The 115,343-nt window shown below is 30.7% G+C and carries 87 protein-coding genes and 4 pseudogenes (2 of these 91 running past the window's edge); 45 read left to right on the top strand and 46 right to left on the bottom strand.

Translation table 4 applies throughout. The features are described from left to right. The 3 genes in view from nadE to GOQ20_RS02595 are tightly spaced (at most 28 nt apart) and all read left to right on the top strand, a layout consistent with a single transcriptional unit that may run on beyond the window. A protein-coding gene (gene nadE / locus GOQ20_RS02605; protein ID WP_167845283.1) for an NAD(+) synthase crosses the window boundary here: on the top strand, positions 1 to 599 show its 3' portion. The gene continues 196 nt to the left of window position 1, outside the view; 599 of the gene's 795 nt are visible here — the last part of the coding sequence; its start codon lies beyond the left edge, outside the window; the stop codon is at positions 597 to 599. A gap of 28 nt (positions 600 to 627) precedes the next feature. Next, positions 628 to 1,374 (top strand): YebC/PmpR family DNA-binding transcriptional regulator, encoded by a 747-nt coding sequence (locus tag GOQ20_RS02600; RefSeq protein WP_167845282.1) that lies wholly within the window; start codon positions 628 to 630, stop codon positions 1,372 to 1,374. 9 nt (positions 1,375 to 1,383) lie between these two features. Beyond that, positions 1,384 to 2,400, top strand: a complete 1,017-nt coding sequence (locus GOQ20_RS02595; RefSeq protein WP_167845281.1) for a ZIP family metal transporter — start codon at positions 1,384 to 1,386, stop codon at positions 2,398 to 2,400. A gap of 165 nt (positions 2,401 to 2,565) precedes the next feature. Here the strand turns inward: GOQ20_RS02595 and GOQ20_RS02590 are convergent, their stop codons facing one another. Beyond that, positions 2,566 to 2,862, bottom strand: coding sequence for a hypothetical protein (locus GOQ20_RS02590; protein ID WP_167844891.1), 297 nt, complete (start codon positions 2,860 to 2,862; stop codon positions 2,566 to 2,568). 48 nt (positions 2,863 to 2,910) lie between these two features. Here GOQ20_RS02590 and GOQ20_RS02585 point away from each other — a divergent pair, with 48 nt between their 5' ends. The 4 genes from GOQ20_RS02585 (at position 2,911) to GOQ20_RS02570 (ending at position 13,455) form a co-directional block, all read left to right on the top strand. Continuing rightward, a complete protein-coding gene (locus GOQ20_RS02585) occupies positions 2,911 to 4,221 on the top strand; it encodes an aldehyde dehydrogenase family protein (RefSeq protein ID WP_167845280.1) in 1,311 nt (436 codons plus the stop codon). An 11-nt stretch (positions 4,222 to 4,232) separates the two neighbouring features. After that, the gene (locus tag GOQ20_RS02580) at positions 4,233 to 5,309 is read left to right on the top strand and encodes a DUF3784 domain-containing protein (RefSeq protein WP_167845279.1); all 1,077 of its coding nucleotides are present in this window, start codon (positions 4,233 to 4,235) and stop codon (positions 5,307 to 5,309) included. A gap of 54 nt (positions 5,310 to 5,363) precedes the next feature. Beyond that, complete coding sequence (locus tag GOQ20_RS02575) at positions 5,364 to 6,017, top strand: LemA family protein (RefSeq protein WP_167845278.1); 654 nt, start codon at positions 5,364 to 5,366, stop codon at positions 6,015 to 6,017. Positions 6,018 to 6,096: 79 nt separating this feature from the next. Then, positions 6,097 to 13,455 carry an MGA_1079 family surface serine endopeptidase gene (locus tag GOQ20_RS02570; protein ID WP_167845277.1) on the top strand — a complete coding sequence of 2,453 codons (7,359 nt, stop codon included), beginning with the start codon at positions 6,097 to 6,099 and terminating at the stop codon, positions 13,453 to 13,455. Positions 13,456 to 13,502: 47 nt separating this feature from the next. On the opposite strand, the gene GOQ20_RS02565 is transcribed toward GOQ20_RS02570, so the two are convergent. Continuing rightward, positions 13,503 to 15,038: an MATE family efflux transporter gene (locus tag GOQ20_RS02565; protein ID WP_167845276.1), complete on the bottom strand. Its 1,536-nt coding sequence runs from the start codon at positions 15,036 to 15,038 to the stop codon at positions 13,503 to 13,505. Positions 15,039 to 16,065: 1,027 nt separating this feature from the next. Here GOQ20_RS02565 and GOQ20_RS02560 point away from each other — a divergent pair. From GOQ20_RS02560 to GOQ20_RS02550, 3 genes are read left to right on the top strand one after another with little or no spacing between them, the layout of a single operon-like run. Continuing rightward, entirely contained in the window at positions 16,066 to 16,902 is an 837-nt protein-coding gene (locus GOQ20_RS02560) for a GNAT family N-acetyltransferase (RefSeq protein ID WP_167845275.1), read from the top strand. Between the two features lie 2 nt (positions 16,903 to 16,904). Next, the gene (locus GOQ20_RS02555) at positions 16,905 to 17,435 is read left to right on the top strand and encodes a hypothetical protein (protein WP_167845274.1); all 531 of its coding nucleotides are present in this window, start codon (positions 16,905 to 16,907) and stop codon (positions 17,433 to 17,435) included. After that, positions 17,435 to 17,929, top strand: a complete 495-nt coding sequence (locus GOQ20_RS02550) for a redoxin domain-containing protein (protein ID WP_167845273.1) — start codon at positions 17,435 to 17,437, stop codon at positions 17,927 to 17,929. The genes GOQ20_RS02555 and GOQ20_RS02550 overlap by 1 nt, the downstream gene beginning before the upstream one ends. A gap of 160 nt (positions 17,930 to 18,089) precedes the next feature. Here the strand turns inward: GOQ20_RS02550 and gap are convergent, their stop codons facing one another. From gap to dnaE, 10 genes are all read right to left on the bottom strand, one after another. Continuing rightward, entirely contained in the window at positions 18,090 to 19,094 is a 1,005-nt protein-coding gene (gene gap, locus GOQ20_RS02545; RefSeq protein ID WP_129620559.1) for a type I glyceraldehyde-3-phosphate dehydrogenase, read from the bottom strand. Positions 19,095 to 19,240: 146 nt separating this feature from the next. Further along, the gene (gene fmt / locus GOQ20_RS02540) at positions 19,241 to 20,074 is read right to left on the bottom strand and encodes a methionyl-tRNA formyltransferase (protein WP_167845272.1); all 834 of its coding nucleotides are present in this window, start codon (positions 20,072 to 20,074) and stop codon (positions 19,241 to 19,243) included. Beyond that, positions 20,074 to 21,012 (bottom strand): hypothetical protein, encoded by a 939-nt coding sequence (locus GOQ20_RS02535; protein ID WP_167845271.1) that lies wholly within the window; start codon positions 21,010 to 21,012, stop codon positions 20,074 to 20,076. Before GOQ20_RS02535 ends, fmt begins: the two co-directional genes overlap by 1 nt. A gap of 31 nt (positions 21,013 to 21,043) precedes the next feature. Continuing rightward, positions 21,044 to 21,478 (bottom strand): hypothetical protein, encoded by a 435-nt coding sequence (locus GOQ20_RS02530; RefSeq protein ID WP_167845270.1) that lies wholly within the window; start codon positions 21,476 to 21,478, stop codon positions 21,044 to 21,046. 7 nt (positions 21,479 to 21,485) lie between these two features. Next, positions 21,486 to 23,174 carry an IS1634 family transposase gene (locus GOQ20_RS02525; RefSeq protein WP_167845269.1) on the bottom strand — a complete coding sequence of 563 codons (1,689 nt, stop codon included), beginning with the start codon at positions 23,172 to 23,174 and terminating at the stop codon, positions 21,486 to 21,488. Between the two features lie 31 nt (positions 23,175 to 23,205). Continuing rightward, complete coding sequence (locus tag GOQ20_RS02520; RefSeq protein WP_167845268.1) at positions 23,206 to 23,646, bottom strand: hypothetical protein; 441 nt, start codon at positions 23,644 to 23,646, stop codon at positions 23,206 to 23,208. A 31-nt stretch (positions 23,647 to 23,677) separates the two neighbouring features. Beyond that, a complete protein-coding gene (locus tag GOQ20_RS02515; RefSeq protein ID WP_167845267.1) occupies positions 23,678 to 24,718 on the bottom strand; it encodes a hypothetical protein in 1,041 nt (346 codons plus the stop codon). 37 nt (positions 24,719 to 24,755) lie between these two features. Next, positions 24,756 to 25,337, bottom strand: coding sequence for a dephospho-CoA kinase (locus GOQ20_RS02510; protein WP_167845266.1), 582 nt, complete (start codon positions 25,335 to 25,337; stop codon positions 24,756 to 24,758). After that, positions 25,313 to 26,209 (bottom strand): 5'-3' exonuclease, encoded by an 897-nt coding sequence (locus GOQ20_RS02505; protein ID WP_167845265.1) that lies wholly within the window; start codon positions 26,207 to 26,209, stop codon positions 25,313 to 25,315. Before GOQ20_RS02505 ends, GOQ20_RS02510 begins: the two co-directional genes overlap by 25 nt. Continuing rightward, the gene (gene dnaE / locus GOQ20_RS02500) at positions 26,199 to 29,138 is read right to left on the bottom strand and encodes a DNA polymerase III subunit alpha (protein ID WP_167845264.1); all 2,940 of its coding nucleotides are present in this window, start codon (positions 29,136 to 29,138) and stop codon (positions 26,199 to 26,201) included. Before dnaE ends, GOQ20_RS02505 begins: the two co-directional genes overlap by 11 nt. 350 nt (positions 29,139 to 29,488) lie before the next feature. Here dnaE and GOQ20_RS02495 point away from each other — a divergent pair, with 350 nt between their 5' ends. The 5 genes from GOQ20_RS02495 (at position 29,489) to GOQ20_RS02480 (ending at position 33,297) form a co-directional block, all read left to right on the top strand. After that, complete coding sequence (locus tag GOQ20_RS02495) at positions 29,489 to 30,136, top strand: hypothetical protein (protein ID WP_167845263.1); 648 nt, start codon at positions 29,489 to 29,491, stop codon at positions 30,134 to 30,136. Then, positions 30,136 to 30,963 (top strand): MAGa7180 family putative nuclease, encoded by an 828-nt coding sequence (locus GOQ20_RS02490; RefSeq protein WP_167845262.1) that lies wholly within the window; start codon positions 30,136 to 30,138, stop codon positions 30,961 to 30,963. The genes GOQ20_RS02495 and GOQ20_RS02490 overlap by 1 nt, the downstream gene beginning before the upstream one ends. Before the next feature lie 217 nt (positions 30,964 to 31,180). Continuing rightward, positions 31,181 to 31,285 carry a DNA adenine methylase gene (locus GOQ20_RS04850; protein ID WP_233091206.1) on the top strand — a complete coding sequence of 35 codons (105 nt, stop codon included), beginning with the start codon at positions 31,181 to 31,183 and terminating at the stop codon, positions 31,283 to 31,285. A 128-nt stretch (positions 31,286 to 31,413) separates the two neighbouring features. Next, positions 31,414 to 31,770, top strand: coding sequence for a DNA adenine methylase (locus GOQ20_RS04680; RefSeq protein ID WP_233091205.1), 357 nt, complete (start codon positions 31,414 to 31,416; stop codon positions 31,768 to 31,770). A 258-nt stretch (positions 31,771 to 32,028) separates the two neighbouring features. After that, complete coding sequence (locus GOQ20_RS02480) at positions 32,029 to 33,297, top strand: NYN domain-containing protein (RefSeq protein ID WP_167845261.1); 1,269 nt, start codon at positions 32,029 to 32,031, stop codon at positions 33,295 to 33,297. Positions 33,298 to 33,388: 91 nt separating this feature from the next. On the opposite strand, the gene glyA is transcribed toward GOQ20_RS02480, so the two are convergent. The 5 genes from glyA to GOQ20_RS02455 are packed head-to-tail and all read right to left on the bottom strand — an operon-like array spanning position 33,389 to position 39,646. Then, positions 33,389 to 34,657 carry a serine hydroxymethyltransferase gene (glyA, locus tag GOQ20_RS02475; protein WP_167845260.1) on the bottom strand — a complete coding sequence of 423 codons (1,269 nt, stop codon included), beginning with the start codon at positions 34,655 to 34,657 and terminating at the stop codon, positions 33,389 to 33,391. A gap of 8 nt (positions 34,658 to 34,665) precedes the next feature. Beyond that, on the bottom strand, positions 34,666 to 36,819 hold the full coding sequence (locus tag GOQ20_RS02470; RefSeq protein ID WP_167845259.1) for a phenylalanine--tRNA ligase subunit beta: 2,154 nt from the start codon (positions 36,817 to 36,819) through the stop codon (positions 34,666 to 34,668). Beyond that, complete coding sequence (locus tag GOQ20_RS02465; RefSeq protein ID WP_167845258.1) at positions 36,819 to 37,487, bottom strand: uracil-DNA glycosylase; 669 nt, start codon at positions 37,485 to 37,487, stop codon at positions 36,819 to 36,821. The genes GOQ20_RS02470 and GOQ20_RS02465 overlap by 1 nt, the downstream gene beginning before the upstream one ends. Beyond that, positions 37,477 to 38,430 (bottom strand): phenylalanine--tRNA ligase subunit alpha, encoded by a 954-nt coding sequence (gene pheS, locus GOQ20_RS02460; protein WP_167845257.1) that lies wholly within the window; start codon positions 38,428 to 38,430, stop codon positions 37,477 to 37,479. The genes GOQ20_RS02465 and pheS overlap by 11 nt, the downstream gene beginning before the upstream one ends. A 10-nt stretch (positions 38,431 to 38,440) precedes the next feature. Then, complete coding sequence (locus tag GOQ20_RS02455; protein ID WP_167845256.1) at positions 38,441 to 39,646, bottom strand: replication-associated recombination protein A; 1,206 nt, start codon at positions 39,644 to 39,646, stop codon at positions 38,441 to 38,443. Positions 39,647 to 39,795: 149 nt separating this feature from the next. Here GOQ20_RS02455 and GOQ20_RS02450 point away from each other — a divergent pair. Next, positions 39,796 to 40,501, top strand: a pseudogene (locus GOQ20_RS02450) (IS1634-like element ISMsy1 family transposase); the annotation flags it as partial. A 130-nt stretch (positions 40,502 to 40,631) separates the two neighbouring features. Here GOQ20_RS02450 and lpdA read toward each other — a convergent pair. From lpdA to GOQ20_RS02420, 6 genes and pseudogenes are all read right to left on the bottom strand, one after another. After that, a complete protein-coding gene (lpdA, locus tag GOQ20_RS02445) occupies positions 40,632 to 42,809 on the bottom strand; it encodes a dihydrolipoyl dehydrogenase (RefSeq protein ID WP_167845255.1) in 2,178 nt (725 codons plus the stop codon). Positions 42,810 to 42,812: 3 nt separating this feature from the next. After that, positions 42,813 to 43,724 carry a 2-oxo acid dehydrogenase subunit E2 gene (locus GOQ20_RS02440; protein ID WP_167845254.1) on the bottom strand — a complete coding sequence of 304 codons (912 nt, stop codon included), beginning with the start codon at positions 43,722 to 43,724 and terminating at the stop codon, positions 42,813 to 42,815. Between the two features lie 11 nt (positions 43,725 to 43,735). Next, the gene (locus GOQ20_RS02435; protein ID WP_167845253.1) at positions 43,736 to 44,737 is read right to left on the bottom strand and encodes an alpha-ketoacid dehydrogenase subunit beta; all 1,002 of its coding nucleotides are present in this window, start codon (positions 44,735 to 44,737) and stop codon (positions 43,736 to 43,738) included. Positions 44,738 to 44,749: 12 nt separating this feature from the next. Next, positions 44,750 to 45,895, bottom strand: a pseudogene (gene pdhA, locus GOQ20_RS02430) (pyruvate dehydrogenase (acetyl-transferring) E1 component subunit alpha). Between the two features lie 183 nt (positions 45,896 to 46,078). Then, a complete protein-coding gene (gene uvrC / locus GOQ20_RS02425) occupies positions 46,079 to 47,818 on the bottom strand; it encodes an excinuclease ABC subunit UvrC (protein WP_167845252.1) in 1,740 nt (579 codons plus the stop codon). Between the two features lie 87 nt (positions 47,819 to 47,905). Further along, a complete protein-coding gene (locus tag GOQ20_RS02420; protein WP_167845251.1) occupies positions 47,906 to 48,973 on the bottom strand; it encodes an NAD(P)-dependent alcohol dehydrogenase in 1,068 nt (355 codons plus the stop codon). 490 nt (positions 48,974 to 49,463) lie between these two features. Here GOQ20_RS02420 and GOQ20_RS02415 point away from each other — a divergent pair, with 490 nt between their 5' ends. The 14 genes and pseudogenes from GOQ20_RS02415 to GOQ20_RS02345 all read left to right on the top strand — a co-directional run bounded on the left by GOQ20_RS02415 (position 49,464) and on the right by GOQ20_RS02345 (position 63,457). Further along, positions 49,464 to 49,778: a YdcP family protein gene (locus tag GOQ20_RS02415; RefSeq protein WP_000420682.1), complete on the top strand. Its 315-nt coding sequence runs from the start codon at positions 49,464 to 49,466 to the stop codon at positions 49,776 to 49,778. 15 nt (positions 49,779 to 49,793) lie between these two features. Next, entirely contained in the window at positions 49,794 to 50,180 is a 387-nt protein-coding gene (locus tag GOQ20_RS02410; protein ID WP_000985015.1) for a YdcP family protein, read from the top strand. Positions 50,181 to 50,208: 28 nt separating this feature from the next. Continuing rightward, positions 50,209 to 50,481, top strand: coding sequence for a hypothetical protein (locus GOQ20_RS04920; protein WP_443093818.1), 273 nt, complete (start codon positions 50,209 to 50,211; stop codon positions 50,479 to 50,481). Positions 50,482 to 50,753: 272 nt separating this feature from the next. Then, a complete protein-coding gene (locus GOQ20_RS04915) occupies positions 50,754 to 51,617 on the top strand; it encodes an FtsK/SpoIIIE domain-containing protein (protein ID WP_443093817.1) in 864 nt (287 codons plus the stop codon). A gap of 122 nt (positions 51,618 to 51,739) precedes the next feature. Then, on the top strand, positions 51,740 to 52,978 hold the full coding sequence (gene mobT, locus GOQ20_RS02395) for a MobT family relaxase (protein ID WP_443093816.1): 1,239 nt from the start codon (positions 51,740 to 51,742) through the stop codon (positions 52,976 to 52,978). 42 nt (positions 52,979 to 53,020) lie between these two features. Beyond that, entirely contained in the window at positions 53,021 to 53,242 is a 222-nt protein-coding gene (locus GOQ20_RS02390; RefSeq protein WP_001009056.1) for a hypothetical protein, read from the top strand. A 116-nt stretch (positions 53,243 to 53,358) separates the two neighbouring features. Next, on the top strand, positions 53,359 to 53,856 hold the full coding sequence (locus GOQ20_RS02385; protein WP_000342539.1) for an antirestriction protein ArdA: 498 nt from the start codon (positions 53,359 to 53,361) through the stop codon (positions 53,854 to 53,856). A gap of 88 nt (positions 53,857 to 53,944) precedes the next feature. Continuing rightward, a complete protein-coding gene (locus tag GOQ20_RS02380) occupies positions 53,945 to 54,337 on the top strand; it encodes a conjugal transfer protein (RefSeq protein ID WP_000723888.1) in 393 nt (130 codons plus the stop codon). Continuing rightward, positions 54,321 to 58,961, top strand: coding sequence for a CD3337/EF1877 family mobilome membrane protein (locus GOQ20_RS04910; protein ID WP_443093815.1), 4,641 nt, complete (start codon positions 54,321 to 54,323; stop codon positions 58,959 to 58,961). Before GOQ20_RS02380 ends, GOQ20_RS04910 begins: the two co-directional genes overlap by 17 nt. Further along, positions 58,943 to 59,959 (top strand): bifunctional lytic transglycosylase/C40 family peptidase, encoded by a 1,017-nt coding sequence (locus tag GOQ20_RS02365; RefSeq protein ID WP_004026779.1) that lies wholly within the window; start codon positions 58,943 to 58,945, stop codon positions 59,957 to 59,959. The genes GOQ20_RS04910 and GOQ20_RS02365 overlap by 19 nt, the downstream gene beginning before the upstream one ends. After that, complete coding sequence (locus tag GOQ20_RS02360) at positions 59,959 to 60,876, top strand: conjugal transfer protein (protein ID WP_000975335.1); 918 nt, start codon at positions 59,959 to 59,961, stop codon at positions 60,874 to 60,876. The genes GOQ20_RS02365 and GOQ20_RS02360 overlap by 1 nt, the downstream gene beginning before the upstream one ends. A gap of 273 nt (positions 60,877 to 61,149) precedes the next feature. Beyond that, positions 61,150 to 61,221: pseudogene (locus GOQ20_RS04905) on the top strand (hypothetical protein); the annotation flags it as partial. 30 nt (positions 61,222 to 61,251) lie between these two features. Then, entirely contained in the window at positions 61,252 to 63,171 is a 1,920-nt protein-coding gene (tet(M), locus tag GOQ20_RS02350; protein WP_167845601.1) for a tetracycline resistance ribosomal protection protein Tet(M), read from the top strand. Between the two features lie 118 nt (positions 63,172 to 63,289). Then, complete coding sequence (locus GOQ20_RS02345; protein ID WP_000336323.1) at positions 63,290 to 63,457, top strand: cysteine-rich KTR domain-containing protein; 168 nt, start codon at positions 63,290 to 63,292, stop codon at positions 63,455 to 63,457. A gap of 59 nt (positions 63,458 to 63,516) precedes the next feature. Here the strand turns inward: GOQ20_RS02345 and GOQ20_RS02340 are convergent, their stop codons facing one another. After that, complete coding sequence (locus GOQ20_RS02340) at positions 63,517 to 63,870, bottom strand: helix-turn-helix transcriptional regulator (protein WP_001227347.1); 354 nt, start codon at positions 63,868 to 63,870, stop codon at positions 63,517 to 63,519. Positions 63,871 to 64,373: 503 nt separating this feature from the next. Here GOQ20_RS02340 and GOQ20_RS02335 point away from each other — a divergent pair. The 4 genes from GOQ20_RS02335 (at position 64,374) to GOQ20_RS02320 (ending at position 66,986) form a co-directional block, all read left to right on the top strand. Next, positions 64,374 to 64,835, top strand: coding sequence for a sigma-70 family RNA polymerase sigma factor (locus GOQ20_RS02335; protein WP_167845250.1), 462 nt, complete (start codon positions 64,374 to 64,376; stop codon positions 64,833 to 64,835). Continuing rightward, on the top strand, positions 64,793 to 65,023 hold the full coding sequence (locus GOQ20_RS02330) for a helix-turn-helix domain-containing protein (protein WP_000857133.1): 231 nt from the start codon (positions 64,793 to 64,795) through the stop codon (positions 65,021 to 65,023). The genes GOQ20_RS02335 and GOQ20_RS02330 overlap by 43 nt, the downstream gene beginning before the upstream one ends. A gap of 379 nt (positions 65,024 to 65,402) precedes the next feature. Continuing rightward, entirely contained in the window at positions 65,403 to 65,687 is a 285-nt protein-coding gene (locus GOQ20_RS02325) for an excisionase (protein WP_443093814.1), read from the top strand. Positions 65,688 to 65,768: 81 nt separating this feature from the next. Then, positions 65,769 to 66,986 carry a tyrosine-type recombinase/integrase gene (locus tag GOQ20_RS02320; protein ID WP_167845249.1) on the top strand — a complete coding sequence of 406 codons (1,218 nt, stop codon included), beginning with the start codon at positions 65,769 to 65,771 and terminating at the stop codon, positions 66,984 to 66,986. 256 nt (positions 66,987 to 67,242) lie between these two features. Here GOQ20_RS02320 and GOQ20_RS04615 read toward each other — a convergent pair whose 3' ends face one another. The 12 genes and pseudogenes from GOQ20_RS04615 to GOQ20_RS02265 form a co-directional block, all read right to left on the bottom strand. Then, positions 67,243 to 67,905, bottom strand: a complete 663-nt coding sequence (locus GOQ20_RS04615) for an ATP-binding protein (protein WP_198911690.1) — start codon at positions 67,903 to 67,905, stop codon at positions 67,243 to 67,245. Between the two features lie 5 nt (positions 67,906 to 67,910). Beyond that, positions 67,911 to 68,444 (bottom strand): annotated as a pseudogene (locus GOQ20_RS04670) (ATP-binding protein). A 250-nt stretch (positions 68,445 to 68,694) separates the two neighbouring features. Beyond that, entirely contained in the window at positions 68,695 to 71,067 is a 2,373-nt protein-coding gene (locus GOQ20_RS02310; RefSeq protein ID WP_167845248.1) for an MIP family Ig-specific serine endopeptidase, read from the bottom strand. Positions 71,068 to 71,074: 7 nt separating this feature from the next. Continuing rightward, entirely contained in the window at positions 71,075 to 73,372 is a 2,298-nt protein-coding gene (gene mip / locus GOQ20_RS02305) for an Ig-specific serine endopeptidase MIP (RefSeq protein WP_167845247.1), read from the bottom strand. A gap of 3 nt (positions 73,373 to 73,375) precedes the next feature. Then, positions 73,376 to 74,743: an MSC_0618 family F1-like ATPase beta subunit gene (locus tag GOQ20_RS02300; protein WP_167845246.1), complete on the bottom strand. Its 1,368-nt coding sequence runs from the start codon at positions 74,741 to 74,743 to the stop codon at positions 73,376 to 73,378. Then, positions 74,743 to 76,272: an MSC_0619 family F1-like ATPase alpha subunit gene (locus tag GOQ20_RS02295; protein ID WP_167845245.1), complete on the bottom strand. Its 1,530-nt coding sequence runs from the start codon at positions 76,270 to 76,272 to the stop codon at positions 74,743 to 74,745. The genes GOQ20_RS02300 and GOQ20_RS02295 overlap by 1 nt, the downstream gene beginning before the upstream one ends. After that, a complete protein-coding gene (locus tag GOQ20_RS02290) occupies positions 76,272 to 78,479 on the bottom strand; it encodes an MSC_0620 family F1-like ATPase-associated subunit (RefSeq protein ID WP_167845244.1) in 2,208 nt (735 codons plus the stop codon). Before GOQ20_RS02290 ends, GOQ20_RS02295 begins: the two co-directional genes overlap by 1 nt. Then, the gene (locus tag GOQ20_RS02285) at positions 78,479 to 78,952 is read right to left on the bottom strand and encodes an MSC_0621 family F1-like ATPase epsilon subunit (RefSeq protein ID WP_167845243.1); all 474 of its coding nucleotides are present in this window, start codon (positions 78,950 to 78,952) and stop codon (positions 78,479 to 78,481) included. The genes GOQ20_RS02290 and GOQ20_RS02285 overlap by 1 nt, the downstream gene beginning before the upstream one ends. After that, on the bottom strand, positions 78,945 to 79,811 hold the full coding sequence (locus GOQ20_RS02280) for an MSC_0622 family F1-like ATPase gamma subunit (protein ID WP_167845242.1): 867 nt from the start codon (positions 79,809 to 79,811) through the stop codon (positions 78,945 to 78,947). The genes GOQ20_RS02285 and GOQ20_RS02280 overlap by 8 nt, the downstream gene beginning before the upstream one ends. Before the next feature lie 28 nt (positions 79,812 to 79,839). Continuing rightward, positions 79,840 to 80,361, bottom strand: coding sequence for an MSC_0623 family F1-like ATPase-associated protein (locus GOQ20_RS02275; protein ID WP_167845241.1), 522 nt, complete (start codon positions 80,359 to 80,361; stop codon positions 79,840 to 79,842). An 11-nt stretch (positions 80,362 to 80,372) separates the two neighbouring features. Continuing rightward, complete coding sequence (locus tag GOQ20_RS02270; RefSeq protein ID WP_167845240.1) at positions 80,373 to 81,854, bottom strand: MSC_0624 family F1-like ATPase-associated membrane protein; 1,482 nt, start codon at positions 81,852 to 81,854, stop codon at positions 80,373 to 80,375. Then, a complete protein-coding gene (locus GOQ20_RS02265) occupies positions 81,847 to 84,960 on the bottom strand; it encodes a putative immunoglobulin-blocking virulence protein (protein WP_167845239.1) in 3,114 nt (1,037 codons plus the stop codon). Before GOQ20_RS02265 ends, GOQ20_RS02270 begins: the two co-directional genes overlap by 8 nt. A 442-nt stretch (positions 84,961 to 85,402) precedes the next feature. Between GOQ20_RS02265 and GOQ20_RS02260 the strand changes: the two genes are divergently transcribed. The 4 genes from GOQ20_RS02260 to GOQ20_RS02245 all read left to right on the top strand — a co-directional run bounded on the left by GOQ20_RS02260 (position 85,403) and on the right by GOQ20_RS02245 (position 90,846). Further along, entirely contained in the window at positions 85,403 to 86,005 is a 603-nt protein-coding gene (locus tag GOQ20_RS02260; RefSeq protein ID WP_167845238.1) for an FMN-dependent NADH-azoreductase, read from the top strand. A 3-nt stretch (positions 86,006 to 86,008) separates the two neighbouring features. Further along, positions 86,009 to 87,067: an LLM class flavin-dependent oxidoreductase gene (locus GOQ20_RS02255; RefSeq protein WP_167845237.1), complete on the top strand. Its 1,059-nt coding sequence runs from the start codon at positions 86,009 to 86,011 to the stop codon at positions 87,065 to 87,067. A gap of 390 nt (positions 87,068 to 87,457) precedes the next feature. Beyond that, a complete protein-coding gene (locus tag GOQ20_RS02250; protein WP_167845236.1) occupies positions 87,458 to 89,020 on the top strand; it encodes a type I restriction-modification system subunit M in 1,563 nt (520 codons plus the stop codon). Next, positions 89,020 to 90,846, top strand: a complete 1,827-nt coding sequence (locus GOQ20_RS02245) for a restriction endonuclease subunit S (RefSeq protein ID WP_167845235.1) — start codon at positions 89,020 to 89,022, stop codon at positions 90,844 to 90,846. The genes GOQ20_RS02250 and GOQ20_RS02245 overlap by 1 nt, the downstream gene beginning before the upstream one ends. Before the next feature lie 197 nt (positions 90,847 to 91,043). Here GOQ20_RS02245 and fba read toward each other — a convergent pair whose 3' ends face one another. From fba to argS, 3 genes are all read right to left on the bottom strand, one after another. Beyond that, the gene (gene fba / locus GOQ20_RS02240; protein WP_167845234.1) at positions 91,044 to 91,910 is read right to left on the bottom strand and encodes a class II fructose-1,6-bisphosphate aldolase; all 867 of its coding nucleotides are present in this window, start codon (positions 91,908 to 91,910) and stop codon (positions 91,044 to 91,046) included. Between the two features lie 36 nt (positions 91,911 to 91,946). Beyond that, positions 91,947 to 92,198, bottom strand: a complete 252-nt coding sequence (gene rpoE, locus GOQ20_RS02235; protein WP_129620518.1) for a DNA-directed RNA polymerase subunit delta — start codon at positions 92,196 to 92,198, stop codon at positions 91,947 to 91,949. A gap of 68 nt (positions 92,199 to 92,266) precedes the next feature. Continuing rightward, entirely contained in the window at positions 92,267 to 93,925 is a 1,659-nt protein-coding gene (gene argS / locus GOQ20_RS02230; protein WP_167845233.1) for an arginine--tRNA ligase, read from the bottom strand. A gap of 141 nt (positions 93,926 to 94,066) precedes the next feature. On the opposite strand from argS, the gene GOQ20_RS02225 reads away from it, so the two are divergent. From GOQ20_RS02225 to nusG, 6 genes are read left to right on the top strand one after another with little or no spacing between them, the layout of a single operon-like run. Further along, on the top strand, positions 94,067 to 95,284 hold the full coding sequence (locus GOQ20_RS02225; protein ID WP_167845232.1) for a class I tRNA ligase family protein: 1,218 nt from the start codon (positions 94,067 to 94,069) through the stop codon (positions 95,282 to 95,284). A 36-nt stretch (positions 95,285 to 95,320) separates the two neighbouring features. Beyond that, on the top strand, positions 95,321 to 96,025 hold the full coding sequence (gene rlmB, locus GOQ20_RS02220; protein WP_167845231.1) for a 23S rRNA (guanosine(2251)-2'-O)-methyltransferase RlmB: 705 nt from the start codon (positions 95,321 to 95,323) through the stop codon (positions 96,023 to 96,025). After that, positions 96,015 to 96,608, top strand: a complete 594-nt coding sequence (locus GOQ20_RS02215; RefSeq protein WP_167845230.1) for a hypothetical protein — start codon at positions 96,015 to 96,017, stop codon at positions 96,606 to 96,608. Before rlmB ends, GOQ20_RS02215 begins: the two co-directional genes overlap by 11 nt. 53 nt (positions 96,609 to 96,661) lie before the next feature. Further along, the gene (gene rpmG / locus GOQ20_RS02210; RefSeq protein WP_167845229.1) at positions 96,662 to 96,814 is read left to right on the top strand and encodes a 50S ribosomal protein L33; all 153 of its coding nucleotides are present in this window, start codon (positions 96,662 to 96,664) and stop codon (positions 96,812 to 96,814) included. Next, on the top strand, positions 96,814 to 97,035 hold the full coding sequence (gene secE / locus GOQ20_RS02205) for a preprotein translocase subunit SecE (protein ID WP_129620512.1): 222 nt from the start codon (positions 96,814 to 96,816) through the stop codon (positions 97,033 to 97,035). The genes rpmG and secE overlap by 1 nt, the downstream gene beginning before the upstream one ends. Before the next feature lie 13 nt (positions 97,036 to 97,048). After that, positions 97,049 to 97,648: a transcription termination/antitermination protein NusG gene (gene nusG / locus GOQ20_RS02200; RefSeq protein WP_129620511.1), complete on the top strand. Its 600-nt coding sequence runs from the start codon at positions 97,049 to 97,051 to the stop codon at positions 97,646 to 97,648. Positions 97,649 to 97,766: 118 nt separating this feature from the next. Here the strand turns inward: nusG and GOQ20_RS02195 are convergent, their stop codons facing one another. Genes GOQ20_RS02195 through GOQ20_RS02165 form a run of 7 tightly spaced genes read right to left on the bottom strand, consistent with a single transcriptional unit; the run spans position 97,767 to position 112,930 of the window. Continuing rightward, complete coding sequence (locus GOQ20_RS02195) at positions 97,767 to 99,320, bottom strand: hypothetical protein (protein WP_167845228.1); 1,554 nt, start codon at positions 99,318 to 99,320, stop codon at positions 97,767 to 97,769. 1 nt (position 99,321) lies between these two features. Next, entirely contained in the window at positions 99,322 to 100,683 is a 1,362-nt protein-coding gene (locus GOQ20_RS02190) for an ABC transporter ATP-binding protein (protein WP_167845227.1), read from the bottom strand. Next, the gene (locus GOQ20_RS02185) at positions 100,658 to 101,965 is read right to left on the bottom strand and encodes an ABC transporter ATP-binding protein (protein WP_167845226.1); all 1,308 of its coding nucleotides are present in this window, start codon (positions 101,963 to 101,965) and stop codon (positions 100,658 to 100,660) included. Before GOQ20_RS02185 ends, GOQ20_RS02190 begins: the two co-directional genes overlap by 26 nt. A gap of 10 nt (positions 101,966 to 101,975) precedes the next feature. After that, positions 101,976 to 103,037 (bottom strand): ABC transporter permease, encoded by a 1,062-nt coding sequence (locus GOQ20_RS02180; RefSeq protein WP_167845225.1) that lies wholly within the window; start codon positions 103,035 to 103,037, stop codon positions 101,976 to 101,978. After that, positions 103,037 to 104,092, bottom strand: coding sequence for an ABC transporter permease (locus GOQ20_RS02175; RefSeq protein WP_167845224.1), 1,056 nt, complete (start codon positions 104,090 to 104,092; stop codon positions 103,037 to 103,039). Before GOQ20_RS02175 ends, GOQ20_RS02180 begins: the two co-directional genes overlap by 1 nt. Positions 104,093 to 104,095: 3 nt before the next feature. Next, positions 104,096 to 107,206 carry an ABC transporter substrate-binding protein gene (locus GOQ20_RS02170; RefSeq protein ID WP_167845223.1) on the bottom strand — a complete coding sequence of 1,037 codons (3,111 nt, stop codon included), beginning with the start codon at positions 107,204 to 107,206 and terminating at the stop codon, positions 104,096 to 104,098. 9 nt (positions 107,207 to 107,215) lie between these two features. After that, complete coding sequence (locus GOQ20_RS02165; protein ID WP_167845222.1) at positions 107,216 to 112,930, bottom strand: PDxFFG protein; 5,715 nt, start codon at positions 112,928 to 112,930, stop codon at positions 107,216 to 107,218. Positions 112,931 to 113,104: 174 nt separating this feature from the next. Between GOQ20_RS02165 and GOQ20_RS02160 the strand changes: the two genes are divergently transcribed. Further along, positions 113,105 to 115,343, top strand: the 5' portion of a protein-coding gene (locus tag GOQ20_RS02160; RefSeq protein ID WP_167845221.1) for a hypothetical protein. 77 nt of this gene lie beyond the right edge of the window; only the first 2,239 of its 2,316 coding nucleotides appear in the window; its start codon is at positions 113,105 to 113,107; its stop codon lies off the right edge, out of view.

Raw genomic sequence — 115,343 nt, 5'->3', positions numbered from 1 at the left:
ACACAACTGGTGTTGTAATGCCTATTATCGAGATGACCAAAAGCGATTTAGAGCACATTAACGATTTAGAGACAGCTTTTAATGCTTCTTTTGAAAAAGTTAATTTAACTGATACTTTTGAATCTCTTAAGGGGGCAATTAGCAATCTTGATAATAAATTAGCCATTGCTAATATTAAACCAAGACTTAGAATGACTACTCTTTATGCTATTGCACAACAAAAAAATGCCCTTGTTTTAGGGACTGATAATGAAGATGAAACCTTTATTGGTTACTTTACTAAATTTGGAGATGGAGGTGCTGATTTACTTCCGATTTCAAGATTAACAAAAGGGGAAGTTAAATTTATTGCTTCACTTTTAGGAGTTCCAAGTTCAATTGTAAATAAAAAACCTTCAGCCGGTTTATGAGAAGGTCAAACCGATGAAGATGAATTAGGTTTTACTTATCAAGATCTTGATTTTTACTTAAATCACCTTGATGATTTAAGTGCAATTGACAAAAACCTTTCAAAGCAAACAATTACAAAAATACAAAATGCACACATTAAATCACAACACAAACGTGATCCAATTTACAAACCAAGAAAAGTGAAATAAAATAATAACAAAATAAGGAGAAATAATTATGGCAGGACACTCACACGCAGCCAATATCGCACACCGTAAAGGGGCTCAAGATGCAGCAAGGGGAAAAATTTTCCAAAAGCTTTCAAAAGAAATTTTCGTAGCAGCTAAACTTGGACCTGATCCTGAAATGAACCCAGCTTTAAAATTGGCTATTTCAAAAGCTAAATCAAAAAACATGCCTAAAGATAACATTGAAAGAGCTATTGCTAAAGCAAAAGGAGATAAAGGAGATGCTTATTTAGAAACTGTATTTAACGCAACTGTTTCTGGTGGAGCCACTTTTATCGTAGTTACTCTTAGTGATAACTTAAACAGAGTTAAAGCGAACATTCAAGCTCTTTTTAACAAACAAAATGCTACTTTAGGTAAAACAGGACAAATTCCTTTTGCATTTGATAAAAAAGGAATTATTGAAATTGATAAAAATATTGTTGATGAAGATGGAATTATGCTTATTGCACTTGAAAATGGTGCTGATAACATCGAAACAACTGATAATTCATACGTAATTACTTGTTTACCAGAGAATTTTTCAGAGCTTAAAAATGCTATTGAATCTAACTTTGACATCGAAAACTTCATTCAATGTGAAGTAACATATATTCCAAATATGTATGTGGATTATGACGCTGAAAAAGAAGCTAAATTATTAGAATTTGTTAAGAAAATTGAAGATGATGAAGATGTGCAAAACGTATACCACAACATCAACATTCAATTTGCTAGTGAAGAATCAGAAGAATAGGAAAGTTTAATGACTTTTTTAAAAGACTTTTATGAATTTTTACTAGATAGCAATTTAAACGAGGCTGGAGCAAAGGTTTTAATTGTCTTTATTGTTTTATTAATTCTCCTTTGCATCCCAGTGTTTATCACACTTATTTTTTCACATCAAAAAAATAAAATCACAGGAAAAAGCAAAATGTATTTATATGCTTTTTCATCTGGATTTTTCTTAGTAATGGCACTTTTTGGATTCATGCGTGAATCGCTTGAAGTATCAACTACTTATGGAGCCACTTGACTTGCCACCAAAAACTTAAATGATATTAAATCATATCAATACTTACTGAATTTTGGAGTAGTTTTTGGAGGGTTTATCGTTGGTCTTTTATTTGCTTTTACTGTCAAAAATGTAATTGCTTATAAAATCAACAAAAAGTTGCTTGCAAACTCAAAAATGAAAGCTTTTGTGCATGATCATTCACATGATGAACACCATTCTCATGATCACCCAGAGTTTCTTTTTAATGATAGTGACCAAATTGATATTGTTGATAAAGTAAGTGCTAAATTAAAAATTGTTGCTCTAATTTTACTTTTAACTCATAGAATTCCAGAAGGTATTTTACTTGGATATAACCTTTCGCTTTTAATTGAGGGTAAAAATACTAGTTTAACTTTAACTTACTTTTTATCATTAATTTTCCACTTAATTCCAGAAGAGATTGTCTTTTACTACCGCCTTAGAGAATCAGGGTATTCAACTTGAAAATCACTTCTATTATCATTTTTAGGATTATCTTTATTTTTACCATTTATGATGCTTGGTATTTTCATAGGTGGATATTTAAACCACGCTTGATACTTAAAGGCAATGTTCCTTTCAGCAATTGCCGGTGTGTTTGTTTTTACATCAATTGTTGAATTTGTGCCTGAATTTTATCACAACAAAATTGACAAAAAAAGTTTATCAAGATCGGTTTTACTTGTATTTTTAGGAATAATCACTTCTGCATTAATTTTAATTTTCCATGTCCATGGGCAATAAAGTACAACTGCGGTTGTATTTTTTTATTTGCCTGACCATTATAGAGCTGCTCCTAAATGGCTCAGAAAATTTCTGCAACTAGGTTAACAATTCACCTTCTATATAGAGAATTTAATATATTGATTATTAATTAATAGATAATACTTTAAAGTTGTTATTCTTTATTTATTCACCTACTCTTATTGCGACATCCAAGGCGACATTTGAGGCGACATCCAAGGCGACATCCAAGGCGACATCCAAGGCGACATCCAAGGCGACATCCAAGGCGACATTTGAGGCGACATTTGAGGCGACATTTGAGGCGACATTTGAGGCGACATTTGAGGCGACATTTGAGGCGACATTTGAGGCGACATCCAAGGCGACATTTGAGGCGACATCCAAGGCGACATTTGAGGCGACATTTGAGGCGACATCCAAGGCGACATTTGAGGCGACATTTGAGAAAGATTTTAGCATGTCTTAGAACCTTAAAACGAATTTCGCATTATTATATATAATTAATTTATGAATAAAAACATTTCCTTAAATTATCAAATTCGTATCAATTTACTTAAAAAGCTTAAAGAAGCTATTTTTGCTAACCAAAATGAAATTTTGCAAGCTTTAAAAGAAGATATGAATAAAAGTCATTATGAATCAACCTTAACTGAAATTATTCCTACTATCACTGAAATTAACTTCTTTTTATCTCAAAAACAAAGCAGAATTAAGTTTAAAAAAATAGGTGGAATTTTCTCTAAATATGGATATATCTACAATCCAAAAGGAAATGTTTTAATTATGAATTCTTGAAATTATCCATTTCAACTTTTATTTATTCCTCTTATTGGTTCAATTATTGCAGGGAATTACAATACTTTAAAATTCCACCCTTATTTAAATAAATTAAATAAGGTAATGGAGAAGATTATTTTACAAATAGACTCAGAAAATAGATATATAAAAATTGATAAGTTTTTAACAATCGAACAAACTCTTCAAGAGTTTACTTTTGATTTTGTCTTTTTCACTGGCAGCTATACAACTTCACAAATTATCCTAAAAAACATTGATATAAATAAAACTGACTACTGCTTTGAACTTGGTGGTAAATCTCCATTTATTGTTACTAAAGATGCTAATATTAAAAAAGCGGCCAAAATGTTTATTTATGCAAAGATGATGAATTTTGGACAAACCTGTGTAGCACCTGATTATATTTTTATTGATAAAGCTATTTCAAACCTGTTTATGCAAAAGCTAGATAAATTACTCCAAAAAATACTTGAAAAAGATCCAAAACTAAATGAGCTTGTTAACTTAATTCCACTTAATAAGGCAGGACTTTTAGAGCACTCCTTAGGTGCTACAAAACTTAATGATAAAAAAGTTATGCCTAAGTTTTTTAAAGAAAATAATTTAGATTCAGTAGCTTACAAGGAAGAAATTTTTGCTCCAGTTGCTCCAATTTTTGAATATGAACATATCAGTGAATTTGAGCAAGTTTACAAGCTAAATCCCAATCCGCTTAGCATGTATATTTTTAGTAATAGCAAAAAAGATCAAAACTTCTTCACTTCATTTATAGCTGGAAATTATATGATCAACAACACAATGGGAATTCTAGAAGATAATAAATTATCATTTGGTGGAATTAAACAAAGTGGAAAAGGAAGGTATCGTGGATTTGCTTCCCTAGAATTATTTAGCCATAAAAGTTCATATACTCAAATAAGGTTTGATTTACTTTTTAAATTAAAAAATTTACCTTATACAGCTAAAAAAGAAAAAATTCTAAATTTATATTTAAAAATGCTTAAGTTTTTTAAATTTTAAAAGGAGGAAAAATGCATCAAAATGATTTAACTTATGATCAATTTGTTATAAGGACAAAGAACGTATTAAAAGATGATTTGCTCACTTTTATCACTAGAAATAAGGCAAATAAAGAACAAAGAAGCTTGTATAATAAAGCGCTTATGCAATTTATCTTATATATTTTATTTTTTGTAATTGTTACTGGATTTTTAATTGTCTTTTTTTGATCTTCATTTACTAATACAGATTTATTTATTATTACGAGAGTTCTAATCGTTATAGGAATTGTAATGAACCTTCTAATGCTATATCATCAAATAAAAAGGTATTTAAAAGCTAGGACTAAGTACATAAAATTTATCATTGATAATTCAACTCCAGAGAATTTATACAATAAACTTTTTGAATTTTTAGTTCCAAATTTAAAGTTACTTGCTAAAAATGAAAAAGCAGATCAGTTATATCAAAATAACGAAGAAGATCCGAATAACAAAGAACTCAGAAGAAGAATTAACTTTTACAAATCTGAAAATTTTAACAAGTATTATTTAGCACAAAATGAAGCTAAAATGGCTTTAGAAATTAATGGATATCCTGTTTATATTTGACACAATACTTGGGTTAAACATGATTCACATAACAAAACTAAAGATACTATAGAAGGTGCTCATTTAGAAATTATTACTAAGCAAAATCATAAGTTTCTTGATGAAAAATTCTACATTGAATTTTTTAGCAAAAAGCTTTTTGCTCATAAAAATAAGCTTGAATTACAAGATCTTTCGCTTAATAAACTTTTTAGCATTTATAGTAACGATAAAGAAAAAGCTTCATCATTATTTGATGATAAAGCTATTGAAGCAATTATTTTCTTAATTAAAAATGGAGTGTTTCACACTTTTAAAAACCCATTTGCTATCTTTGAAAATCATCAAAGATTCGCAATTAATTTTGAAATGAAAATTCCTTACTTTGGCGCCATTAGACCTACTTGATCTTTAAAAAATGAGAAGCTTTTAGAAATATCAATTAAGTCAATGTTGTACAACTGCTACAGCATTTATTCGCTAATTTCAATAATGAATAAAACAAACTATTTTAGGTAAAACCAAAATATAAAAAGTATAATATATGTTATATATGGCAAAGGAGTATTTATAATGGCAAATTTATTCGATCAAAGAAATCCAGAACCTCAAGAAACAGAATTTAACCCAGCTGCTGATAATAGAGCAAAAGGCCCAAAATATGGTACAGCAGTAAAAGTTATTTGATATTTATCATTTTTACTTATTTTCCCCCTTATTTTTCACCTTGTAAAAAGAAACAGCTTCTTTAAAATGCAAAATGCAATTAACGAAGCCTCTTCAGGAATTGATGTGCAACTTGCAAAAAGAGCTGATACATTAACAAAACTTGTTGACCAAGTAAGAAGCTACAAAGTGCACGAAGCTTCAGTTTTTGAAGATGTTGCTAAATACCGTAATTTAGTTAATGCAGGTAATGGTGTAGCACATGCTGAAGAAATCCAAAAAATGAATGATTCTATTTTTGGGCGTTTAATGGCTGTTTATGAAAACTACCCAGAACTTAAAGCTGATAAGTTATACAAAGAATTAATGGATCAAACAACATACATTGAAAGAGAACTTGCTGCTGCTAGAAGACTTTACAACGGAAAAGTTAACAACTTCAACACAGAAATCTTTATGATTCCTTCTTCTATTGTTGCTTCAACAATGGGACTTGTAACAGCTCCTTTATATAGAGCAAGCTCAAAACAAAGAGAAGATGTTTCAATGGCAAATCTTTAAAAATTAATAATATGGTTTAAATTAAGTCGTGTTTTTTACTAAATTATCAATTAATTATTAATATTTAATGAAGGTAACGATGAACAAAAATAAAAAGATTTTAATTGTATCTGCAGCAACTGGAGCTGCTGGTGTAATTGGATTAACAACTGGTTTATTTTTTGGTCTTCGAAAAAAACAAGCTCCTGAAAATAAATCAGAAAATAATCCATTTGAAAATTTAAGCATTTCTTTTGATTACCCTAATAAAGAAAATACTTTAACAAGCCAAGCACTTGTAGAAAAAGTAATGGCAACAATTTCTAATAACACCCTTGGAGCTAAATTAGCTTATTTAGGAATTAGTGATATTGCCGATGACTTTATCACTCTTAGCTACCAAGTTGCAATTGGCAAGGAAATTTCTAAGAAGCTCACTGCTGAAATTAATGGATTTTTAAACCCAAATTATGTAGAGAACTTGCGCTTAAAAATTGCAAATGCTACTGTTAATTTTGATTACATCAACAAAGAAACTACTGAACTAGATCAAGCTAGCACTAGCGCAATTGTGTATCAAACAAATGAACCTCAATTAGTTGTTAAAGATATCGCAATTCAAAACAAAGATTTTCAAAACAACACTTTAATCATCACTTATTCACTCACTGTAAATGACCCCGGATTTGCAAATGAGTTATTAGTTGAAAATAAAATAGCTACAATTAGTGGTTTTGATAGTGCTAACTTTGTATCTGATCAAGATAAAGAAAATGAAAAAAGTCGCTTAAATAATTTAGTTGTAAATGCAAGCATTATTAATAGCAAAATAATACCAAGTCAAATTGACATAGATAATTATCAAAATTATCTAACTCTTAATTTAAATGATTCTAGCGCAATGATTCAAGTTCAAAACATTTTAGGATACGATAATTATTTAGGCTTAATTAAGCTTGAATATATTTTAGTTTCTACAGATCCTAAATATAGTGATATTCATTCAGAAATTAAAACAATAATAGTTGGAAATAATGAAAATCACTTTAAAACTGAACAAGAAAGAATAAATGAGCTTATTATTAATTTAACAAGGAATGTTTCTTTAATTAAAACTAAAGAAAGTGTTAATAAAAACCAAACTAAAGCTAGCAGTATTGCCTTAAATGATTTAATTATTAATGAGTCATTTTTACAAAATCAACTTGCTGTGATTTGAAATTTAAAAATAATTAAAGCAAATGATGAAAACGGAACACTTGAATTAAGTTACAAAATCAAATCGACTCAAAATAACTTAGATACTATTACAAATAAAAACTTAGAAGTTATTTCTGAAAATTCAAACACACTTACTTTAAGCAACTTTTTAACCAATGAAAAAGAAGCTTTAAATAATGAATTTCATGTCGCCATTTCTGCTTCAAGTACCTTACTTGCTAATAAGGCAAGTTTGGTAAATGATGTTAATAATTTAACTTGATCAATTACAAGTGCAAGCAATAATTGAAGCATTATCCCTGAAAGTAAAAATATTGTAAATAAAGATGATGTTAATGGACATTTAACCCTATCTTACAGTGTTAAAAACAATTTAACTAATCAAAATATTGTTAATTTAACTTACGTAATTGAAGGTTTTTTAACTGAGCAAGAAAGATTGAATAATCTCTTAAATTCACTTTCAAACGATCAACTTTTAAATATAAAAAACTCTTCACTTAATAAACTTCCCTCTGAAATTACAAATAGTGATTTCGAGCCAATTAACTCAAGCTCGCTTAAATATAATGTTAAAGTTGAAAACATTGAACAAATTGATGATAATAACGGATTAGTCGCAGTTAAAGTTTATCTTTATTCAACTGAAGCTAATTTAACACAAATTCATTCATCAAACTTTAAAATCATTCAGTTTAATAATTTAAGCTCAATTGAAGTAAGAGAAACTCAAAGACTTGAAGCAATTAAAAATAAACTTGTTTTAGATTATGCAAATAAAGGAAATATTATTCCAATTTCACAAAACATAAACCCTAATAAAATTTCATTCAAAACAAGTGATAATTTAAATCTACTAGATCTAAAAGTTCAAGTTATTCCTAATAGCATCCATATTTATGACTTTAATGATGTGCTAGGAAAAATTAAAGTTTCTTACATCTTAAAATCACTAAATTACAATAACATTTCAATTAGAATTAATGAAAGTATTTCTGATAGCTTATTTAACACAATTAGTGGCTTTAAAACTGAATTACAAAGAATTAATCAGATTAATAATTTAGGTTTTTTATACACAGATTCAAGTAATATTTTACCTTCAGAAGCTAATTTAACGTTAGTTTCGCTTAATCAAGATTTCGGAGTAAAGTTAGCTGGTGTTCAAGCAACTAATATTGATGATCAAAACGGAATTTTAAGTTTTAAATATAAGCTTAGATCATCAAAATATCCAGACATTGTTGAGCAAAACTTTAGAAATGCTTCTTTAAGTTTCCAAACATTATCACAAAGAAAAGAAATTGAAAAAGCTCGGTTAAATTCTTTAATTGCCAATTTAAATGTAGCTAAAACATTTGTTGTTCAAAATCAAAACAAATCAAAAGAAAACACTAAAGCTTCAATGATTATTAAAGAAGATCTTTTAGGACATATTGATGCAAATGAATTTGCAAATATAAAAATTTTAAGAGCCCAAAATGCAAATGATGAAAACGGAACTGTTGAAATTGTTTATCAATTAGTTTCAACTAAAGATAACCTCACTGATGTAGAAAGTAATTCAAATACGTTTGTTTTATCAGGTTTTTTAGTTAATACCGAAAGCGATAATAAAGAAGAAAAAGCAAGGATTGACAGTCTTGATTTAACAATTGATTATCAAAACAAAGATACTGTTTTTGCTTCTGAAAGTGAGCAAAATAACTATTTTATAGTATCAAATAACTCTCAAGTAGCTTTAATTAATGTAAATGTAATTCAGGTTAATGATGTACTTGGATGAGCTAAAATTCATTACAACCTTAGATCAACTAAAGCTTCATTTACAAATAGCAACATTGTAAGTGATACTAAAGAATTCATAATTTACAATTTTAAAAACGGATTAACTCCTGATGAAATTAAAATGAGTGATAAAAATGAGGTAAATGCTCTAAATCCAACTTATGAATATTCAAATAAAGCAAACATAAGTGCTGATAGCGCAATTGCAAGTCAAATTCATTTTGCTCCTTTACCTAATAATTCAGTAATTACAGATTTAAAAATTACATCTTTTGATAATATCGAAAGAAGCATTCACTTTGAATACAGAGTCGCAAAACACAGTTATAAAAGTCAGTTAGTTGCTTCAGAGCTTAAAAGAGGAATTATCACCGGATTTGCTCCTAAAGAATTAACAAGCGAGCAAGAAGCAATTAAAAATCAGTTAGATACTTCTTTTGTGCCAAATTTTAAAGCTGATTTAGCAAATAATCCAAATATTAGAGTATATGCAATGAGTCTAAATAAAGAAAATGCTAAATACTATTTAGATTTAAATGCACCTAATGGAATTACTTTAGAAGTCAAAGACGTTTTAGTTGATAAAGATAATCTTAACCAAGCTAAAGTTACAATGAGAGTGGCTAAAGGAAATATAAGTTTTGATTACCAAAGAGTGTTTATTTCTAAAAATGATATTAAGTCAGTGGTAAATAAAATTAATTACTCAAATTTAGATCAACTTTTTGATATTAATTATTCACTTTTAAAAAGCTTGCCTAACGCTAAAATGCTAGAAAATGAAAAAATTAGAAATTTAATTTTTGCCCCTAAATTAGATAAAATTAGTGGATTTTTTGATTATGAATTAGACCTAAATTCCCTTACTAATGAAATTACACAAGTTAATAAATCAGTTCCAATAAACCAAAATGATGTTAGAGCAATTCAAGAAATGCCTACATATGTAATTAAGCTTAAAGCTAATGTGAAAATTAAATTTAATAACCAAGAAATTAAGGTTTTAAAAAATCTTTCACCAACAAAACAAAGCAACCAAAGAGATTGGCAAAACAAAGAAAACATTAGCACTTACTTTGGAAAAGCAGCTTACAACATAACTTACAAACCATCTGCTTATTACCAAAATCAACCTATTTTTAATGATCCTTCTTCAAGTAGGTTACTAGATTATTTCAAAGCTCAAGCTGAGGATATTGCAAGTAATAATTCTGAATACCAAGGAATTGATTTTGATAAAATTCAGGCAAATGATCCTAAAAAACACAAGTTATTTAAAGAGATAATTCTTCGCAATTTTGATTTTAATTTTGATGGATGAACTTTTGAAGGGTTTTATGACTTAGTTCCTGAAAAAGATGGTAATAAATTTTACATCTTTACAGATATTAATGATCCTTTAAAAGGAACAACTTCACTTAGATTTATTTTAAAACTAAAAAAAGATAATCAAGAAATTATGTTCCCGTTCCACTGAGATTCAAATCAAATTCCAACTAGTGCAAACGAGCTTCTTTTATATAACATTATTGAAAATAATAGAATTAGTGAGCTATTTAAACTCACAGAAGTTAAATCAGAAAAAACTCATTCTGATTATCTTGCTTCAGAAGCTTGAAATATCTTTGAATCAGTTTATACACTACCAAGTTTTGGTGAATTTGCAATTCACCTAGTTCCTGAAAATGAAAGAGATAGTAAAACTAGAGAATATGATAACTTGCTTGGTAAAAGTTACTTACAATTTGGACTATACAAAAACGGAGTGTTCCAAAAATGTCATAAAACAGTAGTTTATACTCTTGAAGGTTCAAGATTATTAAATAGAGATGATTTTAATCCAACGCACAAAGAATGATTTGATCAAAGCGACTTTTTAGGTCAAGATTATGAAACTCCTTCTAGTGAGATAATAAGTAAAATCAACCAAATTAATAGCACGGATTTTGAATACAACCTAACTAGAGATAGCAAAAGGTTAATTGATCCAAAGTTAATTACTGATCAAAAAGCATTTGATAAGCTTAATTATCTACTTAAATTTAAATCTCCAAGTTCAATTAACAACGTAGATCCAAACAATATAATCGTGCATCCTTCAATTTCAAATCCAAATGATAACGAAACTAGCGTAGATATTGAAACTGATCTTAAAAATGATTACTTTATTTATTATTTTGATGTACAAAGCAATTATTCAGCTAGTGAAAAAGGAACTTTAAGCTTTAAATTAGGATTTATTAATAAAGCAAATCCAAAAATTAGATACGCTACTCCTAATCGAATTTACTTAAAAAATCTTGTCAATGATTATGCTCTTTATGTTTACAGAGAAGCAATTATCAATACCATAACCTTCGATAATTTAAGCATTAACGAAACATTAAAAAGCAACCTGATAAGAGATGAATTTATTAATAAAGTTAAAAATAGCTCGCTTGATCAAAACTTTGTAAGTGTGCAAAATTTAAGCTACAATTCTAAAAATCTTGTCGAAATTTTTGGTAATACTGGAAGCTTTAAATTTGTTAATCCAATTAAAGTAAACTCACTTCCTAATTCAGTACTTGTGCAACTTGCTTACTCTCCGAGTTCATTTACAAATAAAAATGACACAATTAAAACTGATGCTTGATTTGAAATAAGCAATTTTAGAGATGCTACAAATACAAATTCTAACCCAAATTATGCAGAGATTTTAAACCAAATAAGTGCACAATACGGAATGAAAAAGGTATTTTTAACCAATAATAAAACCTTGCGGAGAAGAAGAATTGAACTTAATTATAAAGATGTATTTTTTAACTTAGATAAACAAAATAATATCGTTACTTGAACTTTTAAAAAGCAATATTATCAAAAGCTTTTAGAAAGACAAAACCAAGAAAAAGCTAAAATTAACTTCCATTTTAATACAAACATCGCTTATTTAGATAGTAATGCATTTAGCAGGGTATTTAAAAATGATAAAGGAATTAATGTTTCTTTAGATTGAAACGAGCTTAAAAGCAAAAAAATTACCCAAATAAATGGAACAACTGAAACAGTTAATAACAAAGTAATTAATTACAAATTAACCTTTAATTTAACTGATGAAGGAATCGACTTTAGGTACGAAATTATAGGCAATAATGACTACAAAATAGTCGGAAATAATGTTTTAGAAACCTTGCAAGCTAACTCAAATGCTCCTTTTGATAATTCTAAAGCAGTTTACTTTAATTTATCTTACGGAGCTACAGTTACAATTGATTATTTAAATAATATTAACCAAGAAGTTTTTAAAGAAGATAAAACCAATTGATTTGATTATAAAAATATGAGCTTCACTAACGAAAATGTGCCTTTAATTATTTACAATAAAGATTACAACAAAGGTGCAATGTTTGAGTATGATCCAAACCAAAATTTACCTTACAAATTCCACGAAGGGTATAAATTAGATATTGAATATATGCACTATCACTATGAAGATTCTAGAGTTAAAGATCTTTATAATCGAGCTTCCTTAATTTATTTAACAGGTGCTCAAGGAACTGGACTTTTTGTAGGTAAAGCTAACTCAGATACCAGTGATGGTAAAATGTTTGCAATCACCAATAACCACGTTATTAATAACGATTCAACTGTGCAAGATCCTACACAAAATACTCGAATACCTCAAGTTGATCTAGGAATTGCAACTAACAAATATAAAAATAGCGTTGATAATGGATATGATCCAAAAGATCAACTTTATTCAGTGCCTGTCAAAATATTCCCATTTTGAACAGGTAGAAATCAAATTAGTGAAGATAAAAGCGATAACAATAAATACGTGGATATTACTTTCTATTTAGTGGACATAAATCAAATTATTGATAAGCTAATTGAAAAAGGCCGCTTCCAAACTGCGCTTTGATATAAGAAATTGCTTAGCTTACCAAATTTAAATTTCAATAATTACAACAAAGATAATCTTTGATATTCATCTCAAAAAATCAAAGAAATGTCTAATTGAGAAACTTATCCAGAATATTACACAGGAAGATTATTTGCAGGTTATCCAGATAAAAAATTAAGTGGTTATATTGTTAATCGAAACACAATTCATGATAACCGTGAAATTTTCGGATTAAAAAATGATCGAACCAAAAACTTTACCCCTGTTTTTGTTCGTGGTGGTCAAAGCGGAACCGGAGTTATTGATGGAAATGGAACATACATTTCAACAATTAACTCAGCTGTTGGTTGATTCTCACTAACTTCTTGATTTGGATATTCAAGCATTTATAGCAATGGTAAAACTCAAGAATTTAATTACTTTGGAATTCCAAATCCAAATCAAGATATTCTATCAATTCCAAATATTAATTCAGCTGCTTCAAACGTAATGAAACTTAATGCTTGAGATCCTTCAATTGGCATTCCTTTCTGAATAGTTAATCCAAAAGAATTTAACAAAAAATAAATAAAAATTACTGTCAATATTTGACGGTAATTTTTATTTATAAATTCTTATTTTTTCTCTTTTTTTCTCTTAAAAAAGCTTATAGTGTGTTTTTCATGAGTTAAGTTTTTTGCTCACTCAATTTTGTAATATACAGTCTCGAAAACAGCTAATTTCACAAGGTCTGATAAGAAGAAAACTAAGTAAAAGTAAACCACATTAAGTTCTCATTTTCCAGGTCCTTTTCCGACAATAACAAATGCTAAAAGACCTAGTCAAACAAGTTGTAAAAAACTTGTAATAAATTCAACAAATGATAAAAGGTTATTTCTTCCTCCAGCTGAAATTAATCTTCCACTTGTGACAAATCAAGCTCAAATTGGACTAAATGAAAGCATGATTATAAGTGTTCCTATTAAATAATTATTATAAGCAACTTTAACTTCGTTAATAATAGCTTCACTAGCACCTGGATGGGATAATTTTCAGTTGTCAATTGCTGATTTATTAAAAATGCTTACATAAGGTAAAACAAATAAAAAGGCACCAAAAAATAGAGCTAAACCAAATTGTAAAACAAAATGAAACCCTTTTAAATGGTTACCATTATCGATAGCAACATCAAATTCACTACGTCCTAAATGGTACCCTACATATTTTGCAACATTAGCACTAAATGAACTGAAACTTGCTGTGAATACACCAGTGAAAGTTGCTGTAATTGCAAGAACAGAAACATTCATTATATCTTGAATATTTGATGTATCTGCATTATTGTAAAATGCTTGTCTAACTGTGTTAAATGCCACTGCGCTTGATGAGAGTAAGATTGATGGAAAACGCTTCATAAATTGCATAAAAATAACTGATGAGACATGAAACAATTGTCAAGGAAATACATTCAATTCTCTACGGTTAAATCATAAATAAAGGAAGTTTCCAATTACCGCCGATACTCTTGCAATAACACTAGCTAAAGCAGCTCCTACAACACCCATATTTAATCCATACATAAAGATAGAATTAAAAACAATATTTGTAAGTAATGTTGTTATAGTAGAATATAGTGATTGTTTACCAAGTCCAATCTCACGTAACAAGTTACCAGAGGTGAATGTTCAAGCAAGAAGAATTCAAGCAATAGTAATGTATTTAAGATAATCTTTTGCAAGCCTTACATTTTCTTCATAGCTTTTTGCAGATAGTGGATTTTTCTTACCAGCAACTAATTCAATCATCTGTGTTGGTGCTGCAAATGCAAAGATAACAAACACTGCAACAACAATTATGCTAAGTATGATTCTTAACCTAATTACTTGCCTTGCTTTTTCAATTTCATTAGCCCCCAAATATTGACCTATAAGCGCTGAACCTATGAAACCAATTCCGGTGTAGATAGCCAAAATGATCGAGGTATAAAAGTTTCCATAACTAAGAGCTTGTGCACCACCATTAACGGTAAGAACCATAAAGTTATCTACGAAGTTATTTAATGAAAAACATAACCCTGATAAAACGACTGGCATTGCAAATTTAAAATATTGTCATCACTTCGTTTTTGAATCAGGGAAATGAACTTTAAAAAATGTTCTAATTTGATTCATTTGATTAACACCTTCAATTTATTTCTTTTGTTTAAAATCATCTGTTTTTTAAGCCATCATACAAAAAATGGATTTTTCTGTATGGAAACATTTTTACAAATCGAGGATTTTAATATTATCGTCTTTACATAGCTCAAAAATCAAATATATTTGACTTTTGTATCTATATTATAGCATTAAAAGTATTATTGATATAGTCATTTTTGCATTTTGTATAAAATATTCTGCAAATGCTTTTAAAATAAAATGTAATATTTCCATAAAATATTTTTAATTAAATATTTTTTTATTTTGAAAAATAAAATTTTTATGTTTTTTTATCTCTATTTTTCCTAATTATTCTACTACATAGATGTAAAAAAAGTCAAAATGTAGCATATTAACATAAAAAATATTTTTATTCAATTTATTTTTAAAGGAGTGAAAACTTTTATATCTATAATATAGATAAATAGAACGTTTTTTCAAATATTTGCAAAATTGAAAAAAATTTTGTTCTATTTATAATTATTATGTTACTTGTAAATAGAAAAAAACTTTTCTTTAAAAAAGTAAATGATAAATAAACTAGTTTGGGGAAGTTAGTTTGTTTATTAATTGGGGATTAATCAAGTAACCTAAAGGTGAATTCTAATTCTCTTTAGTAAATATTAATATTAGTAAAATTTTCATTATGAAAACCTTCGTTAAATAAAAAATATAATTGATAAATATTTTAGGATAATTTTTTTAAACACTGGACGTTCCAGTGTTTTCTTATATCTTTTTTCACCATACTTAGTTCATACAAATGAGAATCTTTTTCAAGATTAATTATTCTAACGAAATAAATAATCATTAAAACAGTTTCTTTAAAACTATTAAAACCTTTAAAAGTTCAAAAATATTAAAAAGTTATAATTTGACTAATTTAAAAGGAATTATTTTAACTTTTTACTTTTTAAAATTAATATTAAAACTTGTCATATTTATGATTTTTATTATCTTTAAGAATAAAATTTACCATAAATTAATTTATAATTAATTTATGTTTAACGAATTAAAAACATTAAATAATGAAGAAAAACAGCCCTTATTAGATTACTTATATCAGAATGATCCAGTAAAAAACATGTTCATTATCTTTGATATTCAGACTTTTGGTTTAAATGAAGAAGGCTTCGCAACATATGTAACTAAAAATGGTAATAAATTCGAAAACGTTTTTTATGTTTACCATAACAATTTAGTTATTTTTCACAAAAATAACAACATTGATCCAGAGTCATTTTTTCAAATTTTAGAAAAATACCAGATAAAGAACATAATAACAGCTTCTAGTGATGTTCAGTTTTTCACAAACATCATTCACAAATTCAAAAGAGGAACAAAACTTTTTCAAGAAAACATTGCTTCATTAGATGTAGATTATTTCTATGACAAGATTAGTTTAGAGGATAATCCAGCAAGAATTTTCGCCAAAGAGGATATACCTTCAATTATTGAATCCAGAAAACAGATTAAAGAATTTGAAGGTTTTGCAAGTCAAAACTTAGATAAAAACTTCTTAGAAGGAGCTTTTGATAAAGATGCTTACTGAGGATTTGTTATTGAGAAAGATAATAAAATAGCTTCACATGCTTCAATTAGTGCCTACACAGATAAGACTGTAATGATAGGTGGAGTATTTACCTTATCAGAATATAGAAATCAAAAGTTAGCTACCAAATGTTTGGTAAAACTTTGTGACTATATTATTAAACAAAGAGGCAAAATACCAGTACTATTTTATGAAAACCCAATTGCTGGTGAAGTTTATCAAAAACTTGGTTTTAAAGTAAATGGTACGCTTACAGTAATTCACATTGAAAGAGGAGAAAAGTAATTATGAATAATAATATTAAAAATACAATAATTTCAGAATTAGAAGAAAATAGACCATTAAACTATATTACTTCAAATATTTCAATTGATATATCTCAAGTTACAATTAAAGAATTTATTAAAGAAATGCCATCTCTTAAAGATTTAGCTAAATCATATGCTTCACAAAAAACTATTTTAGGTATTGTTGATCGTTTAATTGATTCTAGTGTTGTCAATGACCCTAAATATTCGAACTACAGAGAACTTTTAATAATTAACCGCGTAAATATCGCAGTAAATTTAATTATTAATTACTTCCAAGAATTTGTAAGTAAAATTGATGATAAAGAACTTAATAATAAAAAAGATGAAAATGCTTTAATTTACCTTAAAAAATTAAGCAATAAAATTAATGATTATTCTCAAAAGTTAAATAATAACAAAGACTTAAATGTAAAATCATTAATGTCAAAAATGAACTTTTACCTTTTATTTGTCTTTAAATTAAGTTTTTCAACTGTATATAAAGTATTTAAAGAAAGTGTATTATAATGAGAAAAGTATATTTTAAAGATCAGTTATACCATCTTCCAGATGGTGCTCAAATTAATGATCAAGTTAATTTAGAATTAGTTCAAAGTGGAACTTTTGAAAATGTAAAGTTAGATAGTTTTGATGGACTTACAGTACTTGCCACTTATCCATCAGTAGATACAAGAGTTTGTGATTTACAAATCATTAGACTTGCTTCAATGTCTCTTGAAAGACAAAACGTTCGTTTTATTGGTGTATCAATGGATCTTCCAAGTGCAATTGATGTTTATAACAACAATCACCCAATTGAGAAAATGAAGCTTTATTCAGATTATAAAACTCGAAAATTAGCTGAGTTTTTAGGGGTATTAATAAATGAATACCAATTATGTGCTCGTTCAATTTTTGTGCTTGATAAAGATAATAAAATCATCTACAAACAAGTTAACGAAAACACTCATGAGCAAGTAGGTTTTGATTCTCTTGAAAAATTCCTTGATAGTGCTATTTAAACTAAATAAACCTATTTTTAATGCATTTTAAAAGCTTAATTAGAAAAACTGATACAAAAATAGTGTCAGTTTTTCTTTGTCCCTTTTAGTCCTAATATTTGCAAATAAAAGGTACAGAAAAACTACATCAAGTTTCCTTGATGTAGCGTAATTTGGATTATTATTTTAATTTTGCAAAGTATGATACTGTTCTAACAAGTTGTGAAACGTATGACATTTCGTTGTCGTATCATGAGAATAATTTGTATAAGTTTTTTCCGTTTTCTGATTTTAATACAGAAGTTAAAGCTGGGTCAAAAATTGATCCGTATGATGAACCAATGATGTCTGATGAAACGATTGGAGCTGTTTCATATTTCATTGTTTCGTTAGCTGCTTTAGCAAATGCAGCGTTAAGTTCTTCAACTGTAGGTTGTTTTGATAATGTAACTGTTAAGTCAACGATTGATCCTGTAATTGTAGGAACACGAACTGCTGAACCATCTAAAACACCTGCTGCTTCAGGAATAACTAATCCGATAGCTTTAGCAGCACCTGTTGATGTAGGAACCATGTTTTGTGCAGCTGCTCTAGCTCTTCTTAAATCACGGTGAGGAGCATCTTGTAATCTTTGGTCTCCTGTGTATGAGTGGATTGTTGTCATAAATCCTGATTCAAGTCCGAAGTTGTCAACTAATACTTTAACAACTGGAGCTAAACAGTTTGTTGTACATGAAGCGCCTGAAATAACTTTGTCATCTGCGTTTAATGTTTCGTGGTTTACGTTGTAAACGATTGTTTTAACATCGCTTCCAGCTGGAGCTGAAACAACAACTTTTTTAGCACCTGCTTCTAAGTGTAATGAAGCAAGATCTTTTTTAACAAAGAAACCTGTTGATTCAATAACAAGATCGATGTCTAATTGACCTCATGGTAAGTTTTTTGGGTCTCTTTCTGCAAATACTTTAATTTCTTTTCCATCAACAACGATTGAGTTTTCTGTAGCAGAAACTTCAGCAGCTAAAGGTCCAAAAGCTGTATCGTATTTTAATAAGTGTGCTAATGTTTTAGCGTCTGTTAAGTCGTTAACTGCAACAACTTCTAAATCTGAGTTTTTTGTTTCTAAAAGACGACGGAATACTAATCTACCGATTCTTCCGAAACCGTTAATAGCGATTTTTTTCATATTTAAGCCTTTCTTATTTTTAAATATTTTTAAACAAACTTAATAACTTTCTATACAAAATATTATTCTAATTTGTTATCTATATTATAAACATTTTAAATGATAAATGCATAAAATGTTAAATTTTAATGTGGTATTGCTACCATTTAAAGTTTGACTCTTTTTTTCGATTCGAATTGGTAATCTTGAGCATATAATTTTCCATCACTAAATTCCAAAATCGGAGCATTTTTAATTAACTTTTTACTTGCATAATATACCTTTAAACGTTTTCCGTTGACAAATAAATAAGCTCCTGGATTTGATGAAAAAGCTCGAATTTTATTGAAAGCTTCTTCAGTAGTTAATGTTGGATCTAAAAGTGCGTCTTCTTTAAGAAGTTTTGGACTTAAAACCACCTGACTTTCATCTTGAACTTCAGCAGTAAAATTACCTTTTTCAAAATCTTTTAATCAGCTCACAATATTTTCGGTACCTAAAATAGAAAGTTTTTCAAAAAGTGAATCACTTGTGTCAGTATCTTCAATATCAATTGCTTTTTTAAAAAGAATATCACCAGCATCCATTTTGTTTACCATATAAATAATGGTAATTCCGGTTTGCTTATCACCATTTAAAAGTGAGTATTGAATCGGAGCTGCTCCGCGATATTTAGGTAATAGTGACCCATGCACATTTAAGGCTGCTTTTTTAGCTAATTTTAAAACTTTATCAGGCACAAATTGACCAAAAGCGCAGCTAAGAAAAACATCAAAATCAAGTTTTGCAAGTTCATCATAAATTTCTGAAATTTTATTAGGTTGAAAGACTTTTAAGTTGTATTTTTCAGCTAATAATTTAACTGGAGTTGGTTCTAATTTATACCCACGATTAGCAGGTTTATCTGGTTGTGAAACAACTGCAACAACTTCAAAATTTTTAATAACTTCTTCAAAAATCGGAACCGAAAAAGATGGAGTTCCAGCAAGTAATATTTTCATTAATCCTCCAAGTCAGATCCAATTCAAAAACTATCTTTAGTGATTTTTTGCACTAATTGAACGAAAATAGACATATTTTCTTCAATGTGGTTTTTGTTTCTTGAATCATTTTCATACTGCTTAATAGTTGATTTTTTAAGGTGCTCTAAATTAGATGTTCCACCTATAAAAGTAATTTTTTCATTTTGATGACGCATTCTTTGAATTAAAACTTTCAAAATAACATTTTCTAAAAATCAAGAATTGATTTTTTGCGCTCCAAAACCATCAAGGACTAAAACTTCAACTTCAGACATTTTTTTGATAAGAAAATCTGGACTATATGAATTATTTTTAGTATCACTTTTAAATCCAGAAATAATAAAGTTATATAAATCAGAGATGTTAATGTAGGAAGTTTGGAAATTTGCATAAGCAAAATCATTAGCAATTTCTTTTAAATATTGCTCTCTTTTGCTATAAAAATTACCATATAAATAAAGTCCTTTTTGTCTAAATCTATGTCTAATTTTCTTATTTGTTTGTAAGAAACGTTTGAAAGTAATTTGGTAGCTATATAAAGAAAAATCAACGCTTGCTTCAAGTTCATCACCACTTTCAGAAAGTTTTTTTTCACTAAAAAGATCGGTAGTGTCAATTTCTGAAACAAATGAAAGCTCTAAGTTATTATCAATTAAAAATTTTTTAGCAACCTGATTATCTAAAAACTTATTATAAAAAGTAATTTTTCCTTGTTCATCACGCTTTACTTCAAGCATTGAAATGAGTTTGCTTTTATCCATTTGGCTTTCAACAGCAATTTTGGCAAATTCAGCAAAACTATTTCAAAGCTCATCATCTGTAATATTTAAAGAAGCAATGCGAGAAATAATGGCATTGCTTCTTTTAAGAATCATTAACTGTTTATTTTTAAAAACTTCATATTCTTGTTGATTCATAATAATACCTTCAAAAAAATTATAAGGTATTTTAGTTTTCTTTTAAATAAACATTTTTCATAATTTCTTTAGATTTATAAACTTCAATAAGTGAATTGGTGGTTTTAAATTTCCCATCAAGATAGTTTTCAATCTCTTCGAAACTTGAAAGTTTAGTTGATTTAACTTCATCATAATATGCACGAGCATATTTAGTTCAAGTAAGTTTAGCATTTGGGTGTGATTTGATTGCAAAATAGATAAATAAATTAACAATTTTCACATCTCCAAAGTGTGATTTTCAAATATCAATAGTGATATTTTCAGAACTTGTTAAATTACGATTTAATAATTGCTGCGCAAAGTCTTCACATGAAAGTTTTAAGAGTGCTTCATATTCGTTTGAGTAGTGAGTCCTGCGTTTCCAAGTTGTAATGAAGAAAAAAACGAATACACCTACAAATAAGGCGTATTCGTTTTTTTGCACTTTCAAATTACAATGATAGACCATCAACCGCATATTGAAAATCACTATATATTTTGTTTAATTCCTTATGTTCTGGGTCTAAATTATTCTTGATTTCACTTACAACTTTACCATTCACAGTCTTTGTTGTGATTGTTATAAGTTTCAATGCATCTATAAACATATTCATTGTGAGTTTTCGGATCTCTCCATTATCTTTATAAAATTTATTTAATTTATAAATGCAATATTTCAAAACAATTAGAGACAAAAAGCATAAAAATACATGAGATTGAATATGTTCGTCTTTATAAACGTACATCGGTCTAACTTCGATTGCTGATTTTAAGGTTCTAAAACCTTCTTCCACTTTTCATTGTCCCTTATATATTTCATTCGCTTCTTTTGAATCTATGTTTGTTATGTTGGTTTCAATCATATAAAAACCATCTTCATTAGCGACTTTTTTAATTTTTTCGATATTTAATCTTCCGACTGTTTTACCATCTACATCCATATACTTTTTCTTATATTCAGGAACCAAAGCGCTTAATGGCAATTCACCATTAATTGACTTTTTCTCCAATTTATTAATAAGATTTTCTCTTTTTATTTTGTCTAAAGTTTGTTTTGAAGGGCTAAAATAGACAAATTGTTTTCTAAAGGTATCGCTATATCTTTTTTTATTTTTGTTTTTAGCTCAAACAGATTGGACGAATCTAGATTTAGTAAAATAATCATTTTCTTGAACAAACCCTTGATCATTTACTATAAATGCTTTATCTTCTTTTGCAAGAATATCAATACGTTTCTGAACTATATATTTATATCCTTTTTGTTCTAAATATCTTAAATTTGCATTTTGACTAATACCTTTATCAGCAACTATTATTGTGTCTTTTGTTTTGTAAATTCTTTGCATTTCGACTAAAAATTTCACAAGAGTTTTAGAATCTGCAGTATTTCCTTCGAAAACTTTATAGTGAAAAGGAATACCATTATTATCAACTGCCATAGCCACAACAATTTGATCTTCATCATGCTTTCCGTCTTTAGAAAAACCTCTTTGTCTCAAACCATCTCTTGAAAAACTTTGAAAATAAACAGTTGTATTATCAAAATGCATTAATTTTGTGTTTCTAGTTGTCAATTCTTGCATTTTGTTATAAATATTGACTAAAATTGCATTTTTATATTCTAAAAAAGTATTAAAATAGTTATAAATTGAAGATTTTTTTATATCTATCTCATGTAAAAAGTCATTTTTGTTTTTGTATTGACAAATATAACTTCTTGGTTGAATTATTCTTGTTGCAACAATAAATTCCAATACTTCTTCTAAAGATTTGTGTTTAGTTTTTGGTAATCCTTTAAATAAATCTAGTTCTTTAATTACTTTATAAATCAATTCAATACCAACGTTTTTTACATTTGTCTCGACAGATTTTGGGTTAAGCAATTGGAAAAATTTGGTTTTAACTTCAATTTTATCTTCTCCAACAGGAACCAATCTAGCAATTGGTTTTAAATCATCGATGTTTTGTAGAGAATATTTTTCTTTAATTTCTTCTCAATAACCTAATCCAACTAAATTCCCAATCCCTTTACCGTATCCTTTTGATATTCCTAATGCAATGTAAATCCCTTTAGGGTTTTTTCTTTTATACAGAATGTAGTTACTCATATTTATATTATACATTATTATCATTGTAATCATTGTAAAAAGTTAAAATAATTAAAAATTGTACTTATATACAATGTATATAAGTAATAAGGTAAAAGGTATAAAAAAGAGCTTCCAACTTGGAAACTCAGGAATCAACGCTTGCTTCAAGTTCATCACCACTTTCAGAAAGTTTTTTTTCACTAAAAAGATCGGTAGTGTCAATTTCTGAAACAAATGAAAGCTCTAAGTTATTATCAATTAAAAATTTTTTAGCAACCTGATTATCTAAAAACTTATTATAAAAAGTAATTTTTCCTTGTTCATCACGCTTTACTTCAAGCATTGAAATGAGTTTGCTTTTATCCATTTGGCTTTCAACAGCAATTTTGGCAAATTCAGCAAAACTATTTCAAAGCTCATCATCTGTAATATTTAAAGAAGCAATGCGAGAAATAATGGCATTGCTTCTTTTAAGAATCATTAACTGTTTATTTTTAAAAACTTCATATTCTTGTTGATTCATAATAATACCTTCAAAAAAATTATAAGGTATTTTAGTTTTCTTTTAAATAAACATTTTTCATAATTTCTTTAGATTTATAAACTTCAATAAGTGAATTGGTGGTTTTAAATTTCCCATCAAGATAGTTTTCAATCTCTTCGAAACTTGAAAGTTTAGTTGATTTAACTTCATCATAATATGCACGAGCATATTTAGTTCAAGTAAGTTTAGCATTTGGGTGTGATTTGATTGCAAAATAGATAAATAAATTAACAATTTTCACATCTCCAAAGTGTGATTTTCAAATATCAATAGTGATATTTTCAGAACTTGTTAAATTACGATTTAATAATTGCTGCGCAAAGTCTTGACATGAAAGTTTTAAGAGTGCTTCATATTCGTTTGAGTAGTGAGTATTACCGATTTCAAGCTTCATTGGTGTATTAACTTCTTTAACAAAACGTTTAATTTCACCATCGTTGTTTTTAGCAGCTCCAAGGGTCATAAATTTCTCAGTTGTAAGGGTATACGAAACTGAAGGACTTTCATAAACCGGTTTTGAGTCAAAAAGTCTTGGACTTGGATGTGAAATTTCAAGTTTTTTAATATCAACAATTTCAAAAATGCTTGAAGAAACATCTTGAAGTTCATTTAAATTAAGATTATTTTGTTTATTAAGTTTGTTAATTAAGTGTTTGTAATTAGTTTCTCCAATTCTTTCAATTAAAAATTTCTTAACAAAAGCATTTTTTTCAATGCTATGTCCATTAAGTGGAGGTTGGAGCACAAAAACAGTTAATGAAGCTTGATCATCATAGTAAGTATTTAAAAGACCATATGCTTCTAATTCTTTTCTGGCTTCATTAATTTTTTCTCTTGACATATTTAAGTAAATAATGAAAGTTTCAAAATCAATTTCACTATTTTTTGAAACTGCACCATCAAGATAGTCGTTAAGATACTCATATAATAAAATAGACTCATTTTTCAAAATAGGAGCGTAAAGTGTTCTTAAATTACGAAAATCAGAAGCTTCAATTCTTCCGTTTACTGATAATCTGAAGTATTTGTACCTTAATGAATTATTGCTCATTTTAATCTCCTATTTTGATAATTAAGTAATATTAATTTTAAATGGTTTTAATCCATTTTTTTATAAAAATTTCAATTTTTTTGGAATTATTTCTCATATTTAATGGGATATTTACCACTTTAATATTTTCAAAAAAATCCATTGTTTCTCAATTGAAATTGTTGCGTTTGTCAAATTGTTCCATTATTTGGGTTGATACATTTCGTTTGTTGCAAAAAGCAATTCTTTCTGCTAAGTTAATTTCCATATTTCATATTTGTGAAACGTATTTTGTAAAATCATAAACATCATTTTTTAAAATTGGAAGCTCTGCAAAATCATAATCATTTTTTTCAAATTCTTCCTTAATAAAATCATTAATTACACTTTCTAAAAAGGTAAGCACGCTTTGATCTAAACTAATTAGCTGCTTAATTTTTTCTTTTAAAACAGAATTATTTTCAATAACAAAATCTCCAAATTTTTCCTGAATGATTCTAAGAAAATTTGGACTATGAGTATATAAATCATTAATAAATTGATCTGCGATAAACACTTTATAACCAAGCTTTTTTGCTACATTTAAAAAAGTAGTTTTTCCAGAACAAATTTGACCTACAATTGCGATGAATCGTATCATTCTTCAAGGTACTCACTAACTTTTCTAAGTTCAAGATCGTCAAGCATTTCTTGAGCTTCAAAAGGATCTAAAAGGTTTATATCATAGGCATTTATGTCTAAATTAAGCACATCCACTTCTTTATTTAAAATAGCTAATTGCTTGCAAAAAAAAGCGCTATCTTTATCTAAAATAAGCTTGTTTCTAACCGAATTGGTAATTGACTTAGATTCAAGGTTATCATAAAGATTTTCAAGGGTTGTAAACTCGTTTAAAAGCTTAATTGCGGTTTTATCACCAATTCCTTTAACACCTTTTAAATTATCACTTGAATCACCTCTAAGGCCTTTATAATCCGGAATTTGATTTGGAGTAATTCCGTAATTATCTACAAAATTATCCACGTCAATTAAATTGTAATCTAAATCACTTTTTTCAATTACGGATGTGTTATTATTTACGAGTTGAAGTAAGTCTTTATCACGTGAGAAAATAACCTTTTCTCCCTGAATTTTAGAGCAATAAGTTGCAATTAAATCATCTGCTTCATCACCCGGGTTTTCTAAGTAGTTAACTTTGAGTTTGCTAAGAATGTCTTTAATTAATTTAAATTGTTCTCAAAGTTCATTTGGCGCTTTAGTTCTTCCGCTTTTGTATTCTTCATATAGCTCATGTCTTTTAGTTTTTGAATATGAATCAAAAGCTACAAAAAGATGAGTTGGTTCAAAATAATTAAGCAGCTTTAATAACTGAAATAAAAATAATGATAAAGCATTAGTAGGAACCCCTTTGCTAGAACGCATAATTTTATCGATATCACCTCGATAGGTTGCATAAAAAGATTGAAACATTAAATAGTTTCCATCAATAACTAAACTAAGTTTATTTTTCATCTTCTTTTAGTTCCTCTCATGATTTAATGATGTAATATCCTTTTGAACTTTTGCTTATTCCAACCACGATGACCCTTGGTTTATTAAAATTAACTAAATCTTTTACATTATCGCTAAAACCATAAGCTACTACACTTTTTGATGAATCACTTATAGTTGCAATCATATTATCTTTTGAATTTTTAGTTACTTTTGATAAATAAACGTATAAAAATTCATATTGGTTTTCTTTTAAATTTGCAAGCTTAACATCTTTTTCGTATCTACCTGTAATTGAAGCATTATAAGGTGAACCAAGTAGTGTAGATTCATATTTAATAATTTCATTAAGATCATCTTCATAATGTGTCATTTGAATCTCAAAAATTTTGTTTCTCTCTACAAATAAGTTATATTCAGCAAATTTATCACTTGCTTTTTTAAGCTTAATTTCGCTTTCAAGCATTTCATAAATGCTTTGGAGCATTGGCATGTTTTTAAGAAGTGTCTCATTGTTATTAAATTGTCTAAAAGCACTTGCTTTAATTAGAGTTTCAATATTGCTTTCACCAATGCCTACAAGACGCATTCTTAAATAAGCATCAAAAAAGTTCTGGTAAATACCACCACGTGCAATTTCAAGAATAATTTTTCTGCAAGCTACTTCACCAATTCCCTTAATCATAATCAGTGGCAAAAAGACACCATTTTCATTAATTTCACAAATTCTGCTTGAGTAATTAATAAGAGGCGAAAACACCTTAATTCCTTGTGAATTTGCTTCATTCACATACTTCCGGATGCTTTGTAAATCGCTTGAAGCATTAGTTAAAAGTACTTTATAAAATTGCTTTGGGAATCTTGCTTTATAGTAGGATAATTTATAAGAAATAAAAGCATAAGCAACAGCATGAGATTTGTTAAATCCATACTGAGCGAATTTTTCAATGTTGGCGTAAATATTTTCTAAATCAGCTTCATTAATATTGTTTTTAAGCCCACCTTCAAAGAAAATTTGTTTGTAGCTATGAAGCTTAGTTTCATCTTTTTTACTAATAGCTCTACGCAATAAATCTGCTTGTGCAAATGACATTCCTGCTACTTTTTGAGCAATTTGCATAATTTGCTCTTGGTAGACAATAATTCCATAAGTTGGCAACACAATTTCATCATAAAGTGGGTGAATTTTGTTAATTAAACTTCGATCTTGTTTGTTTTTTGCATACTCTTGAATATATTGCATTGGCCCTGGTCTAAAAAGAGAAATAATAGCGTAAATATCTTCAAACGAATCAATCCCAACATCTTTAATTGCATTAGTCATACCCTCAGATTCAAGTTGGAAAATCCCTAAGGTTTTGAGGTTATTAAGCATTGAAAAAGTTCTTTGGTCATTAAAAAGTGAATATGATTGATTAATTAAGTTATCAAAGTGTTCTTTTTCAGGAATAAGTTTCTCAATTTGCTCAATTAACGAAAGGTTTTTAAGTCCTAAAAAGTCAATTTTAATAAGTCCATAACGTTCAAGATAATCCATGCTAAATTGCACTTGATTTAAGGTATTATCACTTGCTTCATAAGGTGCTACATCATATAAAGGCTGATTGCAAATAATCACACCTGCGGCATGAATTGCTTTTTGACGTGGAAACCCTTCAATTTTGGAAGCAATGTAGTGAAAATTAGGGAATCTTTGTTCTAATTTATCAATTAAAATTTTGTATTTTTTGTTTTTTAAATAAGCTTCTTCAAGTGAGGTGTCGAACTTAGAAATTGAATTTGAAAGTAAATCAATTTCGGGAATTGGCACATTCATAACACGACCAACATCACGAAGCGAACCTTTTAAAGCTAAAGTTTGAAAAGTAGTAATTAAACCACATTTATCACTTCCGTATTTGTTTTTGATATATTCAAGCAGTTCATCCCTGCGATCATCTTGAATATCAATATCAATATCAGGAAGCGAAATTCTATCCACATTTAAAAAACGTTCAAAAAGAAGATCATATTCAAGCGGATTAACGCTTGTAATTTTTAAAAGGTAAGAAATAAGCGAACCAGAAGCACTTCCACGGCCAGGACCTACATAAATGTTTTGCTGACGTGCAAAATTTAAAACATCTTGGATAATTAAGAAATAATTTTCAAATTTTAAAGATGAAATAACTGAAATTTCATAGGCAATTCTTTGATCAACTTCTTCTTTAGAATATCTTTTTAATAAAGCTTCATAACGGTCATTGTGAATTAACTTTTCAAGCTCTTTTCGTGGGTTTTCATCATAAATTGCCATTTTAATTTCAGAAGAAATTTCAAAAGCTTTAATTTGACCATATACATCTAGCATTTGGGCATAAACAGAATCAGAAACATCTTGAAAATCTTGAGCATCATAAAAATCTAAGTAAGTGTGATTATCATTTTCGTGGTTTCCAATTTTACGCATATAATGCAAGATTTGATTATCATCAAGGGTAATTACTTTTTTAGTTGGAACATAAAGAGTTTGGCTATTTAAAATAGGATTTTTTCCGTTTCAATAAAAGTTTGAAAGCATTTTTTGCGGCATTAAATTCTGAGCATAAAATCCTTTTTGAGCATGATCAATTATGATTAAATTCGGATCTTCTAAACTTGCTAGTTCGATATTTTCGCCCTTACTACGGTCAAAAATAATCTTATTAATTTTTTGATATCCAGCAAAATTTTTAGCAATAACAATAATGGTGGCTCTTTCCAAATTAAGCTCAATTCCGATAATTGCTTTTTTACCATTTTTCTTAGCAAATTCTCAAACCTGAGGCAGTCCATAAAGGTTTTCTACATCAGTTAAAGCAATATGATCAATCTCATTTTTAAGAACTTCTTCAAAAAGAGAATTCATTTTTATTGTTGATTGTAAAAATGAAAATTCGGTATTTGTATGGAAGTAAATTGGTTTTTTCATAACTTATATTTTAAAGTAAAAAATCGCAATTTCTTAAAATATCAGCATTTTAGAAGGGGTAAAAATTTCTTTTTCCAGAGCGTTTTTTAAAACTTAAATAGTGTGGAAAAATATTGAAAATGTTTTTATATATTTGATATTTTTTTCTAAGTTTTTATTTAGTTTTTTATTCCCACATTTTTTAGGGTTAAACACACTAAAAAAGCTCCTTGGAAAACATTTTTTGTAATTAACCTTTTTTATATTTTCATAAATTGGCTAACAATTATTAAAAAGTGTAATTTTTTCATTTGACTTATGTATATAATTAATTTAAAACTATATTTTAGAAATTAAATCAGGAGAGTCAAATGAGCAAAGGAAATAAACATATTATTTTATTAATTAATGGTAAAAGACGTAGTGGTAAAGGCTTATTAAGCAATAAAATTAAAGAAAAATGCTATGATGAATTTAACGGGAATATCCAAGTTTTATCATTTGCAGAGCCTATTAAACAAATTACTAAACCAATTTTAGAAGCAATTAATTGAGATGGAAAAGATAAAGAAATTGTGCGTCCATTATGAATTGCTATGGGTGAAGTTGGACGTAATATCGATAGTAACCTTTGATGTGCTAAAGTTTTTGACAAAATTGTTAAAATTTCAGAAGAAAATTCTGCTAAAAATGAAAATTCATTATTTTTAATTGATGATTTAAGATTCCCTAATGAGCTTGATTACTTCGTCAAAAGTGTAGATCAAATTAAACAAAAAGTTAAAAAAGAAGATAAAGTAAAAATTGTTTCAATTAGAATTGAAAAATTTATGGATGCAGAAAAATTTGTAGTTGGAGTTGATGATAACTCAACCGAAACGTCATTTGATAAATTAATTAATTTAGTCTTTGACTTTATAGTTCCAATGGATACTTTAATTGATAGAAATTGACAACCAAACTTCAACAATGTTGAAACTATTGCTGATACAGTTATTAGAAACTACCTTAAAAAATAATGGCAAGTAGAAAATTTTATAACAAGCAAGATTACGACATTGACTTCGAAAACAACGTGGTGATTTTAAAACCACAATTTCACGAGAAATTGCTTTCAAATGACAAATGAAGTAAGTTTAAAAAAATCGGTGGTAGTACAGTTGGTGATGTTTTAATTAAAGGTGCATTTAAATCTGAATTTTCTGCTTTTTGTCACATTTCAAGAATTAAATTACCAGTTCTTACTAAAAAATATGTAAATGCTGGGGTTATTTTAGAACCTAAAATCTTTGACTTTTTAAGAAGTAGATACCCAAAATTAGAAATTGTAAATTACGAAGCTGAAAAAGTTGATTATGACTTTTTTAAAGACGTAGACACTGTTATTGGTGGGGTTCCAGATGGTTATCTTCCAAAACAAAAATGTATTTTAGAAATCAAAACAGCAGGTGAGAAAAAATTAGAACTTTGAGAAAAAGAAGGTGTTGATATTTCGTATCGTAAACAAGCACAGCTTTATTCATATTTAAGCAAATCTTCTTCATACAAAATTATTGCTTTATTTTTAAAAGAAGAAGATTACCTAGATCCTGCTAGCGTAGACATTGCAAAGCGTAAAATTCGTGCTTACGATTTTACAATTAATCAAAATGAAGTTTTAGATGATATAACAAAAATTAAAGATTGATTTAAATATTACACAACAACAGGTGTTTCACCAGTGTTTAATCCAAGTACCGATGCAGATCAATTAGAATACTTAAAATGCGAAAACGAAGCTGAGTGAGAAGCTCTTTTAAATAAATGAAAAGAGCAAGGAAAAGCTGATCCTGACACAAAACCCTAATTAAACAATTACATAATAAAAAACACATCATAACAATAAACAAAATTTATGATGTGTTTTTTAATTTAAATTATGAAGATATAAACTAATTGATAAAGCAAATAAAGGACTATTATAATGGGTAATAACTTAAAACTTTTTGTAAAATGAGTGAGTGGTAAAACGCAATTAATTCCAGAAATCAAAAAATGACTTCTGCAAAAAATTAAAGATTATTATGAACCTTTTTTTAGGTACTGGAGCGGTTTTGCTTAATTTACAACCTAAAAAAGCATATGTAAACGACATCAATACAGTTCTTATAAACCCATTCAACTTATAAAGAATCGACCAAGTGAATTAATGAAAATTTTAAAAAATTTAGATCAAGTAGAATGTACAAAAAAGTTCTTTTATCAAAAAAGAGGACAGTTTAATAACAAGTTAACTCAATAAGAATTTGACGAAGAAATGACTGCTTTATTCATTTTTTTAAATAAAAGATGTTTTAATGGTTTATATAGAATAAATTCTAAAGGTCTATTTAACGTTTCTTTTGATATCAAAACTGCTGGAAATTCATTCCATGCATACACAAAATACCGTTTTGATAAAGAAAGTCATATTAGATTATCAAAAATGTTTAAAGAACTTGATAAAAAAGGGTGTTTTTTGATGCTCACAAACCATGACACTGAATTAATTAGAGATTTATATTCGGAATACAATATAGAAGTTGTAAATGTCAAAAGAAATGTTAATAGCAATGGTAAAAACAGAAAAGGTGTTGAAGTTATAATTACAAATTATCAATATAATATCGAATAGATTTTTAGAAATGAAAAAAGTAAAAATGAATATTTTCAAACAACTTTTGAAATTTTCAAATTATATTTTTTAGCAGACAGACTTTCCATATGATAAAATAATAATGGAGATAAATTTATCTCCAAGTTTTATGTATCACTAAAAATACTAAAACTTTTAAATACCATAAAATGTATTTGAGGCTATTTTTTTCGTTATATTTAGCCGATGATACTTTGAATTATATTTTTTTGTTTTATTTTATATAGAAAGGAAGCAATGACCCTTAACAAAAAGAGAATTGCCCTTTTTATTGATTTCGACAATTTTAATGAAAGAGATAATGTTCAAAAATTAATCGAGGAATTAAAAATTGAATATGACTTGCTTTATTCAGCAGCTTACTTTTCAAAATACCCAACCGAAAATCAAATTGATTTATTTATAAATTCTAATATACATCCTGTTTTTGTGACTACAAAAATCACAGGTAAAAATTCAACAGACATCAACTTGACTGTTGATATGATGAAGCTAGTAAATAACAATCACATTGATGGATTTTGTATTGCTTCAAGTGATAATGATTTTTCTTATTTAGCACAAACATTAAAAGGGTATGGTAAACATATAATCGGTTCAGGTGATGAACGTTTAAAACCTTGATATATGAACATTTTTGATAATTTTGTCAACATTTCTAAGCTCTCTAATCCAATTCAAACCAAAGAAAATTCCGAAGAATTCACTGAACTTATTAAAATGGTTAATAAACTTATTGACCAAAGAAAAAACAAGGATGGCTTTGCAGATTTCTCTCAAGTGATCCAGAACTTGAAGGTTGAAATGCGTGATTTTTCCCCAAAAAATTACGGGGCGCCAAATGGTAGAGTTCAATTATTTTTTGAATCTGAAGATTTGAAAAAGTACTTTGAATTAGTTCAAGAAAAAAGTGCTTATTATATTAGATCAATTAAGAATATTCAAACAAAAAATACTCTAGCGCTTAGTCAAAACATTTCTTCTCCTGTAGATTCTCTTTTAGAATCATCACTAAAAGTATTAGGTAATTTGGGTAAATTACACAAAAACGAAAATAAAATTGCTTTTAGTGTTTTTTATGGAGAACTTGTTAAAGAATTTCCTCAGTATGGAGCAACTAAATTAAAAAAACAATTCGCACAATACGGGAAATCAGTTCAAAAAATCTTCGTGAATCTTTTCTCTAACAACCTTGTCTTTACAAAAGGACCTAGTAATACTTTAGAGGTTGGGTTAATTAAATCGGATTTAGAAATTTCTAAAACTAAAGATAAACCAAAATGACTTGTTAAATTGTTAAGTATTTTTGACAAATCTCCAAAAGACTCAAACGGTTATGTTTTATTATCAGAAATCGGAACAGAGCTTTCACGTCAAAAAATCAATTTGGCAAACTTTGGTTTAACTCAAAAATTTCAATCAAAATATATACAAAAAGAGCCATTAAATCAATATTTCGAAATCAAAAAAAGCGGTAGCACAACATTTGTAAAAGTCAGAAATTAATTTCTATTTTACAAAAAACAGGGAGGCTGATGTCTCCTTGTTTTATTTTAAAACGCGAACCATAAGATTCGCGTTTTAATTTGATCATTAATTAAAGATAAGATTTTTTGATTGGAAATTCCTTAGTTAAAGCTAAAACTTTGCTTTTAATTTCAGCAAGTTCTGCTTTCGCTTCAGGGGTATCAGAGCTTAATTTAGCATAATTTGAAAGGCAGTGGTGAATAATTTCACCAAGTTCAGTTCACTTAGTAAATCCCCTACTTGTCATTGCAGCTGTACCAAATCTAAGTCCACTTGTTACCATAGGCGAAAGAGTATCAAAAGGAATGCTATTTTTATTAATTGTAATATTTACTTTATCCAAAAGAGCTTCAGCTTCCTTACCTGTAATTGAGTAAGTTTGATTTACATCCATTAAAAATAAGTGATTTTCTGTTCCACCACTAATAATTCTTGCTCCTTTGCTTTTGAAAAATTCACATAATGTTTTAGCGTTTTTAACTATATTTTGGGCATATTCTTTAAACATTGGTTGCATAACTTCATATAAACCAACCGCTTTACCAGCAATGGCATGGAATAATGGACCACCTTGATAACCAGGGAAAACTCAACGATCCATTTTTTTAGCAATTTCTTCATCGTTAGTCATAATAATTCCACCACGACCTGAACGAAGAGTTTTATGAGTTGTACTTGTGATAATATCGGCATATCCAACTGGCGAAGGATGCACGCCCCCAGCAATAAGACCTGCAATATGCGCAATATCTGCTAATAATTTAGCACCACATTTGTTTGCAATTTCTTTAAAACGTTTAAAGTCAATAATTTGTGAGTACGCTGAATAACCACAAATAATTAAATCGGGTTTTTCTTGCATTGCAAAAGCTTCAATTGCATCATAATCAAGCTTTTCATCTTTGCCTAAATCATATGAAACTGCGTTGTAGAAAATTCCACTAAAGCTAATTTTATATCCGTGAGTTAAATGCCCCCCACTGCTTAATGAAAGTCCCATAATTTTACCACCATGAGGCACTACGCTAGCAATAGCAGCAGTGTTAGCTACGCTCCCTGAATATGGTTGCACATTAGCATATTTAACCCCAAAAATAGACTTTAAACGTTCAATAGCAGCAGTTTCTACTACATCAACATTTTCGCATCCACCATAATATCTTCTACCCGGATAACCTTCTCCATATTTATTAGTAAGCACGCTTCCTTGAGCAATTAAAACATCTTCAGAGACAAAGTTTTCGCTAGCAATAAGTTGGATAAAATCTTCTTGACGCACTAATTCATTATTAATTGCATCATTAACTACCTTATCGTGTATTTTAATTTTTGAGTACATATACCCTCCTATTTATTATAGTGACTATCAAGCAAGGTAATTGCTTCTTCATTGGCAAAAATTCTTAAAGTAACGCTTCTTGAATCTTGTTTTAAGTAATTATCAATTTGTTTGATATCAAAAACATTAGCAAGCGCTTTAATTTCAGCAACTTTGTCACCAATATAATCATGAAGCGGAATTTGGAAAGTTAAATCTAAAGTTTTTAATGGACTTTGCTCAAAGGATTCAAATTTATTGTTTGTTTTGTATTCTAAATCAAGAATTTCAGCATAAAAAGCACCAGTTTCATCATAACGAGGGTGAATTTTTCCAATTCAACCAATTAATTTGTCCCCTTTGTAAATTTTAGCTGAAACATTTGGATGAATAAACTCACAATCTTTTCAAGGGACAAATGTAAGTGAATCATCTTTTAAAAAGTTAACAATATCACGTTTGATGTCTAAGAAACCTTTAGTTGTTGAAGCAAGTCCGTAAATCTGATGATTGTAATTAATCATCCCTTTTTCAAAGAAGTTAATTTCACTCATTTTTCTTTTTTGGTTATATAAAACAATTTCACTAAGCGAAGTGATAATTGAATTACGAACTGTTTCTCTTTCTTTAGAAACAAAGGTTAATAAATCAACGCTTGATTCAAAATTAAAAGGATTAAGTGTATTTCTTTCTTTAGAAACTAAAGTGAAAGTTCTTGCTTCATTGTATCCTTGAGCAAGTAAAAAGGCTTTATCTTTGTTAATTGGTTTAACTTTAATTGGTTTGTTTTTAATTGAAATTGGCTTGAAATTGGCGTATGAATAAAATCTAAAAATCTCTTCAATGATATCTTCAAAAAGCACAATATCATATCTATAATTTGGAACTGTTACAACTTTTTCATCAAAAATGTATCCAAGCATTTTTAATTGCTCAATAGCAGGGCTAAAAATGCTTAATTCTTCTACTTGAGCATAAGTTTTTAATTTGTTATTGTCAATTTGAATTTGCTTTTGCTCTACCTTATCAATAGTAGTAATTAAATTTGATTGCTCTAAGTTTGACAAATAGCTTTGAATAAATTTAATTCCTAAAAGAGTTGCTTCTTTTGAAATAACTCTTGAACCTTGAGATGCAGAATTACTTAAAAGCTTAATTTCTTTAGCTGCATGTCTTACTAATTCGTTTTTGAAAATACCAATTTCAAAACATAAATTAGTTGCTTCTTGTTCAACTTTAAATGCTTCAAGACCCATTACGCTCGCAATTGAAATAGGTCCATTTTCATCATAAATAGCAAGAATATCTTTGACATCAACTTCTTTGTTACCAAAAATTGTTAAGTTTCCTGAAAACATTTTAGCAGTTAAATTATTACCAATTAAATCTTTATTATATACGTGAGTTGGAGCTCCTGTAATTAACAAAGTTAAATTAGTTAAGTTAACAGCATCTGGGTGCTTGGTGTCAATTCCGCTTTTAGCAAGTAAAAGTTTATCTTCAAAATTAAGCACTACCTTTCCTTTTGCTTCAAGGAAGTTAAGTTCATCGGCATCACCTCTTTGCACCTTAATTTGTGATGCAAAAGTTTTGCTTGGCTTTTTAAAATCAAAAACAAAATCAGTTTTATAATATGCTGCAAGCTCTCTAGCAAGTACATAATATGAATTAGCATCATTTCTATTGGCTGTAGTAGAAACTTCCACCATTAAATCATCAAGGCCTAAAATTTGCATTGGATCATCTTCTAATGAAGCAAAATCACTTGGAAGGATTAATACTTGATTTTCTTTTTCTAAAAGTTCTCAATCATACCCAAGTTCACTAAAAGCCCCAAACATCCCTTGTGAATTTACACCTTTAATGGTTGCTTCACCAAAAACATGATCACCTTTAGATGAACCAATTGGGAAAATAACAGTTAAATCACCAGGATTAAGAATTTGATTATTGGTTTGAATGGTAAGGTTACCTAATTTAGTCCCAACAAGCACAACATCTAATTTAGGAGTATTTGGATTAAGTTCTTTTGAAATAACTTTAGCAAAAATAACACCTTTAACATCAGAAAAAGGCTTAATTTCTTCAACTTCAAACCCAAGTTCATTAAGTGCGATTTCAACACTTGCATCAAGCTTTTTATTTGGTAAAAACTTATTTAAATAATTTAATGAAAAAACCATTATTTACTCTCCTTTTTTAAATCTCATTTAATTGGCTCCAGTCCGTTTTGCTTAAGTTTTTTGTTAATTAACTTAAAAATTCCAGAATTTTCAAATCCTTTTTTATAGCTGTATGGACTTGGGTGACTTGTGGCAATAACCCTACTTGGATCTAAATTTAAATCCTGAGCAAACTTTTGTGCATGTTTCCCTAAAAGCACAAAAATTGCTTTAGGTGCTTGAAGCGCAACTTGTTTAAGAACTTCTTTAGTAAATGTTTCTCATCCAAAATGTTTATGTGAAAGTGGCATGTTGTAATTCACGGTTAAGATTGTATTAAGAAGCAATACTCCTTGCTTTGCTCATGCACTAAGATCGTTTGTTTCAATTTTTGTTTTTGGATATTCTTTTTTAAGCTCTTTAAAAATATTTCTAAGTGATGGTGGTGTTTTTGGATTTTTACTTGAAAAAGCAAGTCCATCAGCTTGATCATAACCATGATATGGATCTTGACCTAAAATAACAACTTTAGTTTCATTAACTTGGAAAAATTCGAATGGACGGAAAATATTAGTTTGGTGTGGATAAATTGGCCCGTTTTTTTCAGATTCTTTTAAACTTACAAGAATGTTTTGGAAATAATCTTTTTTTCCTTCGCTTTGAAGGATTTCTAAAAAACTATTTTTCATTGTTAAATTGTGCAAGTACCCTTAAATCATTTCTGTATAAGTCTCTAATATCTGAAAATCCGTATTTAATCATTGTGATTCTTTCAATTCCAAGTCCAGCAGCAAATCCGTTCATATCATTTGTATATCCAGCCATTTTTAAAACATTTGGATGAAGCATTCCGGCTCCAAGAATTTCAATTCATCTATTTTTGTAAAACACATCAACTTCAACACTTGGTTCTGTAAATGGGAAATAACTTGGTCTAAGTCTAACTTCAACTTCTTCTTCTAAAACGTAGCTAAGCATTGATTTTAAGGTTCAAATTAAATTTGGAAAACTCACTTTTCCAACGCTTACAAAATCAAGCTGAGTAAATTGGTGTGAGTGAGTTGCATCATCTTCATCATTACGGTACACTTTTCCAATTGCAAAAGTTGAAACTTCAGAGTTAGCACATTCTTCTAAAACAGTTGCTGTAATTCCTGTATTATGAGTTCTTAAAAGAGTGCTTGCATTAAGATAAAGTGAATCATGCATTGCTCTAGCTGGGTGGTTTTTAGGAATATTTAAACGCTCAAAGTTATATAAATCAGACACAATTTCACCAGCTTGTTGCTCATAATATCCATTTTCAAAGAATCACTCTCTAAGTTTATTTTCCACTAAAGAAATTGGGTTTAATGAAGGATTTTTGGCAGTAGGAATTGTTACATCAATAAATTCACTAGCTACTTTTTCCTGAATTTGTTTTTCTTTTAAATATGCACCAATTTCTTCAAAAAGAGCTTCATACTGAGTTTTTAAAACATTAATTTGCTTTCCAATTTCTTTTTTTTCTTCATTTGGAGCTGTTCTAAGTTTTAACTGTAAAGCTGCAATTTCACCTTCGCTTGAATAAACTTTAGCTTTGAATTGCTTAAGATCTTCAAAAGAATTAAATTTATTTTTATCAAAAGTCATAACTTCTCCTTTATTTGTTTTTAACTTTCTTTCAGTAGTTTTGGTATTTAAGTTCCATATCATTATTTTGTGGAATATAGAATTTTAAATGTTTAAGTTTTTTAGGTAGATATTCTTGATCTACTCAATTATTAACATAATTATGAGGATATTTATAGCCAATTCCATCACCTAATTTAGATGCTGAAGCATAATGGGCATCTCTAAGGTGTTTAGGTATTTCGTAAATGCCACCAGTTTCAATTTGCTTTTCTACATTATCAATAGCAACGATCACAGAATTACTTTTAACACTTAAGCATAGGTCAATAATTGCAAATGCAATTGGAAGCTTACCTTCAGGCAGACCTAATCTTTCAAAAGCTTCAATAGCGCTTTTTACTCTTAAAGTGATATTAGGATTAGCAAGTCCAATATCTTCATAAGCTACGCAGAGCATCCTTCTAAAAAGCCCGTCAATATCACCGCTTTTTAAAATCAGCATTCCATAATATAAAGCAGCATCAGGATCACTTCCACGAAGTGATTTATGAAAAGCAGATAAATTGTTATAGTGAGCGCTTGAATTCATATCACTATAGAAATTAATGTTAGGAATAATGATTTTTAAATCATTTTCAGTAATAGTAGCATTCTTTTTCATAAAGTAAAGCATTTGCAAGTTATTAATGCTCATTCTAAAATCACCTGAAGATTGCCTAGCTAGCGAAAGCAGTAAATTATCACTAATTTGCATCTCTGAATATTTGCTATCAATTATCTTTCTAAGTCCAAAGACAATATCTTCCTCGCTTAGCTTGCTAAATTGAATCACTTGCATCCTACTTCTTACTGCCGGATTTACCTTAAAATAAGGGTTTTCTGTCGTAGTTGCATAAACAATGATTTTGTCAAATTCTAAATAAGAAAGCAAAATATCTTGCTTATCTTTATTTAGACGGTGAATTTCATCAATTATGATAATTTCGCAGCTATCTAATAATTCTACTAATTCCTTTTTACTTTGAACTGTGGCATTAAAATATCCAAATTTTTTACCCATTTCGTTAGCTAATGCAAAAGCTGCACTTGTTTTACCAATTCCGCTTTCACCGAAAAACAAAAAACTAGTTGTAAGATTGTTTTTAACAACTTCTTTAAGTAATTTTTTAATATTGTTTTGACCTACTAATTGGTCAATTTGCATCGGTCGAATTTCATTAGCTAAATTTTTCATAATAATTATTAAATTATAATATTTTTGCTATCTTTTTGTGCATCAATTTTTATGAAATTAACCTAAATTTAACTAATATTATGCGCAATAATTTAATGCAAAATTCCCTAAAATTACAGTTTATTTATTGTTGCAAGGAAATATAATATGATTATTTTACTAAATCTAGATTCGTCCAATCTGTTTGAGCTAAAAACAAAAATAAAAAAAGATATAGTGATACCTTTAGAAAACAATCTGTCTATTTTAGCCATGCAAAACAAACTTTAGACAAAATAAAAAGACAAAATCTTATTAATAAATTGGAGAAAAAGTCTATTAACGGTGAATTGCCATTAAGTGCTTTGGTTCCTGAATATAAAAAAAGTATATGGATGTAGAATGGTAAAAAAATCGGAAGATTAAATATCGAAAAATTAAAAAGTAACTAATGAAGATGGCTTTTATGTGATTGAAACCAACATAAGAAACATAGATTCAAAAGAAGGAAATGAAATATATAAGGGCAACAAAAAGTGGAAGAAGGTTTCATAACCTCAAAATCAGCAATCGAAGTTAGACCGATGTACGTTTATAAAGACGAGCATATTCAATCTCATGTATTTTTATACTTTTGCCTCTAATTGTTTCTAAATATTGCATTTATAAATTAAAGAAATTTTATAAAGATAATGGAGAGAGTCAAAAACTCACAATGAATATGTTTATAAATGCATGAAACTTATAACAATCACAACAAAGACTGTAAATTGTAAAGTTATAAGTAAAATCAAGAATAATTTAGACCCAGAACATAAAAAATTAAACAAAATATATAGTGATTTTCAATATGAAGTTGATGTTCTATCATTGTAATTTAAAAGCATAAAAAACGAATACACCTTATTTGTAGGTGTATTCGTTTTTTCTTCATTGCAACTTGGAAACTCAGGATAAATGCGCAAAAAACACTGCCTTTTAGCAGTGTTTTGATTATGATTTTGAATTATTTTTTGTGTTTTTCAAGATCTAATTTTAAGCTTGCACTACGTGCTGCTTCTCAAATAATTTCGTTGTATGTTGGGTGTGGGTGAATTGTGTGAGCAATTTCGTGTACAGTCACTTCTTGTTCCATAGCTAAAAGAACTTCTGTAATGTAATCTGTAGCATTTGCCCCAACAATTGTAGCACCTAAAATTTCACCAAATTCTTTATCAACGATTAATTTGATAAATCCTTCTGTATGTGAAGCTGCTATAGCTTTTCCTAAGTATTCAAATAAGTATTTTGAAGCAAATACATTTCTTCCTTGTTTTTTAGCTTCAGCTTCTGTAAGACCAACGAAAGCAATTTCTGGTGTTGTATAAATACATCCTGGAATTCCTTTTGGTTTGTATGTTCCTTTTTCTTCATCACCAAGAATGTGTGAAACAGCTACAAGAGCATGTGCATAAGCAACGTGAGCTAACATATTTTGTCCAGTTACGTCCCCAATTGCATATACGTTTCTAACATTTGTTCTTTGGTGTTTATCGACGATAACTTCGCCTCTTTGTCCAAGTTTTACACCAACTTCTGCAAGTCCTTTTGAATTTGCGCTTCTACCTGTTGCTGTAAGGATAATATCTTGTTCAAGAACTGTTTCTTTTCCGTCAACAAGAACATATAATTTTTTACCTTCGTATTTTTGGCTTTGAGCGTTGTAAAGAACTTTAACACCCATTTTATCAAGCATTTTAGCTGCTTCTTGAGCAACTTCAGGTTCGTTCATTGGTAAAAGTTTATCTGTATTTTGTAAGATTGTAACTTCAGCTCCTGCTGTTGCAAAAACAGTAGCAAATTCAAGCCCAATTACACCACCACCAATGATTGTAACTTTTTTAGGTAATGATTTATCTCAGTTAATTGCTTCTTCAGAAGTAATGATTTCTAAGTTGTCATATCCTTCTTTAAATCCTGGAAGCATTGCTAATTGGTTAGCTGTTGATCCTGTTGCTAAAATAATGTTTTTTGCACGGTAAACTTTTGAGTTAACTTCAATTTCTCTAGCACCAACAAATTTAGCTTCACCAAAAAGTGATTTAACTTTTGATGATTTCATTAACATTTCAACTGATTTAGAAATTTTTGAAACAACTCCAGCTTTACGTTCGTGCATTGATTTTCAAGTTGCTTCATTATCAATTGAGCTAATTGCAACTACACCATATTTTTCAGCGTGTTTAATATCTGAAATAATTTCTGTTGATTTAAGAAGTGATTTAGTTGGAATACATCCTGTGTTAAGACATACACCACCTCAGTATTTTTTCTCAACAATCATTGTTTTAAGACCTGATTTACCAGCTTCCTCAGCTGCTAAGTACCCACCAGGACCTGAACCTACAACAATAACATCAAATTCTTCTTCGATTGCTCCTGTGTAAGCTTTACCTTCGTCAAATGAAGAATCACTACTTGCTGACACAGCTTCTTGTTTTGGAGCGCTAACTTCTGCTTTAGCACTTGTAGATGAAGATGAAGCAGAAAGAGATGAAAAGTCTAAAAGATCATCATTAACTTCCATAACTCCAACAACGCTTGCTCCACCACCTGAAGTTTTAGCAGCTGGTACTGCAGCATTTGAGTGTTTTTTACCATCGTCAATTACATAAATTTCTTGACCTACGTGAATTGTATCACCTTGATTCATTAAAACTTTAACAATTTTTCCATCAACTGGAGAAGGAATATCTGAAGTAACTTTATCTGTTTCAACTGAGAAAAGAGAATCTCCTTCTTTAACTGTATCACCTTCTTTTTTGTAAATTTCAGCTACAACCCCTTCATGAAGTCCTTCACCAATATCAGCAAATTTAAATGAATAAAATTCGTGAGCTCCCTCGCTAGCTGGTGCACTTTGGGCTTGAGCTTCTTGCGCTGGTGCTGCAGCTTCAACATCATCACCGCTACCATCGTCAATTACGTAAATTTCTTGACCTACGTGAATTGTATCACCTTGGTTCATTAAAACTTTAACAATTTTTCCATCAACTGGAGAAGGAATATCTGAAGTAACTTTATCTGTTTCAACTGAAAAAAGAGAATCTCCTTCTTTAACTGTGTCACCTACTTTTTTGTAAATTTCAGCAACAACCCCTTCATGAAGTCCTTCACCAATATCTGCAAATTTAAATTTATACATTATCTAGTACACTCCTAAAACTTCTGGTTTTTCTAAAAGTTCTTTAACTCTAGATGCAAATCTTCCAATTTCTGCTCCATCGATTCAACGGTGGTCAGCAGCTACTGTAAGATACATAACTTTTCCTGGCACAATAGCACCATTTTTTACAACTGGTTTATCAACGATAGCACCAACTCCTGCAATAGCAACTTCAGGGTAGTTAATAACAGGCACTCCTCACAATGAACCAACTGATCCATAGTTTGTAATAGTGAATCCTGCACCTTTCATTTCGTTTGGTTTGATTGTTTTTTCTCTAGCGGCTTTGGCTAAACGTCCAACTTCTTTAGCTAATTCAAGAATGCTTAAATTTGAAGCATCATTAATAACTGGTACCATAAGTCCAGCTTCAGTATCAACTGCAAATCCTAAGTTAACAATTCCTGGGTAATCTAAAGTGCTCTTAGCTTCATTGTATTTAGCTGTAAATTTAGGAAATTCTTTTAAGGCAATTGAAATAGCTTTAAGAATATATGGAAGGAATGTTAATTTAACATTTTCACTTTTAAGAACTAAATCTTTAATTGAACTACGTAAGTCTCATAAAGCACTCATATCAATTTCATGAACTAAGTTTACATAAGCTACATTGTCTCATGAATTAGTCATAGCACGAGCAATTGCTTTTCTAATAGGTGTAACTGGTTCGCTATATGGAACTCCTGTTGCTACTGGTTTTGTTGGAGCAACTTGTGCTGGAGCTTCTTTGATTGCGCTTGAAGCACCAGCAGGTGTTGCTGCTTGATTTGCAAGGAAATCTTTTATATCTTGAAGCTTAATTCTTCCGCCCATTCCTGAACCTTTAACAAGTTCAAGATTAACGTTTTCTTTTTTTGCAAACGCTCTAACAAGTGGTGTTGATTTAATACTCATTATTTTCCTTTCTAAAATTCAAAGCTTACAACTTCTTTAATTTTTTCAATTACTTTATCATCTGTAATTGCGTGTAATCTTTCACCTTTTGCAAGTGGAACTGTAATGTCATACCCTGTAAGTCTTGTCATTGGGGCTTTAAGGTATTCAAAAGCTTTTTCATTAACTCTAGCCATAATTTCAGCACTAACTGAAAAGCTCTTAACAGCTTCATGAACCACAAGTAATCTTCCTGTCTTTTTGACAGATTCAATAATTGTGTCTGTATCCATTGGTTTAATTGTTCTTAAGTCAATTAAATCAAATGTTAAATTGCTTCCTGATGCTTTAAGTTTTTTAATTGCAGCAAGTACATCATGTACTTGAGCTCCATAAGTAACAATTGTAAGGTCATTTCCTTCAAGAATTTTGTTTGCTTTACCAATTTCAACTGTGTAATATCCAGCAGGAACTTCTTGTTTTCCGGCTCTATAAATTCTTTTTGGTTCTAAGAATACAACAGGATCTGGATCGTTAATTGCAGCAAGTAATAACCCTTTTGTATCATATGGGAAAGCAGGCATAACTACTTTAACCCCTGGCACATGTGAATAAATTGCTTCAAGTGCTTCTGAGTGGTGTTCTAAAGCTCTAATTCCTCCACCCATAGGCATTCTAAGCACCATAGGAACTGATAATTTACCTCTTGAACGGTTTCTTAAACGAGCACCTTGTGTGAAAAGTTGTTGCATAGCTGGGTATGAGAAACCTTGGAATTGAATTTCACCAATTGGTTTAAGACCAGCCATAGCAGCACCAATTGCTACCCCGGCAATACCAGCTTCAGCAATAGGTGTATCAAAAACTCTTTCTACTCCATATTTTGCTTGAAGTCCTTCAGTTGATCTGAAAACTCCACCTTCAAAACCAGCGTCTTGCCCAAATAACACAACATTTGGATCACGTTCCATAGCAATATCAATTGCATCTGTAACAGCACCGATATTATTTAATATTTTTTTATCTTCAGCCATTATTACTCCTTCTTATTTGTGGTCTTTTCAAAATTTAATTGCTTCTTCTTTTTGTTCTAGAAGTTCTTTTGGTAATTCTGCATATGTGTAGTCAAAAATATCTTCAATTTTTGTATCAATATCTTTTAAACTTTCAACAAAGGTTTCTTTTGCAACATTAAGTGAATCTTCTCAAATTTGGTTTTTAGATTCTTCAGTAAGAATTCCATTGTCCATTAAGTATTTTTCAAAACGGTGCATTGGTTCTCATTTTTCTTCTTCTTTTTCTTGTGCTTCTGTACGGTAAATTCTTGGGTTATCTGAAGTAGTATGAGGTCCTTGACGTCATGTTACAAACTCAACGATAATTGGTTTTGATTCATTTCTTGTGTATTCAATAGCATCTTTAATTACTTAATAACTTGCTAAAAAGTCGTTTCCATCTACACGAACTCCGGCACATCCATAAGCTTGTGCTTTTCCTGAAATTGTAGCAGCAATTGATTCAAAGTGGTTAGGTGTTGAAATTGCTCATTGGTTGTTATTTACACAGAAAACAGCAGGTCATTCTTGCACGGCAGCAAAGTTAATAGCTTCTGAAAATTCTCCTTCAGTTGTTCCACCATTACCGATAAATGTAACAGCAACTCCACCAGTTTTTCTATGTTTTAAAGCATAAGCAACTCCAGCTGTATTTGAAATTTGAGATGCGATAACGATATTAATTGGAACCACTTTTACACCATCAGGCATATGTGATCCTCATTCATTACCATTTCAGTATTTCATTTGGTTTACCATTGGAACACCTAAAGCAAGCATTGCAGCATTTGATCTAAAAGCAGGTAAGAATCAATCTTTTTCTTTGTTCATTGCAAATGCAGTAGCAACTTGAAGAGCTTCTTCTCCTAAGTTTGGAGCAAATGTAAGCATTCTTCCTTGTCTTTGTAATTGCAACATGTAAACATCTTGTTGTCTAGAAAGAACCATTCATTTGTATGCTTCAAGTAACTGTTCATTTGAAAGAGATGGTTTGTATCCTTTTTTTACTCATTTACCTTTAGTATCTAAATTTCCGTCAATGTCTAAGAATCTAACCATTTCATCTGGGTTATTCATAACATTAAGACTTCCATCTGAATTTAAGGCATATTTATATTTTTTTTGTGCTTCAGCCATATATTCCTTTCTGAATTAAATTTGTTGTTTTGTAAAAAATTTTATAAGAAATATGATTTCTTCAAAAATACATATAAATTTATATTTATAATTTTACTCTTTTTGGTATTTAAAGTGTTATATTTTTTAGTTTTTTAATACTTTTTTCATATTTTTAAAGTTATTTATATATTGTAAAATTTTTTACAACTTGTAATTTTCTTTAATTATTTTAGCAATTTTTTTATTTGTTACCTTTTCAATTTCTTCAAAACTTGCGTTAGCAATATTAGAATAATTTTGGAAAGTTTTTAAAAGAATTTGTTCAGTTTTTTTACCAATTCCTTTAATTTGAGTTAGCTTAGATTCAAAGGTGCTATTGATATGTTTTTTTCTAAGGTATGTTTTTGCAAATCGGTCAACTTCAACTTGCATTCTTGCTAAAAAGTTAAAAATGTTTCTATTTTTGATTGCAATTTCATCACCACTTGAATCAAGCAATTTGCTTGTTTTATGGTAATCATTTTTTACAAGTGAATAAAGTTTAATTTTTCGATTAATCCCTAAATTTTTGATAGCTCTTAAAGCTTCATTAATTTGCATAATTGCACCATCAACAATAAAAATATCATCATCTTTAAGGAATTTTCAATTTGATTCAAAATATTTATAAATTGTTTGATACATATACTCTACATCACTTTTTCTTGAATCTTTAGTCACTGTTTTTTCATGGTTAAATTTACGATAAAGCATTTTATTTGGCTCTCCATTTTGGAAAGCAACAGTTACTCCAACTGGGAAATTATTATTTAAATTGGAGTTATCAAAAAGATAAATAGTAGGGTTGCTTTCAACTTTTGAGCCTAAAAATTCGATAACTTCGCTTCATAATAAATCTTTTTGCTCTTTTTTACTCTTAAGATTTTCTAAATGAACATTAGCCATTTCTTTATTGTTAATTAAGGCTCGTTCAAGTAGTTTATGCAAGATTCCAATTTTAGGAAAGACTACTTTAGAAGTGAGATTTTCATCAAGGAAAATGTCCTTATATTTTTCATCTAACACCAATTTATCCGGGATTTCATTTTTAGAATGATATAGTGAAAAAATAAAATTTTCAATAATTTGTTCTTTGACCCCAATTGCTTCTGATACGTGGAAAAAGTGATTTATTTGAACTCCATAACGGTACATAATTACATAAAAAAGTAAATAATCATCTTGCTCAATAATTGAAATCACATCAATATTTTTAAACACAGAAATTTCTGAAATTTGAATATCTTTCATATTTTTAAGCACTAAATAAGCTTTTTTATATTCAAGGGCTAATTCAAAATTCATACTATCAGAAGCTTTTTGCATTTTTGAATAAAGATGATCTAAAAATGAATTATCCTTAAGTTTTAAAAGTAAAATTAGCTCATGAAATTTTTCTTCTCAGTATGATCTGCTTTTATTAATAATAGGAAGTCCATTTTCATATAAAAAAATTCTTTGAAGCACTTTAATTAAGCCGCGAATATTTTCACCAGGTGGAAATGGACCATAATAATAATTGTTTTTATCAGCTTGTCCGATTCTAAAAGTTGATGAAATTTCTAATTTATCTGTGAGCTTAATTTTAAGATATGGATATCTTTTATCATCAAGAAGTTGCACATTATATTTAGGTTTATACTGCTCAATGTAATTTTTTTCAAGCACAAAAGCTGATTTATTATTTTCGGTAACAATAAAATCAAAACTTGCAATATTACTTACCATTGCATGGGTTTTATAAGAGTTAATAGCTCCTTTAAAATACTGATGCATACGGTTATATAAATTAACTGCTTTACCAATGTAAATTACTTCTCCTTGAGCATTTTTCCAAAGATAAACTCCTGGTTTTCTAGGAACTTTAGTAAGGAGATTAAGAATTTGTTCATTTGAATTCATAGTTCTTATTTTATCAAATATGCCAAATTAATAGCTTGATTGGAATTGAAAAAACATAAGCAAATTGCCTATGTTTTTAGCTCATTTCTATTTATCTTTACTAATAATTACAACTGGCTTAATTAAACCTTCGGGTTTATTTTTCATAAGCTCTAAAGCAGTTTCAATTGCTTCAAAACCTTCAAGGCGGTGAGTAATCATTTTTGATGGATCAATTTTGCCATAAGTAATTAATCTAGCTAGTTTTTCTAATCTTAAACGACCACCAGGCATAAGTCCACCTAAAATTTGTTTATGACTCATCCCTACACCTCATTCTGCTCTAGGGATTTGAAGATATTCACCTTCACCAAAGTAATTTACATTACCAATTTTACCACCAGGCTTTAAGATGGTAATAGCTGTTTTAAGCACACTTTGATTTCCACCAGCAATAACTACTTTATCAACTCCTTCACCATTTGTAAGCTCCATAATTTTTGCAACAACATCTTCTTTTTTAAAATCTACAAAATCAGTAGCTCCATATTCTTTAGCCACTTTAAAAGCTAATTCTTTTGTATCTACTACAATAATTCTTCCAGCACCTTTTAAATTTACAGCTGCTGTTGCCATAAGCCCAACAGGACCAAGCCCAAATACAGCAACTACATCACCAAATTGAATATCTGCAAGTTCAGCAGCATGAAATCCAGTTGGAAGCATATCACTAAGCATACAAGCTACACCATAATCCATACCCTCAGGCATATGTGCTAAGTTTGCATCTGCATCATTAACATGAACATATTCAGCAAAAACTCCATCTTTAACATTAGAGAATTTTCATCCAGCAAGCATTCCACCTGAATGCATTGGATAACCTGATTGAGCTTCTTTGCTATTTCAATTAGGTGTAATAGCAGCTACAAGAACTTTATCTCCTACTTTAAAATCTTTAACTTCACTACCTACTTCAGCTACTTCACCACAAAATTCATGACCTAAAATCATATCGGTTCTTTCACCAATGCCCCCTTCATACACAGTGTGAATATCTGAAGTACAAGGAGCAACAGCTAATGGTTTAATTAATGCATCGTTTGGACCACATTTAGGTTTATCTTTTTCGATTCAACCTACTTGTCCAATTTTTTTCATTGCAAAACCTTTCATAAGACCTCCAAAGTTTTAAAATACAGGAAATATAGCAATAAAAAATCTATATCCTTATTTTATTATACCTTTTTGCATCTTTTACTCTAGTTTTTATAACCATTTGTAATAAATTTGCTACAAAAGTGCCCTAAAATATGCAATTTTTATAAAAAAAATAGCATAAAAATCTAGTTATCCTCATAAAAACTGGACTTATCACACTTTATCAAGGTCAAAACCACTCAATTTACTACTAATTTACTACTTATGAATGAGCTTTGATACGACGATTTATCCTTGAAAAGTGAAGATATAAAGATACTTCCAATAAAATTTGAATATTTAATAGGTAGACACTTCAAAAAATGAGGTGTCTATTTTTTTACCCGATTTTGAAAGGAAGTGAACTTATGAAAACAAAAAATCAAGAATCAAAAGGTCGTTCCCCACTCTTTAAGACCATCAAACATTCATTCAGCCAATAAAAAAAGAAAGGATAGGTAAAAATATGGAACTTAAATTTGTGATTCCCAACATGGAAAAAACATTCGGCAATTTAGAATTTGCTGGCGAGGATAAAGTCGTTCAGCGAAGAATCAATGGACGGCTAACTGTCTTATCAAGAAGCTATAATCTCTATTCTGATGTTCAAAGAGCAGATGATATTGTGGTGGTGCTTCCTGCTGAAGCTGGCGAAAAACATTTCGGCTTTGAGGAACGTGTGAAGTTAGTCAATCCACGTATTACCGCAGAGGGCTACAAAATCGGCACTCGTGGTTTTACAAATTACCTTTTACATGCTGACGACATGATAAAAGAATAAAGAAAGAGAGGAAAAATGATGAGATTAGCAAATGGCATTGTATTAGATAAAGACACGACTTTTGGAGAATTGAAATTCTCTGCTCTACGTCGTGAAGTGAGAATCCAAAATGAAGACGGGTCGGTTTCAGATGAAATCAAGGAACGTACCTATGACTTAAAATCCAAAGGACAAGGACGCATGATTCAAGTAAGTATTCCTGCCAGCGTGCCTTTGAAAGAGTTTGATTATAACGCACGGGTGGAACTTATCAATCCCATTGCGGACACCGTTGCTACTGCCACCTATCAAGGAGCAGATGTTGACTGGTATATCAAGGCAGACGATATTGTGCTGACAAAGGATTCTAGTTCATTCAAAGCTCAACCACAAGCAAAGAAAGAACCGACACAAGACAAATAGTCGCTAGGTAGAAAGGAGACTTTTTCGCATGAAACAGCGTGGTAAAAGGATTCGCCCATCTGTTAAAGATTTAGTCTTTCATTTTACGATAGCGTCACTCCTGCCTGTTTTCCTGCTGGTTGTCGGACTGTTTCATGTGAAGACAATCCAGCAGATCAACTGGCAGGATTTTAACCTATCACAAGCAGATAAGATTGACATTCCCTATTTAATTATCAGTTTCAGTGTCGCAATTCTTATCTGCTTGCTGGTAGCGTTTGTATTCAAACGGGTTCGCTATGATACGGTTAAACAACTTTAACACCATCAAAAACTGGCAAAGATGATACTTGAAAACAAGTGGTATGAATCTGAACAGGTCAAAACAGAGGGTTTCTTTAAAGATAGTGCTGGTCGTACAAAGGAAAAGATAACCTACTTCCCTAAAATGTATTATCGACTTAAAAATGGCTTGATACAGATACGGGTGGAAATCACGCTGGGAAAATATCAAGACCAACTCTTACACTTGGAAAAGAAATTGAGAGTGGCTTGTACTGTGAGCTGACGGATAAAGAGTTAAAGGATTCCTGTGTGGAATATACTTTGCTCTATGACACCATAGCCAGTCGTATTTCTATTGATGAAGTAGAAGCTAAAGATGGTAAACTTCGCTTAATGAAAAACGTATGGTGGGAATATGATAAGCTCCCTCATATGTTGATTGCTGGTGGTACAGGTGGCGGTAAAACTTACTTTATGCTGACACTGATTGAAGCCTTGCTTCATACAGATTCAAAACTGTATATTCTTGACCCGAAAAATGCTGACCTTGCGGACTTAGGTTCTGTGATGGCAAATGTCTACTATAGAAAAGAAGACTTGCTTTCTTGCATTGAAACATTCTATGAAGAAATGATGAAACGTAGTGAGGAAATGAAGCAGATGAAGAACTATAAGACTGGCAAAAATTATGCTTACTTAGGTCTTCCGGCACACTTCTTAATCTTTGATGAATACGTCGCTTTCATGGAAATGCTGGGAACAAAAGAAAACACCGCAGTTATGAATAAGCTGAAACAGATTGTCATGTTAGGTCGTCAAGCTGGCTTCTTTCTAATACTGGCTTGTCAACGTCCAGACGCAAAATATTTAGGCGACGGAATCCGTGATCAGTTTAATTTCAGAGTGGCTTTAGGTCGTATGTCTGAAATGGGCTATGGCATGATGTTTGGCAGTGACGTACAAAAGGATTTCTTCTTAAAGCGAATCAAAGGTCGTGGCTATGTTGATGTAGGAACAAGTGTCATATCAGAGTTTTATACTCCCCTTGTACCAAAAGGATATGATTTCTTGGAGGAAATTAAAAAGTTATCCAACAGCAGACAGTCCACGCAGGCGACGTGCGAAGCGGAAGTCGCAGGTGTGGACTGATCTTGCTGACTGGTGTGGCAATAGCCACGCCAGCACTTAACCCCCCCGTATCTAACAGGGGGGGTACAAATCGACAGGAAACAGTCAAAAAAACATTAGAAAATCCTTTGGTTACAAGGGATTTACAAAATTTCAGCGTATGTCAAATGGGCTTTAAAAGTTGACATACGCCTTTTTGATTGGAGGGATTTTTACTGAATGAACAAACTTGGTTACAGCATTTAAAAGAAAAACGCTTGGCTTATGGACTATCTCAAAACCGTTTAGCTGTTGCGACTGGTATTACAAGGCAGTATCTAAGCGATATTGAAACAGGAAAAGTCAAGCCATCAGAGGATTTACAGCAGTCCCTTTGGGAAGCTCTGGAACGCTTCAATCCCGACGCTCCCCTTGAAATGCTGTTTGATTATGTAAGGATTCGCTTTCCGACAACAGACGTACAGCAGGTGGTCGAAAACATCTTACAACTGAAACTGTCCTATTTTCTTCATGAGGACTATGGTTTCTATTCTTATTCAGAGCATTATGCTTTAGGCGACATATTCGTCCTTTGCTCCCATGAACTGGACAAAGGAGTTCTGGTGGAATTGAAAGGTCGTGGGTGCAGACAATTTGAAAGCTATCTTCTGGCACAACAAAGAAGCTGGTATGAGTTCTTTATGGACGTTTTGGTCGCTGGCGGTGTCATGAAACGCCTTGACCTTGCCATTAACGATAAGACAGGGATTTTGAATATCCCTGTACTCACTGAAAAGTGCCAACAGGAAGAATGTATCTCCGTCTTCCGCAGTTTTAAAAGCTATCGCAGTGGCGAACTGGTACGCAAAGAGGAAAAGGAATGTATGGGAAACACCCTCTATATCGGTTCATTACAAAGTGAAGTTTATTTCTGTATCTATGAAAAGGACTACGAGCAGTACAAGAAAAATGATATTCCCATTGAAGACGCAGAAGTAAAAAACCGTTTTGAGATTCGATTGAAAAATGAGCGTGCCTATTATGCAGTCCGTGATTTACTCGTCTATGACAATCCAGAGCATACCGCCTTTAAAATTATCAATGGGTATATCCGTTTTGTAGATAAAGACGATTCCAAACCTCGTTCTGATTGGAAACTGAATGAAGAATGGGCTTGGTTTATTGGGAACAATCGTGAACGATTAAAACTAACCACAAAACCAGAGCCTTACTCCTTCCAAAGAACGCTGAACTGGCTATCTCATCAAGTTGCCCCGACCTTAAAGGTTGCGATTAAACTTGATGAAATCAACCAGACGCAGGTTGTAAAAGACATTCTCGACCATGCGAAACTGACAGACCGACACAAGCAGATTTTGAAGCAACAGTCAGTAAAAGAACAGGACGTGATAACAACAAAAAAATAACTCAAATACAAATTCATTGAATATAGAGAGGAGAACATTTTTATTAATTTTGGACAAAACCTTTATAACTGGTTTCTATCAAACGCTCAATCACTGGTGCTTTTAGCAATCGTTGTGATTGGCTTGTATCTTGGCTTCAAGCGTGAGTTTAGCAAACTGATTGGCTTTTTAATTATTGCGATTATTGCGGTTGGCTTAGTCTTCAACGCTGCTGGAGTAAAAGACATTTTACTAGAGCTATTCAATCGCATTATTGGTGCTTAAATAAAACCGTTCTTTTGTGGAATATAAGTGGTTTTCTTATGTTCCGCAAAGGAATGGTACACCAAACGAAGTGCGGTAGGGATTTTTGAATCTCTACAAAGAAAGGACGTGAATATATGGACGATATGCAAGTCTATATTGCGAATTTAGGCAAATACAATGAGGGCGAATTGGTCGGTGCGTGGTTTACCTTTCCCATTGACTTTGAGGAAGTCAAAGAGAAAATCGGTTTGAATGATGAATATGAGGAATACGCCATTCATGACTACGAGTTACCCTTTACGGTTGACGAATACACTTCCATTGGCGAACTCAATCGACTATGGGAAATGGTATCGGAATTACCCGAAGAATTACAATCGGAGCTATCTGCTCTGCTCACTCATTTTTCAAGCATTGAAGAACTAAGCGAACATCAAGAGGATATTATCATTCATTCCGATTGTGATGATATGTATGACGTGGCACGCTACTACATTGAAGAAACGGGTGCTTTAGGCGAAGTACCAGCTAGTCTTCAAAACTATATTGATTATCAAGCCTATGGTCGGGATTTAGACCTTTCAGGAACGTTTATCTCAACCAATCATGGGATTTTTGAAATCGTCTATTAAATCTGTCGGTACATTACTACTGGCAGATTTTCTATTTTACGGGGTGGCTCAATCAGCTACCCCTATTTTTTATGAAAGGATTGATTACATGAAGAAAATACGAAGCTATACCAGTATCTGGTCTGTGGAAAAGGTACTGTATTCTATCAATGATTTTAGACTTCCGTTTCCCATAACCTTTACGCAAATGACATGGTTTGTCGTGTCACTCTTTGCAGTGATGATACTTGGCAACTTGCCCCCTCTTTCCATGATAGAGGGAGCATTTCTCAAATACTTTGGGATTCCTGTGGCTTTCACATGGTTTATGTCTACAAAAACTTTTGATGGTAAAAAGCCTTATGGATTTTTGAAGTCTGTCATTGCTTATGCACTGCGACCAAAGCTGACCTATGCAGGAAAAAAAGTAACGCTTGGCAGAAACCAGCCACAAGAAGCCATTACAGCAGTTAGGAGTGAATTTTATGGCATATCCAATTAAATACATTGAAAACAATCTCGTCTGGAATAAAGACGGGGAATGTTATGCTTACTATGAGCTTGTTCCTTACAATTACTCATTTCTAAGTCCAGAACAGAAAATACAAGTGCATGATTCTTTCAGACAGCTTATCGTACAAAATCGTGATGGCAAAATTCATGCTTTACAAATCAGTACAGAATCCAGCATACGTTCTGCACAAGAGCGTTCCAAAAATGAAGTCACTGGCAAGCTCAAAGCGGTTGCCTATGACAAAATCGACCAACAGACAGACGCTTTAATATCCATGATTGGCGAAAATCAAGTGAACTACCGTTTCTTTATCGGCTTTAAGTTGCTTCTCAACGATCAGGAGTTTTCTATGAAAAGTCTTACCGTTGAAGCAAAAAATGCTTTGTCTGATTTTGTCTATGATGTGAACCATAAGCTGATGGGCGATTTTGTTAGTATGAGTAATGATGAAATCCTGCGTTTTCAGAAGATGGAAAAGCTCTTAGAAAATAAAATCTCTCGTCGTTTCAAAATCCGCAGGTTAGATAAGGACGACTTCGGCTATCTGATTGAACACCTTTACGGACAGACAGGCACTGCCTATGAAGAGTATGAGTACCATCTATCAAAGAAAAAGCTGGATAATGAAACGCTGATTAAATACTATGACTTGATTAAGCCTACTCGCTGTTTGGTGGAAGAAAAACAGCGATATTTGAAAATCCAGCAGGAAGATGAAACCGTCTATGTAGCTTACTTTACCATTAACAGCATTGTCGGAGAACTGGACTTCCCGTCCTCTGAAATCTTCTACTACCAGCAACAGCAATTTACATTCCCGATTGATACGTCAATGAATGTGGAAATTGTAGCGAATCGTAAAGCCCTATCTACTGTCCGCAATAAAAAGAAAGAACTGAAAGACTTGGATAACCACGCTTGGCAAAGTGATAATGAAACCAGCTCCAATGTGGCGGAAGCTCTGGAAAGTGTGAATGAGCTGGAAACCAATTTAGACCAAAGCAAGGAATCTATGTACAAGCTGTCTTATGTGGTAAGGGTATCAGCAAATGATCTTGACGAACTCAAACGTCGTTGTAATGAAGTGAAAGATTTTTATGACGATTTAAGCGTAAAACTGGTACGACCATTTAGGGATATGCTCGGCTTACATGAAGAATTTTTACCTGCCAGCAAGCGTTATATGAATGATTATATTCAATACGTGACCTCTGATTTCCTCGCTGGTTTAGGTTTTGGTGCTACTCAAATGCTGGGGGAAAATGAGGGGATTTATGTTGGCTACAGCTTAGATACTGGACGCAATGTCTATCTGAAACCTGCTCTTGCCAGTCAAGGGGTTAAGGGTTCAGTAACCAATGCGTTAGCGTCGGCTTTTGTTGGTTCGCTGGGTGGTGGTAAATCCTTTGCGAATAACCTTATCGTCTATTATGCGGTGCTTTATGGGGCACAAGCAGTGATTGTAGACCCAAAAGCAGAACGTGGCAGATGGAAAGAAACCTTGCCAGAGATTTCCTATGAAATCAATATCGTCACTCTGACTTCTGATGAGAAAAACAAAGGCTTACTTGACCCTTATGTGATTATGAAAAATCCCAAAGATTCTGAATCACTGGCTATTGATATTCTGACATTCCTTACGGGGATTTCCTCTCGTGATGGGGAACGCTTCCCAATCCTTAGAAAAGCCATTCGTGCAGTAACCAATAGTGAAGTACGAGGGTTGATGAAAGTGATTGAGGAATTACGGGTTGAGAATACGCCACTAAGTACCAGTATAGCCGACCATATCGAAAGTTTTACAGACTATGACTTTGCACATTTATTATTCAGTAATGGTTATGTGGAGCAGTCTATCAGCTTAGAAAAACAACTGAACATTATACAGGTTGCGGACTTGGTACTTCCCGACAAGGAAACTTCCTTTGAGGAATATACCACTATGGAGCTTTTATCCGTTGCTATGCTGATTGTCATTAGTACCTTTGCTTTAGACTTTATCCATACAGACCGAAGCATTTTCAAGATTGTAGATTTAGACGAAGCATGGAGCTTTTTACAGGTAGCACAAGGAAAAACACTATCTATGAAGCTGGTTCGGGCTGGTCGTGCTATGAACGCTGGGGTATATTTCGTGACCCAAAATACAGACGACCTCTTAGATGAAAAACTGAAAAATAACCTCGGCTTAAAATTTGCATTTCGTTCCACTGACCTTAACGAAATTAAAAAGACCTTAGCTTTTTGGTGTAGACCCAGAGGACGAAAACAATCAGAAGCGATTGCGTGATTTGGAAAACGGGCAATGCCTTATCAGTGATTTATATGGTCGTGTCGGTGTGATACAGTTCCACCCTGTATTTGAAGAACTGCTCCATGCCTTTGATACCAGACCACCTGTGCGAAAAGAGGTGTAAATGTGAAACCATCAATAGTAAACAGAATAAAATCAAACTGGACGCTGAAACGTCTAGGTAAAGTGGCAATGACAGTGGCTTTCACACTTGTGATTGCCATTTTTCTTTTAGCCATGCTGGGAACGGTGGTTCAAGCTGCGGGCTTGGTAGATGATACGGTCAATGTGGCAAATGAATACAGCCGATACCCACTTGAAAACTATCAACTGGATTTTTATGTGGATAATAGCTGGGGCTGGCTTCCGTGGAACTGGTCGGACGGGATTGGAAAACAGGTCATGTATGGACTATATGCCATTACCAATTTTATTTGGACAATCAGTTTGTATGTTTCCAATGCGACAGGTTACTTAGTACAGGAAGCCTATTCCTTAGACTTCATTTCCGCTACAGCAGATTCCATTGGTAAGAATATGCAGACCTTAGCTGGTGTGAGTGCAAACGGATTTTCAACAGAGGGTTTCTATGTTGGATTCCTCTTACTCTTGATTTTGGTTCTTGGGGTTTATGTTGCCTATACGGGACTGATAAAGAGAGAAACCACAAAGGCAATTCATGCCATTATGAATTTTGTGCTGGTGTTTATCCTATCGGCTTCCTTTATTGCCTACGCTCCCGACTACATTAAAAAAATCAATGACTTTTCATCAGACATCAGTAATGCCAGTTTATCACTTGGCACGAAGATTGTCATGCCCCATTCCGATAGTCAAGGCAAGGACAGCGTGGACTTAATCAGAGATAGCCTGTTTTCCATACAGGTTCAGCAACCGTGGCTACTGCTTCAATACAACAGTTCAGACATTGAAAGTATCGGTATTGACCGTGTGGAAAGCCTGCTCTCCACCAGCCCAGATTCCAACAATGGCGAAGACAGAGAAAAAATTGTTGCGGAAGAAATTGAAGACAGAAGCAATACCAATCTAACCATTACAAAGACCATTAACCGTTTAGGTACAGTCTTCTTCCTATTTGTCTTCAATATTGGGATTTCCATATTTGTATTCCTATTAACAGGAATCATGATTTTCTCGCAGGTACTTTTTATCATCTATGCTATGTTTCTGCCTGTGAGCTTTATTTTAAGCATGATTCCATCATTTGATGGTATGTCAAAACGAGCCATAACAAAGCTCTTTAATACCATTTTGACACGAGCTGGAATCACATTGATTATTACGACAGCATTTAGTATTTCAACCATGCTCTATACCTTATCGGCTGGTTATCCGTTCTTTTTGATTGCTTTTCTACAGATTGTGACCTTTGCAGGAATCTACTTCAAGCTGGGCGATTTAATGAGTATGTTTTCTCTACAGAGTAACGATTCTCAAAGTGTGGGAAGTCGTGTGATGAGAAAACCTCGTATGCTTATGCACGCTCACATGCACCGTCTACAGCGGAAACTTGGACGTTCCATGACTACTCTAGGGGCTGGGTCTGCCATTGTTACAGGTAAAAAAGGACAGTCGGGTTCGGGGAGTTCTGCAAGGACACAAGCAGATCACTCCCGACCAGACGGAAAGGAAAAATCAACACTCGGAAAACGTATCGGTCAAACCATCGGTACAGTAGCTGATACCAAAGACAGAATGGTAGACACTGCTAGTGGTTTGAAAGAACAGGTTAAAGATTTGCCGACCAATGCAAGATATGCAGTATATCAAGGAAAATCCAAAGTAAAAGAGAATGTCCGTGATTTAACCAGTAGTATTTCTCAAACCAAAGCGGACAGAGCCAGTGGACGCAAGGAACAGCAGGAACAAAGGCGAAAAACCATTGCGAAGCGTCGCTCTGAAATGGAACAGGTCAAACAGAAAAAACAGCCTGCTTCTTCTGTTCATGAAAGACCGACTACAAGACAAGAACAATATCATGATGAACAGACCTCAAAACAGTCTAATATTCAGACTTCATATAAGGAATCTCAACAAGCCAAACAAGAGCGTCCAGCAGTTAAGTCCGATTTTTCAAGTCCAAAAGTGGAACGCCAAGGCAATACCGTTCAAGAAAAAACCGTTCAAAAGCCAGCAACTTCAACCACTACAGCAGATAGAACTTCACAACGTCCAATCACAAAAGAACGTCCGTCTACTGTTCAAAGAGTACCACTACAAAATACAAGAAGTAGACCACCAATCAAAACCGCCACCATTAAGAAAGTCGGTAAGAAACCATGAAGTTGAAAACTTTAGTGATTGGTGGTTCTGGATTATTCTTGATGGTCTTCTCACTGCTTCTGTTTGTTGCCATTTTATTTTCAGATGAACAGGACAGCGGAATTTCCAATATTCATTATGGAGGTGTGAATGTTTCCGCAGAAGTGCTGGCTCATAAGCCTATGGTAGAAAAATATGCCAAAGAATATGGCGTTGAAGAATATGTCAACATACTTCTTGCGATTATACAGGTGGAATCGGGCGGTACTGCGGAAGATGTTATGCAGTCCTCGGAATCCCTCGGTCTTCCACCTAATTCATTGAGTACAGAAGAATCCATTAAGCAAGGTGTGAAGTATTTCAGTGAATTATTAGCCAGTAGCGAAAGGCTCAGTGTAGATTTAGAATCGGTTATCCAGTCCTACAATTATGGTGGTGGTTTCTTAGGGTATGTGGCTAATCGTGGAAATAAATATACCTTTGAACTGGCTCAAAGTTTCTCAAAAGAGTATTCAGGTGGCGAAAAAGTGTCTTACCCCAATCCCATAGCCATACCTATCAATGGGGGCTGGCGATACAACTATGGCAATATGTTTTATGTGCAACTGGTAACGCAGTATCTTGTCACAACAGAGTTTGATGATGATACGGTACAAGCCATCATGGACGAAGCACTGAAATATGAGGGCTGGCGATACGTTTACGGTGGAGCTTCCCCGACTACTTCTTTTGATTGTAGCGGACTGACACAATGGACGTATGGAAAAGCTGGAATTAACTTACCACGAACCGCACAACAGCAATATGATGTGACCCAGCATATCCCACTATCGGAAGCACAAGCTGGCGATTTGGTTTTCTTTCATTCTACCTATAACGCTGGCTCTTATATTACTCATGTTGGGATATACCTTGGCAATAACCGTATGTTTCATGCAGGCGACCCAATCGGTTATGCCGACTTAACAAGCCCCTACTGGCAACAGCATTTAGTGGGAGCAGGACGAATCAAACAATGAGAAAGGAAGATTTAATGATGAAATTTAGAAAAAATCAGAATAAAGAAAAACAGATACCAAAGGAAAAGAAACCTCGTGTCTACTATAAGGTCAATCCTCATAAAAAGGTTGTGATTGCCTTGTGGGTACTTTTAGGGCTTAGTTTCAGCTTTGCGATATTCAAGCACTTTACAGCTATAGATACTCATACTATTCACGAAACAACTATCATAGAAAAGGAATACGTTGATACTCATCATGTAGAAAATTTTGTAGAGAACTTTGCGAAAGTCTACTATTCATGGGAGCAATCCGATAAGTCCATTGATAATCGAATGGAAAGTCTAAAAGGCTATCTGACAGATGAACTTCAAGCTCTCAATGTTGATACAGTACGCAAAGATATTCCTGTATCGTCTTCTGTAAGAGGATTTCAGATATGGACGGTAGAGCCAACTGGCGACAATGAGTTTAATGTAACCTACAGTGTAGACCAGCTCATTACAGAGGGAGAAAATACAAAGACCGTCCACTCTGCTTATATAGTGAGTGTCTATGTAGATGGTTCTGGAAATATGGTACTGGTTAAGAATCCGACCATTACCAACATACCTAAGAAATCAAGTTATAAACCAAAAGCCATTGAAAGTGAGGGGACGGTTGATTCCATTACAACCAATGAAATCAATGAGTTTTTAACGACGTTCTTCAAGCTCTATCCTACAGCGACAGCCAGTGAACTTTCCTACTATGTGAATGACGGGATATTAAAACCAATCGGAAAAGAGTACATCTTTCAAGAACTGGTAAATCCTATTCACAATCGTAAGGATAATCAAGTCACGGTATCGCTGACAGTGGAGTATATCGACCAGCAGACCAAAGCAACGCAGGTATCTCAATTTGATTTGGTACTTGAAAAGAACGGGAGTAATTGGAAGATTATAGAATAACAAATATTGGTACATTATTACAGCTATTTTGTAATCACGTACTCTCTTTGAAAAAAATTGGAGATTCCTTTACAAATATGCTCTTATGTGCTATTATTTAAGTATCTATTTAAAAGGAGTTAATAAATATGCGGCAAGGTATTCTTAAATAAACTGTCAATTTGATAGTGTGAACAAATAATTGGATGTCCTTTTTTAGGAGGGCTTAGTTTTTTGTACCCAGTTTAAGAATACCTTTATCATGTGATTCTAAAGTATCCGGAGAATATCTGTATGCTTTGTATGCCTATGGTTATGTATAAAAATCCCAGTGATAAGAGTATTTATCACTGGGATTTTTATGCCCTTTTGGGTTTTTGAATGGAGGAAAATCACATGAAAATTATTAATATTGGAATTTTAGCTCATGTTGATGCAGGAAAAACTACCTTAACAGAAAGCTTATTATATAACAGTGGAGCGATTACAGAATTAGGAAGCGTGGACAAAGGTACAACGAGGACGGATAATACGCTTTTAGAACGTCAGAGAGGAATTACAATTCAGACAGGAATAACCTCTTTTCAGTGGGAAAATATGAAGGTGAACATCATAGACACGCCAGGACATATGGATTTCTTAGCAGAAGTATATCGTTCATTATCAGTTTTAGATGGGGCAATTCTACTGATTTCTGCAAAAGATGGCGTACAAGCACAAACTCGTATATTATTTCATGCACTTAGGAAAATGGGGATTCCCACAATCTTTTTTATCAATAAGATTGACCAAAATGGAATTGATTTATCAACGGTTTATCAGGATATTAAAGAGAAACTTTCTGCCGAAATTGTAATCAAACAGAAGGTAGAACTGTATCCTAATATGTGTGTGACGAACTTTACCGAATCTGAACAATGGGATACGGTAATAGAGGGAAACGATGACCTTTTAGAGAAATATATGTCCGGTAAATCATTAGAAGCATTGGAACTCGAACAAGAGGAAAGCATAAGATTTCAGAATTGTTCTCTGTTCCCTGTTTATCACGGAAGTGCAAAAAACAATATAGGGATTGATAACCTTATAGAAGTGATTACGAATAAATTTTATTCATCAACACATCGAGGTCAGTCTGAACTTTGCGGAAAAGTTTTCAAAATTGAGTATTCGGAAAAAAGACAGCGTCTTGCATATATACGTCTTTATAGTGGCGTACTGCATTTGCGAGATTCGGTTAGAATATCGGAAAAGGAAAAAATAAAAATTACAGAAATGTATACTTCAATAAATGGTGAATTATGTAAGATTGATAGAGCTTATTCTGGAGAAATTGTTATTTTGCAAAATGAGTTTTTGAAGTTAAATAGTGTTCTTGGAGATACAAAACTATTGCCACAGAGAAAAAAGATTGAAAATCCGCACCCTCTACTACAAACAACTGTTGAACCGAGTAAACCTGAACAGAGAGAAATGTTGCTTGATGCCCTTTTGGAAATCTCAGATAGTGATCCGCTTCTACGATATTACGTGGATTCTACGACACATGAAATTATACTTTCTTTCTTAGGGAAAGTACAAATGGAAGTGATTAGTGCACTGTTGCAAGAAAAGTATCATGTGGAGATAGAACTAAAAGAGCCTACAGTCATTTATATGGAGAGACCGTTAAAAAATGCAGAATATACCATTCACATCGAAGTGCCGCCAAATCCTTTCTGGGCTTCCATTGGTTTATCTGTATCACCGCTTCCGTTGGGAAGTGGAATGCAGTATGAGAGCTCGGTTTCTCTTGGATACTTAAATCAATCATTTCAAAATGCAGTTATGGAAGGGATACGCTATGGCTGTGAACAAGGATTGTATGGTTGGAATGTGACGGACTGTAAAATCTGTTTTAAGTATGGCTTATACTATAGCCCTGTTAGTACCCCAGCAGATTTTCGGATGCTTGCTCCTATTGTATTGGAACAAGTCTTAAAAAAAGCTGGAACAGAATTGTTAGAGCCATATCTTAGTTTTAAAATTTATGCGCCACAGGAATATCTTTCACGAGCATACAACGATGCTCCTAAATATTGTGCGAACATCGTAGACACTCAATTGAAAAATAATGAGGTCATTCTTAGTGGAGAAATCCCTGCTCGGTGTATTCAAGAATATCGTAGTGATTTAGCTTTCTTTACAAATGGACGTAGTGTTTGTTTAACAGAGTTAAAAGGGTACCATGTTACTACCGGTGAACCTGTTTGCCAGCCCCGTCGTCCAAATAGTCGGATAGATAAAGTACGATATATGTTCAATAAAATAACTTAGTGTATTTTATGTTGTTATATAAATATGGTTTCTTGTTAAATAAGATGAAATATTTTTTAATAAAGATTTGAATTAAAGTGTAAAGGAGGAGATAGTTATTATAAACTACAAGTGGATATTGTGTCCTGTATGTGGAAATAAAACACGATTAAAGATAAGGGAAGATACTGAATTAAAAAAATTCCCCCTCTATTGTCCGAAATGCAGACAAGAAAATTTAATTGAAATAAAGCAGTTCAAAGTAACTGTGATTACAGAGCCAGACGCAAAGACGCAGAGCCGATAAAATGAGATTAATACAATCTCATTTTATCGGCTCTTTCCGTTATGTATGGATTCTTTTAATTAGTCTTCGATGTTTCTTGCTTCGTTGATACCGCTGGCTAAAGATTCCATTAAGGATAGTTCTTTGTCTGTAAAGCTATCCATGTATTTCTCTATCTGTAATCGTCGGGTGCTTTTTACCAAGTTATTAGCAGGTAAGAAAAATTCATCAACGGAAACATGAAGTAACGATACAAGGTCATAAAGAACTTGTATGCTGGGGTGTTGCCCTTTATTTTCAATATTAGTTAAGTACCGTGGGTCAATTTCAATCAATGCTCCCACTTGTTCACGAGTTAAACCTCGTTTCAATCGAGCTTCTTTAATGGCTAAACCAAAGGCTCTAAAATCATATTTATCTTCTTTTTTACGCATAGTAGACCACCTCTATACATTTTATTGTTCCTACTGAATTAAAAACAGGTATAGAAAAACGTGTTATATGGTTTATAGGTTTATATTTAATAAAAAGCACTACTAAACGCCAATAAAAAAACCGTTATATGGTAGTGCTATTTACGCTGTTAAAATATTGTATATTACTTCCAAATGGCGGTTTGTTGGAGGTCAACGTCGCCATGAAGTACATCATATACAATAAATTTCCTTACATTGGGTTCTTGTCAAAAAAAGTCGTCTATCTGCAATAGATAAGTACGTCCACCAATGTGGTTTTATAAATCATATAGATAGAATAACAGAAGCATGTAAACAGAGAAATAAATCTGTTTATATGCTTTTTTGGCTATTCAGAACTTTTTTACAAAGTTTATTTATCAGTAATGCAACAAATCCCCCTTTCACATTGGGACTAAGAGTGAAAGGAGATAAACGAGCAAGGCTCACTTCCTTTCCTAGACAGAAAGGGGGTGAGAAACATGAAACCATCTTCTTTTCAGACCACAATAGAAAATCAGTTTGACTATATCTGTAAACGTGCTATGGAAGACGAGCGAAAGAATTATATGCTTTATCTTTCAAGGATTGCAAAGCGTGAGGTGTCCTTTTCGGATGTTGGCGATTATCTTGTTAGCCAGTTTGCGACAACAGATAACTATTCAACTGACTTTCAGATTTTTACACTCAATGGGTTATCAATAGGCGTTGAAAATGATTTGTTGAGTGAAGCATTACGTGAGTTGCCAGACAAGAAACGTGAAATTCTACTGCTGTTTTACTTTATGGACATGAGCGATTCAGAAATTGCAGACCTGTTGAAATTGAACCGTTCTACTGTCTATCGGCATAGAACCAGTGGACTAGCCTTAATTAAAAAGTTTATGGAGGAATTTGAAGAATGAAAACACAATATCCTATGATTCCCTTTCCTCTCATTGTAAAGGCAACAGATGGCGATACCGAAGCGATTAACCAGATTCTACATCATTACAGAGGGTACATAACGAAGCGTTCCCTACGACTTATGAAAGATGAATATGGCAATCAAAGTATGGTCGTTGATGAAGTCTTACGTGGAAGAATGGAAACCAGACTGATTACAAAGATTTTGTCATTTGAAATTAAGTAATATCCTCTCTCCTTTCGTGGAAGCGTGCTAAACCATTCCACGCTTCCCGAACAGGGAGGTTTGTTATTCCACCAAAGCATATTGAGCTTTCAATGTGTTTTGATAGGCTAACGAGCCATTGTTCTTTGAAAACTGAATAAAAGTAATCGAATACGTTTCGATAAGAAAAGAGCCAACGGAACTAACCGCCATGACCTATCTTATAAAGATAGCGAGCGATTCATGTTAGTGATCCGAGAAGCAATCTTTAGCAGGATTGCCTGCAACGACATTCTTATCGTGATAATGATACTCCCATACAGTCAATAGTCCGAGCGTGATAAAACCGTCGCAGGCAATGAGTATGGCTACATGAGAACCATGCAGGGGTGGAACTCCCGTGAGCTTTGCTAAAGCTGTTCGATTGCTGGTAAAACAACTTTTATGAAATCCAAATAAGTGATTTGGAAAGGAGGATTTTATGAAGCAGACTGACATTCCTATTTGGGAACGTTATACCCTAACCATTGAAGAAGCGTCAAAATATTTTCGTATTGGCGAAAACAAGCTACGACGCTTGGCAGAGGAAAATAAAAATGCAAATTGGCTGATTATGAATGGCGATCGTATTCAGATTAAACGAAAACAATTTGAAAAAATTATAGATACATTGGACGCAATCTAGCGTCGCCAAAGGGTCTTGTATATGATAAAATAGTATTAAGTCGTATCAAGGCTCTTTCCATAAAGGAAAGGAGCAAATGCCATGTCAGAAAAAAGACGTGACAATAAAGGTCGAATCTTAAAGACTGGAGAGAGCCAACGAAAAGACGGAAGATACTTATACAAATATATAGATTCATTTGGAGAACCGCAATTTGTTTACTCGTGGAAACTTGTGGCTACAGACCGAGTACCAGCAGGAAAGCGTGATTGTATCTCACTTAGAGAGAAAATCGCAGAGTTACAGAAAGACATTCATGATGGTATTGATGTTGTAGGAAAGAAAATGACACTCTGCCAGCTTTACTCAAAACAGAACGCTCAAAGACCAAAGGTTAGAAAAAACACTGAAACTGGACGCAAATATCTTATGGATATTTTGAAGAAAGACAAGTTAGGTGTAAGAAGTATTGACAGTATTAAGCCATCAGACGCTAAAGAATGGGCTATTAGAATGAGTGAAAATGGTTATGCTTATCAAACCATCAATAACTACAAACGTTCTTTAAAGGCTTCATTCTATATTGCTATACAAGATGATTGTGTTCGGAAGAATCCATTTGACTTTCAACTGAAAGCAGTTCTTGATGATGATACTGTCCCTAAGACCGTACTAACAGAAGAACAGGAAGAAAAACTGTTAGCCTTTGCAAAAGCTGATAAAACCTACAGCAAAAATTATGATGAAATTCTGATACTCTTAAAAACAGGTCTTCGTATTTCAGAGTTTGGTGGTTTGACACTTCCAGATTTAGATTTTGAGAATCGTCTTGTCAATATAGACCATCAGCTATTGAGAGATACTGAAATTGGGTACTACATTGAAACACCAAAGACCAAAAGTGGCGAACGTCAAGTTCCTATGGTTGAAGAAGCCTATCAAGCATTTAAGCGAGTGTTAGCGAATCGAAAGAATGATAAGCGTGTTGAGATTGATGGATATAGTGATTTCCTCTTTCTTAATAGAAAGAACTATCCAAAAGTGGCAAGTGATTACAACGGCATGATGAAAGGTCTTGTTAAGAAATACAATAAGTATAACGAGGATAAATTGCCACACATCACTCCACATAGTTTGCGACATACATTCTGTACCAACTATGCAAATGCAGGAATGAATCCAAAGGCATTACAGTACATTATGGGACATGCTAATATAGCCATGACGCTGAACTATTACGCACATGCAACATTCGATTCTGCAATGGCAGAAATGAAACGCTTGAATAAAGAGAAGCAACAGGAGCGTCTTGTTGCTTAGTAGTACAAATGAATTTACTACTTATTTACCACTTCTGACAGCTAAGACATGAGGAAATATGCAAAGAAACGTGAAGTATCTTCCTACAGTAAAAATACTCGAAAGCACATAGAATAAGGCTTTACGAGCATTTAAGAAAATATAAAAAGATAATTAGAAATTTATACTTTGTTTAACTGAATAAAACTTCTTTTTAATAAAAAATGCATACCTTAATAATAAAACTCAAAATACAAATTATATTTTGAGTTTTATTCTATAATTCTTCACTTAATAAAAAATCAAATAACCCCATATATATAATTCCGTTTTGGTCAATTCTGGTTTTAGAATAATTTTTTACCACGACTATTTTTTTGAAAAAATCATTTAAACTTAAAAGAGAATTGGTTTCTTGTGCCAACTTTGAAGGATCATCTAAATTCAACGCAGATTGAACATAAATTTTTTGATTATGTTTTTGAGCAACAAAATCAACTTCATATTGTTTATATTCTTGAGCATTTCTACTTATCACAAGACCAACATCTACATTGTACCCTCTATTTTTAAGTTCGTTAAAAATAATGTTTTCCATAATATGATTTTCTTCATTTTGTCTAAAATTCAATCTTGCGTTTCTTAGACCTGGATCTACAAAATAAAATTTAAAAATATTTTTAATATACTTTCTGCCTTTTATATCAAACCTATTTACTTCTTCAATTAAAAAAGAGTCATTTAAATATTCAATATACTTACTTAAAGTATGAGCAGTTACATTTGTTTTATTGACACTATTAAAAGTATTGCATATTTTACTTAAATTAGTGAGAGAACCAATATTTGAAGCAACAACATCAGTAAGTTGATTAATCACCAAAGCCTTAGTTAAGTTATTTCTTTTAATAATATCTTTAATATAAGTTTCATTAAACAATCTTCTTAAGTATTCAGCTTTATCATAATCATCTTCCGTTTTATTGACAAGGGGTATTCCGCCAAATAAAAAATATTCTTCTCATATTTTTTGAATGCTTTTGTTATCTTTTTGAACTTCTCAAATTTCTTTAAATGAAAGTGGGAATAAATTAATAACGTCCCCCCTCTTCCTCTAAATTCAGTTTCTATATCTTTAGATAAAAATCTTGAATTACTACCAGTTATGTAAATATCATATTTTTCATTATCAAATAATTCATTTAAAACAGTAACAAAATTACCTAATAATTAAATTTCAGCGACAAGGAGAATGTATTTTGAATCTTTTTGAGTATTTGAGTATACATAATTTAAAAATTCATTAGGATCTTGGTATTTAATATTACTAAAAAAATCTAATTTAATTTCAATTATTTGTTCTTCGTTTCAATTATGTGACAATAAATAGTTTTTGAACAATTTAAAAACAAGATATGATTTTCCACATCTTCTAATACCGGTTATTATCTTTATTAAACGATTGTCTATTTTTGACACTAATTTATTTAAATATTTTTCTCTTTTAAAAATATGTTCTTTCTTTTTTCTCCTTACTCTTTTTTTCGTGTAGTCAATTTTAAAAAAACGCGTTTCTTTTGATTTTTACTACATTTGTGTAGTGATTTTTAAAAAATGCCAATTTTTTTAAATTCTACTACATAGGGAGTTTGCCTAATCGTAACTATCTAGATGCGTCTATATAACAAAGATATATAAAAACACCCTATTAAATAAGGTGTTTAAATTATTAAAATTCCTCGAAAATTTTGGTTCTCTTAGAACCATCACTAAATCCATTTGGATAAAGTTTTCTTAGGTTTTCTCGATAAGAATTTGTTTGTTTAGGATATTTAGTTTTATCACTTCCATCAATTAAATTATATGCATAAGAAATTTTTCCATTTGATAATTCAATATTTGTAGCTTGAATTAATGGAGTAAAACTACTTGGTTTCATTAAATCACCAAAACTAGTGTTTTGACTTACACCACTATAAATACCAACTACTTGACCAAATTCATTGTACACTACAGAACCTGAAGCACCATAGTAAAGTGATGAGAATTTAATATTGTAATTAAGTCCATAAAAATCTAAGAAAGGACGGTTTCAGAAACGTTTTACTGATGGATTGCCACTTTCCATTTTTGAACTATAATCATTGCTTGAAAAAGCAAATGCATCCTTGTTTTTTGGTGATTTAAAGTAATCTATATTTTCATTATTTCTTTCGGTAGGATTATTTTGCATTCAGTAAGGAGCTCTGTTAACTGGGTACCCAGCAATATAAACATCTTTAGCATTTGAAAGTGCAACATCTGTATATTCGCTATATCCTTGAGATAATTGTTCTTTTCATGTACTCATATAATCCACAATTAAAAAAGGAATGTCATTATATTTTCTATTTGGAGATGTCAATGTTTTTCTTCCGTCATATTCTTCTAATGCAAAAATAGCATCAGTAAGTCAACTTTTCAATGTTTGATCCATATTTGAAGCATTTAAATCTACATCAAATTCAAAAATACCAAAATCTGAATAGTAAGGAATTTTTGTTAAGTTTTCAGCATATGAACGAGCATTGTTATAAGCATCCATTCCAACTTCGGTTTTTAATCCTTCAATTTGTGTATAAAACTGATTTTTTTGTTCTGCTAGATTTAAACCATTATAAGCTTGTGGATCATTAATAAAGTCAATAGCTGCATAAACTAATTTAGGAGCTGAAATTCCGCTAGAACTTCCGTATCTAAAAATAACGTTTGAACCTTTTTTGGATAAATTATCTTTTCATGAATTATTTGGAATATCGTTTCATTCAGGTTGTCTCTCAGTTTTTCCAAGAGCAAAATCTACCACTTTAAAACCAGCAGGATCTTGATAATTTAAATCAGTAGCTTTTTCTCCAGCATTTCCAAAAAACTCTAAAACGTGTAAGTTTGTTGCCATAAATATTTTGTATTTATTTGGAGCATTTGTATATTTGTGGTAGTCGATAATTCAAGATGTTCCTGTTACAGGCTCAAATGGCATTGAACCTTCTTTTTCCTGAATTTTATATTTAAATGAAAAAGTTCTTTTTCAAATTTCTTCATACATTCATTCTTTTCTTGCTTGAGATTTTAAAGGCTCAAATTTAGCCATAAACTCTTCAGAAGGATACTTGTTAAATTTTGATCAATCCTGTTTTAATCAAGGGAAATTGATTGGGATTTCAGGCACTTCAGGAACTTCAATTGGTCTTCCATCTTCAGGCTCATTACCTGGGTCAATTGGATTAACAATTGGAGGAATTTCAGGAACTTCAATTGGTTCACTTGGCGAAATATCTCCTGGTAATGTAGGTAAAGGATCAAGATTTCTTAATTGTAAAACAAAAGAATTTGAGTCTTTTCCACTAAGAACACTTTGGTTATTTAAAGTTTTTAAAGCCAGCTCTTTTCTTCGAATTTCATTAATATTTTTAACTGTGTTAATTCAAATATTGCTAAGGTTGTAATAATCTAAAACAATTGAATCTTCTGTTTTGTTATATGCTTCTTTTAGTGTTTGAAGTTCACCTTCTTTGAGTGCAATATTTCTACGAGAATCTCTTACCTGAGCACTAAGTTCATAAACACTTTTTACTTTCTCAGCTAAGCTAAGATTATTAATTGTTGCATAATCCTCTTCAGTTAAATCAATATTTGCTTTAATTATTTTTAACAGTTCTTTTGCTGCAGCATTTGCTTTAAATGAGCTATCTTTTTCTAACTTATCTATTTCTGTTTTAAGATAACTTTGAAGTGTTTCATATTTACTTTTTGAAAGCCTTAATTGAGATTCAACATCACTAATTTGACTTAAGATATTTTGGCGTTCTTTTTCCTTTGAATCTCATGAATCATTGATAGATTTATAGTTTTGAATTTCTTCGTTAATTTGAGTTCTAATTTCTACAATTTGTTCTTTTAACTTACTAACTTGCACTTCAATTGCTGATGAAACTGAAGCATCTTCAGAATGATCTAAATTATCTTCATTAACAGTTGAATAACAAGAAGTTAAAATAAGCGGCATAGGAGCGACAACTAAAATTGATGATGCAATTTTTTTTGACAGTTTTAAAAATTTCATATCTCTCCTATTTAGTGAATTTATATTTATCTGGAATTACACTTGTTCCTTGTGGGAATAAGTTCGTTTTAAAGTTAGAACCGTAAAGTTTTTCAAGAGCTTGACGGTATGAAGTTTTTTGTTTTTGACCACCACCATAAATAAGGTCATATTGTTCAAGATTATATCTTCCATATTGACCTTGATAATCATAACCATTACTTCTAAGTGCTTGCGAAAGGTTAATTAAAGTATTACCAAATGAATCACCACCGGCAAAGTTAACAGCTAAAATATTGCCATCAATATCTCTAATTGCACTACCACTTGATCCACCCATAGGTTGTCAATTGGTAAGGATATAACCAAGCCCATAAGTAATATATTTATCTTTTTGGTAGCTTGATTTTGGATCTCTAAAAACTTCAACGCTAAATGGTTCATTTTTTTGACGGTTAAAAATAGGTAAAGTAATAGTTAAATCAGTAACCCCTGGTTTATTAACAAAGTTTCTAAAAGCAAAGTTTTTAGAAAGCGAATGTCCATATTCAACTACACCTTTATCATTTGATCTAGGTTTATTTGTTCATAAACTTGCTGTATAAAGTGGGTTTTGGTCCATTTCAAGAGAAGAAGTATTTAAATCATAATCGGTGTCACTTCTTGGGAATCCAACAGCAACAAAGTTAACGTTGATTTTGCTTACCTCTTTTTCTTCATCACCATCACGAACCGTAACTTTTTCGCTAGCAAGTCTGTCATAATCAGTTAAAACATCGTAGTTAGCCATTTTTGAATTAAGCGAACTTCTTGAACCAGCATAATCATTAGTCATATCTTCAGCTAATTTTTGAACACTTTCTACTTTAAAGAAAGTTTTTGTTCCATCAGCTACCACTTGATTATATCCAAGTGATTTTTCTCATTCATCAATTGGCTGTTTTGCAAAATCAATTTCTAAAATAGCAAAATCAACCATTTCTTCATAATTATAATTTGGATCATTTGAAGATAAATAATCTTTTGGACTTTGGTTTAAAAAGTCAGTTGCTGCATAAACAATTTTTACTTGATTTGGGAAAATAGTGAGTGAATCAATTCTAGGATCTCAATCATTAGGAGAAAGTTCTCTTCTTAAAGGAACATCAGTTCTAAATTTGTTTAAAGTAATTGAAACTGTTTCTCCACACACTTCAGCTTCAGCAGCTTTTTTAGCTTTAATAACTTCGTTATATTCAATAATTCATTCTGAAGGAGTTGCATTTTCAGGAATGGTATATTTATTGAGTAAAGCTTGGTATTCATTACTACTTTCACCTGTTTTAAGCTTAATTTCTTCCATTTTTAATTTAGCTGCTTCATATTCTTCTTGCATCTGATTATAACGAACATTTCATTTTCTTAAATTTTCAGCTTCTTCTGCGTTTTTTGCAGGGTTGCTATATGGCTCACCACTTGCGTTTGCTTTTCTAAAAGGCATAACAACGTGCAAGTTTGTTGCAATGTATCATTTTGTTGGATATGAGCCATCTTCAGTTGGTACGTAATCTAAAATTCAACCAGTTCCGTTAAATAATCTACCTTCTGATTGACCTCTAAAGTCTCCGCTTTTACCTTTTTGAATTACTGTGTTAACGTTATTAAACTTAATCTCAAAAGTTTCTAAAGCAGCATTTTTATAATGCTCATTAGCTAAATATCTTGGTTTTCCACGGTCATTAGCATATGAATCATAATATGCACGTTTAAGATCGTGACGTAATGGGTTTAAAATCAAGAATGAATTAGTTGGATCTGGAACTGAAAAGTTTTTCAAGAAAGCATCCCTAAAAAATGGCTGATAAGTTTCTTTAGATTTGTTATTAAAATTAGAAATAAAGCTTGGATCATACTTTTCATATTCAGGCATATAGCTATCGATATTTAAGTGATTTATAAGTTCTTTTAAATAAATATTTTCATATTTATTGTAATTTGTAAGACCAATTTGATCAGGGTTTGGATACTCAAGAGTATTATCATTAAAACCAAAAGCATTTTCGTATTTAGGTAAAATAGTAGGATTTGGAATTTCTAATTTACCAGTTTGTGGATTAGTTTGATTTGAAAGACCAGGTCCAGTCATGTTGCCATGATCTTCATATACAATAGCCTTTCCATCTGATTCAGAATTTCCACCATTTGAAGGATCAACAAGCTCTCCACCTGGATTTTGTGGTTTAGGTTTGGGTTTAGCGCTTTGTTGCTCTGTACAGCTACCTGATAAAGCTACCAAAGGCATTCCTAAAAGTAACAAAAGAAGTTTTGATGAAATTGATTTTTTCATAAATTACTCCTTAATATTAGAAATGTCATCTATAGATTTAATGTATAAGAATTTTTCAGCTGGTACATCTAAAAATTCACCGCTTAAAATTCTTTCAACTGAAGAAATAGTTTCTTTAAGCGGCACATAAACACCACTTTCATGAGTGAAATGTTCAGTCATGAAGAAGTATTGTGAAAAGAAGTTTTGAAGTTGTAAGGTTTTCTTAACAATGATTTTTGATTCATCATCAAGCTCGTCAATCCCTAAAATTAAGATAACATCTTCAAGTTCTTTATATCTTTGTAAGATTTTTTTAGTTGCCATGATAGCATCATAATGTCTTTGACCTATGATAGTTGGATCCACGCTACTTGAAGTTGATTCAAGTGGATCAAAAGCTGGATAAATGTTTTTAGAAGCTACATCACGAGAAAGCACAAGTGAACCATTAAGGTGGCTAAAAACAGCAACAGCGGAAGGATCTGAAAGGTCATCCATTGGTAAAAAGACAGTTTGGAAGCTAGTAATAGCTCCATTTTCATTGCTGAAAAGTCTATTTTCAACTTGTGAAATATCAGTATTTAAAGTCGCTTGATATCCACCAATTGAGGTTTTTTTATCAAGAGAAACTGAAGTTTCACTTCCAGCTTGTAAGAAACGGAAAATGTTGTCGATAAATAAAAGAACATTTTCTTTATTTTTATCTCTTAAGTATTCAGCAGCTGTAATTCCAATTGGTACAATTGACATTCTAGCTCCAGCACGTTCATTCATTTGAGCAATATACATACTTGAGCTATCCATTAAGTTAGATTCTTTAAGATCATTGTAAAGTTCAACCCCTTCTCTTGAACGCTCACCAGCACCAATGAAAATTGATGAAGTTCGTTCTTGGTTTTTTGAAAGGTTGAAAATCATCTCTTTCATTAAAACTGTTTTACCAACTCCAGCTCCACCAAAAATACCAACTTTAGCTCCTTTTAAAATTGGAATGAAAAAGTCAATAGCTTTAATTCCAGTTTCTAAAATAACTGGTTCAAATGAATAATCTGAATTATTAACAATGGTAGAGTCCATCTCAACAAAAGTGAAATCTTTTTTATCACTTGTTAACGATTTTCCTAAAATATTGAAAATTTGCCCTTTGGATTTTGCACCAACTGGTACCATAAATGATTTTCCAGTTGAAATAATTTCTTGGTTAATAACTAAATTTTCATTACTTTCAACAATAATAGCTAAAAGTTGTGAATCATTAATGATCTTTTTAACAAGAAGTGATGATGAATTATCAGCTGTAGTTAAAACGTGATTAATTTTTGGAAGCACTTCATCTTTAAAAGTTACTTCAACAACATCAGATCAGATTTTAGTAATTTTTGCACTCATTATTTACTCTCCTTAATTTCATTTGAAATTGAAACAAGAATTTGTTTATCAAGTGGTGCAAAACTTTCACTAACTTGAATGTTTCAATTTAAATTATTAAATTTTGAAAATTCATTTAAAGCAAATTTAAAGAAGTTTTTAGCAAGTGAATCACTTCTTTGTTTATTGTTAATAAGGTTGTTAAAAATTTCTTTAGCAAGGCTATCTTTTTCAATAAATAAGTTAACAAATTTTAAAGCAAGTTGAATGTCTTTAACTCCAATTAAAGTTCCTCAAGTAATTAATTTAGAAGTTAAAAACATTGTTTTTTCAGAATAGCTAGAAATTCCTTTTTGGATAAACATTGTTTCAGCTAAAGTACCATTTGAAATAAGTTGGCTAATGTCATCATTTAAATCGTATTTTAATGATGCAAGTTTAATTTGTCTTTTGTATGATTTATATAATTTTCCAATTTCAGAAGCTACACGAGCAATGTATGATTTTTGGACATTTCCACCAATCCGGCTAACTGATAAATCAATATCAACAGCAGGGATTTTACCAAGAGCAAAAAGTTCACTATTTGTAACGATTTGGCCGTCAGTAATTGAAATAACGTTTGAAGCAATTAATGAAGTAATGTCATTTTCAACTGTTTGAATAATTGGAAGTGCTGTAATTGATTTTCTGTTTCTAAATTTCCCACTTCTTTCAAGTAATTTTGAGTGGTTGTAGAACATATCACCAGGGAAAGCTTCTTTCCCAACTGGTTTGTTAATTAATAAAGCAACTTCACGCACAACATTAGCGTGGTTAGTTAAATTATCAAAAATGATTAACACATCATCATTCATTGAAATATTTTCAGCGTGTGCCATTCCAACATAAGGAGCTAAAAATTGTTCATATGGATTTGATGAAGAAGCATCAATGATAACGGTATAATCCATTGCTCCATGTTCTTTTAAGATTTTATACACAGCAGCAATTTGTGATTGTTGTTGACCAATTGCAACATAAACACACTTTATATTACGGTCTTTTTGGTTAATAATAGTATTTAAAGCAATGTGGGTTTTTCCGGTTTTACGATCTCCGATGATAAGTTCTCTTTGACCTTTACCAATTGGAATAAGTAAATCGATGTTAATGTACCCTGTGTAAAGTTGTTCTTTAAGTGGCTCATAATCTAAAAGGGTGTTATTGCTATTAAAAATGTTGTGGCTTGCTTCTAAATATGTTCCTGAGTATTTTGCTGACGCAGGATAAAGAATATCTCCATTAATGTTGATGATTTTTCCATAAATATCGCTTGGAGTCTTAACTACATCACTAAAAGGAATTGGTTCAACTTCAGATCCAATCACAACTTCACTAAGACCTTGGTTAGCAAGACAAAAAGCACGATTTTCAGTAGCAGAAATAAGCATCATTTGTGTATTTTGCTTTTCATTTTTAAGCTGGAAAATTTGATTTTGTGCATAATTAAATTTTCCACTTAACTCTACGACATAGTCAAATATCGCTGTAATAATTGGTTTTTTCATTATAAAATTCCTCCGATTAAGCTTAGGATAATTAAAGTAATTCCTAATATGAAAGTTAAAGTAGATACACTAAGTAAGATAATGCTGTTTTTTCTACTTAATTTGATTTTTTTATTTTTTGATAATTTTAAGATAGCTCAGCTAATTAAAGAGACAAGACCAATGAAACTAAAAATACCACCAATAACTTGAGATGTAGTTGTTTTTTTAGTTTCTTTAGCAATTGCTTTAGTCTCGTTTAACTCATTATAAGCTTTCACAAATTTTTTGCTTGGGTTATCTCCATCACTTTTTGTTTGTTCTGGATCAAGTGATTCTTTAGTAGTTAAAATACTAAGATTTACAAGTGTTTTTTGGAGCTGATCCAAAATATTTACATAATGATCAAATTTTTTCTCAATACTAAAGCTGCTTGAATTTACAACTCCACTAATAAGATCTAAATCATCATTAAGTGTTTTAAACCCTTGTTCTAAAACATTTAAGTCTAAATTAAATGCTTTAAAGTTTGACTTAACAATGCTCATTCTTGTTTCATCCATAATTTCTTTAAGTTTTAAAGCAAGTTTTTTGTATGTTACTACTAAATATTCAAAGTATCCATATCCAGTTGCACTTTGGTTATTGTTTAATTCTGATTTATTAACACTAAATGTTAAACGATCTAGAGAACCTAAAAATAGGTTAAGAAGTTCTCTCCGATATTCTCCTTCAGGAAGAATGTTCTTACGATTTTCGCCTACAAGATTGTATTGAAGATACTTGTATTTTTTAATTAAGTCAAAATATTTAGTTTCAAATTTATCATTTGCTTCTGATGGTTTAATTAAATTATTTGAAGCAACAATCATATTGTAAACAGTTGTAACTAAACTTTTGTTTCCAAGTCTTTTAATTTGAATTCTTTCACCAATTCCAAGGGAATCATAAAATCTTTTGTATGTGGCAGCAATTAAGTTTCTTGCAGCTTCTCTACTTAAAGATGTTTCTTTATCTGCTGGTATTTCAAAAGTAGTTTTATATATACGTGTATTACCAACATTTAATGAATCAATAATTTTTACATTAGCTACTAAAACAGATTTAGAAACAGAATTTTCTGTAATATTTTCAATTGCTAATGATTCGATTTTATATTCATATCTTGTGAAAATTGGGTTATCAAAGTAAAAACTGTTATTAAAACGATTGATATCTTTTGAACTTTCAGATACTAATTCTTGATATTTAGATTCACTTTGAATTTTGTCTTTGTATAAATCAAAGAATTCATATTTAAGAATTGGGGGAAGTTGAGGTACGAATCTAAGCTCTGATTCTTCAAGCGGATCATTCGGCTTTTCTTCATCAGTAATAGGTGGATATGGATCATCTTGCTCTTCTTCTTCGTCACTAGAGTTTTGAAGTAAGTCAAAAGCTGTAAAACGTTTAACAACTTTTGAACGGATATATTCATCTCACGATTTGTATCCTTCTGGAAGTGAAATGTTAATTCCATTATGATCAGAATCATAAGAAATTTTTGTAATATCTCTATTATTATCGTTTCCACTTTCTTTAGATGCAAGTGTTGGAATGTCTTTAGCATTAGCAAAAACATCTTCAAATTCTGAAGTTAAATTATCATAATAGGTATAAGTTTTCTCTCTAAGAGTGCTTAAATCTGTTGTATTAAGACTTTTGTCTTCAGTTGCACTTGGGATAATTTCATCTGAAGGATATGAAGCTGTAAGTCCAAATTTAATGTTGGTATATTCATTTCCCTCATAAATGACAGTAGTTGTGTAAAGATCTTTATTTAACGAAATGATTTTTGGATAAACAATATTTAAACCATATTCTGTTGGGTTTTCTAAAATTTTGTCACGATTATTTTCTAAATAATCAGCAACTTTTTGAAGGTAAATTCCTTTGATAATATCATTTGAAGAAGCAGCTGAAGTTTTAACAAGATCTTGAGCTTTTCTTCTAAATTCTAAAATCTTATCATCAATTAATGTTGAAAGCTTGCTTTTAGTAATTTTATTAACTTCATCACCGAAAGTATCAAATTTTGGATCTAAAGTTGGTTCGCTTGGGGCATTTGGATCTGAAGGATTATTACCATTAGCTCCAGCTTCACCAGTGGCTGAAAGACTTAAAATAGTAGGAAAAATAACAACTGGAGCTAATGAACCTAAAAATAATTTAGTTTTTTTGCATTTCATTATTTTTCCTCCTTGATAAGTTCAAAGTTAAGAACTGCGCTTTGATAGAAAATTTCATCATTTAATTTAGAAGCTTCAAAGCTGTCATAAAAATGTATATTATTTTCTTGGTAAGCCTTAATTAAATTAAGTTGATTCTTTTTCTCTTTGAGTTGTTTAATCATTGTTTTTAAGCTTGCTTTGTCAAAACTTTGGTGGATGTAAAATTGTAATTTACCTTTGTATCTAAGTTCGATTTGATTATCTAAATAAATCAAAAATGGATTATTTAAAATTAAATAGCGAACTTTTTCTTTTGAGCTAGATTCATCTTTAAAAGTGATTTTTAAAAATCCTTTTCTTAAACTTGCTACTGAATTTGGTTTAAATGTCACTCAGTAATCTTTTAGATCGTTGTTGATTTCTAATTTGGTAATTTGCATTTTTGAAACTTCAAAAGATTCAGAGACAAATTTTAATGTAATTTTATTCATTAACTGTTTCTCCTTTTTCATGTAGCAAGTCTTTTTTCTTACTTAAAAGAGAAAGTTCTTCAATTTCTAATTCACGTTTTCCTCTAAGCATATAAAGCTTAGTTTGTTTGAATTTTTTCTCAAGATCGTTAATTTTTTGGTTTTGAGCAACAAGTTTGTATTTTAAGTAAATTAAAGCTGATTCATTAAGCAAAGTATAGAAAATGTAAGTAAGATAAGCAATCATTTCAGTTTCAATAAATTCTTTAATATCTGGGTAGATATTCATTTTCTTAATATCAATAGTTGCTTCTAAATCAAGATTTTTAACATTTAAGTTAAAATTCAACGTTTCCATTGGAAGCACATCTAAATATGAATTTTTAACTTTTGATGAGTTAAGCACAAATCTAAGGTTATGGAATCCATAATTTTGATAGTAACTTTCGATTAAAGCTGGAAGGGTGTTAGCAAGGCGATCTAAATCATTAGTTTCTGATTTAAAAAGAATTGGATAACCGTTTTGGGTAGCAAAATTAATTGCTCTAGCTCCAATAGCAATCATTAAATCACCTTCTTTGAAAAATTCTTGAAGTGATTTTTCGTGTTTAAAGTATGAGTTAGTTGAATATTTTTCTTCTTCAGTTACATAAACTCAAATGGTTTTTTTAGCTGCGACTTTTTTAAACTTGTTAAAAAAGCTTTTTTCCGACACAAGAGCACTAAAATCTAAAAGTGGGGAATCAACATTGTGATCTTCTAAAAGTGTTTGCACAATATCTTTTGATTGAATTGCCCTTTCATAATAAATACTGATTCTTTTTGATAATTTTAAAATGTCAATCAAAGTAATATTTTTCTTTGATTCAACGATTTTCATTAATTTGGATAAACTAACAAGTTTCGATTTAATTTTCTTGATGTGCATTTGTTACAAAATTCTCACTAAATAAAACAGTAAGTTTATCTAAATTTTTATCAAAAGTTAAAATCACATCAGGGAATATTTCAACATTGTATCCTTGTTCTAAAAACGATACAAGAACTTTATTGAAACATTCTAATAATGCAGCTTCAGCTTCAAGATCTGAATTTGCAAAGTTAAAGGTAATAACCTTTGGATTTGTTACGTTCTTAATAGTTGGGACTAAATTATTTAAATCAAAACGCAAGTCTCTTTCGTAGGTTAAAACGAAATTTTTAAAGCGAATTTCGTTTTTGTTTATAAATTGCTCATATCCTTGGTGGTAGTATTTTTTTCAAAGTTCATCTTTTTTATTTAAGTTAGCAATAATAAGAACTTGATTGATAAAAGCTTCATTAGAAATGAATTTATCAGCTTTAGCATTATGATAATTTTTGAATATCATGTCATGATATGCTTGGACTTCAGGTGCAAGTGTTTTAGTTTTTCTTTTGAAAATTGGCATTGAAAACCTCCTTAGTTAACATTTTTTAATTTTAATTTTTTTGATGCTACTTTTTTGATGAAATAAAATAGTTTGAATAATCCATAAAGTCTTGTAATTACAAGTCCAAAAATGAAAACTAAATTAGTTATCAATAAAATATCTGAAAGATGAATTAAGATGAAAATTGATGAAAGTAAGTGATTTCCTTTTTCAATCATAAATGCATCTACTACTTCAAAGAATATTCCTAAACTAAGTAGTAATAAAGATATTGCAAAAATAGTGTGATTATTTTTATTTAATGTTGTTTTGTTAAAGTTTTGGTACACAAATAAAACTAAAACAAATAATGAAAGTAAAACTAAAATAATGTAATTGTTAAATTTGTCAAAATTAATGGTTCTTAAAATAATTGCAATGCTAAATGGGATAAGTAAAGCTAAAGCAAGTAAGAAACTATCAATGTTGTAATGGTTTAATTGATTTTTGAAAAACTTTGTAATTGCAATGTAGCTTCCAATAATAACAACAGCTACTGCACTAAATGATAAATAACCAATGTGAGAAATGCTATTTTTAACAACAAAACTTGATTGCTCAATACTTTTAGTTACATTTGCTAAGGCGAAAATAAGAACTGCAAATGAAGAAACTAAAGCAATTTTAGTTAAATCTTTATAAATATTTTTTCTTCTATTTAATAGATATGATCCAAAGAAATATGGATAAATTGATAAGAAAATCGCTGCAAGTGCAATGGTAATTAACACAAAATGATATAAGAAACTTAATCCACCTGCATTAGTATTTAAAGCATAATCGATCTTTTTAAACATTTCATTTTTCACTGAAAAGAAAAGATAATCAATTGCTTTTTCATTTGCACTAACTTTAACATCAGAAACAAATAAATAAAGAAGAACAAAACCGATAAGAGTTAAAACTAATTTTAAAAGTGCTGATGCAAAAAATGAAACATTAAGCAGCATTGTTGAAGGTGAAATTTTTCTTTTGTTATTAAATAAAAGAAACTCAAATACACAATTAATAAGTAATAAAACAATAATTGGTACAGATTTGATAATTAAGTTTTGCGGATCAGTTTCATAATTAATTGGATCAATAGCTAAGAGAATAATTGAAGCAATAGCAACAATTACAAAAACTACTGAAAAAGCATAACTATAGGTATTTTTTAAAGAGTGTCTTCAAACTCGATAACCACTATAGACACCATAAATAAATGCAGTTATTAATATAGTGAAATTAAAAATAATTGCAAAGTTTCTGCTTTTAAAAACTGGGTTTGATAAATTGAATAGATTTTCATAGCCTACAAAGACATCGTTTGACTTTGCATTGACAATATCATTACCTACATAGTTTGAAAATGTAAATAATGTAAATAAAATACCTACAAAAAGAATTAATAAAATTAAGTTTTTGTAAATGTTCTTAACCATTTGTTGACTAAAAATCTTGCGTTGGGGAATTGTGTTAGTATTAGTCAAAATCAAAACCTCCTTGGTTTGAATTGCTTTCTGAAGCTAATTTAATTGTGAATGAAGAATCTCATGCTCCTGAGCTTTTAATTACATTTAGAACATCTTGACTATCTACAATAATTGTTTTGACAGTTCCAATGTTTTTCATACCAATTAAAAGAGCTTGTAATTCAGGCACTCATTTACCTCCAGATCTAAGATCTGAAAGAGTTCCTTTTAAATAAACTTGATTTGTTCTTTCATCTCCGAAAAGAATTTTAGGTTTTTCTGTTGGTCCTCAAGCAGCTAAGATTGTGCTGTATTGAGCTTTACCTAAATCTGCAATATTTAAAGTGAATTTTGAACCACTTGAAGGCAATTTAATAACTCTAAATTTGTGTTTTCTAAGATTAATTTCTTTAAGTGAAGTAAATTGGGTTTCTGAAAGATCAATTTTGATCGGGTAACCTTGATCACCAAATTGACCATTAAATACTCTTCAATCTTTTTTGGTATCAAGAACTAAATCAAATCCTTTTTTCACATCATCTCAGCTTGTATCTTTACCTGGACGAATAACATTAAATTGAATTGGTCCATAATAAACAGATGATGATCCTTGATTATCTCACCCTTTAGTAGCTGTTCAATCATGAGCTACATAAGAAACATTTTGGAATGCAATTGGATCAATTCCTCATCCATAGTTATATCTAGGTAATGATGCATCACCAATGTTATCATCTGCATTTCTAAGGCTTGTAAGAAGTTCAACTTGAGTAAATGTTTTGTTTCTAAGTTCTCCAAGTCCTAGAATTTTTTGAGTATCAAATCCTAATGATAAGTTTTTGATTTGACTTGGAATATTTCTTAAAATATCTGTAATATCTTGATCTGGATTTTTTGTACCAATGTTTTTGATAAATAAACCAGTGATTTCTGGGTTTTTCTTTAAAAAGGTAATGATATCTCTAACAGCATTAGGGTTAGAAGCATCCATAAATGCCATTTTTTGTTTACCTTGTTTAAGCCCTTCGAAGTTATCATCATTTGGTGTATATTCTCAAACAGAAATTCCGCCATCAGGAATTCATTGTCTTCCACTTGAATCAGTTTTTCAAACAGGAGGTTTTCCGTTTGAATAGTATTTTCTATCAATTACTATTTTTTTGCTTCATCCTGGATAATCACCTTTAGCAAGTTGATCACCATTTCTTCCATATTTTGCATTTGTACCACTGTAAGCAAAACCACGTTTTTTAGCAAGTTCTTTTTGTCTTACATAAGCTGGGTTATCATCATCTGAAGCAAAACCTCATCTTGGGTATGGGTTGGTAAAATCTGTTCCAAATACTAAAATTTGTCCTTTAGCGAAGTATTCATCAGCGTTTTTTAAATATGCATTCATCATGCTTTGGAAACTAATTTTTTGCTGTTCAGCCGTTAAATCTGGATATGGGAATGCACTATATGTTCCTAATTCTTTTAAAGTTGCACCATTAAGAAGTTTAGATAATCTCTCAAAGAATAAATTAGCATCATCTGATGAAAGATTAGAAGTATCGTAAATAGGTCTTAAATCATCTGCATTAAATTTGTAATTTGGATCAGAAGATAATTTAGAAAGAATATTTTTAATGCTTTGTATTTTAGCTTTTTGGCTTTGTAAAAGCTCTCCTGAAATTGCACCTCTTTCAACGTTAGGCATTGTAGTTGGTTTATCATAACGTTCACTTTCAGGATTAATAAGTGTTCCACCTTCAGAAATAATCTCACTAATTTCTGGAGTTTTTTCTTCTTTAGGAACAATCGGAGTAGGCTCAGGTTTTGGTTCTGGTTTAGGTTTAGGTTTTTCAATAAGTTCTACAAAATAGGTATTATCTTGTCCTCTTCGAATATCAGATGAAGCACCCTCTACTAATTTATAACCATTTGGAATATATGAACTAAGTGAAATTTGTACATCTTCAAATTCAGTAACACTTATATCTTGGATCACTTTCTCTGGATCTTTTTCTTTAAAAATCAATCTAGTAGTGTTTTTCAATCTAGGTTTCTCAAGTGGAACAACATTATTTGAACTACCAATAACAATTGAAGAAGGGTTATAATCTTTTTTAATTTCTAAATTATTTGGTTTGAATTTTTTAAGTTGTTCAAGTGTTATAGAACTATTATCACCATAAGTTGTGAAAGTGTGTGTTGCCTTTTGCACACCATCAAGTTGATAAATTATAACTGTGCTATGTACTTTTACAGTCTTTTTAATCAAGAAAGTATATGTTTTACCAGCATTAAGTTCAGCAACACTTTGTGGTTGCTGAGCATCTTCAAGAAACTCATAACCTTGTGGTAAATAATTTCTAGGGTTAACTTTAGCATCATCTAAAGTGATAATATCTTTTTGTGTATGAATAACATTATCTTGTTTATCTTTATAGATGATTGTAGTTCTATATTCTTTATGAATTGGCTCAATTTGAATTTTATTAAGCTCTCCTAAATTAATTTCAGGTTCTACAGTTTCACCATCTTGGTTAGTTTTAAGTTTATATCCTTCAGGAATTTGAGTTTTATATTGTCTAATTAACTCTTCTTTATCTGCAATTGTAAACGAAACAGAAGAACCAATTTTATTCTCTCCGTTATAGAATTCAAAAACAGTTGTAGGAATAGGTTTAATTTCTTTAAGATAAATTTCATTTACTTGACCAATCTTAACAACAATTTTTGATCCTTCAAAGTTTTTGTTTAATTCGGGATCAATTTCATAATTTTCAGGAATTCTATCTGAAATATCCATTGTTACTTCTTCATTTTTAGTTGTTTCAATTTCAAAACTTACAAGAACTTTCTTTTCTTCATTAGGAAGTAATGTAACTAAGTTAATTGTTGTTTTTTGAATTTGTTCAATGTTTTGATCTCCAAGTGATCTATTTTCAGGTTTAATTAAAATTAAAACACCATCAACTAATGTGGGCGTCACAATTTCATCTTCTATTCCTTTTTGTTTATCTACATCGCTTTTTTGTCTCGTTAAATAAATTGACGAGGTAGCTATAGCAGCAGTAACAAGCGAAACGCTAAAAACTAAAAGACTTTTTAAAAGTTTGTTTCTTTTTGCTCTAATCATTATGTACCTCTTTGAAATATATAAAATTTTTTAAAAATGTATTTTTTTCTATTCATTTAGGGGAAAAATTTACTTTTATATATTTACATTTAAATTATATTACTTTAAGTTTTTTTTTTTTTTTAGAGCAGATATTTCCAGGGAAAATATCCACATTAAAAAGAAAATGCATTTTTTGATTGAAAAAACGCCCTTTTTTCTTCTTTTTGCGCAAAATGACACCTGAAATAAAGAGAAATTGACAAATATAGGGTGCTAGAATAAAAAATTCTGTCATTTTATGGAAAAATATGAAAAAGTTTGTTCCATAAATGTTATTTTTATCAGTTGAGCACTTTGATTGCTAAAAAATATTTGACTTTTATTTTTTTAGTCTTATAATTATTTGTGGAAATGAAAAAATGCATTTTTAACTTAAAAAAATAACAAAAAGGAGTTTTTTGTGCAAAAGATACTATTTTTAAATGGACTAATTAGTAAAAATGAAACTTCAATTTCAAATCAATTTATGAATTACATTAAAAAAGAATATTTAAGAAAAAGTGGAAATTCTCAAATTACAGAAATTGATTTAAATGACACTCATGTTGGTACAATTTTAAACTCAAATAATGCTCACAATTACTATAATTTAGTTGATTCACTAAAGTGAATAAACCTTCTTAGAGAAACTGATAAATTAATTATTTTCACTCCAGAAATTAATTTTAGTCCATCTCCAGTGGTAAAAAACTTTCTAGATTCAATTTTAGTTGCTAAAGAAACATTTAATTACAGTGATTTTCCTAACTCACAAAATAAGGGAAACTTAACTCATTTAGATGTATTGATTATAACCACCAGAGGTTTTAAAAAAACTTGATACAAATGATCTTCAGCACGAAATTGACTTAAACAAATCTGAAAATTTTTAAGAGTTAAAAAGGTTTTAACTCTAGAAATTAATGGGTTAAATTTAGACAAAAATAAGAAGCTTTCAGATAAGGAACTTATTAACAAATATCAAAAGAAAATTGACAAAATAATAAATAAATTTAAGAGGTAAATTATGAAAAAAATTGAATTAGGAATTTCAACTTTTGGTGAAACTACCAAATTGCAAAATACAAATAAAGCTATTTCACATACAGAAAGAATTCAGAACTTAGTGCAGGAAATTGAACTTGCTGATAAAGTAGGTTTAGATATTTATGGAATTGGAGAGCACCATAGAGAAGATTTTGCTGTTTCAGTTCCTGAAATTGTTCTTGCAGCTGGTGCTGCAAAAACCAAAAACATTCGCCTTACAAGTGCGGTTACTGTTCTTTCATCATCAGATCCAATTCGGATTTATCAAAACTTTGCAACAATAGATGCTTTAAGTAATGGTAGAAGCGAAATTATGGTTGGAAGAGGTTCTTTTACTGAATCATTCCCACTTTTTGGTTATAGTCTTAAAGATTACGATGCTCTTTTTGAAGAAAAACTTGATATGCTTACTGAAATTAATAATAATGAAAAGTTAGTATGACATGGAAATCTTACTCATTCAGTATATGGCAAAGGTGTTTATCCTAGATCTACTCAAGACAAATTACCAATTTGAGTAGCTACTGGTGGAAACCCAGTTTCAGTAGTCAATATTGCTAAAAGAGGTCTTCCAATTGTCTTTGCTACAATCGGTGGAGACCCACTTAGATTTAAATCATTAGTAGATATTTACAAAAGAGCTTGAATATCTTTTGGACATGATCCAAAAGATATGAAAATAGCTGCTCATTCTTGAGGGTGAATTGAAGAAAATGATCAAAAAGCCAAAGATAATTACTTTATTCCAACTAAAGAATTAGTAGATTCAATTGCAAAAGATCGTGATCATTGAAGAGAATTAACTAGAGAACAATATGATAATGAAACAAGTTTACAAGGAGCAATTTTTGCAGGTAGCCCCGAAAAAGTAGCTCAAAAAATAATTAGAATTATGGAAGGTCTTGAACTTGATCGCTTTATGCTTCATCTCCCAGTTGGATCTATGCCGCATCAAGACACTTTAAAAGCAATTGAGCTTTATGGACAAAAAGTAGCACCAATTGTAAAAAAATACTTTGAAAATAAAGCTGAAAATTAAATTCCTTTCATTGTAAATAAGATTATGAAAAATTCAAATATGTCTATTTTCTAGATGTATTTGAATTTTTTGATTCCTTAACTTGGAAAAGAGATTATTTAAATAAATTTATACTAGTAAGTGGAAAAGGTCTAAAAATTCTTTGTTTCTCAGTTGGTAGCATAACTTTTATACTGCAAGTGGGAAACCTTTTTTTACTCTGAATTTCTTACCTTAATTACAAATGTTGCTTATTTATAGGTGTGTTTGTAATTTGTGTGTTTGAAATTCGAAAAATAAACCAATTGTTTTGTTTTAAAAATTCAAATGAACAATATAAGGAAGTTAAAGACTAATAAATAAGGTAAAATATTTATATTAAATATTTTAGTATCTTAGGAGATGAAAATTATGGATAACAAAAAAGAATTAGAAAGAAATGAATTACATACAAGCATTTGAAAAATAGCTGATGAGCTTAGAGGAAGTGTAGATGGATGAGACTTTAAAAACTACGTGCTTGGTGCAATGTTTTACCGTTTCCTTTCTGAAAAAATGGTCAGAGAATTCAGCAATAGACAAGCTGAAGCTGGTGATTCAGATTTTGATTATGAAAAATATCAAGGTCAAATTCCTGAAAAAGCTAAAAATGAAATAGCAAGAGAAATAGGGTTTTTCATTGATAGCAAAGACCTTTTTGCTAATGTTGTTAAAAACGCAGAATATGACGAAAATTTAAACGAAACTTTAAAAAGAATTTTCGATTCAATTGAACAATCATCAAGAGGGAAAGATAGTGAAGATGATTTCAAAGGTCTTTTCCAAGATTTTGACGTAAATAACAACAAATTAGGTGATACAGTTCCTAAAAGAAATAATATCCTTGTGAAGCTTTTAAAAGGGATTCAAAGCATGAACCTTGGAAACTTAAAAGATAATTCAATTGATGTTTTTGGTGATGCTTACGAATATTTAATGGGTATGTATGCATCAAATGCAGGTAAGAGTGGTGGTGAATACTTTACACCTCAAGAAGTAAGTAACTTGCTTGTTAAATTAGCAATTGGAGATAAAAAACAAGTTAAAAATGTTTATGATATGTGTGCTGGTTCAGGTTCACTCCTTTTACAAGCAGTGAAGATTTTAGGAGCTAAAAATATCACAAGCGGTGTTTTTGGACAAGAAATTAACGTTACAACATTCAACCTTTGCAGAATGAATATGTTCCTTCACGATATGGATTTTGACAAGTTTCACATTTACTGTGACGATACTTTAACACATCCAAAAGAATGAAATACATTCTTTGATGTAATTGTTTCTAACCCTCCATATTCAATTAGTTGAAATGATAAAAATGATAAAACTTTAATTAATGACCCTCGTTTTACAGGTCCTGGGGTGCTTGCTCCAAGATCAAAAGCTGACTGAGCTTTTGTGCTTCATGCTTTAAACAACTTATCCTCAGAAGGAGTCGCTTCTATTGTTTGTTTTCCTGGAATTATGTACCGTGGTGGAACTGAGCAAAAAATTCGTAAATATTTAATTGACAATAACTTTGTAGATTCAATTATCCAACTTCCTGATAATTTATTCTTTGGAACAGGAATTGCAACTTGCATTTTAGTACTTAAAAAGAATAGAAAAGATACTGATGTCACATTCATTGACGCTTCAAGTTTCTTTGTTAAAAAATCTAAGAAAAACAAGCTTACAGATGAAAATATCGCACATATTTTAGATTTATACAACAAAAGAAAGGACTTACAAAACTTTGTTAAAATTGCTTCATATGACCAAATTAGAGATAATGATTACAATCTTTCTGTAAATTCATATGTTGAAAAAGAAGATACAAAAGAAGCTATTGATATTAAAAAACTTAACGCGGAACTTAAAGAAATTGTTGCTCGTCAAGTTGTTTTACGTAGCGAAATTGATAAAATCATTGCTGAACTTGAAGGTGAAGAATAATGAAGTTATTTGAAGGATTATTTATTAATAATTTCGAAAAAGTAAAATTCCAAGATTATGCAGTGTTCGTAAGAGGATTAACTTATAAAAAATCCGAAGAAACACAAGATCTAGATGGTACTCCAATAATAAGAGCTGATAACATATTATTAAATAACTCTAATCTTGATTTAAGCAATATGAAACTTATTAACAAAAATGTTAATATACCAGATAATAAAAAAGCATCAAAAGATGATATTTTAATGTGCATAAGTTCTGGTTCTAAAACACATGTAGGGAAAATTGCTTATGTAAATGAAGATTTAAATATTCCTTTTGGCGGTTTTATTGCTGCGATTAGAACTAAAAGCAAATTATTAAATAATAAATACTTGTATTATGTTTTAAATTCTAATATTTTTAAAGATCATTTATCTTTTTCACTTAATTCTACAACAATAAATAATATAAATTCACACATAATTAATACCTTGTCATTTCCTCTTCCTCCTTTAGAACTTCAAAACAAAATAGTTGAAATTCTTGATAAATTTACCGAGTATTCAGCGGAGCTGAAGGCGGAGCTGAAGGCGAGGGACGAGCAATATAGATTTTATAGAGACAAATTGTTATCAAATAACAATTTGTCAAACGACATTAATTTTTTTAGCAAAAAATTAAGCGAAATCGCAGAAATAAATATTGGTAAACAACCTTCTAAAGAAGATATTTCAGAAAATGGGTTATATCCATATATGAATGGTGGTATTAACAAAAGTTCTAACGCTAAAAACTTTAATAATATTAAAAATACAATCATTGTAAGTCAAGGCGGATCAAATGCTGGTTATGTTCAATGAATGTATGAAGATTTTTACCAAGGATCCCATTGTTATTCATTAAAAGTCACTTCTAAACAGATATTGAATAGATTCTTATTTTTCTATTTAAAATCTAATCAAGATAAAATATTCAATTTGGTTCAAGGTAGTGGAATACCGGGGCTCAAAAAGACATCTTTATCTTCATTAACAGTTTTAATCCCCTCAATTCGAACTCAAGAAAAAATAGTTAAAGTTCTTGATAATTTTGAATCTATTTGTAAAGATTTAAATATTGGTCTACCTGCTGAAGAAGCTAAAAGGCAACAGCAATACGAGTATTATCGAGATGCAATTTTCAAATACCTTGAAACTGGAATTATAGATAATAAAGGTATTGGAGAGAGAGAGAGAGAGAGAGAGAGCGGATTAATTAAAATTATTGAATTTATATTCAATAAGACAATCTATTTAATCGCTAAACTTTCAAATTGTGCACAGATGAGTTCTGGACAATTCATTAAAGCACAAGATCGTTCAGAAGAATTTATTTATCCATTTTACAATGGTGGGAGAAATAATTCTGGTTATCACAATGAATATAATAGAGAAGGCGAAAATATTCTTATTTCAATAAGAGGTGTTAATGCAGGTGCTACTAACTACATCAATGATAAATTCTGATTAGGTAACTCTTGCGTATCTATTCAAACTAATAAAGAATTTGATCCTTTATTTATCTACTTCTACTTAACTAACAACATAAATTCTTTATTAATTAGCAAAGATGACGGAGCTATTCCTGCTATTTCAATGACAGATATTAGAAATATAGATATACCCATTATTCCTTTACATAAACAAAAAGAAATTTCAACCAAAATAAAATCCTTCTATGAATTCGTGAACGATTTAAAATTAGGGCTTCCTAAATTGATTCAACTTACTCAAATTCAATATGAATATTATCGTGATGGTATCTTTAAATTCTTAGAAAACAAGTCAAATAACACTGTAAAATAGGTTTATAAGTAAATACCACTACTATAAAGTAGTGGTATTCTTTTGTACTTAACTATGAACATTTAATTAGCTCCCTAAAAACTCTTTTATGCCTATTTGCTAGGTATATTCTCCATTTTGCACCCTTAACTTTAAAGTGTTTGCTATAAAAGCAAAATAAAAACTAGAACCATTAGTTCTAGTTAAATTTAAAATTATTAAGCTTTGTTATTTGAACCAAATTCGTGAATTTTAGCTTTAACTGTTTCACACATTGCGTCATATCCTGGTTTGTAAAGTTTTCTTGGATCAAAGTTTTTACCTTCAAGATCTTTACCACTAAGAATGTATTCTCTTAAAGCTTTGTGGTTTGCTTGTTGAAGTTCTGTGTTAACGTTAATTTTTGTAATTCCTAAGCTAATAGCTTTTTTGATTTGATCTGTAGGAATTCCGCTTCCACCGTGAAGCACGATTCCAATTCCAGCAGCTGCTGAAATTTCTGAAAGAGTTTCAAAGCTAAGTGATTTTCATGATGTAGGGTATGGACCGTGGATGTTTCCAATTCCAGCTGCAAGAACATCAATTCCTAAGTCAGCCATCATTTTAGCTTCTTTTGGATCAGCGAATTCACCATCACCAACAATACCATCTTCTTCACCACCAATTGTTCCAACTTCGGCTTCAAATGACATGTTGTTAGCCTTAGCAAGTTCTACTAATTCTTTTGTTTTTGCGTAGTTTTCTTCAAATGGGAAGTGTGATCCATCGAACATAACTGATGTATAAACACCTGTTTTAATAGCTTTTAAAACACCATCGTATGAACCATGATCTAAGTGAAGAGCAACTGGAACTGTAATGTTTAAGTCTTTCATAAGACCTGAAACCATTCCTGCTACCACATCAAATCCACCCATGTATTTAACAGCACCTTCACTTGTTGCAACAATAACAGGTGATTTTTCAGCTTCAGCTGTAAGAAGTACAGCTTTTGCTCATTCTAAGTTGTTAATGTTAATGTGAGGAACTGCATATTTACCTTCTTTAGCTTTTCTAAGCATTTCTTTTGCATTTACTAATGCCATAATTACTCCTTTTTTAACCTTTTTTATTTTATTTTTTTAGTTAGCTTCATTAGAAATTCAATTACCATCAGCGGTTCTTGCAAATCTACGATCTACTGTCATTATTCTATATAATTCACCCATTTTTAATTCTCTAACAGATTCAAATGAGTTACTATCTGAAACGAATTTTTCATTTCATTGATCTTGCATTTTTTCTTGGACATAATCAAAAATTTCGTAAAAAGAAAATTCATGATTGTTTTCACGATGAATAAAATCAATTGCGTGCTCTAACATTGTTTTCATAATTTAATAAATCCTTTCGAATGCTTTATTATTATAATACATTAATATTTATTTTTAAAAGATAAAGATTACATTTCGCTTGGTGCAGAAACACCAATAAGTTCAAGTCCAAGACTTAAAACATTTTTTACTGCAAGCACTAATGATGCATATGTTGATTCAAATTCGTGATTTATAAGTTTAGTTTCAGCATAAAAACTATTGAATAACTTCGCAAGTTCTGAAAGATATTGAGTCATTAAGTTAACTTTCTTGGTACTTACAATGGTTTTAATTAACTCTTCAAAATCATCTAAAGCACGAATAACTTTTTTAGCTTTTAAAGTAAGCTTAGCATTATCTTGCTTACTTGCTGCTTGCATCTTGCTAAGCAGTGAGCAAGCTCTTGAGTGTGCATATTGGACAATGAACACTGAAGAATTTGATTCATCCGAATTAGCTTCATCAATATCAAAATCAAATTTGCTATTAACTTCACGTGTAAGCATAGTATAACGAATAGCATCGACACTTGAATTATCCATTAAATCAGCAAGCGTAACGCTTGTTCCAGCACGTTTAGACATTTTAAATTCTTGTCCATCTTTAATTAAACGCACTAATTGGATAGTTAAAATATCTAAATTTTCTTTGTTAAACCCAAGGAGTTGCATTGCGATTTTCATTCTAAGCACATATCCTGAATGGTCAGCACCTCAAACATTAATTAAGCTTGGATTTTTAGCAAATTTATTTGCATGATAAGCAATATCTGGAAGTAAGTAGGTAAATGAGCCATCATTTTTAATTAAAACTCTATCTTTATCATCGCCATACTGAGTTGTGTTTAAAAATAAAGCTCCATCTTGAGTGTATGTATTATCTTTTAGTTTATTTAAAACCTGTTCAATTGCTCCTGAAGCTCTAATGGCTCTTTCACTTGAAACTGTATCAAAAGAAACTCTAAATTCTTTTAGATGTTCCATAATTTGAGCCAGCATAATTTCAGTTGCTATTGATTTAAGCTCTTGGTATTTAGCTTCGCTAAGCTCATACTCATTAAAATAATCACCTTTAAGGTCTTTAATTTTGTTGGCACATCAAATAATGTCATTTCCTCTATAGCATTCTTCAGGCATTGGTTTTTCAGTACCAAAAAGAGCTAAGTATCTTACATGTACTGAAGCAGCTAGTGTATCAATTTGATTCCCGGCATCATTAACATAATATTCAGCTTCTACATCATAACCAGCATGACGATACATTCTAACAAGCGAATCACCTACAGCTGCACCACGAGCATGTCCTACGTGTAAAAATCCAGTTGGATTGGCTGAAACAAATTCAATATTAACTTTTTCTTTGTTAATGAAGTTTCCGCCATATCTATCTTTTAAATCATTAATTTCAAAAGTTCTTTCAATAAAAAGCTCATCGTTAATTACAAAGTTTAAAAACCCAGGCATAGTAACACTAACATAAGTAATTACCTTTGAATCTTTAAGGCACTCTTTAATTGCATTAGCAATATTTACTGGTGCATTTTTAACATATTTTTTAACAATGAAAGCAATGTTACTTGATAAATTGAATTCAATTTTATCTGGATTACTTTGTTCAGGCACATTTGATTCACTAAGATCAAAGACAAGCTCATTGGCATTAAAATCTTGTTCAAAAAAACCTTTCTCTTGAAGCGACTTTACTGCATTAATAAGCTCTTTTTTAACAACTAAATTAATTGACATACATCTCCTTAAAATATAGAATATTTTATGTTTTACAATTATATAAAAACCTACTCATTTTTTAAGTAATTTTTCCAAAAATATCGCTACGAGAGCTGCTAAAAATAGCTGCCACTTTTATAATTAATATATAATTCAAATATGCTAAAAATTTATGTTTGTGGTCCTACTGTTTATAATGATGTTCATATCGGTAATATGAGACCAATTTTAACAATTGACTTAATACTTAAAGCAGCTCGCTATTTAAATAAACCATTTACTTTTATCCACAATATCACAGATATTGATGATAAAATCATCAAACAAGCTAGCTTAAGCAATATCACTGAGAAAGAATTATCTACCAAATATGCCAATGCATATTTGGACTTACTTAACACTTTTGGTGTAGATACCATTTCGCAAGTTGAATATGTTACTGAGAATCTAGATTTAATTAATGATTTTATTGCAAAGATGGTTGCAAGCGGTGATGCTTATACAGATAAAGATGGTAATGTTTGATTTGACGTGGCGAAAAACAAAGATAATTACGGAAGTGTTTCAAACCAAAAATATGAAGCTTTATTAAAAAATAATTCAGATTTTGAAAAACAAAATTCAAATGATTTTGCCCTTTGAAAGAAAACTCAAATTGGAGTAACTTTTGATTCTCCTTTTGGCAAAGGTCGTCCTGGTTGACACACTGAATGTGCAACTTTAATTTATAAACATTTTAATGATGAAGGGGTAGATATTCATGGCGGAGGAATGGATCTTACATTTCCGCACCATGAAAATGAAAACATCCAATATTTAAGTGTTACTGGTAATAAAATTGCTAAAAACTGACTTAGAACTGGGCAAATTAATTTAAATAATGAAAAAATGTCTAAATCACTTCAAAATGTTATTTTAGCTAAGGAATTTCTTTTAAAACATTCACCTGATGTTTTAAAAATGATTTTTCTATCAAATTCAATCACTGGAATTATTAATATAGATGATAATCTTATTAATAATTCACTTAAAACAATTAATAAGCTTAAGAAAATTTTCTTTAGAGCTTTAGTTGAAAATAATGATGCAAGCTTTGATAAAGCAAAAGCTGAGCTTATATTTGAAAAGCTTTTTGCAGGTAAATTCTCTGACTTTCTTTTTGAAGTTAACAACCTTATCAAAGAAGCTAACACAGGTAATTTAATTTCACAAAACACTCTTATTGAAATTTTTACAGTTTTAAAATTTGAGCTTGCTAGTTTTGATTACGCAAAATATATAAATATATATCACCAATGAAAAGAGGAGCTTGCAAATAAAAATTATGAGCAAAGCGATAAGCTTCGGAACATCTTAATGGAAAATCAATTAATTTAAAAGGCACAATTTATAGGAAAAAGGAAGGTAAAACGTATGCAACAATTTATTATGTGTGGAAGAAATTCAGTTGTTGAAAGCTATCAAAATGGAGTCAAAATCGACACCATTTATTTAGCTAAAGAAAGCAATAAAAATCTTTTTGCTAATTTCAAAGGGAAAATTATTATTAAAGATAATGCTTTCTTAGATAAATTAAGTGAAGGTGAAAACCACCAAGGTTTTGTTGCGTTAATAAGCAATATTAAAATTTTAGATATAAATTACCTTATTAAAAATCAACCTTCTAAAGTGCTTATCTTGGATCATATTGAAGATCCAAGGAACTTAGGGGCAATTATCCGTACAGCTAATGCTGCAGGAATTAAAGATATTATTTTATCTAAGGATAAAAGTGCAGATTTAACACCAACAGCTTTAAAAACTTCTTCTGGTGGGTTTGTTAATATGAACTTTTATAAAGTAAGTAGCATTAGCGCAACTATTACTAAAATGAAAGAAAATAATTACTGAGTGTATGCAACAGCGCTTGATAAAAAAGCTCTTCCACACACAAAAGCTAACTACAATAGCCCTTGTGCAATTGTAGTTGGAAACGAAGGGAAAGGGGTATCAAAAAGTGTTTTATCTGTTGTTGACCAAACAATTTATATTGAACAATTTGGTACTGTCCAATCATTAAATGTTTCAGTAGCTACAGGAATTGTGCTTTTTGATTTAGTAAATAAAAATGCGTCATAAAATTGACATTAGTAATTGAAATATTGAAGTTAAAGATTTTTTCGATATTAGTAAATATTCACACATTTCATCGAATTTACTCATCAATAACTTTCTTAATAAACATCATAAAGAACTTGGTTTTTTAGTAAATAAAATTTGATGATATGAACTTAGTGGTAATTTTGAAAAAGAGGAAATTTACAACTATATTTTGTCAATTTTAACTAGGGAAATTAAACTGTATCATCATAATTTTCAACATCGGCCATTTGAGAAATTCTGATGATTGAATTTGAGGTATAAAAGTTTAAATCACTTTAATAAAATCAAGAATAGACAATATCAATTTGAAACCAAAGTTTCAAATAACAATTTAAATTTATCTAACTTATTTAATAAGATCCAAAGAACAATAGATGGAAGTGAAAAAATAGTTGCTTTTGAAGAGAAAATGAAGCAGCTGCAAAAGCTTTTAAACCCAAAAGAAAAAGAGTGTTTGGATCAAATTTGCAACAAAAATGATGCTTGCAAATTTAGCAAAAATAAAGTCAATACCATTTTAAAATCAATCCGTCAAAAATATAATCAAATCGATAATTAACAGACAATAAAAATGGTAGTGAATGTGGTAAAATTCTTTATAATTAATAAACTATGAAAAAAAATAACACAATCTCATTAGCTTGCTTTGAATGCAAACGTAAAAATTACTCAACAAACAAAAGTGCAGGTACTGTTAAACGTATCGAAAAAATGAAATATTGCAAAAATTGCGAAAAATCTACTTTACATAAAGAAGAGGTATAATGGTATTTTTAAGCAACTTAAAAAACAAATGACAAAATCGTAAAAAACATTATTTTATCAGAAAGATAGTTAAGGAAATCAAAAGAGTTAGATGACCAGATTGAAAAACCAATCGTTCTAACTTTGTTAAAATCTTAATTTTTACTGCTATTTTCACCTTATTTGTTTTTGCAATTGTACTTCTTTTTACAAGTATTTGAACAGCACTTGGAGTAAATTAGAAAGGAATAATTTATGAACACAAAAAATTGATACATGATTTCAACAATTAGAGGTAAAGAAGAACACGTTCTTGAAGCTCTTAGCAACCGTATTGTAGCTGAAGAAGTTTCACATAATTTTGACTTAGAAGCTACACCGGAAGGTCCATTCAAAATGTTTAAACGCCCTGTTTTAACAGCAAGAGAAGCTGAGAAAAAAAGAGCAGAACTTCCATATAAAATCAAATGAATCAATATGTATCCAGGTTACATTTTTGCTAAACTTGAAATGAGTGATGAAGCTTGATTTGTTATCCGTAACACTCAATATGTTACAGGGCTTATAGGTTCATCAGGTAAGGGAGCAAAACCTACACCAGTTACAAATAGAGAAATTAGAAAATGTTTAGAAAAAGAAAGAGAAGCTCTTGAAAACTTCAATTCAGGTAAAAATGTTTTTGAATTCAAAATTGATGATATTGTTGAAGTTATTGATGGACCATACCAAGGTGAAGTTGGGCCAATTGTTAAAATCGATCAAGCTAAAAATGTTGCAGTAATTTCTATCGAAACATTTGGTAAGAAAAATAACGTAGAGATTGATTTAGATTTTCTTAACTTAAGTTCTATTTAATAATTAATTAGAGAAAGGGTATATGCCCTTTCTTTTTTTGCTTTAATGGAATTTAGCTACTAATAGCTCTGAAAATTACACAAAAAAATACGCCTTATTGGCGTATTTAATTTTGTTTCTATACGTATGGTGATGATGAAGACCCACCACTAGATGAACTACTTGAAGATAATTTTGCCTTCATTTTAAGCATTGCTTGGAATGTATCGTTTGGATTTAATCCCTCTCCATCTGTCGGTTTACCGTAAACAAGATCGTAGTATTCTTGATATATGTAACCATTTAAAAGCATTTTATCAAGTGTAAAGATCAATTTAGATATATAAAGTTTATAAGTACTTCAGTCTTGGAATTGATTTATAAATGAATATATTTCAACTCCATTAGCTCTAGTAGGGGTTAAGAATTCAGAAATTATTCTTTGTCTTAAAGATTTTACTTTTTCAATAAGTAATTCTTGTTCTGCTGTAAAAGTACCAAAGTTCTTAGTAAATTTAGGAGCATCATACATTATTTCTATTGTTTGTGAAGCTTTTGATCCTCTTTGTAGTAAAAGTTTTTTGCTTGGATTAGTGTTCATGTCACTATCGTATTTTGATTTTGGGTAATAATTGCTCATTGTAAATGATGTAGGTTTAGTAGGAAGAGGTGCTATATTTTCAGGAAGTGTTGTTTCTATAGTATCTGAAATAAATGTTCCATCTCTTTTGGCAATTTTATATGAAATTTTAAACCCTTCACCAAAAGTATATCTACCATTTAAAGTGTAGTTAGGAGCAAATTCTTGTCCATCTTCTTTTGTTTGGTCAGCACTTACTAAAATGTAATCTTCTCCTAAAGCTTCAGCAAATGAATCGAATCTAGATCCTTCTTGAGTTTTGTAAGCTGTTGCGTTAGGTTTAGATTCTGTTGGAGCAAGTACCAATAATTTAATTTGACTAATTAATTTCTTGCTTTCAGGGTTAAATGTCATTGTAACATCTTTAAAAAGACCTGCGTTGTAATCAATATCTCTATAGAAGAAGTCTAATGTAGATTCATTTCTTTCATCATTATATTCTGTTGTGTAAGCAAATCTAGCAACACCTTCTTCTCCTTGGAATTTAGCAACTACAGCGTCATTTTTTGCTTTTTCTTCAGCTGCTTTTTGAGCTTCAATTTCTTCAGGTGTTGGTGTTTCTTCTGAAGGAGTTTTTGGATCTGTAGAAGGATCACTTTGAGGTGTTCCTTGGTTATTTCCCTCACCTTCTTGGGTGCCAGGATTTTCAGGAGCAGGTTGTTCTCCTTCTTGATTTCCTGGGTTTTCTTCTACCGGTGGGTTTGTTGGATTTTCAGTATTTCCAGCTTCTCCATTTCCAGGATTTTCAGGAGTAGGTTGTTCTCCACCTTGAGTTACTGGATTTTCTTCTGCTGGTGGATTTGTTCCTTCATTACCTGGATTTTCAGGGTTTGTTGGCTTTTCAGGCGTTTCTGGGTTTGTAGTTCCAGAATCAGTTGTACCACCATCTTTTGGTTGGCTGTTTGTATCTTCTTTTGGTTTACTTTCTGCTGGTTGAGTTTCTTTTTTCTCTGCTTTTTGTGTTTCTTGACAAGAAATCATAGCAAAAGGAAGTGAAACTACTGTTACACCAGAAAGAATCGTTAAAAATTTAAATTTTCCTTTTAATTTCATTTTACTTATGTCCTTCTTTTCATTTTTCCACTTCTTCAGGTGTCCCTAAAACGAAGTGATTATCATTAATTTTTACTCACTCAGGTTGGTGGTTTTCATCATATCCATGAATACTTGGATCATATATACCCTTAATTAAGCTTCCTTTATCTGAATCAATTGATGGAACAGCATCAAGTAAGCTACGTGTATATGGGTGAAGTGGGTTGTGGACAATTTCTTCAGTTGAACCAATTTCAAGTAAGGTACCCTTGTTCATAACCGCAATTCTATCTGAGATATATTCAACCATACGTAAGTCGTGAGCAATAAATAATATAGTTAAATTATACTTATCTTTTAAATCATTAAAAATATTGACAACTTGGGCTTGAATTGAAACGTCAAGAGCTGAAATAGGTTCATCAGCTACAAGTAATTGTGGCCTTAAAACCACAGCTCTTGAAATCCCAATACGTTGTTGTTGCCCTCCTGAGAATTCAAGAGGATAACGACGAAGTACTGATTCATCAAGTCCAACACTTTTTAAAATTTCTCTTACAAGAATTTTTTTACATTGATTCTCTGAAAGAGTGTTTAATCTTTCACGTTCTTCTTTAGCTACAAGAAGTTTTTCTCTAGCTTTTTCAAAAAGAGAATCCTTGCTAAGTTTACTTAAAAGCTCTACATATAAAGCTTCAAAAGCAAGGGCTGAATTATCAGCAATTTTGCTATCAAGAAGCTCGACATATTCTTTAGTTAAGAAACTTGAATCTACTTCGTTAATAAGTTCAAAAACTTCTTTTTGAACTTCTTGGTCATAATTATATAAATAAATTTCTTTTGAAGCTTTAATGTTGTTTAACCCTTCAGATACGATTGTTTCAACGTTAACGTGAGGGTTTAATGAGTTAGCTGGATCTTGGAAAATCATTTGGACTTTATTAACCATAAAGTTTTCGATTTTTTTGTAATCTTGAAGTGCTTTTCCAAATTTTAATCCACGCTTAAGCTTTTTAGGTAAAACTTGGTTAAGGAGTTTAATTTCACCAAAACGGTAAGGAATAAGCCCTACAAGCGCTTTTCCTGTTGTACTTTTTCCTGAACCAGATTCACCAACAAGCCCCAGAACTTCTCCACGGTAAATATTTAAGTTTAAATCTGAAACAGCTTTAAATTCTTTTGAACCTCTTCCGTAGACAATATCAACGTGTCTAAGTGAAGCAAGAACTTCTTTGCCTGAATGATTTTCAAGCATTTCTTTAGTTCCTTTAATTTCTTTTCTAAGCTCTTTTTTAACACCAAAAAGACCACGAGTAGTTTCGATATATGGAGTGTAGTTATTATCTAAAACTTCATTATAATTTGATGATTTTAACTTCATTTTCTTCTACACTTGCACTATTATCTTTTGCTTTAGCTCAATCATTTACATCAAAATGGTAAAGCATTGATTCATCCTCATTAGGGTTTTGTTTAATGACTTCAAAATCCTTTTGTTCTGGATGAGCTGCAAGATACTCCTTTCATAAATTCTCAATAATTTTTGGTGGTGTGTATTTAGGAGCTCTTTTATCTAAAAGAGCACTTTTTACACGGTGGGTTTCAGATACTCAATAAAAATCAGGTTCTTTAATAAAGTCAACATCTAAAGCGTAATCATTTCTAACTGCAAAAGCATCACCAACAATATTATTTAAGCTTGAAGGAACGCTTCCTCTAATAGTTGAAAGCCTGCTTCCTTTATTAACATCAGGCATACTTGAGATAAGTCCTCAAGTATAAGGGTGTTGTGGGTATTTTAAAATTTCTCTAGCAGTACCTTCTTCAATAATTTGACCTGCATACATAATTGAAATGTAGTCACTAATTGAAGCTACAACCCCAAGGTCGTGAGTAATAAAGACAATTGAAAGATGTAATTTTTCTTGAAGTTCTTTAATAACATCAAGCACTAAAGCTTGAACTGTAGGATCAAGTGCTGTAGTAGGTTCATCCATTACAAGCACTTTAGGCTCAAGGGAAACAATCGCGGCAATAACTACCCGTTGAATCATCCCTCCTGACATTTCATGTGGATAAAGCTTCATAACAGCTTCAGGATCGTTAATTTTAGTTAATTTTAAAAACTCAACAGCTCTTGCATAAGCTTCCTTACGGTTTTTAACAACTTTGTTAATTAACATCCCTTCCATAATTTGTTCTCCAACTTTCATAGTTGGGTTTAAAGTTGACATTGGGTTTTGGAAAACAGCTGAAACTATTCTTCCACGATAACGTGATCTTTCTCAATCACGGAAGTTAAATTTTTCAACGTTGTTGTTATAAAGTTTAACTTCACCAGAATCAATAACAGCATTATCACCAGTAAGTCCGTATAAAAGAGAAGTAATAACACTCTTTCCTGATCCAGATTCACCGATAATAGCATGAACTTTACCTTCATAAACTTTAAGAGAAGGTCCTCTTAAAACTTTGTTTTTTTCGCCTGGACGAGCAGGGTTGGTAAATGAAAGATAAATATCATCAATTTGAGCAGCAATTTTTAATTTGCTTCCGTCTTTAAATTCTTGATATTGAACATTTTCGTAAAACTTGTCTCAATCAAAATTTCTTTCGCCTTTTTTAAAGAAGGCAAACTTACTTAATAAATTTTTAAATTTCATTTTTTGCCTCCTATCTTTGTCTTCTAAGTGAATCTTGCACGCTAGCTCCAATAAGTTGGACACTAGTTGTAATTAAAATAAGAATTGTTGAAGGAACAAAAACGTATCTTAATTTTCCTGGGAAAAGTTTTTGTCCTTCTGAAATTAAGTTCCCAAGTGTTGGAACATCATCAATTGCAAGTCCAATGAATGCAAGTGATGTTTCACTTAAGATAACACCTGGAATGGTAAATACAAGTTGTGTAATTAAAATAGGAATAATTACAGGTACATAGTTTTTAAGGATTTTTCAAGTTGAAGTTCCAAGTACTCTTGAAGCTGCAACTCATTCAAAGTGTTTTGCACGTTTAACTTGAGCACGGATTTGGTTAGCCATTCCTGTTCATCCAGTAAGTGAAAGTGAAAACACAATAACTCAGAAACTAGGTGAAACAACAATGGTCATTAAGATAAGAATTAAGATTGTAGGCACAACTGAAATAATTTTAATGACAAAAGTAAGCACTCTATCAAAAGGATCAAATTGACCCATCATAATTCCAATTGAAAGACCAACAATAACTTCAATTGCAGTTGTTACAAGCGCAAGAGCAAGTGAATATCTAAGCCCATGTCAAAGTCTTGCTCATAAATCTCTACCTAAATCGTCTGTACCTAAAATGTGGTAAATACCATTACTATCGGTTTGGTTAAAATGCAAGATTCTGTTATTAACATCTTGAGTATTTGGATCAAGAGTTGTAAAAGGAATAATTAAAGCGAAAATGATTAATAAAGCTAAAACTAAGAATCCAAAAACTCCACCAATGTTTTGTGAAAAACGATAAACGAATTCTTTAAATGGTTTAACTTCGGCTCCAAGGTGTTTTGATTCTTGGAAGTCCATAATTTCACCAACCATTTTTCATTTAGCATAGTTAAATGGTTGCATAAATTGATTTGGTGCAATATTATCTTCTAATGAATTTGTTTTTCCAAGCTCTTCATTTTTTCTAATTTTGTTAGCAACTTTAGCTGTTTTATTTACTATGTATTGCTTAGAAGAATTTAGAAATTTTTGAAATTTATTCATTATTTTCCTCTCCTTCTAACACGTGGATCGATTGCTTCATAAAGAAGGTCACGTGTTGCATATGATAGTATTGTAAGTAAAGCAAACATAACAATTAAGAATAAAATAACGTTATAGTCTTTTGTTTGAATTGCTTGTAAAAGAGTTGCTCCAGAACCTGGAATAAAGAAGATTTGTTCAATGAACACACTACCTAAGAATGATCCGAAAATAACTGCAGGGAAGAATGTTGCAATTGGGAAAAGTGAAGGTTTAAGCGCGTGTTTTCAAACGAAACGACTTTTGGTAAGTCCTTTTAAATAAGCAAATTTAGCATGAACTGAGTTAAGTTCTCTATTAAGCTCAGTTCTAATATATTTAATATAAACAATGATGCTTCCAAGTGAAAGTGCAAGTCCTGGAAGAATATATGTAATAAAGTTTTTGTGATCAAACATGAATGGAAGACCAATCATTCTACCAATAAACACAAGCACTAAGGCGAAAATAATTGATGGCACTGATGAGAAAATAGAAACTAAAATAGTAGAGAAATTATCTAAGAAACCACCTGGATTTTTACCAACTCAAATACCTACTGGTATTCCGATTGCGACTGTTAAGAAAACAGAGAAAATACCAACAAGGAATGATTTATAAAATCTTTCTCAAATAAAACTATTGATTTCTTGAGCTGGGAAAAGTGAAAGTGAAATTCCAAAATCCCCTCTGAATAAATTCTGCATGTAATTTAAATAACGCTTAAATAAAGGTAAATCTAATCCGTACTGAGCTTCAATTGCTTTTTTAGCTCCAGCATCAAGTCCTGATGTTAAAGAGTTAGAACCAGGAACTGCATTAATAAGGAAGAAAGTAATTGAAATAACAATAAAACCAATAACAAAGAATTCTAAGATAATTTTGGCAATTTTTCAAAGAGCTTTTAAAAATGGTGAATCCACAGCTAAAAGCTTTTGCATAAATGACATTTCTTTGTTACGTTTTGAAGTAAAAATTACTTTATTATCATTTAAACGATATTTTTCATTTTGATAATTAACGTATTTATGTTCCATGTATTATCCTTTCTTTCTTGGTAATCCTGGTCTAGGAGGATTAGTATAATCATATGCATATTGAAGTGAGAATGTAAATAATGAATTTACCCCACCTACTCTTGTAATTTCTCAGTTTGTATCAACTTCCATTAAAGGAACTACAAACGCACCATCGCGAATAATTTTTTCAAGAGTTGCAATAAATGAGAAGATAAGCTGTGTATCTCATTTTTCATCAACTTCTTTATCTGTGAAGTTTCCAGTAAAGAAGCTATCCAATCTTGCAGAATAATCAGTTAAGCTTTCATCTGATTTTTGGTATGCAAGCTCGATGAATTTATTTCAAAGGCGCGCATCTTTAATTAAAAGTCTATCTTTTGTAGCATTTGTTAATTCTTGGATTTGCTCACTTGTTAATGTTGAAGCAAAGTAAAGGTTAATTGCTTTTTGAATTCTTGAAAGTTGAATTCCAAATAAGTTTTTACTTAAAAGGTATTCAATTGCATTAGCAACAAAACGTTTTGAAAGAGCTTTTTCATTTAAATTAGATTCTTGTGCTTTATTTTGGTTGATCATCTCCATAATTGCATCAATGTTTTCGCTAATAAAACTTGTTTTATCAAAGTAAACATCTGAGTTAGCAATTGAATCAAAATCAATTGAATTAGCTTTAGCATATTCTCTAACTTGTTTTTCAATAAAGCTAAAGTATGGCTGAACAATGTTGTATTTTGAAGATTCTTCACCACTTGCTTTATATGCATTTAAAATAAGTTCACTTAAGTAATTTGCATATGTGTATCCACCACTTGGGTTAGTTTTAAATCCAGTACTTTTTTGAGTAAAGGTATCAATTTCATCTTCTTTAAAGAACACATAAACGTAATCTTGAGTACCATTACCACCAAGACGGTCAAAGTTTTGGTAAACAATATCTCATTTTCCTTCATCAAGGAAAGCAGCAAAGGTATTTTCTGGTAAGCTCTTAATTTCTAATTGCACATATGAACCAAAAGCTTGTCTTAAAGCTTCACGAAGGTATGAACCAGCTTTTTTCTGTTCATCAGTTGAGTTGTTAACAAATTGAATTGTAACTTTATCAAGTTCTGGATGTTTTGCTTTAAAACGAGCAAGGTAATCTTGAGCTATTTTAGGTAAGTATGAATCATCTTTACGGTATGTTTTTTCAAAGTTGAAGCTTTTTGAAAGGTGCACCAAGAAGTCATAGTTTTGAATTGGAACTGTAACTCCGTTTTTGGTTTTAATTTCTTGACCTTCAAAGTAGTATTCTAAGTTTCTACCATCAAATAAACGGTATTGTCCATAAGCTGTTCATGTTGTAACTGGGAATGAGAAATCTCATCCTACTGATTTAAGCACTTTTTCACGGTCAATTGCATAGTAAATAGCGTTTCTTAAATCTTCATCTTGAAGTCAACTTGTTCCTTTAGTTTCTTGATCTAAGTTAAATGCATAAGCAATTGTTCCGTACCCTGAGTTTTTGTTAAGGTAATCTTTGTAAACAGGATTTGATCAGTAGCTATTAATTTTGTTAGCTGGAATATATGTTTGTGAAATATATCCATCTTCAAAAAGAGTTGCATTAATGTTTCTATCTGTTGAGAAGAATATTTTAATTTTGTTTGATACTGTATTGGATGCTTCAAAGTAATCTTTGTTTTTAGTTAATACAATGTATCCTTGAGGCCCAAGCACAATATCACCTGGCTCAATCACAAATGGACCACTTGTTAACACTTTCTTAGGATCTGATCCATAGTTTTGAATTCCGCCACCATCAGTTTCAATGTACTTACGGTTAGCAGGATAAATGTTTTCAATAATTTGTCCAACTAAGAAGTTTAAATCAGGAGTTTTGTTTTCATCAAAAATCATTGTAAAGCTGTATGAATCTAAACTAAGAGTTTTAAGTTTTCCAACAATTTTAGAGTGTGAAAGCTTCATTCGATCTTTTTGCTCTTCGCTAAGTGCTGGAGTTTCAGGATCAGCTGCTTGTTTTTCTTTGTAATATTCATTAAAAGCTTCTCAATCTTCAGAAGTAGCTTCTTCAAGTGCATATTCTTGGTATGGGTTAAGGTAAGGGTTTTTAACTAAAGTAACTTCTTTAACTACATTATTACGTTTAATAGCTCATTTTTGAGTTTCAGCATTTAAATCCATTGATCTATCGAAGTTTTCAGGAAGGTTGTTGCTTTCTGCAATTTCTTCATTAGTGTAATCTAAAAAATATTGTCCTGTGTAAAATCCAAAACTTAAAGCCGCCTCTTTAATTGCTTGCACTTCAGCTTCATCACCTGGAACTTGAGAAGTTCATACTTCTTGATTTGGATCTTGAATGTATGATTTTCCTCAAGCATCTTCAACATAACCTCTTCTACCTCATGGGTTTTTGTAACTTACGTTATGTTTTAAAGCATATTCTTTTTGAGCTGTAATAAATTGCTCCGCACCTCTAATTGAGTATTTTTTGATTGTTTCAAGTTTTTGGCTACCTGTATTTAAATCTAAGATATATTCAAAGTAATCACGAAGATCTTGAGCTGTAATTACATCACCATTGCTTCAAATGTTTTTACCTTTGTTCATGTAACCACTAAAAGCCATGTAATTGTTACTGTTTTTAGGGTTTCTGAAAGCATAAATAGTTGATGAATTTGAAATATCACTAAGAACTGGTGCTCCAGTTCCTCCAACAAATCCGAAATCATCTAAAGTATAGTAACTATTTGTAATGTTTCCTTTTCCGTCTTTGCTTCTAAAGTTTTCCAAATTCTTTTTAAAGAATTCGTCAAAGTTTGAAGTTGTACGGTCTGTACCAACATTAGTCATTGTCATTGTGAATTTATTGGTTTTTAAAATTGATTTAAGTGAATCTGATGGTCCACTTTTCATAAATGAGTCAACAAGTGATGGGAGAATCTTATCTACAGATTTAAATTTAATGTAGTTAAGATTGTTTAACGGTTCACTTGTTAATCCAAAATCATATCCTTTAGCATTTTGTGAAGTACTACCTGGTGCACAAGCAACCACGCTTAGCACTGAAAATGAAGTAGCTGCAAGTGTGAAACCTAAAAGATATTTTCTAGATTTTTTGAAATAACTATTCACCTTTTCCTCCTATCCTGTTATGTTAAATTGGAAGTCAATTGAAAGAATTGATCTACCTGTTTTTGTTGGCTCTGCATCATCATTTGGCTCTGTTTTTTCAGCCGCAAGAACTGAAGGTGATTGAGCAGGATCTTTACCATTTTCTGAAATTTGGCTTAATTCACCCATTGTAAATAAGTGTGCTAAATTTTTATTAGCTTCACCAAAGACAACTTCACCATTTTCATTTACATATGCAGTTTCACCTTTAGCATTAGCAAAATCAACATAGTATTTGTGAAGTGGTACAAGTAATGTATCACGATATTTAGCCATAATAGCGTAATCTGAAATTCATGATGAGTATCCAAGATCTTCAATTGTTACTTTTGAAGATGGATCACCTTGTTTTTCATAGTAGAATACATTATTTGTTTTATCTTTGTTAATTGGAGCGTATTTAACTTCTCCAGTTTTAATGTCTGTGAATTTAATTTGTGTAATATTTTGAAGTTGTTTTGTTGGCATGTATCCATACATAGCAATTGCATCAAGTTTTTTATTTCTAAAAATTCCTGCAATAGTACGGTTTCCAACTCCATAGTTCATCATTTGTGATACAAAGAATGCTTTAGGTCTTGAAGTAATTGCATTTCCATCAAAGTCTTTAAGTCTAATTGTTTCATCTACAATTGCTTCTCTATTTTCGTTATAAAGTTGCATTCCAATAGTTGATTTTTCAAATTCATCTTTGAAAAATCCATTACTTTTTGTGATGAATTTTCCAAAGTATGATGATGTTCTGCTTCCATCATCAAAGAAAATATTACTACTTAATCATGGCTTGAATTTTTCATCTTTAAATTTAAGGAATTTCTCAGTTCTTGGTTTAAGAATTTCATTAATTGCTTTAGCATTTTCGTTTGTTTGGTCATTAAGAGCTTTGATTTTTACCTTAAGTTCTTCAACTTTAGTTGTTTTACCTTCAACATCTAATGCTTTAAATTCTGTATATTTGTTTAATTGATCTTGAAGCGGTTGAATTTGAGCATCTTTTTGTTCTTGTGATAATTCTTCGTTTTGATTAATTGTTTCAATTTGTGAATTAATTGAATCAATTTTTTCTTGAAGTTTATCTTGTCAATCAGCTGCATTAAGAAGCTCTATATCAGCTTCAACACCTTGTCTTTCTTTGATAATTTTTCTATTTTGATTTCCAAGAAGCGATGTTTTGTAAGCGTTATCAACAAATTCAGAAATAAGGTAATTAATGTTATCTTTTCAAATAAGAGCTTCTTCAGCTGCTCTAATTCCTTCAGAAATATCTGTGTTTGTGTTTTTACGTTCATTTCAATATTGAAGTTTTGAAGCATCAATAATGTAGTCAAATCCTGTGTTAGCTTCATTTACATTACTTAAGTAACTTGGTAAGTTATTAAAGTCAGTTGAAGCAGGGATAAATGTTGTTTGCACAAAATCACGAGTTAATGTTTCCGAAATAGAGTAAATATAGTCAGTGAATTTGTCATTTAAAAGTGGTTCGGTTCTTGTGAAGTTGTAATCTGAAACATCACTCGAAGGAACACCATTTGAAAATTCGCTATAGAAAACTCTTAAGACTCTATATTCAAGTGGGTCCAGTTGATATCCTTCAGTTGTATAAATACCACGATTATCTCATGCAAGATGGTTACCCATGAATGTGTATAAATCGTATGTATCTGCATACGCTGAAAGACCTTCTTCTTTTTTCTCAAACATTTTGTGGAAGTATTCTTGTAAATCAGTAGGTGTGAATTTTCCTATTTTGTTTTCTAGATTTTCGAACACAAAGTTTTCAGCAAATACTGGGTTTAACTTGCTAATTCCATATTCATTTGAGAAAATTGCTTGGTTAGCAACTAAATCAGTTGCAGGGTTAAAGTCTTTAACCATTAAGAATAAATCAGAATTTCTGAAACGTTTGATTAATTCATTTGCAAGTAATTGTTCATCGTTTGCAATTTGATTAATGTTTTCTCTAGTTTCATCTGTTGCTTCTGTTAAAAGACCTTCTTTGAATGTTTCCAAGTTAAATTTAGTTTTTACATAATCTACATTTCAGTTAAATTCATAAATAACTTGCTCTGCACCTTGATCATTTACAAGAACTTTTCTTACTGGAGTAGCTTGTGAATAATCAAGTGAACCAAATTCAAATAAAGCAGGAACTGAACTAAATGCAGCTGTTGTATACTCTTGATCATTTAATGTATAAGTTACTTTGAAATCATCTAAAACAGCATTGTGAATTGAATTAAATGCTTTTTGAGTACTTGCATAATATGCATTGTAACCAAGTTTTTTTGCAAGTCCGACTTTAAAATTCTTGAAATCTCTGAAAATGTCTCTAGGAAGTACTACTTCATTGTTTTCATTAAATAAAGCAAATGTTGTTTTGTTTGCATTTCCATATACATATTCTGCAACTGCATTTTGATTATTTGATGTTTCAAGAAGGAAAGGAAGAAGACCAATTGCTGTATAAATTTGGTTAGCTGGTGAAAATGAGAAATTTAATTCTGTATTTAAATTCTCTTTTAAGAAGTTTTCTCCTTTAGCAAGACTTGTGAATTGATTTTTCATATCTAGTAATTTAAATTCAACACTAACAGATTCATCTATTTTTTTGTTATTTGCTAAGAAAGTAGAATTTGCTCCAGTTGGAATTGAGTATTTTGAAACAAAATTATTTTCTTGATCCACAAATGAAAGAATTGGGTTATATCCAGAACCAAAATAAATATTTCTTATTGGAATTATTTTTCCATTTTCTGATTTGAATGTAGCATTATAACTTGTTAAAAATGAATATGAAACTGCAACCATGAATTGATCTACTGAAGCATCTTTATTTACAACAAAGTATTGGAATGCTTTTCTAGCATCATCACCTTCATGATTAATTAAGTTAGTATCAGGATTTTTTTCATTTTCATTTTTTCTAGCTTTAGCAGCTTCAAAATATCAATCCATATCACTTCCGCCAAAAAGGTTGGTAAATTGTGAGTTTAACTCACCACCAATGAAAGTTGAACCTGTATTTCATCCACTGTCATAGAAATTGTGGTTAATAAGGCTTTCAAGCGCAGCTTCCACAAGGTGAACTTGATCTGAAATGTAATTTCATTCAGCTTCTTCAAGCTCTACATTTAATGGTACATTGATAAATGGAGTTCCATCTTTTTTAACAAGTTTAACTTTTGAAATGATTGCTTTTTGATTATTTGCATAATCAGGTTCTTGAGCATATTCAAAGAAGCTAAATTGAATTGTTCCGTTTTCATTTTTAGTGTAAGATAAAGGATTTCCTTCTCCATCACGAATTTCGTTAAAGATTTTTTCTGCATTAATTTCAGTGTATTTCACTTCTGAATCTTCATTTTCTTTAAGTCACGCTTTAGGAGTACCTACGATATATGGGTTTAATGTTCCAGAGTTTTCATCAAATGAGTTAGCAATGAATAAATCACCTAATCTTACATCACGTAATTTCGCCGCTTCTTGCATTCCTTTGAAATCTTGTAAAAATCTTCTCTGTTTGTTTCTTACAACATCTAAAACATCAGCTGGGTTAGTTGCAGCCCCTCAAATATCGCTATATGATTCTCATTCACTCTTAGTTCCATCATTTTTGATGTATCTAAATTGAATAAATGATCCTCTATCATTTGGTTCACCTTTAACATTAACTCTTCTATATTCAAGATTAGTTCTAGCATCTAAATAGTTTTTAAGGGCAAAACTTGAGTAATATGATGATTCAGAAACTCCACCTCTAGTTCTAATTCCACCAACAACAACCCCATTATTTTCTCTATCAAGAGCTTGACCTTTTTCGAGTGTAAAGTGGTGTCCATATTCATGGGCAGCAACATATTTAAGGAAGTCTGTAGAAATACCTTCAAAATTATCAATTGAAACTGAAAGCACTAAAGGAAGTCCAATTCTATCCTTATCACTTAAAGCAAGGTGTCTTCCTTCTTTTAAAGCATATTCATAGTATCCTTTATCGTTAAGTTTTTTTTCAATGTATGGACCAAATTGTTCTTTTAATAAGTAAGGGTATTTTTGAGTAACTCTATCAATTAAACCTGCATATGTTTCATTATAAAGTTGGTATTTTCTTGATGAAAGACCTCTAACTGGAGTTCCGTTTTCATCAACAATTGAAATATCTTCAGGACTATATGAAAGAGTAATTGGAGAAATAGCACCACCATAAGCAAGAGCATCTTTAAATTCTTCAAAACGTCTAAATTCTGAATCACTTAAGTTTTGAGCATCAAAATAATCGTGGTATTCTCTTCCTTGAGCATTAGTTAAAACAATGTGAAGAATTTTATTATCGACACTTACTTTAGTTAATGTATAAGCTTTGATTTGTTTTTCATTTGCAACATCAAAGTTTTTAATTTCATTTAAAGCTCTAATTTTTGAATCAAAGTATCTAGTTGCGCTTGCTCCGTTATTATCATAAATAAACACTTCTTGATTTAAATATGAATTCATGTCATAAAAATCTAAAAAGTGTACTAAATCTTTCTCGATTGCTTCTCTTAAAATTTTCTCATTAAAATATGTAGCGTGAGTTGTATTAAATCCGCTGTGGATAGTAACTTCGTTTTTAAGTGAAGTATTATCTTCCACTTTTTCAAGTTTTAATACTAAAGTACCTGTGCTTGTTGAAGCGCCAGCTCCATTTAATTCTACATCTGCAATTTTTCTTTGTACAAATTGATCGAAAGTTAAATTAGGTAAATCTTTTTCAAATTCTGTTTTATAAGCATTAAATTGTTCTTCCGTTGTTCCAAGTGGAAGAAGAATTGATTCATCTCTTCCTTTAAGTTCATTACGCATTGTAGCAACAAGGAATTCTTTGCCAGTAAGTTTACCAGGTGTCACAATTGATCTAAATGAACTAAGTTTTGAAGTTTTTTGTCCATTTTGATAAACATGTGAATCATTTTTAATAGATGTAGAAAGAGGGATATTTTTTAAAATTGAGTCAATTGTGCTTTTATCTTGAAGATCTTCAAATAATTTATATGTTAAAGCATCAGTTGCATTTCCAGCTCCTGAGTTTGAATTATAAATTGGAAGCGATCCAAAAAATGCATCTGGGAAGAATTTAATTTCACTTTCTTCTTTGTGTAATGTAGAGTGAGACCCAAGGGTAATTGAGTTACCATTTTGTTCAACTCCAGACACAATTCTAAAACTATCTAAAGTTAAAATATCTGGTCCTCATGAAACTTCACTCATAAATCATTTAGTAAAATCAATGAATTGTTTTGGACGCACAGCTAAAACATATTCATTGTAAAAACTAAATGAACCATATTTCACTTCTAAGATAAATCCATCATTGTAAAACTTGAAATAATTTTCGTAAAAATCATCGAAGCTCATTTTTTGATCTTTAGACTCATTTCATCAAAACTGTGTACCATCAGCAGACATTGAACCAACAATATCTTTTTTTGAAGGACTTACAATGTTAATTTCAGGTTTTAGCTCACCTTGTGCATCATAAATAACATCAAAGCGGTTTACAAGTCTTGTTTTGTCATTAGATCATTTGCTTCCCTTTACTTCATCAGAATTATTAGCAAAAGCAAACATTCCTGCAAAAGTAGCACTTGTACCAGCAGCTATAATTCCTAATGAAATAAGGACTTTCGCTTTAAGAGAAAGTTTTCTCATATTTACTCCTTTTTGTTTTATATTCAAAATAAATATATAATATTTAATTTTAACAAATTACCGCTAATTTAACAGTAAAGAGTTAATAAAGTGCTTTTAAAGTGGTCAAAAAAGCGTTTTTGTTTTTTATTAGTTTTTTGTCCTTCAAAATTTATATGAAAATTGGAGGTCAAAATGAAAAAGATTATCAAAATAATTTTAAGTATAGTTGCTCTATTATCCATTTGCACAGTTGGAATAGGGGCTTTTTTCATTCCTCAAGATTCTCTTAAAAAACTTTTCAATAAAGAGCAAACTCCTAAAGATAAGCAATTATTAGCAAGCAGTTCAAATGCTAATGAAATTGAAAATAGTTCTGAATCTGCAAGCGAGCTTAAGTATGACTTTTTACAAAAGTACATCACTTTTTATAGAGAAAATCAAAAGCAATTAAATTTAACTAAAGAAAAGCTTGATTTACTTAGCAAGGAAACTTTTGAAAACAGCAATGAAACAAGAATTGAACCTTTACTTTTAAAAATTGGGATTATTATTGATAATTTAGAAAAAATGAATTTTCAAAACTATGCTTTCGTGCAATACTGAAAAACAATGTTTCCAAGCGATTATTCTTTTAATAGTTCATCAAATTATTCATATTTAGCTACTAATGGGACTTTGCAAAAAGAGTCAATTACTCTTTTGAAATTAGCAAAAAGTAGCTATAACGAACTTAAAGAAAGTAAAGAAAATTTAATCAATGAAATTAACGCTTTAGCTATCAAACAAGAAACTAAAGAACTTTTAGTTTCTAATCTTGAAATAGTGGTTGAAAATATGTTTTATAAAGCTTTTGAAAATGAAGATCTTCTAGAGTGAAACTCTGATAATTTAAATGAGATTTTGGAAATTGTTAATTCTGTGAATTTAAAAAGTAAATTGATTTGAAATCGATTGAATTTTATTTATTGGATTTTGAAATTGGAAAGTCAAATTCAAATTGAAGCTAATTTAAATGAAGAAAAAATTATTTATTACAGACAATTTTTGGTAGAAAAATTAATAGCATTTGAAAAACTTAAAACAAATGCTAATAATCAATTTTTAATACTTTTAAATAACTGAAAATGTCTTTTAGATTTAGTTGATTATACTCAAAGTGATAATCTTGACGTTAAAGACAAATTATTAGGGCAATTAAACTTAATTAAAGTGCTTTCAAATCGATTTGAATCATTAAAATGAATTTATCATAGCTCTCAAAAAATTCCACATCAAAACAACGATTTATCAAAACAAATTAATTCGCTAATAAATTCATTACATAATGCAGAAAATAATCGAAATAATAATATTGCTTATATTTACAAATTTAATAATATTTTTGAACAATGAATTAAAAATTTTTCATTAAAAACTTTCTCTTTAATTCAAGGATTTTACACCTTTGAAGAGCTAAATTTAAATTCTTGAATAGAACCTATAAATACCTATCAAAATAATAAGGTTAATAACATAAATCAAATTATCGAATCACTAAGGATACTTATAGACCAAAATCCAAAAGTTAATCTTGATAATTTCTTTAAAAAGAATTTGGATTTTCTATCATCAAATATTAATGAAGAAGAAATAAATAAAATTGCAACTGTTGAAAATCCTAATATCACTGATAATGAGAACCTAATTGAGTTCAAAACTAAACTAAAAGAAATTATCACAAATCAAAATGCTGAATCTAGAAGAATCATTAATAGTTTCAAAGATAAAAAGAAATTCATTAATAAAATAGGAGCGCTAATCCATTCAAATCAAGAACACACAAGCGATTTTAACATTGTTCTTTTTTATGAATACTTAAATTTAATTTTAGAAAGTGGAAAAGATTTAGAAATCAAAACTGCTGCATCTCAAATGCTTGATATTATTGAAGAATTTAAAACTAATGTTTTTAAAGTTAGTCATTTTTTAGTTGAAAATTCTGCAAATAACAATGAAAAAGTAAAAATTTTAAATAACAAAAAAACTAAGCTAATTCAAAAAATGAAAGAAAGTGAGCAAGTTTTAATTAACAAAGGTTTATTAATTAACCAAGAGCCTATTTTAGGTGAGTTTATGCTGCTTAATTTTGAGCAAAACAATGGCAAATATAAAGAAGAAAGTATTTTAAATGATTCTGATTTTAATAATGCTAATTGATCGCTATTAGAGCGCATGCGCAATAAAGTTATTCTTCAATTTAATCAAAACCAAGATAAAACTAAATTAATGGTCGAACTTAATAATTGATTAAATGTTGCAAAACAATTAATTGAAAAAATGCGTTCAGTAGCTACGGTTAGTTCTAGAGTCGGGTCAAGTGGCTATAACACAAGTCCTATGTTTGTTCCTGATTATAAAGTTACTTACACTAGAAACGCAGCTATTGTTAATG

It is taken from the genome of Mycoplasmopsis gallinacea, from assembly GCF_012220205.1.
Classification (GTDB): domain Bacteria; phylum Bacillota_I; class Bacilli_A; order Mycoplasmatales; family Metamycoplasmataceae; genus Mycoplasmopsis; species Mycoplasmopsis gallinacea_A.
The sequence above is the reverse complement of the archived record's forward strand: the minus strand, read 5'-3'. Positions and strand labels throughout refer to the sequence as shown.